The sequence below is a fragment of the Achromobacter sp. NFACC18-2 genome (assembly GCF_900108985.1).
GTDB lineage: Bacteria > Pseudomonadota > Gammaproteobacteria > Burkholderiales > Burkholderiaceae_B > Achromobacter.
Genome location: NZ_FNYM01000006.1, coordinates 1 through 112860, shown reverse-complemented (window position 1 = coordinate 112860; position 112860 = coordinate 1). Strand labels below are relative to the sequence as shown.

Annotated in this window: 107 protein-coding genes (1 of these 107 only partly in view); 62 read left to right on the top strand and 45 right to left on the bottom strand. The window is 66.8% G+C overall.

Going from position 1 to position 112860, the window contains the following annotated elements; translation table 11 throughout:
- A protein-coding gene (gene rapZ, locus BMW75_RS11005; protein WP_076521905.1) for an RNase adapter RapZ crosses the window boundary here: on the bottom strand, positions 1-552 show its 5' portion. The gene continues 321 nt to the left of window position 1, outside the view; only the first 552 of its 873 coding nucleotides appear in the window; its start codon is at positions 550-552; the stop codon falls past the left edge of the window.
- A gap of 204 nt (positions 553-756) precedes the next feature.
- Here rapZ and BMW75_RS11000 point away from each other — a divergent pair, with 204 nt between their 5' ends.
- Both BMW75_RS11000 and BMW75_RS10995 read left to right on the top strand, forming a co-directional pair.
- Positions 757-1515 (top strand): c-type cytochrome, encoded by a 759-nt coding sequence (locus tag BMW75_RS11000; protein WP_092579241.1) that lies wholly within the window; start codon positions 757-759, stop codon positions 1513-1515.
- Between the two features lie 13 nt (positions 1516-1528).
- Complete coding sequence (locus BMW75_RS10995; RefSeq protein ID WP_092579240.1) at positions 1529-2812, top strand: c-type cytochrome; 1284 nt, start codon at positions 1529-1531, stop codon at positions 2810-2812.
- Here the strand turns inward: BMW75_RS10995 and BMW75_RS10990 are convergent.
- The 9 genes from BMW75_RS10990 to BMW75_RS10950 all read right to left on the bottom strand — a co-directional run bounded on the left by BMW75_RS10990 (position 2778) and on the right by BMW75_RS10950 (position 10277).
- Entirely contained in the window at positions 2778-4223 is a 1446-nt protein-coding gene (locus BMW75_RS10990; protein ID WP_092579239.1) for an aminotransferase-like domain-containing protein, read from the bottom strand. The two genes, BMW75_RS10995 and BMW75_RS10990, sit on opposite strands and share 35 nt — an antisense overlap.
- Positions 4224-4248: 25 nt before the next feature.
- Positions 4249-5175 carry an HPr(Ser) kinase/phosphatase gene (hprK, locus tag BMW75_RS10985; protein ID WP_006216298.1) on the bottom strand — a complete coding sequence of 309 codons (927 nt, stop codon included), beginning with the start codon at positions 5173-5175 and terminating at the stop codon, positions 4249-4251.
- Between the two features lie 21 nt (positions 5176-5196).
- Complete coding sequence (locus BMW75_RS10980; RefSeq protein WP_076518524.1) at positions 5197-5652, bottom strand: PTS sugar transporter subunit IIA; 456 nt, start codon at positions 5650-5652, stop codon at positions 5197-5199.
- Between the two features lie 344 nt (positions 5653-5996).
- Positions 5997-6335 carry a ribosome hibernation-promoting factor, HPF/YfiA family gene (hpf, locus tag BMW75_RS10975; RefSeq protein ID WP_006216296.1) on the bottom strand — a complete coding sequence of 113 codons (339 nt, stop codon included), beginning with the start codon at positions 6333-6335 and terminating at the stop codon, positions 5997-5999.
- A 229-nt stretch (positions 6336-6564) separates the two neighbouring features.
- Positions 6565-7359 (bottom strand): LPS export ABC transporter ATP-binding protein, encoded by a 795-nt coding sequence (lptB, locus tag BMW75_RS10970; protein WP_076518525.1) that lies wholly within the window; start codon positions 7357-7359, stop codon positions 6565-6567.
- Positions 7360-7392: 33 nt separating this feature from the next.
- Positions 7393-8016, bottom strand: a complete 624-nt coding sequence (gene lptA / locus BMW75_RS10965) for a lipopolysaccharide transport periplasmic protein LptA (protein WP_076518526.1) — start codon at positions 8014-8016, stop codon at positions 7393-7395.
- Positions 8013-8645: an LPS export ABC transporter periplasmic protein LptC gene (gene lptC, locus BMW75_RS10960; RefSeq protein WP_076518527.1), complete on the bottom strand. Its 633-nt coding sequence runs from the start codon at positions 8643-8645 to the stop codon at positions 8013-8015. The genes lptA and lptC overlap by 4 nt, the downstream gene beginning before the upstream one ends.
- A gap of 37 nt (positions 8646-8682) precedes the next feature.
- Positions 8683-9291, bottom strand: coding sequence for a KdsC family phosphatase (locus BMW75_RS10955; protein ID WP_083714241.1), 609 nt, complete (start codon positions 9289-9291; stop codon positions 8683-8685).
- Positions 9288-10277 (bottom strand): KpsF/GutQ family sugar-phosphate isomerase, encoded by a 990-nt coding sequence (locus tag BMW75_RS10950; protein ID WP_092579237.1) that lies wholly within the window; start codon positions 10275-10277, stop codon positions 9288-9290. The genes BMW75_RS10955 and BMW75_RS10950 overlap by 4 nt, the downstream gene beginning before the upstream one ends.
- Positions 10278-10380: 103 nt before the next feature.
- On the opposite strand from BMW75_RS10950, the gene purT reads away from it, so the two are divergent.
- The 8 genes from purT to BMW75_RS10910 all read left to right on the top strand — a co-directional run bounded on the left by purT (position 10381) and on the right by BMW75_RS10910 (position 19519).
- Positions 10381-11598: a formate-dependent phosphoribosylglycinamide formyltransferase gene (purT, locus tag BMW75_RS10945; RefSeq protein WP_092579235.1), complete on the top strand. Its 1218-nt coding sequence runs from the start codon at positions 10381-10383 to the stop codon at positions 11596-11598.
- Positions 11599-11899: 301 nt separating this feature from the next.
- Positions 11900-12445, top strand: coding sequence for a GbsR/MarR family transcriptional regulator (locus BMW75_RS10940; protein ID WP_092579547.1), 546 nt, complete (start codon positions 11900-11902; stop codon positions 12443-12445).
- A gap of 126 nt (positions 12446-12571) precedes the next feature.
- Positions 12572-14146 carry a cytochrome ubiquinol oxidase subunit I gene (locus BMW75_RS10935; RefSeq protein WP_076518532.1) on the top strand — a complete coding sequence of 525 codons (1575 nt, stop codon included), beginning with the start codon at positions 12572-12574 and terminating at the stop codon, positions 14144-14146.
- 14 nt (positions 14147-14160) lie between these two features.
- Positions 14161-15315, top strand: a complete 1155-nt coding sequence (gene cydB, locus BMW75_RS10930; RefSeq protein ID WP_076518533.1) for a cytochrome d ubiquinol oxidase subunit II — start codon at positions 14161-14163, stop codon at positions 15313-15315.
- A gap of 16 nt (positions 15316-15331) precedes the next feature.
- Positions 15332-15457 carry a cytochrome bd-I oxidase subunit CydX gene (cydX, locus tag BMW75_RS10925; RefSeq protein ID WP_043546919.1) on the top strand — a complete coding sequence of 42 codons (126 nt, stop codon included), beginning with the start codon at positions 15332-15334 and terminating at the stop codon, positions 15455-15457.
- Positions 15454-17214: a thiol reductant ABC exporter subunit CydD gene (cydD, locus tag BMW75_RS10920; RefSeq protein ID WP_092579233.1), complete on the top strand. Its 1761-nt coding sequence runs from the start codon at positions 15454-15456 to the stop codon at positions 17212-17214. The genes cydX and cydD overlap by 4 nt, the downstream gene beginning before the upstream one ends.
- Complete coding sequence (gene cydC, locus BMW75_RS10915) at positions 17211-18908, top strand: thiol reductant ABC exporter subunit CydC (RefSeq protein ID WP_092579231.1); 1698 nt, start codon at positions 17211-17213, stop codon at positions 18906-18908. Before cydD ends, cydC begins: the two co-directional genes overlap by 4 nt.
- Before the next feature lie 56 nt (positions 18909-18964).
- Positions 18965-19519, top strand: a complete 555-nt coding sequence (locus BMW75_RS10910; protein WP_056319625.1) for an adenine phosphoribosyltransferase — start codon at positions 18965-18967, stop codon at positions 19517-19519.
- Between the two features lie 89 nt (positions 19520-19608).
- Here the strand turns inward: BMW75_RS10910 and BMW75_RS10905 are convergent, their stop codons facing one another.
- Positions 19609-20499 (bottom strand): LysR family transcriptional regulator, encoded by an 891-nt coding sequence (locus tag BMW75_RS10905; protein ID WP_076518536.1) that lies wholly within the window; start codon positions 20497-20499, stop codon positions 19609-19611.
- Positions 20500-20903: 404 nt separating this feature from the next.
- Here BMW75_RS10905 and BMW75_RS10900 point away from each other — a divergent pair, with 404 nt between their 5' ends.
- Both BMW75_RS10900 and BMW75_RS10895 read left to right on the top strand, forming a co-directional pair.
- The gene (locus tag BMW75_RS10900; protein ID WP_092579227.1) at positions 20904-21290 is read left to right on the top strand and encodes a DUF4148 domain-containing protein; all 387 of its coding nucleotides are present in this window, start codon (positions 20904-20906) and stop codon (positions 21288-21290) included.
- Between the two features lie 448 nt (positions 21291-21738).
- Positions 21739-22851 (top strand): porin, encoded by a 1113-nt coding sequence (locus tag BMW75_RS10895; protein WP_092579545.1) that lies wholly within the window; start codon positions 21739-21741, stop codon positions 22849-22851.
- Between the two features lie 161 nt (positions 22852-23012).
- Here BMW75_RS10895 and ilvA read toward each other — a convergent pair whose 3' ends face one another.
- Complete coding sequence (gene ilvA / locus BMW75_RS10890) at positions 23013-24521, bottom strand: threonine ammonia-lyase, biosynthetic (protein ID WP_076518538.1); 1509 nt, start codon at positions 24519-24521, stop codon at positions 23013-23015.
- A 95-nt stretch (positions 24522-24616) separates the two neighbouring features.
- Between ilvA and BMW75_RS10885 the strand changes: the two genes are divergently transcribed.
- The 4 genes from BMW75_RS10885 (at position 24617) to BMW75_RS10870 (ending at position 30308) form a co-directional block, all read left to right on the top strand.
- Positions 24617-25153 carry a YqaA family protein gene (locus BMW75_RS10885; RefSeq protein WP_076521907.1) on the top strand — a complete coding sequence of 179 codons (537 nt, stop codon included), beginning with the start codon at positions 24617-24619 and terminating at the stop codon, positions 25151-25153.
- Between the two features lie 132 nt (positions 25154-25285).
- Entirely contained in the window at positions 25286-29245 is a 3960-nt protein-coding gene (locus BMW75_RS10880) for a DUF3683 domain-containing protein (protein ID WP_092579225.1), read from the top strand.
- Between the two features lie 192 nt (positions 29246-29437).
- Positions 29438-29881 carry an Hsp20/alpha crystallin family protein gene (locus BMW75_RS10875; protein ID WP_092579223.1) on the top strand — a complete coding sequence of 148 codons (444 nt, stop codon included), beginning with the start codon at positions 29438-29440 and terminating at the stop codon, positions 29879-29881.
- A 31-nt stretch (positions 29882-29912) separates the two neighbouring features.
- On the top strand, positions 29913-30308 hold the full coding sequence (locus BMW75_RS10870; RefSeq protein WP_076518541.1) for an Hsp20/alpha crystallin family protein: 396 nt from the start codon (positions 29913-29915) through the stop codon (positions 30306-30308).
- 95 nt (positions 30309-30403) lie between these two features.
- Here the strand turns inward: BMW75_RS10870 and BMW75_RS10865 are convergent, their stop codons facing one another.
- Together BMW75_RS10865 and BMW75_RS10860 are read right to left on the bottom strand one after the other, a co-directional pair.
- A complete protein-coding gene (locus tag BMW75_RS10865) occupies positions 30404-31372 on the bottom strand; it encodes a Bug family tripartite tricarboxylate transporter substrate binding protein (RefSeq protein WP_092579221.1) in 969 nt (322 codons plus the stop codon).
- A gap of 161 nt (positions 31373-31533) precedes the next feature.
- Positions 31534-32253 carry a YggS family pyridoxal phosphate-dependent enzyme gene (locus tag BMW75_RS10860; protein WP_092579219.1) on the bottom strand — a complete coding sequence of 240 codons (720 nt, stop codon included), beginning with the start codon at positions 32251-32253 and terminating at the stop codon, positions 31534-31536.
- A gap of 225 nt (positions 32254-32478) precedes the next feature.
- On the opposite strand from BMW75_RS10860, the gene BMW75_RS10855 reads away from it, so the two are divergent.
- The gene (locus tag BMW75_RS10855) at positions 32479-33720 is read left to right on the top strand and encodes an aminotransferase-like domain-containing protein (protein WP_092579217.1); all 1242 of its coding nucleotides are present in this window, start codon (positions 32479-32481) and stop codon (positions 33718-33720) included.
- Between the two features lie 192 nt (positions 33721-33912).
- Complete coding sequence (locus BMW75_RS10850; RefSeq protein WP_076518545.1) at positions 33913-34929, top strand: amino acid ABC transporter substrate-binding protein; 1017 nt, start codon at positions 33913-33915, stop codon at positions 34927-34929.
- Positions 34930-34953: 24 nt separating this feature from the next.
- On the opposite strand, the gene BMW75_RS10845 is transcribed toward BMW75_RS10850, so the two are convergent.
- The 3 genes from BMW75_RS10845 to dprA form a co-directional block, all read right to left on the bottom strand.
- Positions 34954-35427: a hypothetical protein gene (locus tag BMW75_RS10845; protein WP_076518546.1), complete on the bottom strand. Its 474-nt coding sequence runs from the start codon at positions 35425-35427 to the stop codon at positions 34954-34956.
- 10 nt (positions 35428-35437) lie between these two features.
- Positions 35438-36346: a hydroxymethylglutaryl-CoA lyase gene (locus BMW75_RS10840; RefSeq protein WP_092579215.1), complete on the bottom strand. Its 909-nt coding sequence runs from the start codon at positions 36344-36346 to the stop codon at positions 35438-35440.
- Between the two features lie 93 nt (positions 36347-36439).
- Positions 36440-37552: a DNA-processing protein DprA gene (dprA, locus tag BMW75_RS10835; RefSeq protein ID WP_092579213.1), complete on the bottom strand. Its 1113-nt coding sequence runs from the start codon at positions 37550-37552 to the stop codon at positions 36440-36442.
- A gap of 232 nt (positions 37553-37784) precedes the next feature.
- Here dprA and def point away from each other — a divergent pair, with 232 nt between their 5' ends.
- Complete coding sequence (def, locus tag BMW75_RS10830) at positions 37785-38297, top strand: peptide deformylase (RefSeq protein WP_076518549.1); 513 nt, start codon at positions 37785-37787, stop codon at positions 38295-38297.
- 16 nt (positions 38298-38313) lie between these two features.
- Positions 38314-39261, top strand: a complete 948-nt coding sequence (gene fmt / locus BMW75_RS10825; protein WP_076518550.1) for a methionyl-tRNA formyltransferase — start codon at positions 38314-38316, stop codon at positions 39259-39261.
- Positions 39262-39280: 19 nt separating this feature from the next.
- On the opposite strand, the gene BMW75_RS10820 is transcribed toward fmt, so the two are convergent.
- From BMW75_RS10820 to BMW75_RS10800, 5 genes are all read right to left on the bottom strand, one after another.
- Positions 39281-39802, bottom strand: a complete 522-nt coding sequence (locus tag BMW75_RS10820; RefSeq protein ID WP_092579211.1) for a class IV adenylate cyclase — start codon at positions 39800-39802, stop codon at positions 39281-39283.
- 13 nt (positions 39803-39815) lie between these two features.
- Positions 39816-40442, bottom strand: a complete 627-nt coding sequence (locus BMW75_RS10815) for a pyridoxamine 5'-phosphate oxidase family protein (RefSeq protein WP_076518552.1) — start codon at positions 40440-40442, stop codon at positions 39816-39818.
- A 12-nt stretch (positions 40443-40454) separates the two neighbouring features.
- Entirely contained in the window at positions 40455-41081 is a 627-nt protein-coding gene (locus BMW75_RS10810; protein ID WP_092579209.1) for an HAD-IA family hydrolase, read from the bottom strand.
- A 67-nt stretch (positions 41082-41148) separates the two neighbouring features.
- The gene (locus BMW75_RS10805) at positions 41149-41715 is read right to left on the bottom strand and encodes a hypothetical protein (RefSeq protein ID WP_092579207.1); all 567 of its coding nucleotides are present in this window, start codon (positions 41713-41715) and stop codon (positions 41149-41151) included.
- Between the two features lie 36 nt (positions 41716-41751).
- Positions 41752-42342: an LOG family protein gene (locus BMW75_RS10800; RefSeq protein ID WP_076518555.1), complete on the bottom strand. Its 591-nt coding sequence runs from the start codon at positions 42340-42342 to the stop codon at positions 41752-41754.
- A 236-nt stretch (positions 42343-42578) separates the two neighbouring features.
- Here BMW75_RS10800 and BMW75_RS10795 point away from each other — a divergent pair, with 236 nt between their 5' ends.
- Positions 42579-43139: a ferritin-like domain-containing protein gene (locus BMW75_RS10795; protein ID WP_076518556.1), complete on the top strand. Its 561-nt coding sequence runs from the start codon at positions 42579-42581 to the stop codon at positions 43137-43139.
- A 91-nt stretch (positions 43140-43230) separates the two neighbouring features.
- Here the strand turns inward: BMW75_RS10795 and rimO are convergent, their stop codons facing one another.
- Positions 43231-44577 carry a 30S ribosomal protein S12 methylthiotransferase RimO gene (gene rimO, locus BMW75_RS10790; protein ID WP_092579543.1) on the bottom strand — a complete coding sequence of 449 codons (1347 nt, stop codon included), beginning with the start codon at positions 44575-44577 and terminating at the stop codon, positions 43231-43233.
- Positions 44578-44725: 148 nt separating this feature from the next.
- Complete coding sequence (locus BMW75_RS10785) at positions 44726-44971, bottom strand: helix-turn-helix domain-containing protein (protein ID WP_076518557.1); 246 nt, start codon at positions 44969-44971, stop codon at positions 44726-44728.
- A 678-nt stretch (positions 44972-45649) separates the two neighbouring features.
- Between BMW75_RS10785 and BMW75_RS10775 the strand changes: the two genes are divergently transcribed.
- Entirely contained in the window at positions 45650-46390 is a 741-nt protein-coding gene (locus tag BMW75_RS10775; RefSeq protein ID WP_092579203.1) for a hypothetical protein, read from the top strand.
- 102 nt (positions 46391-46492) lie between these two features.
- Here the strand turns inward: BMW75_RS10775 and BMW75_RS10770 are convergent, their stop codons facing one another.
- Positions 46493-47125 carry a LysE family translocator gene (locus tag BMW75_RS10770; RefSeq protein ID WP_092579201.1) on the bottom strand — a complete coding sequence of 211 codons (633 nt, stop codon included), beginning with the start codon at positions 47123-47125 and terminating at the stop codon, positions 46493-46495.
- A 96-nt stretch (positions 47126-47221) separates the two neighbouring features.
- Here BMW75_RS10770 and rsmB point away from each other — a divergent pair, with 96 nt between their 5' ends.
- The 7 genes from rsmB (at position 47222) to BMW75_RS10735 (ending at position 56696) form a co-directional block, all read left to right on the top strand.
- The gene (rsmB, locus tag BMW75_RS10765) at positions 47222-48559 is read left to right on the top strand and encodes a 16S rRNA (cytosine(967)-C(5))-methyltransferase RsmB (protein WP_092579199.1); all 1338 of its coding nucleotides are present in this window, start codon (positions 47222-47224) and stop codon (positions 48557-48559) included.
- A gap of 39 nt (positions 48560-48598) precedes the next feature.
- Entirely contained in the window at positions 48599-49189 is a 591-nt protein-coding gene (locus BMW75_RS10760) for a DUF4390 domain-containing protein (RefSeq protein WP_092579198.1), read from the top strand.
- Complete coding sequence (locus BMW75_RS10755; protein WP_092579196.1) at positions 49186-51501, top strand: sensor histidine kinase; 2316 nt, start codon at positions 49186-49188, stop codon at positions 51499-51501. The genes BMW75_RS10760 and BMW75_RS10755 overlap by 4 nt, the downstream gene beginning before the upstream one ends.
- An 11-nt stretch (positions 51502-51512) precedes the next feature.
- Positions 51513-52208: a response regulator gene (locus BMW75_RS10750; RefSeq protein ID WP_092579194.1), complete on the top strand. Its 696-nt coding sequence runs from the start codon at positions 51513-51515 to the stop codon at positions 52206-52208.
- Complete coding sequence (gene trkA, locus BMW75_RS10745) at positions 52205-53584, top strand: Trk system potassium transporter TrkA (RefSeq protein ID WP_076518564.1); 1380 nt, start codon at positions 52205-52207, stop codon at positions 53582-53584. Before BMW75_RS10750 ends, trkA begins: the two co-directional genes overlap by 4 nt.
- 53 nt (positions 53585-53637) lie before the next feature.
- Entirely contained in the window at positions 53638-55107 is a 1470-nt protein-coding gene (locus BMW75_RS10740; protein ID WP_092579192.1) for a TrkH family potassium uptake protein, read from the top strand.
- Between the two features lie 350 nt (positions 55108-55457).
- Entirely contained in the window at positions 55458-56696 is a 1239-nt protein-coding gene (locus BMW75_RS10735) for a YbdK family carboxylate-amine ligase (protein WP_092579190.1), read from the top strand.
- A gap of 51 nt (positions 56697-56747) precedes the next feature.
- Here the strand turns inward: BMW75_RS10735 and BMW75_RS10730 are convergent, their stop codons facing one another.
- Positions 56748-57683, bottom strand: coding sequence for a methyltransferase domain-containing protein (locus BMW75_RS10730; RefSeq protein ID WP_092579188.1), 936 nt, complete (start codon positions 57681-57683; stop codon positions 56748-56750).
- Between the two features lie 51 nt (positions 57684-57734).
- Between BMW75_RS10730 and BMW75_RS10725 the strand changes: the two genes are divergently transcribed.
- Positions 57735-58523, top strand: coding sequence for a ComF family protein (locus BMW75_RS10725; protein WP_371466931.1), 789 nt, complete (start codon positions 57735-57737; stop codon positions 58521-58523).
- 165 nt (positions 58524-58688) lie between these two features.
- A complete protein-coding gene (locus tag BMW75_RS10720; protein ID WP_092579184.1) occupies positions 58689-59159 on the top strand; it encodes a tRNA (cytidine(34)-2'-O)-methyltransferase in 471 nt (156 codons plus the stop codon).
- Positions 59160-59190: 31 nt separating this feature from the next.
- Here the strand turns inward: BMW75_RS10720 and BMW75_RS10715 are convergent, their stop codons facing one another.
- From BMW75_RS10715 to BMW75_RS10695, 5 genes are all read right to left on the bottom strand, one after another.
- A complete protein-coding gene (locus tag BMW75_RS10715; RefSeq protein WP_092579182.1) occupies positions 59191-60183 on the bottom strand; it encodes a Bug family tripartite tricarboxylate transporter substrate binding protein in 993 nt (330 codons plus the stop codon).
- A gap of 64 nt (positions 60184-60247) precedes the next feature.
- Entirely contained in the window at positions 60248-61315 is a 1068-nt protein-coding gene (locus BMW75_RS10710; protein ID WP_076518571.1) for an NAD(P)H-dependent glycerol-3-phosphate dehydrogenase, read from the bottom strand.
- A gap of 17 nt (positions 61316-61332) precedes the next feature.
- Positions 61333-61869 carry a protein-export chaperone SecB gene (secB, locus tag BMW75_RS10705; RefSeq protein WP_076518572.1) on the bottom strand — a complete coding sequence of 179 codons (537 nt, stop codon included), beginning with the start codon at positions 61867-61869 and terminating at the stop codon, positions 61333-61335.
- A gap of 36 nt (positions 61870-61905) precedes the next feature.
- On the bottom strand, positions 61906-62163 hold the full coding sequence (grxC, locus tag BMW75_RS10700; protein WP_092579180.1) for a glutaredoxin 3: 258 nt from the start codon (positions 62161-62163) through the stop codon (positions 61906-61908).
- 53 nt (positions 62164-62216) lie between these two features.
- Positions 62217-62639 (bottom strand): rhodanese-like domain-containing protein, encoded by a 423-nt coding sequence (locus BMW75_RS10695; RefSeq protein WP_076518574.1) that lies wholly within the window; start codon positions 62637-62639, stop codon positions 62217-62219.
- Between the two features lie 188 nt (positions 62640-62827).
- Between BMW75_RS10695 and gpmA the strand changes: the two genes are divergently transcribed.
- The 7 genes from gpmA (at position 62828) to BMW75_RS10660 (ending at position 71070) form a co-directional block, all read left to right on the top strand.
- Positions 62828-63580 carry a 2,3-diphosphoglycerate-dependent phosphoglycerate mutase gene (gene gpmA / locus BMW75_RS10690; protein ID WP_076518575.1) on the top strand — a complete coding sequence of 251 codons (753 nt, stop codon included), beginning with the start codon at positions 62828-62830 and terminating at the stop codon, positions 63578-63580.
- Between the two features lie 7 nt (positions 63581-63587).
- Entirely contained in the window at positions 63588-65189 is a 1602-nt protein-coding gene (locus tag BMW75_RS10685) for a murein hydrolase activator EnvC family protein (RefSeq protein WP_092579178.1), read from the top strand.
- A 119-nt stretch (positions 65190-65308) separates the two neighbouring features.
- Entirely contained in the window at positions 65309-66754 is a 1446-nt protein-coding gene (locus BMW75_RS10680; protein ID WP_076518577.1) for a S41 family peptidase, read from the top strand.
- Positions 66751-67509, top strand: a complete 759-nt coding sequence (locus BMW75_RS10675) for a HesA/MoeB/ThiF family protein (RefSeq protein ID WP_076518578.1) — start codon at positions 66751-66753, stop codon at positions 67507-67509. The genes BMW75_RS10680 and BMW75_RS10675 overlap by 4 nt, the downstream gene beginning before the upstream one ends.
- A gap of 104 nt (positions 67510-67613) precedes the next feature.
- A complete protein-coding gene (locus BMW75_RS10670) occupies positions 67614-68804 on the top strand; it encodes a GGDEF domain-containing protein (RefSeq protein ID WP_076518579.1) in 1191 nt (396 codons plus the stop codon).
- 137 nt (positions 68805-68941) lie between these two features.
- Complete coding sequence (locus BMW75_RS10665) at positions 68942-69661, top strand: FadR/GntR family transcriptional regulator (RefSeq protein WP_092579176.1); 720 nt, start codon at positions 68942-68944, stop codon at positions 69659-69661.
- Complete coding sequence (locus BMW75_RS10660; protein WP_092579174.1) at positions 69658-71070, top strand: FAD-binding oxidoreductase; 1413 nt, start codon at positions 69658-69660, stop codon at positions 71068-71070. The genes BMW75_RS10665 and BMW75_RS10660 overlap by 4 nt, the downstream gene beginning before the upstream one ends.
- Positions 71071-71173: 103 nt before the next feature.
- On the opposite strand, the gene BMW75_RS10655 is transcribed toward BMW75_RS10660, so the two are convergent.
- Positions 71174-72946, bottom strand: coding sequence for a M61 family metallopeptidase (locus BMW75_RS10655; RefSeq protein WP_092579540.1), 1773 nt, complete (start codon positions 72944-72946; stop codon positions 71174-71176).
- A gap of 27 nt (positions 72947-72973) precedes the next feature.
- On the opposite strand from BMW75_RS10655, the gene BMW75_RS10650 reads away from it, so the two are divergent.
- The 18 genes from BMW75_RS10650 to BMW75_RS10570 all read left to right on the top strand — a co-directional run bounded on the left by BMW75_RS10650 (position 72974) and on the right by BMW75_RS10570 (position 92201).
- A complete protein-coding gene (locus BMW75_RS10650; RefSeq protein WP_076518582.1) occupies positions 72974-73750 on the top strand; it encodes an enoyl-CoA hydratase in 777 nt (258 codons plus the stop codon).
- 254 nt (positions 73751-74004) lie between these two features.
- Entirely contained in the window at positions 74005-75567 is a 1563-nt protein-coding gene (locus tag BMW75_RS10645; RefSeq protein WP_092579172.1) for a DUF1254 domain-containing protein, read from the top strand.
- 409 nt (positions 75568-75976) lie between these two features.
- Positions 75977-76390 (top strand): ATP synthase subunit I, encoded by a 414-nt coding sequence (locus BMW75_RS10640; RefSeq protein ID WP_369825611.1) that lies wholly within the window; start codon positions 75977-75979, stop codon positions 76388-76390.
- 83 nt (positions 76391-76473) lie between these two features.
- Complete coding sequence (atpB, locus tag BMW75_RS10635) at positions 76474-77355, top strand: F0F1 ATP synthase subunit A (protein ID WP_008167481.1); 882 nt, start codon at positions 76474-76476, stop codon at positions 77353-77355.
- A gap of 118 nt (positions 77356-77473) precedes the next feature.
- A complete protein-coding gene (gene atpE / locus BMW75_RS10630) occupies positions 77474-77716 on the top strand; it encodes a F0F1 ATP synthase subunit C (protein ID WP_003815363.1) in 243 nt (80 codons plus the stop codon).
- A gap of 144 nt (positions 77717-77860) precedes the next feature.
- Complete coding sequence (locus BMW75_RS10625; RefSeq protein WP_008167494.1) at positions 77861-78331, top strand: F0F1 ATP synthase subunit B; 471 nt, start codon at positions 77861-77863, stop codon at positions 78329-78331.
- Between the two features lie 12 nt (positions 78332-78343).
- Positions 78344-78883: a F0F1 ATP synthase subunit delta gene (locus tag BMW75_RS10620; RefSeq protein WP_076518584.1), complete on the top strand. Its 540-nt coding sequence runs from the start codon at positions 78344-78346 to the stop codon at positions 78881-78883.
- A gap of 28 nt (positions 78884-78911) precedes the next feature.
- Complete coding sequence (gene atpA, locus BMW75_RS10615) at positions 78912-80453, top strand: F0F1 ATP synthase subunit alpha (protein ID WP_092579170.1); 1542 nt, start codon at positions 78912-78914, stop codon at positions 80451-80453.
- A 98-nt stretch (positions 80454-80551) separates the two neighbouring features.
- Positions 80552-81457, top strand: coding sequence for a F0F1 ATP synthase subunit gamma (atpG, locus tag BMW75_RS10610; RefSeq protein WP_076518586.1), 906 nt, complete (start codon positions 80552-80554; stop codon positions 81455-81457).
- 43 nt (positions 81458-81500) lie between these two features.
- Positions 81501-82901 (top strand): F0F1 ATP synthase subunit beta, encoded by a 1401-nt coding sequence (gene atpD / locus BMW75_RS10605; RefSeq protein WP_042795567.1) that lies wholly within the window; start codon positions 81501-81503, stop codon positions 82899-82901.
- Positions 82902-82910: 9 nt separating this feature from the next.
- Positions 82911-83336 (top strand): F0F1 ATP synthase subunit epsilon, encoded by a 426-nt coding sequence (locus tag BMW75_RS10600; RefSeq protein WP_056327609.1) that lies wholly within the window; start codon positions 82911-82913, stop codon positions 83334-83336.
- A 201-nt stretch (positions 83337-83537) separates the two neighbouring features.
- Positions 83538-84506 carry a helix-turn-helix domain-containing protein gene (locus BMW75_RS10595; RefSeq protein WP_175493146.1) on the top strand — a complete coding sequence of 323 codons (969 nt, stop codon included), beginning with the start codon at positions 83538-83540 and terminating at the stop codon, positions 84504-84506.
- Between the two features lie 190 nt (positions 84507-84696).
- Positions 84697-85770: a uroporphyrinogen decarboxylase gene (hemE, locus tag BMW75_RS10590; RefSeq protein ID WP_076518587.1), complete on the top strand. Its 1074-nt coding sequence runs from the start codon at positions 84697-84699 to the stop codon at positions 85768-85770.
- A 351-nt stretch (positions 85771-86121) separates the two neighbouring features.
- Positions 86122-88212 (top strand): primosomal protein N', encoded by a 2091-nt coding sequence (locus BMW75_RS10585; protein WP_076518588.1) that lies wholly within the window; start codon positions 86122-86124, stop codon positions 88210-88212.
- Positions 88213-88252: 40 nt separating this feature from the next.
- Positions 88253-88405 (top strand): hypothetical protein, encoded by a 153-nt coding sequence (locus BMW75_RS29440; protein ID WP_156902788.1) that lies wholly within the window; start codon positions 88253-88255, stop codon positions 88403-88405.
- Between the two features lie 15 nt (positions 88406-88420).
- Complete coding sequence (locus BMW75_RS10580) at positions 88421-90484, top strand: UvrD-helicase domain-containing protein (RefSeq protein WP_092579165.1); 2064 nt, start codon at positions 88421-88423, stop codon at positions 90482-90484.
- Between the two features lie 120 nt (positions 90485-90604).
- Complete coding sequence (locus tag BMW75_RS10575; RefSeq protein ID WP_076518590.1) at positions 90605-91459, top strand: class II glutamine amidotransferase; 855 nt, start codon at positions 90605-90607, stop codon at positions 91457-91459.
- Between the two features lie 124 nt (positions 91460-91583).
- The gene (locus BMW75_RS10570; RefSeq protein WP_092579163.1) at positions 91584-92201 is read left to right on the top strand and encodes a hypothetical protein; all 618 of its coding nucleotides are present in this window, start codon (positions 91584-91586) and stop codon (positions 92199-92201) included.
- A 19-nt stretch (positions 92202-92220) separates the two neighbouring features.
- Here BMW75_RS10570 and dapD read toward each other — a convergent pair whose 3' ends face one another.
- From dapD to BMW75_RS10515, 11 genes are all read right to left on the bottom strand, one after another.
- Positions 92221-93198: a 2,3,4,5-tetrahydropyridine-2,6-dicarboxylate N-succinyltransferase gene (gene dapD / locus BMW75_RS10565; protein WP_076518592.1), complete on the bottom strand. Its 978-nt coding sequence runs from the start codon at positions 93196-93198 to the stop codon at positions 92221-92223.
- A 1172-nt stretch (positions 93199-94370) separates the two neighbouring features.
- The gene (locus BMW75_RS10560; protein ID WP_076521913.1) at positions 94371-95501 is read right to left on the bottom strand and encodes a M20 family metallopeptidase; all 1131 of its coding nucleotides are present in this window, start codon (positions 95499-95501) and stop codon (positions 94371-94373) included.
- Between the two features lie 31 nt (positions 95502-95532).
- Positions 95533-96438, bottom strand: coding sequence for a prolyl oligopeptidase family serine peptidase (locus BMW75_RS10555; protein WP_076518593.1), 906 nt, complete (start codon positions 96436-96438; stop codon positions 95533-95535).
- Entirely contained in the window at positions 96438-97448 is a 1011-nt protein-coding gene (locus tag BMW75_RS10550) for an ABC transporter ATP-binding protein (RefSeq protein WP_076518594.1), read from the bottom strand. The genes BMW75_RS10555 and BMW75_RS10550 overlap by 1 nt, the downstream gene beginning before the upstream one ends.
- A 3-nt stretch (positions 97449-97451) precedes the next feature.
- On the bottom strand, positions 97452-98429 hold the full coding sequence (locus BMW75_RS10545; protein WP_092579161.1) for an ABC transporter ATP-binding protein: 978 nt from the start codon (positions 98427-98429) through the stop codon (positions 97452-97454).
- Entirely contained in the window at positions 98426-99346 is a 921-nt protein-coding gene (locus BMW75_RS10540) for an ABC transporter permease (protein ID WP_076518596.1), read from the bottom strand. The genes BMW75_RS10545 and BMW75_RS10540 overlap by 4 nt, the downstream gene beginning before the upstream one ends.
- A gap of 6 nt (positions 99347-99352) precedes the next feature.
- Positions 99353-100330, bottom strand: a complete 978-nt coding sequence (locus tag BMW75_RS10535) for an ABC transporter permease (protein ID WP_092579159.1) — start codon at positions 100328-100330, stop codon at positions 99353-99355.
- An 84-nt stretch (positions 100331-100414) separates the two neighbouring features.
- Positions 100415-101398 (bottom strand): M14 family metallopeptidase, encoded by a 984-nt coding sequence (locus tag BMW75_RS10530; RefSeq protein WP_092579157.1) that lies wholly within the window; start codon positions 101396-101398, stop codon positions 100415-100417.
- Positions 101399-101531: 133 nt separating this feature from the next.
- Positions 101532-103145 (bottom strand): ABC transporter substrate-binding protein, encoded by a 1614-nt coding sequence (locus BMW75_RS10525; RefSeq protein ID WP_092579155.1) that lies wholly within the window; start codon positions 103143-103145, stop codon positions 101532-101534.
- A 378-nt stretch (positions 103146-103523) separates the two neighbouring features.
- Entirely contained in the window at positions 103524-103757 is a 234-nt protein-coding gene (locus tag BMW75_RS10520) for a hypothetical protein (RefSeq protein WP_076518600.1), read from the bottom strand.
- Positions 103758-103877: 120 nt separating this feature from the next.
- Positions 103878-104726 carry an NAD(P)H-hydrate dehydratase gene (locus BMW75_RS10515; protein WP_092579153.1) on the bottom strand — a complete coding sequence of 283 codons (849 nt, stop codon included), beginning with the start codon at positions 104724-104726 and terminating at the stop codon, positions 103878-103880.
- A 117-nt stretch (positions 104727-104843) separates the two neighbouring features.
- Between BMW75_RS10515 and BMW75_RS10510 the strand changes: the two genes are divergently transcribed.
- On the top strand, positions 104844-105677 hold the full coding sequence (locus BMW75_RS10510) for an enoyl-CoA hydratase/isomerase family protein (protein WP_092579151.1): 834 nt from the start codon (positions 104844-104846) through the stop codon (positions 105675-105677).
- Between the two features lie 2 nt (positions 105678-105679).
- On the opposite strand, the gene BMW75_RS10505 is transcribed toward BMW75_RS10510, so the two are convergent.
- Together BMW75_RS10505 and BMW75_RS10500 are read right to left on the bottom strand one after the other, a co-directional pair.
- A complete protein-coding gene (locus BMW75_RS10505; RefSeq protein WP_092579149.1) occupies positions 105680-106417 on the bottom strand; it encodes an enoyl-CoA hydratase-related protein in 738 nt (245 codons plus the stop codon).
- Positions 106414-107385, bottom strand: a complete 972-nt coding sequence (locus BMW75_RS10500) for an NAD(P)H-dependent flavin oxidoreductase (protein WP_076518604.1) — start codon at positions 107383-107385, stop codon at positions 106414-106416. The genes BMW75_RS10505 and BMW75_RS10500 overlap by 4 nt, the downstream gene beginning before the upstream one ends.
- A 153-nt stretch (positions 107386-107538) precedes the next feature.
- On the opposite strand from BMW75_RS10500, the gene BMW75_RS10495 reads away from it, so the two are divergent.
- The 5 genes from BMW75_RS10495 to BMW75_RS29685 all read left to right on the top strand — a co-directional run.
- The gene (locus tag BMW75_RS10495; protein WP_076518605.1) at positions 107539-108162 is read left to right on the top strand and encodes a TetR/AcrR family transcriptional regulator; all 624 of its coding nucleotides are present in this window, start codon (positions 107539-107541) and stop codon (positions 108160-108162) included.
- A 59-nt stretch (positions 108163-108221) separates the two neighbouring features.
- A complete protein-coding gene (locus BMW75_RS10490; protein ID WP_092579147.1) occupies positions 108222-109370 on the top strand; it encodes an acyl-CoA dehydrogenase family protein in 1149 nt (382 codons plus the stop codon).
- 175 nt (positions 109371-109545) lie between these two features.
- The gene (locus BMW75_RS10485) at positions 109546-110775 is read left to right on the top strand and encodes a CaiB/BaiF CoA transferase family protein (RefSeq protein WP_076518607.1); all 1230 of its coding nucleotides are present in this window, start codon (positions 109546-109548) and stop codon (positions 110773-110775) included.
- Positions 110776-110862: 87 nt separating this feature from the next.
- Positions 110863-112386, top strand: a complete 1524-nt coding sequence (locus BMW75_RS10480; protein WP_092579145.1) for a 3-hydroxyacyl-CoA dehydrogenase — start codon at positions 110863-110865, stop codon at positions 112384-112386.
- A 201-nt stretch (positions 112387-112587) separates the two neighbouring features.
- Positions 112588-112860 (top strand): helix-turn-helix domain-containing protein (locus tag BMW75_RS29685; RefSeq protein WP_254791987.1); only part of this gene is annotated, 273 nt, incomplete at its 3' end.

Below are 112860 nucleotides of genomic sequence, written 5' to 3'. Positions count from 1 at the left end.
GTCCGCGTCGCCCGGCACGCCGCGCTTGTAGGCGAACGATTCGAACGTCAGCACCAGCGGCGCGCGGTCGGCCTTGATCAGGTCGCGTATCCAGGCGCGCAACTGGCCGGGCGTCAGGTCCGACGTGTCGATGACGTGTTCCTGTTCGCGCAGCGGCGCCAGCAGTTCTCTTTCGAGGGCGATGCACTCGGTCAGCGACGGGGCCGTCCCGCCGCGCTGCAGGCGGTCGGTCAGCGGATGGCGGCGGCGCGATTCCGAATAGCGCTGCACCAGCGTGGCCGTGTTGGCATCCAGGAAGACCACGCGCAGGCTGGTGCCCATGGCGCGCAGCGCGGTGACCACGTCGGGCAGTTCGGCCAGCTCGCCCGGAGAGCGGACGTCGATGGCGACCGCCACGCGCTCCATGCCGTCGTCACGCGCCTGGGCAATGAATTCGGTCAGGAAGCGGACGGGAAGGTTGTCGACACAGGTGTAGCTGGCGTCTTCGAGCATGCGCAGCGCGACGGATTTGCCGGAGCCGGAAATGCCGGTGACGAGGACGACTTTCAACATGGACATGATTGTGGCACGCTTTTCCAGGACGATGCCGGCGGGATAGCATCTGATATGGCCATAAACTCGGGATCTGCGCCTGTTGCTCCCCGCGCGCCCTGACGTAAGCTTGGGGCCGGAGATTCAGCAGTTTCACCGCAGTTCCACCGCAGTTCTACTTTACGCGCCCCGCCGTCACGATTCGGGGATTGGAATTCGACCTAGATGTTAGCCCTCATTTCCTCTCGTCGTGTTTCACTGCCGCGGTTTTGGGCGTTCCACCGGGCTCTGGCAGCCGCGTTTGTTGTCTTTATGGCTACGCCCGCGTCGGCGCAGGAGGCCGCGCAGCCAAGCCTGCAGCCGGACACCATGGCGGCGCGCGTCGCGGCCTGTACGGCCTGTCACGGCGCGCAGGGCAGGGCGGGGGCCGACGGCTACTATCCGCGGCTGGCGGGCAAACCGCAGGACTATCTCTATCACCAGCTCCTGAATTTCCGCGATGGGCGGCGGCAGTACCGGCCGATGACGCATTTGCTGGCCGGTCTGCCCGACGACTACCTGCGCGAAATGGCCGCCTATTTTTCCGAGCAGCACGTGCCGTATCCGGCGCCCGCGCGCGCGGACGTGTCCGCCGCCACGCTGGAAGCCGGCCGCCGGCTCGCCATGGATGGCGACGCTGCGCGCGGCCTGCCCGCCTGCGCGTCCTGTCACGGCGCGGCCCTGAGCGGCATGCTGCCAGCCATTCCCGGCCTGCTGGGACTGCCGCGCGACTATATTGGCGCGCAGATCGGCGGCTGGAAGAACGGCCTGCGCCGGGCCGCGGCGCCGGACTGCATGGCGGACATTTCCAACACGCTCACCCCCACCGACATCGGCGCCCTGGCGGCGTGGCTGTCGTCGCAACCCGTCGTCGAGCCCTACGTGCCCGACGCCGCGGACTCGGTCCGGCTTCCCGCGCAATGCGGCAGCCAGGCGCAGCGCTGAGACGGGGGCGCACATGAAGCTGATGAAAAGACTCCTCGCCGTCCTGTTGCTGGCTGCCGTCGCGGCGGCCGGCGGGCTGTACTGGCTGGGCACGCGCGATGACGGCAGCACCGGCCCCGCCGCGGCGGCGGCCGACGGCACGGCCCTCATCGAGCGCGGCCGCTATCTGGCGCTGGCCGGCAACTGCATGGCCTGCCACACCAGCCGCGGCGGCAAGGCGTATGCCGGCGGCACGCCCATTCCCACGCCATTCGGCACGGTCTACGGCCCCAACATCACGCCGGATCCCGAGACGGGCATCGGCGCCTGGTCGGCCGACGACTTCTGGCAGGCGCTGCACAACGGCAAATCCAAAGATGGCACGCTGCTGTATCCGGCGTTTCCGTACACCGAATACACGCGCGTCACGCGCAGCGATTCCGACGCCCTGTATGCCTATCTGCGCAGCGTTTCGCCCGTCAAACAGGCCAGCCGGCCGGCCGAGCTGGACTTCCCCTACGACCAGCGCGTGCTGCTGGCCGCCTGGCGCGCGCTGTACTTCAATCCCGGCGTGCAAGAACCCGATCCCGGCCAGTCGGTCCAGTGGAATCGCGGCCGCTACCTGGTCGACGGCGTGGGCCATTGCGCCGCCTGCCACACGCCGCGCAACAGCCTGGGCGCCTCGCGCGCGGGCGACGCGCTGGCGGGCGGCGTGATCCCGGTGCTGGACTGGTATGCGCCGCCGCTCACGAACGATATGCAGACCGGCATGGGGCGCTGGACGGCGCAGGATATCGCCACCCTGCTCAAGACCGGCATGTCCGCGCATTCGACCGTCAGCGGGCCGATGGCGGAGGTCGTGCTGGGCAGCACCCAGCACCTGAGCGATGAGGACGCCCTGGCCATCGGCGTGTACCTCAAATCGTTGCCCGCCACGCCACCGGCCTCGACGGCGCGGACCGCCAGCGCGGCGCCCGCGGCGATGGAACTGGGCGGCAAGCGCTATCGCCAGCAATGCGCGCAATGCCACCAGCCGGATGGCACGGGCAGCGGCACGGCATGGCCAGCGCTGGCGGGCAATCCGACGGTCACAGCGCCTTCGCCGGTCAACGCCATCCGCATGGTGCTCGACGGCGGTTTTGCGCCCGCCACGGCCGCGAACCCGCGTCCCCACGGCATGCCGCCGTTCGGACAGATGCTCAACGACGACGACATCGCGATGGTGGTGACCTACATCCGCAATAGCTGGGGCAATGAGGCGGGCGCGGTGAGCGCCCTGGACGTTAAGCGCGCGCGGGCGGCGTCGACCTTGAACTAGCGCACGCCGCGTGCGCCAGGTCGCCCAGCGTGCGGATCGCGGCGTCGATGCCCGCGTCCCAGGGATGCCCATAGTTCAGGCGCAGCGCGCTGCCGAACTGTCCGCTGGCCGAGAAGATCGGGCCCGGCGCGACGCTGATGCCGCGGGCCAGCGCCTGGTGGTGCAGCGCCAGCGCGTCCACGGCGGCGGGCAGCTCCAGCCACAGAAAGAATCCGCCCTGCGGCCGCGTCACGCGTGTGCCCGCGGGGAAGGCCTGCGCAATGGCGTCGGCCATGCGTTCCTGCTGCGCCTGCAGGGTCTGGCGCAGCCGGCGCAGGTGGCGGTCGTAGCCGCCCTGTTCCAGGTATTCGGCGATGGCGCCCTGCGCGGGACCGGACGCCGACAGCGTCGACGACAGCTTCAGGCGCTGCACGCGCTGCGTGTAGCGCCCCGCGCTGGCCCAGCCGATGCGGTAGCCCGGCGCCAGGCACTTCGAGAACGACGAGCAATGCAGCACCAGCCCGCGCGTATCGTAGGCCTTCGCGGGCACGGGCCGCGCCGCGCCGAAATACAGTTCGCCGTAGACGTCGTCCTCGATCAGCGGGATGTCGTGCCGCGCGAGCAGTTCGACGAGCTGGCGTTTCCTGTCGTCGGGCATCAGGCAACCCAGCGGATTCTGGAATTGCGTCATCAGCCAGCAGGCGCGCGGCGAATGGCGCAGGATGGCGGCCTGCATCGCGTCCAGGTCGATGCCGGTTCGCGGATGCGTGGGCACTTCCAGCGCCTTGAGGCCCAGGCGTTCCAGGGCCTGCAGCGCGCCGTAGAAGGTCGGCGCCTCGACCATGACGGTGTCGCCCGGCTGCGTGACCGCCTGCAGGCAGAGATTGAGCGCCTCGAGCGCGCCATTGGTGACCACGATGTCGCTGGCGGGCAGGTTGATGCCGCCGATCAGGTAGCGCAGCGCGATCTGCCGGCGCAGGCGCGGGTTGCCAGGCGCCAGGTCGTCCACGGTGTCGCGCGGATCCTGGCGTTTCAGGTGCGCGGCCATGGCCTGCGCCAGGCGCGGCAGCGGAAACAGCAGCGGGGAGGGGAACGCGGAGCCCAGCGGCGTGACGTCGCGGTTGCGCACCGAGCCCAGGATGTCGAAGATCCGTTCGCTGATGGCCAGCGCCGTCGATTCGCCGTCGGGACAGGAGGCGCCGGGTTCGGGCGGCAGCGATTCGGCCGGCGCGTTGACGTAATAGCCCGAGCGCGGCTGGGCGCGGATGAGGCCGCGCGCTTCAAGCAGGTAATAGGCCTGGAATACCGTGGAGGGACTGACGCCCCGCGCGGAACAGGCATCGCGCACCGAGGGCAGCCTGTCGCCGGCGCGCAGCACGCCGCTGGCGATCGACGTGGCGATCTCGTCGGCCAGGGTCTCGTAAAGGCTCACGATGCCGCAGGGCGACGACGCGGGCTCATTTGCTGCTTTGGAGGATCGCCATGGCCTGGCGTTCCATGAACTCGCCCAGCGTGTCGATGCCGCGCAGCTTCAGGATGGTGTTGCGCACCGCGGCCTCGACCAGCACGGCCAGGTTGCGGCCCGCGGCCACCTGCAGCATTACCTTGCGCACGGGCAGGCCCAGCATGTCCTGCGTGATGTCCTGCAGCGGCAGGCGTTCGAACTTGTCCTGCGCGGTGGCGCGCACCAGGTGCACGATGAGCTTGAGCCGCATCTTGCGGCGAACGGACGTTTCGCCAAAGATGGTGCGGATGTCGAGCAGGCCCAGGCCACGGACTTCCAGCAGGTTCTGGAGCAGTTGCGGACAGTGGCCTTCGATCATGTTGGGGGCGGTGCGCGAGAACTCGACCGCATCGTCGGCAACCAGGCCGTGCCCGCGCGAGATCAGTTCCAGGGCCAGTTCGCTCTTGCCCAGGCCCGATTCGCCCGTGATCAGCACGCCCAGTCCCAGCACGTCGAGAAAGACGCCATGCACCGTGGTGGTGGGCGCCAGCTTCTTGCCGAGGTAGATGCGCAGCAGGTCGATGAGCTGCGCGGCGGCGACCGGCGTGGACAGGAGCGGCACCTGGTGCTGATCGCACTGGTCGACCAGGTCTTGCGGCGGCGTCAGTCCGTCGGCCAGCAGGATGGCGGGCACGCCGCCGATCAGCAGCTCGTCCATGTGGTGCATGCGACGGCGCAGGTCGAAGCGCGTGTAATACGCCAGCTCTTCCTGGCCGAACACCTGGATGCGCGACGGGTGGATGAGGTTCAGGTGGCCGACGAGGTCGGCGGCCGCCATGCCGTCATCGGGAATCGCGCGGTCCGCCGCGCCCTGGCCCGAGATCCAGTTGAAGGGGATTTTGTCGGCGTTGTCGTCGACGAGTTCCTGCACCGTGAGCATGGCAGCGACTTTCGCGTGGGATCAGAGTTGGCCGGTCGTGAGCATCTTGTGGACGATCGCCGGATCGGGCTCGGTGGCCAGCGCCTCGCGCAATGCCTTGTTGGACATGAGCTGGGCGAGTTCGGCGAGGATGTCCAGGTGCTGCTGCGTGGCCGTTTCCGGCACCAGCAGGCACAACAGCATCGAAACGGGTTGCCCGTCGGGCGCGTCGAAGGTGATGGGCTGGGCCAGGCGGATGAACGCCGCCAGCGCCTGTTCCAGGCCCTTCACGCGGCCGTGCGGCACGGCCACGCCCTGGCCAAGCGCCGTGGACCCCAGGCGCTCGCGGGCGAACAGGCTGTCGAACACGAGCGCGCGTGCCAGGCCATTGTTGTTTTCAAAAAGCAGGCCGGCCTGTTCGAACGCGCGCTTCTTGCTGGTGGCGAGCAGATCGAGCACGACGTTGCCGGCGGGTAGGATGCGCGACAAATGATTCATCGGGTCATTATAGGGTGATATGACGCACTGCAACAATCAACGGCCCGGCATGTCGGACGACGCGACGCCCGGGCCACAAGAGCGACAGCATAGACCGATCGCGGGGCGTTGTGGGCATTCCGGGCCGCTCGGCGGTCCCGTCGCGGCAAAGCCAGGGAAAACGCTGATCCGCCTGCGCACGCAGGAACGCGGGATGGAACGAAAAAAGGGGGGAGGGGGTAATGCAGGAGGGGGAGTTTGCCGATGCCCCGGCTGGACGCGAAGTCGAGCGGGACACCGGGACTTAGGCAGGATCCTTGGATCGCTGTACTGCTAATCGCTCAGGTGAGCGGTCGTGAGGCGCGTTACTGCTGGGGTGGCGAGAGGCTCGCCGCTTGCCGCTTCACGGACTCTGCTGAATGACTTCTGACCTTGTCCTTGTGCTTGATGACCTGACGGTCGACTTTGTCGGCAAGAAGATCGATGGCCGCATAGAGGTTTTCATCGGTTGCTTCACAATGAATGTCCTTGCCGCTCAGGCGCATGGTGATTTCGGCTCTATGCCGCAGGGGCTCTACTGAGAGCATGACCTGGGTATCGATGACGTGATCGAAATGCCGCAGCACTCGCGCCAGTTTGTTCATGACATATTCCCGGATGGCCGGGGTGACGTCGAGGTGACGACCGCAGATGCTCAGGTTCATAGTGTGCTCTCCTTCTGAAAGAGGAAAAAAGGTGCGCAAAAGGCGCGGTGAGGTCGTTAGGCGTTCTCCTTCAATAAGCAGGTTCGTTTAGTACTAGTGTATAGACTCGGGCCGATAAAACAAGCTGACCTACCGCAAGACCATGGCATTTTTATGGCTGAACCCCTAGGGCGTATGGCCCCGGTTCTCCGGGGCGCCGGGCGTGCGTTACGGGGTCTTTCATGGGCGGTTACATACGGAAGTGTTCGCCCAGGTACACGCGGCGAACCGCGGGATCGCCCACGATTTCCTCGGGATGGCCATCGGTGAGCACCTTGCCCTCGCTGATGATGTAGGCGCGGTCGCAGATGCCCAGGGTTTCGCGCACGTTGTGGTCGGTGATCAGCACGCCGATGCCACGGCCCTTGAGGAAGCGCACGATGCGCTGGATCTCGATGACGGCGATGGGGTCCACGCCGGCAAAGGGCTCGTCCAGCAGGATGAAGCGCGGACTGGTGGCCAGGGCGCGCGCGATTTCCACGCGGCGTCGTTCACCGCCCGACAGCGAGATCGCGGCGTTGCTGCGGATGTGCCCGATCTGCAGCTCTTCCAGCAGGGACTCCATCTGCTCGTTGATCTTTGCGGTCGACAGGGGGCGGCCATCGGGGCCGACTTGCAGCTCGAGCACCGCGCGGATGTTCTGTTCCACCGTCAGGCGGCGGAACACCGATGCATCCTGCGGCAGATACGAAAGGCCCATGCGCGCGCGCTTGTGGATCGGCATCGCGGTGATGACGGCGCCGTCGATTTCGATCCGGCCGGCGTCGGCCGGCACCAGGCCCACGATCATGTAGAAACTGGTGGTCTTGCCCGCGCCGTTGGGACCCAGCAGGCCGACGACTTCGCCGCTGACCACGGACAGGGACACGTCCTGCACGACGGTGCGGCCGTTATAGGTCTTGCGCAGTCCGGTTGCGCGCAGGCTGCCCTGCTTGACGCCCGAAGGGGCGGAGGTCACGGGGGTCGGCACTGAAGGTTGGTTCATCGTGGCTGCGATTGGTGTTGCATGGGAAGCGCTTCAGCGCCCTTTCTTGGCTGCCTGCTGCTTGCGGCATTCGGCGACGGCGGCGTCCAGCTTGGCGCGAGGTTCGGCCAGGGACCGCACCCGTCCGCCCGCCGCGGCGGAGTTGGGACCGCCCTGCGCTTCATAGGTGCCGCTTTTCTCGTTGTAGCGTACCCGCTCGCCCCGAATGGTATCGAACGGTTTCCCACAGACGTAGCGGATCACCACCGCCTGGCCGATGAGGTCGAAAGTGCTTTTGGTGCCGTCGTATTCGGCGCGCAGGCCCTTGCCTTCGATGAGTTCGAAGTTCTCCGGCCGTTCCTGGCGGATGGTGACCACCTTGCCCTTGTTGGCGGTGGCCGTGCCGTACTGGTTGCCCTGCGCATCTTCGTTCATCTGCAACGTGTCGGACGTCAGCGTCATCAGGCCGCGCGTCATGTTGACGTTGCCGGTGAAGACGCTTTGCTTCTTCACGTCGTCGTAGTGCAGCGTGTCCGACAGGATGAGCGTGCTGGGCTCTTCGGCCGGCGTGGCCGCCTTCGGTTCCGCCGCGTATGCGGGCGCAAGCGCGCCGGCCGTCAACAGCACGGCGCCCATCAGGCGGGTCGTCGGGGCAAGGAGGGTCCGGAGGTCGGTCATGGTTTTTTCTGGTCAGTGTTGTTGGCTGGAATCTCGGTGCGGCGCTGCTGTCTGCCTTCCGAACCGGCGATTTCCACATCGGTCGATGCCGAAACCTGCAATTGGCGCGTCTTGTTGTTGTAATGCATGCCCGTGCCCGTCATCCGTGAACGGCCCTTCAGGACCACCGCCGGCAGATCGGTATAGACGACGTCATCATCGGGCAGGATGATGAGCTGCTGGCTGCGCACGTCCAGCATGTCGTTTTCGGCATCGGGCTGGCGCAGCACATGGGCATCGCCGTCCATGACGATGCGCTTGCCGCCTTGCTCCATCACGGCCGTCTTGGAGACGGCCACGGTGATCGGGTTGGTTTCGCGCTGGCCCACGGCGCGCGGCGTCGTGACGTGATACGAATCGTCGTCGGGGAAGTGCTCCATGTACTCGCCTTCCAGGCGGTTGATGGGCTTGCCCGTGGGATCGGTGCGCAGCATCACGAAATTGCGCGACCAGGAGTCCATTTCATGGGTGACGCGGCGCGGCGGGTCGACCTGGATGGCCCGTTGCGCGTAATCGGCCGCCCACCACGAACTGGTGACCAGCACCAGCAGCAGGAACAGCGCAATCAGGGAGGGAAAACGTTCTTTCATCGGGTGCGCCGCGAGGGCGTAGTCCTGGTGGGTGCGATCACTGGATGGCCCCGGGGCCCAGCAGCCCGGGCGAGGCCAGGAACGCGCCAAGGCGTCCTTGCGAGGCCAGCAGGAGATCGCAGCATTCACGAACGGCCCCGCTTCCGCCCGGCAGGGTCGAGACCCAGTGGGCTGCCTGGCTGACGTAGCCGGGGGCGTTCGGCACGCTGGCCGCAAAGCCCGCGCGCTGCAAGGCCGGCAGGTCGATGATGTCATCGCCCATGTAGCCGGTTTGATTCAGTTGGACACCCGAACGCTGCGCAAGTTCGGTCAGGGCGGTTCCCTTGTCGCGCACCCCCTGCATGACCTCGGCGATGCCGAGCTCGGCCGCGCGCCGCGCGACAATGGGGCCGGAGCGGCCCGTGATCAGCGCCACCTTCAGGCCGCTTTCCATCAGCAGCCGCATCCCGTGGCCGTCCAGGGCGTGAAAACGTTTTTGCAGTTCGCCGCCTTCGCCGTAATACAGACTGCCGTCGGTCAGGACGCCATCCACGTCGAACACCATCAGGCGCACGGCCGCGGCGCGTTCGCGCACGATGGCGGGGATACGGGCAAGCACCAGCGCTTCGGCCGGGTGATTCACGGAAGCAGAGAGGTTCATAGTCATACCACTTTAGCGGCCATCAGATCATGCATGTGCAACGCGCCGACCAGCGCGCCGTCATTGTCCATCACCAGCATGTGATTGAGCCGTAGTTCGTCCATCTGCCGGGCGGCCTCGACGGCCAGCGCCTCGGGATTGATGCTGCGCGGCGAGCGCGTCATGCCCGACTCGACGGTCAGGCTGCGGATGTCGCCATGCCGCGCGATGAGACGGCGCAGGTCGCCGTCGGTGAAGATGCCCAGGGGATGGTGCTGCGCGTCGGTCACGACCGTCATGCCCATGCCCTTGGCCGACATGACTTCCAGCGCCTGCGACACCGGGGTGCCGGCCAGGACGATGGGCAGCGCATTGCCCTGGCGCATGACGTCGCGCACGTGGGTGAGCAAACGGCGGCCGAGCGCGCCGCCCGGGTGCGAGCGGGCAAAATCCTGCGGCCCGAAACCGCGCGCCTCCAGGCAGGCGACGGCCAGGGCGTCGCCCAGGGCGAGCGCGGCCGTGGTGCTTGCGGTGGGCGCCAGGTTGAGCGGGCACGCCTCCTGGGCCACGCTGGCGTCCAGATGGATGTCGGCCTGGCGCGCCAGTTCGGACTGCGGGTTGCCGGTGATCGCCACCAGCCCGGCGCCCATGCGGCGCACCACCGGCAGGATGGTGAGGAGTTCCTCGCCCGAGCCGGAATACGAAATCGCGATCAGCACGTCGTCGCGGGTGATCATGCCCAGGTCGCCATGCACGGCTTCGGCGGCGTGCACGAAGAAGGCCGGGGTGCCCGTGGAGGCCAGCGTCGCGGCGATCTTGCGGGCGATGTGTCCCGTTTTTCCGATGCCGCTCACCACCACGCGGCCGCGGCACGCGAGCAGCATGTCCACGACCTGCGTGAAGCTGTCATCCAGCCTGGCGGACAGGTCCTGCAGGCCCTGGCTTTCAATTTGGAGCGTTCTGCGCGCAGATGCCAGCGCGGTGGCGGACGATGGGGTGGGATGGTCGGTCATGGGCGGATTTTAATCGCAGTATGCTAGTTTGCCCCGGCCAGGGGCGTATGGCATGCTGGCGAGTCTTTCAACGGCTTTCAAACTTTCTTTCCAGGCCCGCTCCATGTCCAGCATTCCCAGTCCCGTCCTTGGCACGCCACTGTCCCCCCTGGCTACCCGCGTCATGTTGCTGGGTTCCGGAGAATTGGGCAAAGAGGTCATCATCGCCCTGCAGCGGCTGGGCGTGGAGGTCATTGCGGTGGATCGGTATGCCGACGCCCCTGGCCACCAGGTGGCGCATCGGGCGCATGTGGTCTCGATGACGGACCCGCAGGCCCTGCGGCAGATCATCGAGCAGGAGCAGCCGCACGTTATTGTCCCCGAAATCGAAGCCATTGCCACCAGCCTGCTGGTGGAACTGGAAGCGGCCGGCGTGGCGCGGGTAACCCCGACCGCCCGTGCGGCCCAGCTCACCATGAACCGCGAGGGCATCCGCCGGCTGGCGGCCGAGACCCTGGGCCTGCCCACCTCGCCGTACCGTTTCGTGGATACCGAGGAAGAACTGCGCCAGGCCACCGAAGGCGACATCGGCTATCCCTGCGTCATCAAGCCGGTCATGTCGTCCTCGGGCAAGGGCCAGTCCATCATCAAGAGCGCCGACGACGTGGCGTCCGCTTGGCGCTATGCCCAGGAAGGGGGCCGGGTCGGGGGCGGCCGCGCCATCGTCGAGGGCTTCATCCGCTTCGACTACGAAATCACGCTCCTGACCGTGCGCGCCCGGGGCGCCGACGGCCAGGTCGAAACCCGCTATTGCGAACCCATCGGCCACAAGCAGGTCGACGGCGATTACGTCGAAAGCTGGCAGCCGCACCCGATGTCGCCCGCGGCGCTCCAGCGCGCCCGCGAGATCGCGCTGGCCGTGACGTCCGAACTGGGCGGGCTGGGCATTTTTGGCGTGGAGCTCTTCGTGGCCGGCGACCAGGTCTGGTTCTCCGAGGTCAGCCCCCGTCCGCACGACACCGGCATGGTCACCATGATCACCCAGGTGCAGAACGAATTCGAGCTGCACGCCCGCGCCCTGCTTGGGCTGCCGGTGGATACCAGCCTGCGCCAGCCGGGCGCCAGCAGCGTCATCTACGGGGGCGTCGAGGCCGCCGCCGTCTCGTTCCACAACGTGGCCGAAGCCCTGGCCGAGCCGGGCACCGACATCCGGCTCTTCGGCAAGCCCGAATCCTTCGTCAAGCGCCGCATGGGCGTGGGCCTGGCCGTGGCCGAAGACGTCGCCGCCGCCCGCGCCAAGGCCAAGCGCGTGTCCGCCGCCGTGACCGTCAAGGCCGGCTGAACCCCAGTCCGCACCCGCCGGGAGGGGGGCAAAAGCCCGCCCTGATCCCGCGATAACGCCACCCGCCCGCCGGTCGGTGGCGTTTTTTTTGCCCGTTTCCCCCGGATTGTGTTGTAAGCCTGTCACGTTCGACGGCTAATTTGGGCTGCCTGCCGCCTGAATCGCCGTCGCTTGCGTGCTTGCCCCTGCGCGCTGTGTGGTTTGCGCTTTCTCATCGTTTGTTCGATAATTTCAGAAATTCCTGAAATCAACGTAACGGCATGTGTCGTTCCGCGATTCATCGTGTTACAGGTTGACCCTCATGGCGCTTTCCCCCCAGATCGAACGTTTTGTCCTGCACTTTGGTGAAATGGGCAGCCGCTGGGGCGTGAATCGCACGGTCGGCCAGATCTACGCCCTGCTGTTCCTGGCGCCCAAGCCGCTCAACGCCGATGACATCGCCGAGGGCCTGGGCTTCTCGCGCTCGAACGTCAGCCTCGGATTGAAAGAGCTGCAATCCTGGCGCCTGGTCAAACTGATCCACCAAGTGGGCGACCGCCGCGACTACTTCGAGACTCCCAAGGACGTCTGGGAGATCTTCCGCATCCTGATGGAAGAAAAGCGCAAGCGCGAAGTCGATCCCACCCTCACGCTGCTGCGCGACACCCTGCTGGAGTCGCCGTCCGGCCCGGACGAGGCTTACGCGCAACAACGAATGACCGAAATGCTGGAGCTCATCGAACTGTCCACCGGGTGGTTCGACGAGGTTCAACGGCTGCCGCCAGAAACCCTCCAAAGCCTGATGAAACTTGGTTCCAAGGTGCAGAAGGTGCTGGGCTTTGCCGGCAAATTGCGAGGCAAGGGCTGACCCGCCACCCCTCGATTTTTCAGGAAACCCCTATGAAGTTGTATGCATCGCCCCTAACATGGCGCGGTAGACGGCCTGGGAACCATGCCGGTTGCCGCAGCGCGTCGACGCTTTGGGAGCAGCCTCATGATTGATCTCGATGTCGTGAACCTATCGCGGTTCCAGTTCGCCGCGACCGCGCTCTACCATTTCATCTTCGTCCCCCTCACGCTTGGCCTGTCGTTCATGCTGGCCATCATGGAAAGCGTGTATGTCATGACCGGCCGCGCCATCTGGAAAAAGATGACGATGTTCTGGGGCACGCTGTTCGGCATCAACTTCGCGCTGGGCGTGGCGACCGGCGTGGTGATGGAGTTCCAGTTCGGCATGAACTGGTCCTACTACAGCCACTACGTGGGCGACATCTTCGGCGCGCCGCTGGCGCTCGAAGGGCTGATGGCGTTCTTCCTGGAAGCCACCTTCGTCGGCCTGTTTTTCTTTGGCTGGAACCGCATGTCCAAGGTCAGTCACCTGGTGGTGACCTGGCTGGTGGCCTTCGGCACCAACTTCTCCGCGCTGTGGATCCTGATCGCCAACGGCTGGATGCAGAACCCGGTCGGCGCCGTCTTCAATCCCGACACCATGCGGATGGAAATGACCGATTTCGCCGCGGTCATCTTCAACCCCGTCGCGCAGGCCAAGTTCGTGCACACGGTCAGCGCCGGGTATGTGGCGGGCGCCATGTTCGTCATGTCGATCAGCGCGTGGTATCTGCTGCGCGGCCGGCATATCGACCTGGCCAAGCGCTCCATGGCGGTGGCCGCCAGTTTCGGCCTGGCCGGCGCGCTGTCGGTGGTCGTGCTGGGCGACGAAAGCGGCTACCTCACCACCGAGCACCAGAAGATGAAGATCGCGGCCATGGAATCCATGTGGCACACCGAGCCCGCGCCCGCGTCCTTCAACCTGATCGCGATCCCGAACCAGGCCGAACGCCGCAACGATTTCGCCATCGAGATTCCCTACGTGATGGGCATCATCGGCACCCGCTCGCTGACCACGCCGCTCCTGGGCATAAATGACCTGATCCTGCGCGCCGAGAATCGCATCCGCGACGGCATCGTGGCCTACGAGGCCCTGCAGAAGATCCGCGCCAATCCCAAGGACATCGATGCGCGCATGGTGTTCGACAGGACCTGGCCGGACCTGGGCTACGCGCTGCTCGTCAAGCGCCACCAGCCTGACATCAGCAAGGTCACCGAGGCGGACATCAAGCAGGCCGCCATCGATACCGTGCCGACCGTGGCGCCGCTGTTCTGGGCGTTCCGCATCATGGTCGCGGTGGGCATGTACCTGATCCTGTTCTTCGGCGTGGCGTTCTGGCTCGCCTCGCGCGGCCGCCTGGACAGCCGGCCCGGCCTGCTGAAGGTGGCGCTGTGGAGCCTGCCGCTGCCCTGGATCGCCATTGAAAGCGGCTGGTTCGTCGCCGAGTATGGCCGCCAGCCCTGGGTGATCGAAGGCGTGTTGCCGACCTACTACGCGGCGTCTGGCCTCACGATGACCGACCTGGTGGTCAGCCTGTCGATCTTCCTGGTGCTGTACACCGTGCTGCTGATCATCGGCGTCAAGGTGATGCTGCATGCCATCAAGGCCGGACCCAAATCCGACGGACCGGCGCCTGGCGCCGCCGCCGCCGATCCTGTCCACGCCGCCGTGCGCGCCTGAAGGGAGAGACGCAAATGGATACCCTTATTCCTATCGACTACGGCACGCTGCGCGTCGTGTGGTGGGTGCTGCTGGGCGCCTTGCTCATCGGCTTTGCCGTCATGGACGGCTTTGACCTGGGCGTGGCCGCGCTCCTGCCGGTGGTCGCCAAGACCGACGCCGAGCGCCGCATCGTCATCAACGTGGTGGGGCCGGTCTGGGAAGGCAACCAGGTCTGGCTGATCACCGCGGGCGGCGCCATCTTCGCGGCGTGGCCCTTGCTGTACGCCGCGTCGTTCTCCGGCTTCTACCTGGCGATGATGCTGGTGCTCATTGCGCTGATCCTGCGGCCGGTGGGCTTCAAGTACCGCAGCAAGATGGAAGGCACCCGCTGGCGCAACCGCTGGGACGCCGTGCTGTGCTTCTCGGGCGTGGTGGCGTCGCTGGTGTTCGGCGTCGCCATGGGCAACATCATCCTGGGCGTGCCGTTCACATTCGAGGCGCTGACCCTGCGCCCCGTCTATGAAGGCCACTTCTTCCAGTTGTTCATGCCCTTTGCGCTGCTCGCTGGCGTGCTGAGCGTGGTCATGCTGGCGATGCACGGCGCGGTGCTGCTCGCCTGGCGCACGGACGATCCCGTCTCGTCGCGGGCCCGCAATTGGGGGCGCCTGTGCGCCTTGCTGACCGCCGCGCTCTTCGTGGCCGGTGGCTTCTGGGTGGCGGGCGGCGTGCCGGGCCATGCGATCACCAGCGCGGTCGACATGGCCGCGCCGTCCGATCCCATGCTCAAGACGGTGTCGGTCCAAACCGGCGCCTGGATGGCCAACTACGCGAAGTGGCCGTGGATGTGGATCGCGCCCGTCCTGGGCGTGGCCGGCGCGGTGCTTGCGGCCCTGCTGCTGACCGTGCGCGCCAACGTGCTGGCGTTCCTGTCGTCGTCGGCCTCGATCGCCGGCGTGATCCTGACGGTGGGCTTCTCGCTCTTTCCGTTCATCATGCCCTCGTCGACCAATCCGAAGGCCGGCCTGACGATCTGGGACGGATCCTCCAGCCACCTGACGCTGTGGATCATGGTGATCGCCGTCGCCGTCTTCCTGCCCATCGTGACCGTCTACACCGGCTGGGTGTATCGCGTCATGCGCGGCAAGGTCACCCATGATTCGGTGGGCGACACGCCCAACTCGTACTGATAAAGGAGCCTCCACCATGTGGTATTTCTCGTGGATTCTCGGCCTGGGCCTGGCGTGTGCATTCGCCATCCTCAATGCAATGTGGTTCGAGCTGCGCGAGGGTCATACGCATGACCCGCGTGCCAGCCGCGACGACGAGTGAGCGGCGGCGCAAGCAGCCTCGAGCACGATCCGTCCGCGTCCCTGCAGAAGCCGCCGCGCGAGCAGTCGCGGTGGCTGATGGGACTGGCCAGGACAGCGCGCTTTCCGCTGATCCTGGCCGGCGCCGCGCCGCTGGTCGGCGGGGCCCTGCTGGTTGTCCAGGCATGGCTGCTGGCCAGCGTGCTCGATTCGGCGATCGTCGGCCAGGTGCCGAGGCATGAACTGCTGGGCGGCATCCTCGGCATTGCGGCGCTGATGCTGCTGCGCGCCTGCATCGCCTGGGCGGGCGAGCGCGCCGGCGCCGATGCGTCCGAACGGATCAAGCGCCATGTGCGCCAATCGCTGTTCCAGCGGCTGGTGCGCAGCGGACCGTACTGGAGCCGGGGCAAGGCATCGGGCGAGCTGGCGAGCGCGGTGGTCGACCAGGTCGAGGCGCTGGACGGTTTCTTCGCCAAGTATCTCCCCGCCATGGCCGCTGCCGCCATGCTGCCGGTGGCGTTCTCCGTGGTGCTGCTGCCCATGGATGTCGTCGCCGGCCTGGTCCTGCTGATCACGGCGCCGCTGATTCCGCTGTTCATGGCGCTGGTGGGGTGGGGCGCGCAAGGCGCCAGCCGCCGTCACCTGCGCGCCTTCGCGCGCCTGTCGGGCTTTTTCGCGGACCGGCTGCGCGGGCTGTCCACGCTCAAACTGTATGGACGCGCCCAGGCCGAGGCCCAGTCCGTCGTGGCCGCCAGCGATGCGCTGCGCCAGCGCACGATGTCGGTGCTGCGCATCGCGTTCCTGTCTTCGGCCGTGCTGGAATTCTTTGCCGCCCTGGGCGTGGCGGGCGTTGCCGTCTACATCGGCCTGACCTACCTGGGGTTCCTGGACGTGCGCTGGTCGCCGCTGACCTTGCAGGCCGGGCTGTTCTGCCTGCTGATGGCGCCGGAGGTCTATGCGCCGCTGCGCCAGTTCGCGGCCCACTATCACGACCGCGCGACCGCGCTTGCCGCCGTCACGCAGCTCGCCGTCTTGTTCGACGGCCTGCCCCAGGACGCCGGCGATGAGGCTGCCGAGGCGGCGGCCGCGCCCACCGCCGCGCCCGTGCATGCCAGCCAGGGCGCCGGCCTTGTCATGGCCGGCCTGCGCGTCGAGGCGCCGGGCCGCGGCCACGCGGTGCTGTCGGACGCCGCATTCACGCTTGCGCCGGGTGAGCACGTGGCGCTGATGGGGCCCAGCGGCGCCGGCAAGACCACGCTCATCGAAGCCATCGCGCGCCTGCGGCCGGCCGGCGGCGATATCCGCATCGACGGCCTGCCCCTGGCGCAGTGGGAAGAAGCCGCCTTGCGTCAGCGCGTGGCGCTGATCGGCCAGCGGCCCCAACTGCTGGCCGGGTCCATCGCCGACAACATCCGCTTGGGCCGTCCCGGCGCCACGGACTTGCAGGTGCAGGACGCCGCGCGCCGCGCCTGTGTGCTTGAATTCGCGCAAGACCTGCCGCAAGGGCTGGACACCCCGCTCGGCAGCCGCGGCCATGGCCTGTCTGGCGGACAGGCGCAGCGCGTGGCGCTGGCCCGCCTGTTCCTGCGCGACCCTGGCCTGATCCTGCTGGACGAGCCCACCGCGCACCTGGACGAGGCCACGCAGGCCCGCGTCCTGGACGAAATCCTGGAGTTTGCCGCCGGCCGCACCTTGCTGCTGGCCACGCACGCGCCGGCAGTCGCCGCCCGGTTCGACCGGGTGGCGCGCGTTGCGCACGGCGCTGTGGAAGACGCATGAAAAACCTGTTGCTGCTCCTGCCCCTGTATGCGCGTCGTAAAAGCGGGCTTTTGCTCGCATTGTTCTGCGCGCTGGCCACGGTGGCCGCGGGCGTGGGCCTGCTGGGGGTGTCGGGCTGGTTCCTGACGGGCGCGTTCCTGGCCGGCGCCGGCAGTGTCTTCAATCTGTTCGCGCCCTCGGCGCTGGTGCGCGGGCTCTCGTTCCTGCGGATCGTGTCGCGCTATGCGGACCGGGTGGTCGGGCATTCGGCCACGTTGCGCCTCTTGGCCGATCTGCGCGCCATGGTGTTCGCGGCGCTGATCCGGCTGACACCGCGCCAGCTCGCGCGCTATCGCAGCGGCGATCTGGTCGCCCGCATGACCAACGACGTCGACGCGCTGGACACGGTGTTCCTGTTCGTGCTGGCGCCGCTGGCGACGGCGGTCCTCGCGGGCGCCGTGCTGACGGCCGTGCTGGGGCAATGGCTGCCCGCCGCCGCGCTGGTGTTCGCGTTGGCGCTGCTGACGGCGTGCGTGTTTGTGCCCCTGTGGCTGGTGCGCGCGGCGCGCAAGCCGGGCGCGGCGGCGCAGGAGAGCGCGGCGGGGCTGCGCGCCGCCACGCTGGACGCCGTGGATGGCCATGCGGACATGGTGGCGATGCATGCGCAGGATCAGACACTGGCACATTTCAATGGCCTGTGCGAGGCGAGCGCCCGGGCGCGGCGCAGCCAGGCGCGGGTGGCGGTGCGCGGGCAATGGTTCCTGCAGGTGTGCGCGGGCATTGCGGTGCTGGCGCTGCTGTGGTTCGGCCTGGCCGCGCACGAGGCGGGCCGCATTGAGGGTCCGGTCCTGGCCGGCCTGCTGCTGGCCGTCATCGGCATCTTCGAGGTGGCCGGTCCCATCATGCGCGGCGCTTCCCGCATGGGGTCGGCGATGTCGGCGGCCGCGCGCATCCGCGAGATCACGCAGTGCCTGCCCGACATGCAGGATCCGGCCGTGCCGCGTCCGCTGCCCGCCCGCGGCGCGCTGGAACTGGACGGTGTGCGCTTTGCCTACCCGGCGCGCACGCCGGGCGACAGCCCCCCGGTGCTGCATGACATCAGCCTGCGCATCGAGCCGGGCGAACGCGTGGCCATTCTGGGGGCCAGCGGCGCGGGCAAGTCCACGCTGCTGCATCTGATCCTGCGGCTCGAGGATCCGCAGGCCGGGCAGGTCAGGTTCGGTGGCTGCGATGCGCGCGAATGCGCGCAGGCGGACTGGCATCGACGGATCGCCCTGCTGTCGCAGGATTCGCCGCTGTTCCTGGGCACGCTGCGCACCAACCTGCTGATCGGCGACCCGGACGCCGACGATGCCACGCTGTGGCGCGCCCTGGACGCGGCCAGGCTGGGCGACTTCGTGCGCGGCCTGCCTGACGGCCTGGACACCTGGGCGGGCGAAACCGGTTCGCAGCTGTCGGCCGGACAGGCGCGACGGCTTTGCCTGGCAAGGGCGCTACTGACGCCGGCCGCCATCCTCGTGCTGGACGAGCCGACCGCGGGGCTGGACGCCGCGGCCGAGTCCGCGTTCTTCGCCGACCTTGAACATGCGGTGCGCGGACGCACTGTGGCGCTGGCGACGCACGCGGCCTTGCCCGACGGCGCGGTGCATCGTCGCCATGTTCTGCGCGATGGAACGTTGCATGTCATGTCATCGCAAGCGGCAATCCTGGCTTAAGCGGGGCGGCGCGGTTATAGTTCGCCTTGCTTCAATTCTCTTCAGGGACGCACTTCATGCAGACCGACAACGCCGAGTTCATCCGGCGCACCATCCGCAGCGTTCCGGATTGGCCTCAACCCGGTGTCACCTTCCGCGACATTACGCCGGTGCTGCAGGATCCCCGTGCGTTCCGGGTCCTGATCGATCTCTTCGTCTATCGCTACATGCGCCAACGCCTGGATTTGGTGGCGGGCGTGGATGCGCGCGGTTTCATCGTCGGCAGCGTGCTGGCCTATGAGTTGAATCTGGGCTTCGTGCCCGTGCGCAAGAAGGGCAAGCTGCCGTATCGCACGGTGGCCGAGGAATATTCGCTGGAATACGGCAACGCGGCCGTCGAGATGCACACGGATTCGGTGCGCACGGGCCAGCGCGTCCTGCTGGTGGACGACCTGATCGCCACGGGCGGAACCATGCTCGCGGCCATCAAGCTGCTGCAGCGCCTGGGCGCCAACGTGGTGGAAGCCGCCGCCATCATCGACCTGCCGGATCTGGGTGGTTCCGCCAAGGTGGCCGCCACCGGCACGCCGCTCTACACGGTCTGTCAGTACGGCGCGGACACGACGCCGTAGCGCGTAGCGCACGGGGTGCGTCCCCGCGCCGGCGCGCGTATGTCCATGGCATATGCGTCCGGCTTATGCGTCCGGCTTGTGCCTGTGGCTTATGCGTCTGAAAGCCGGGGCTGGATGAAATCCAGGAAAGCCTTGGTCTTGGCGGGCAGCATGCGCGAGGGCAGCAACGCAAAGAGGGGCAGGGGAGTCAGGCTCCATTCGGGCAGGACGCGCACCAGGCCCGCCTGCTTGATGGCGCGCTCCATCGCATCGAACACCAGCAGCGGCGTGATGCCCAGCCCATGGCCGGCCAGACGCCCCAGCATGCCCACGTTGTTGGCCGACAGGCGGCCCGATACCTGCACGCGTTCCACTTTGTCGCCTGAATGGAGCATCCAGAAGGATGAGTCTTCGCGCATCGTCGGCCGCAGGCATTCGTGGTGCGACAGATCCGCCGGCACCCGCGGTTCGCCGTGGCGGGCCAGGTAATCGGGGGAGGCGTAGAGCTGGTGCGCCATCAGCACGATCTTGCGCGAGATCAGGCTGGAATCGGGCTGCTGCCCGAAACGCAGGATCAGGTCGAACGGATTGCTGATGGGGTCGATCGGGCGCATGCTCAGATCGAAGTCGCACTCGATGTCGGGATGCTGCTCGCGGAACTCGCGGATCACGGCGGGCAGGAACAATTGCGCCAGGCTGCTGGGCAGCGAGATGCGTAGGCGGCCCTTGGGCTGCACCGCCATGTCGAGCAACTGGTCGTGTGCGATGCGCGCTTCTTCGACGATGTGCCGGCAGCGCTCGAAATAAATGGCGCCCGCCTCGGTGAGATCGATCTTGCGCGTGCTGCGATTGAGCAGCCGCATGCCCACGCTGCGTTCCAGTTCGCTCACGCGGCGCGAGAGCGTGGACGTCGGGATATTCAGGGCCTCGGCGGCGTGGCTGAAGTTCTTGCGCTTGGCGACCTCGACGAATAGCGCGATGTCGTTAAGCTGAATGTCCATGGGGCCCTCGAGACTCAAAATTCCATTGCTGGCAGATTTGTATGATAAATGGAATTATTGTCCCGCCAGCAGAAATGTCTATTTCTCCACACTGCATATCGCTTGCATTGCGTGGCGGCGTCATCTCCCGTTACCCAGCTTGCCGAAAACTGAATGCCGGCAAGGCTTGTCGCCATTGGGCGCCAGGCGCGAGCGCCCCGGAAATGCGCAGAAAGTGCGCAGCAAGTGCGCAAGTCGGGACGGATACGACTTGAAATTGTCCCATCCGTGCAAATATGTTCACCAAAATAAGGGTTTTTACTAGGCCCGGATCGCCAGATACTTCGTCCCAGCAATCAAATTGTCACATCGGCGCTGTCAGCCTGGCAGATGGCGATGCGCACGTTTAGGATGGAGTCATCTCAATGAAAGTGAAAGCCCTAGCTACCGCACTCATGGTTACCGCCGCTCTGGCAGGCATGTCCGCCGCTCACGCCGATGGCAAGACGCGTGAACAGGTGCAGCAGGAATTGCAGGCCGCCAAGGCGGCAGGCACCGTCACGTTTGGCGAACTGGACTACCCGCCGGCCGTGGCCCAGACCACCAGCCTGTCGCGCGAACAGGTCCAGCAGGAGCTGCAAAGCGCCAAGGCCGCGGGCCAGGTGACGTCCGCCGAACTGGACTATCCGCCCAAGACCGTGGCGCCGGCCGGCGGCAAGAGCCGCGAGCAGGTCCGCCAGGAATTGGCCGACGCCAAGGCGCGCGGCGAATACACGTTCGGCGAGCTGGACTACCCGCCCCAAGGACGCTGATTCACGCGCCGGCAGTCCATACGCCCGGAGAGGTCACCGCACGAACCCCTTGTGACGCCAAGGGGTTTTTTGTTCCCGCGAGTTCGCCCCGTCCACGATAGTGTGGCTTTTACGCCGCACAAACTGTTCCGCAGGCAGCACTACTCTTGTCGGCCAGAACGATCCCGGCGCATCCTTGCAGGCAAGGCTTCGGGTTTTGTGAGTAAAAATTCGTATTCGTTATCAACGCGTTAGCTGGATTCTTCAAATGCGGGGCGCGTTCAGCATCCCGTCATTATCCCAACCGTGGAAAGTAGTTCGTCGAAATGCTGGTTACTGCGGCGCGCTGCAAGCTGGACACTAGCTTCAGTGCATGCGCCGCTCGATCGATTGCAGCGGCATGCGGGATCGCGCCGTGGGTCGCGGCGCCCTGCAATGTGCCTTTCATCTCGCCATTTTGGGGATTCAAATGAAGAAGACGTTTTTGGCCGTCGCGTTGCTGACGGGCTTTGCCGGCGCCGCGCAAGCCGCCGATTCCGTGACGCTGTACGGCTTGATCGACGCCGGTGTCGGTTACGAAAAAGTGAAGTTCAAGGGCGATTCGCAGAGCCGCTTCGGCGGCGTGCAGGGCGTGAGCAGCGGCTCGCGCTTTGGCCTGCGCGGTACGGAAGACCTGGGCGACGGCCTGCGCGCCGTGTTCACCCTGGAAGGCGGCTTCGGACCCATGAACGGCAAGTCGCTGCAAAGCAACCGCCTGTTCGGCCGGCAGGCCACCGTGGGCCTGGACAGCGATTCCTGGGGTCGCCTGGAATTCGGCCGCCAGACCAACCTGGCCTCCAAGTACTTCGGCTCGATCGATCCGTTCTCGACCAGCTACAACACCGCCAACATGGGCACCACGTTCGGCAGCGCCAACACGATGCGCCTGGACAACATGGTGCTGTACCAGACCCCCAGCCTGAGCGGCTTCAAGGCGGGCATCGGCTATTCGTTCAGCGCCGACGACACCGTCAGCGACACGACGCAGACCGGCTTCGCCACGGGCAACAACAACCGGGTGATCACCGCCGGCGTGCAATACGTCAACGGCCCGCTGAATCTGGCCGCGTCGTATGACCGCTTCAATCCGTCCAACAACCGCGTCGGCGGCAAGGATGCGGCGCGCATCCAGGAATACATCGTCGGCGGTACGTACGACTTTGAAGTGGTGAAGCTCGCGGCCGCCTTCGGCCAGACGCGCGACGGCTGGTTTGTCGGCCAGAACATGGGCACCACCCCCGACGGCATGAACACCCTGGGCTCGTTCAAGCTGGCTGATGGCTTCCGCGCCAATTCGTACATGATCGGCGCGACCGTGCCGTTGGGCCGCCATGCCGTGTTCGGTTCGTGGCAGCGCGCGACCGCCAGCAACGACAAGCTGACGGGCGACGATGCGACGTTCAACGTCTACAGCCTGGGCTACACCTACGACTTCACCAAGCGCACCAACCTGTACGCGTACGCCTCCTACGGCGACAACTACGCGTTCCAGCACGACGCCACCGACACCGCTGTCGCCGTCGGCGTGCGCCACCGTTTCTAAGCGACGGAACGTCCGGCTGGACCTTGCTGAATGCGCGGCCCATTCTCCGTGGGCCGCCGAGTGACAGCGAACCCCCCCCTGATTGGGTTCGGCCGGGCGTGACTTGAGCACAGAAGGGAAGGGCCTCCGCAAGGAGGCCCTCTCGCTTTCTGGCGCCGGCGCTACAGGAACAGCTTGTAGGCCGGGTTGTCGGTCTCGTTCCAGTGCGGATAGCCCAGTTCCGCCACGAAGCTGCGGAACTGCTTCTTGTCCGCGGGCGGCACCTGGATGCCGATCAGGATGCGGCCATAGTCCGCGCCCTGGTTGCGGTAATGGAAGAGGCTGATGTTCCAGTCGGGATTCATCGCGTTCAGGAAGCGCATCAGCGCGCCCGGACGCTCGGGGAATTCAAAGCGGTACAGCAGTTCGTTGCGCGCCAGCGCCGACCGCCCGCCCACCATGTGGCGCAGGTGGGTCTTGGCCATTTCGTCGTGGGTCAGGTCCAGCGTGTCGAAGCCGTGGCGGCGGAAGTTCGCCGCAATCTTGTCCGGTTCGGACGCGGACGAGACCTGGATGCCAACGAACACATGGGCGCGGTCCGCGTCCGAGATGCGGTAGTTGAACTCGGTGACGCTGCGTTCGCCCACCAGTTCGCAGAAGCGGCGAAAGCTCCCGCGCTGCTCGGGCATGGTGACCGCGAAGACGGCCTCGCGCATTTCGCCGACCTCCGCGCGTTCGGAGACGAAGCGCAGGCGGTCGAAGTTCATGTTGGCGCCGCAGGCAATGGCGACCAGCGTCTTGTTCTTCAGGTGGTGTTCGGCCGCGTACTGCTTGGCGCCGGCCACGGCCATCGCGCCGGCCGGCTCCAGCACGCTGCGCGTGTCCTGGAAGACGTCCTTGATGGCGGCGCAGATCGCATCCGTGTTGACCACCACGTAATCGTCCACGTACTTGCGCGCCAGCTTGAAGGTTTCGGCGCCCACCATCTTGACCGCCGTGCCATCCGAGAACAGGCCCACGTCGTTCAACTGCACCCGCCGGCCCGCGCGCACGCTGCGCAGCATGGCGTCGGAGTCCTCGGTCTGCACCCCGATGATCTTGATCTCGGGACGAAGCTGCTTGATGTACGCCGCCACCCCGGCGATCAGGCCGCCGCCGCCGATCGCCACGAAGATCGCGTCGATGGGGCCCGGGTGCTGGCGCAGGATCTCCATGCCTACCGTGCCCTGGCCCGCGATCACGTCGGGATCGTCGAAGGGGTGGACGAAGGTCAGCTTCTCTTTCTTTTCCAGCACCTGCGCATGCGCGTAGGCGTCCGAGAAGCTCTCGCCCGCCAGCACGACCTCGCCGCCCAGCCGGCGCACCGCGTCGATCTTGACCTGCGGGCTGGTCGTGGGCATGACGATCACGGCGCGGCAGCCCAGGCGGCTGGCCGCCAGGGCGACGCCCTGGGCGTGGTTGCCGGCCGAGGCCGCGATGACGCCGCGATTGCGCGCCGCCGGGCTCAGGTTGGCCATCTTGTTGTAGGCGCCGCGCAGCTTGAAGCTGAACACCGCCTGCGTATCCTCGCGCTTGAGCAGCATCGTGTTCGACATCCGCTGGGACAGCAGCGGCGCCACCTCCAGCGGCGATTCGACCGCGACGTCATAAACCTTGGAAGTCAGAATGCGTTTCAGATAATCAGTGGACATGGGCCGCGCGACTGGGCAAGAGTGAGGACTGGCCGAGATTATTGCAGGGAATGCGTGTCGCCTTCCCGGTTTCCCGCGGCTACACTGCCGCCACCATGGAAGAAAGTCTCCTATCCGCAGTCAATTGGCTCCTCGGCGTGCTGGCCTTGCCCTCGGTGGGCCTGCCGGCCATCTTCACCGTCTCGCTCGTGTCCGCGACGCTGCTGCCGCTGGGCTCCGAGCCGGCGGTGTTCGGGTACATCAAGCTTTCGCCGGACATGTTCTGGCCCGCCATCCTCGTCGCGACCCTGGGCAACACCGTGGGCGGGGCCATCAGCTACGCCATGGGGCTGGGCGCGGAAAAGGCGGTCGAGCGCTGGAAGGAAAAGCACCCCCATCCGCATCCCAAGGCGACCGAAGGCGGGCGCATGCGCGGCCGCTGGCACGAGCGCGCCCACGACTTGCTGCATCGCATGGGGCCGCCCGCCCTGTTGCTGTCCTGGCTGCCCGCGGTGGGCGATCCCCTGTGCGCGGTCGCCGGCTGGCTGCGCCTGTCCTTCTGGCCCTGCGTGCTCTACATGACGATCGGCAAATTCATGCGCTATCTGTTCATGACGGCCGGACTGCTCTGGTTCTTTCCCGGAAAAATCTAGCGCTGACGCCGTGCTTAAAAAGGGACGGTGCACGCCGTTCCGATAGCGCCTTTGGACGGCTTGGCAGGGATATTAGGGGTCAAGTCGGGACAATGGCATAAAATACTTTTTTAAGGGCCCCCTCTTGCCGCCATGAACGCCCCTCTCGCCAGCCACATCTTGAACGGGGCGATGCCGCCCGCAACACCCGCGCGCTTGCGCGAAATCCCCTACAACTACACGTCGTTTTCCGACCGCGAAATCGTGGGCCGGCTGTTGGGCGAAGACGCCTGGAGCCTGCTGACCGACCTGCGCGGCGAACGCCGCACCGGCCGTTCGGCCCGGATGCTGTACGAAGTGCTGGGCGATATCTGGGTCGTGCGTCGCAACCCCTATCTGCAGGATGACCTGCTCGACAACCCCAAGCGCCGCAAGCAGCTCATCGAAGCCCTGCATCACCGCCTGGGCGAAATCGACCGTCGCCGCGAGCCCGGCGCGCCCGCCGAAGCCGGCCACGACCCGCATCGCGACGAAAAGGTCGTCGGGTTGCTGGCCCGAGCCCGCTCCGCCATCGCCGCCTTCGAAGGCGAGTTCGACCAGACCGCCATGATGCGCAAGCAGGCGCAGAAGGTGCTGGGGCGCATCACGGCGCGCGACAACATCAAGTTCGACGGCCTGTCGCGCGTGTCGCACGTGACGGACGCGACCGACTGGCGCGTGGAGTACCCCTTCGTGGTGCTGACGCCGGACAGCGAAGACGAGATCGCCGCGCTGGTCACCGCCTGTATCGAACTGGGCCTGACCATCGTGCCGCGCGGCGGCGGCACCGGCTATACCGGCGGCGCCATTCCGCTGACCTGGAAGTCGGCGGTCATCAACACCGAGAAATTCGACAAGCTGGGCAAGGTCGAGTCCTGTATCCTGCCCGGCCTCACCGAGCCCGTGGCCGTCATCCACGCCGGCGCCGGCGTGGTCACCAAGCGCGTCTCCGAAGCGGCCGAGGCTGCCGGTTTCGTTTTCGCCGTGGACCCGACCTCGGCCGAGGCCTCCTGCGTGGGCGGCAACATCGCCATGAACGCCGGCGGCAAGAAGGCCGTGCTGTGGGGCACCGCGCTGGACAACCTGGCCTGGTGGCGCATGGTCGATCCGGACGGCAACTGGCTGGAAGTAACGCGCCTGGACCACAACATGGGCAAGATCCATGACGTGGACGTGGCCCGTTTCGAGCTCAAGTGGTTCGACGGCAAGGGCAAGCCCGGCGAACGCCTGCTCAAGACCGAGACGCTGGAGATCCATGGCCGCGTCTTCCGCAAGGAAGGCCTGGGCAAGGACGTCACCGACAAATTCCTGGCCGGCCTGCCCGGCATCCAAAAGGAAGGTTGCGACGGCCTCATCACCTCGGCGCGCTGGGTGCTGCACCGCATGCCGCGCCACACGCGCACGGTCTGCATGGAGTTCTTCGGGCAGGCGCGCGACGCCATCCCGTCGATCGTCGAGGTCAAGGGCTACCTGGACGGCGAAGGCAAGGCGCGCGGCGCCATCCTGGCCGGCCTGGAGCATCTGGACGAACGCTACCTGCGCGCCGTGGGCTATGCCACCAAGAGCAAGCGCGGCGTCCTGCCCAAGATGGTGCTGATCGGTGACATCGTCGGCGACGACGAAGATGCGGTCGCCGCGGCCGCCAGCGAGGTCGTGCGCCTGGCCAACACGCGCCACGGCGAAGGCTTCGTGGCCGTCAGCCCCGAGGCGCGCAAGAAATTCTGGCTGGACCGCTCGCGCACCGCCGCGATCGCCCGCCACACCAACGCCTTCAAGATCAACGAAGACGTCGTGATCCCGCTGCCCCGCATGGGCGAATACACGGATCACATCGAGCGCATCAACATCGAGCTGTCCACCCGCAACAAGCTCAAGCTCCTGGGCGAGCTGGACGCCTACCTGTGCGCGCCCCTGCCCGTGGGCAAGGTGGACGACACCGACATCGAGGCCACCCGCGCCGAAGCGCTGGCCGAGCGGACGCGCCAGGCGATGGAACTGCTGGCCGCCACGCGCCAGCGCTGGCAGTGGCTGCTGGACAACCTTGACCTGCCGTTGGGCGACGCGCTGCCGCAGCTCGACGGCCTGGGCCTGGGCGACCTGCGCGACACGCTGACCGCGCGCCTGGCGGCGCAACCGGAGGCCCGCGTCTTCGAAGTGGTGCAGGACCGCACGATCCGCGTCTCCTGGAAGACCGAGGTACTCGCCGGCCTGCAGCGCGCCTATTCGGGCGCCACCTACAAGCAGATCGTCGACGAGCTCGTCGCCATCCATGGCCGCGTGCTCAAGAGCCGGGTATTCGTCGCGCTGCACATGCATGCCGGCGACGGCAACGTGCACACCAACATCCCGGTCAACTCGGACGACTACGAAATGCTGCGCGAGGCCCACGCGGCCGTCGAGCGCATCATGCAGATCGCCCGCGACCTGGACGGCGTGATCTCGGGCGAGCACGGCATCGGCCTGACCAAGTACGAGTTCCTGACCGAGGCCGAGCTGGCTCCGTTCCAGGACTACAAGCGGCGCGTGGACCCCAACGGCCACTTCAACGCCGGCAAGCTCATGCCCGGCGCCGACCTGCGCCACGCCTGGACGCCCAGCTTCAACCTGATGGGCCACGAGTCGCTCATCATGCAGCAGAGCGACATCGGCGCCATCTCGGAATCGATCAAGGACTGCCTGCGCTGCGGCAAGTGCAAGCCCGTGTGCGCCACCCATGTGCCGCGCGCGAACCTGCTGTATTCGCCGCGCAACAAGATCCTGGCGACGTCCCTGCTGGTGGAAGCCTTCCTGTACGAAGAGCAGACCCGCCGCGGCGTGAGCCTGAAGCACTGGGAAGAATTCGAGGACGTGGCCGATCACTGCACCGTCTGCCACAAGTGCTACAACCCCTGTCCGGTCGATATCGACTTCGGCGACGTGTCGATGAACATGCGCGCCGTGCTGCGCCGCATGGGCCGCAAGTCGTTCAACCCGGGCACGGCCAGCGCCATGTTCTTCCTGAACGCCAAGGATCCGGCCACCATCAACGCCACCCGCAAGGCCATGGTGGGCGTGGGCTACAAGGTCCAGCGCGCCGCGCACGACCTGTTCTCGGGCCTGGTGAAAAAGCAGACCGCCAAGCCGCCGGCCACCGTGGGCAAGCCGCCGCTGCGCGAGCAGGTGGTGCACTTCGTGAACAAGAAGATGCCCGGCGGGCTGCCCAAGCAGGCCGCGCGCAAGCTGCTGGACATCGAAGACGCGAACTACGTGCCGATCATCCGCGATCCCAAGGCCACCACGGCCGATACGGAAGCGGTGTTCTACTTCCCCGGTTGCGGCTCCGAGCGCCTGTTCTCGCAGGTGGGCCTGGCTACGCAGGCCATGCTGTGGCATGCGGGCGTGCAGACCGTGCTGCCGCCGGGTTACCTGTGCTGCGGCTATCCGCAGCGCGGCAACGGCATGACGGACAAGGCCGAGCAGATCATCACCGATAACCGGGTCCTGTTCCACCGCGTGGCCAACACGCTGAACTACCTGGACATCAAGACCGTGGTGGTCAGTTGCGGCACCTGCTATGACCAGTTGGCGGGCTATGAATTCGAGAAGATCTTCCCGGGTTGCCGCCTGATCGACATCCACGAATACCTGCTGGAAAAGGGCATCAAGCTGGAAGGGGCCAAGGGCGTGCGCTACATGTACCACGACCCCTGCCACACCCCCATGAAGCTGCAGGAGCCCATGAAGACCGTGCGCGCGCTGGTGGGCGACGGCGCGGTCAAGAGCGACCGTTGCTGCGGCGAATCGGGCACCCTGGCGGTCAGCCGGCCCGATATCTCCACGCAGGTGCGCTTTCGCAAGCAGGAAGAGCTGCTCAAGGGCGACGCCGCGATCCGCAGCGACGGCTTCACGGGCGACGTGAAGGTCCTGACCTCGTGCCCGTCGTGCCTGCAGGGCCTGTCGCGCTATGAAGGCGACACCGGCATGGAAGCCGACTACATCGTGGTCGAGATGGCGCGCCACATCCTGGGCGAAGGCTGGATGGAAGACTACGTGCGCCGCGCCAACGCGGGCGGGATCGAACGGGTCCTGGTCTAAACCCGACACGTCTTTCGTGCGAATGAAGCCGCGGCCAGCGATGGCCGCGGTTTTTTTTTCGCCCTTCCGCGCCCCTCTTGAAACCCAAAAAACCGATCCCATACTGGGATTGAAGCGATCAGACCTGCGGTCGTGGTTGTGGCGATTGCCTAGTGTCTGTATCGGTCCCTTTTTTCATTCGAGGAGACCCTTATGAGCAACTTTCCATTCAGCGACAGCGGCTTTGCGACCGCGTTCGACGCCATCCAGGAACACATGGGCCGCGTGCTGCGCGGCGCGGGCGTGCCCGCTGCCTTGCGCGCCACGCCGCAGGCCTACTTTCCGCCGGTCAACGTCGGCGTGTCGGGCGATTCCATCGAGGTCGTCGCCTTCGTGCCCGGCATGGAGCCGGACGCCCTGAACGTATCGATCGAAAAAAGCCTGCTCACCATCAGCGGCGAACGCAAGCCGCAGGAGCTGCCCGAGGGCGCCCGTTACTACGCGCGGGAACGCGCGCAGGGCCGTTACACGCGGGTGATCGAACTGCCTGCGGATGCGGACCCCGACAACGTGCAGGCGCGCTACACCGACGGCTGCCTGGCCATTTCCATCAAGCGCAAGGAATCGGCCAAGCCCCGTACCGTGACCGTGCAGTGAACCAGCCCGCAACCGCAAAGGAGTATCGATCATGAATGAACGCAAAGACCTGACCGTGCCCGCGGAAGGGGCGGTTTCCGAAAAGCGCGATGCGCGCGGCGTGACCGTGCCGGCCGTGGACATCTACGAAGACAAGGAAGGCATCACCCTGCTGGCGGATCTGCCCGGCGTATCCAAGGAGAGGCTGCGCATCAACGTCGAGGCCGACGTGCTGCAGATCGAGGGCGAAGCGTCGGTGGAGACGCCCAGCGACCTGCGGCTGGTGCTGGGCGAAATGCGCGCGCCGCTCTTTCGCCGGGCGTTCCGCCTGGGACAGGAGTTCGATCGCGCGCAGATCAGCGCCAGCCTGAAACAGGGCCTGCTCACGCTGCGCATCCCGCGCGTGCGCGAGGCGCAGCCGCGGCAGATTCCCGTCGTGGCGGGCTGACCCCGGAGCGGGGCGCCGCGCGGCGCCCCTGCGAAAAAAAGCCGCGGTCGTCGGACCGCGGCTTTTGCGCGAAAGGCAGGGCGACGCCGGGGGCGTCACTCCAGCTTGATGTTCGCCTTCTTGATGACGTCCGCCCAGGCGGCGCGCTCCTGTTCGGAATAGGCCTTGAAGTCCTGGGCCGACATCGGCATGGGAATGACGCCCATGTCCAGCATCTTCTGCGACACCGCCGACGACTTGAGCGTGGCGTCCAGGTCGGCCGACAGCTTCTTCACCACCGCTTCAGGCAGGCCGGCGGGGCCCACCAGGCCTTGCCAGGCGTACGCCGTGAAGTTGGCCACGCCCTGTTCGGCCATGGTCGGGACGTCCGGCAGCACCGGCACGCGATCCGGCGTGGCGGCAGCCAGCACGCGCAGTTTGCCGGCCTTGACGTTGGGCAGGCCCGAGCCCAGGTCGATGAACATCATGTCCACCTGGCCACCCAGCAGGTCCTGGATGGCGGGCGCGGCGCCCTTGTACGGCACGTGCAGCACGTTGGCGCCCGTGCGCTGCTTGAAGAGTTCCAGCGCCAGGTGATGCGGCGAGCCCGCGCCGGCCGAAGCCGACGTCAGTTTGCCTGGATCTTTCTTGGCGGCGGCGATCACCTCTTCGACCGTCTTGTACGGCGAGTTGACGTTCACGGCCAAGAGCAACGGGAACTTGGCGATCCCGCCGATATAGGTGAACTTGGCCGGATCGTAGGACAGCTTGGCGTACAGCGACGAATTGAAGGCCAGCGTGCCCGAGTCGGCCGTGCCGACCAGGTAGCCGTTGGGCTCCGCCTGGGCGATGGCCGTGGCGCCGATGATGGTGCCCGCGCCGGGGCGGTTCTCGACCACGATGGTCTGGCCCAGCGTCTTTTCCAGGCTGCTGGCCACCGTGCGCGCCACCACGTCGGTGCCGCCGCCGGCGGGATAGGGGACGATCCAGCGGATCGGTTGCGTGGGCCAGGATTGGGCGCAGGCCGCGGTGGCGGCCAGCGACAGGGCGGCAAGCGCCAGCAGGCGCTTTGCATGCTTGTGCATGGAGTGTCTCCTCGTGCGGGGTGTCGTGAGCGCGGCGCCCGCGTCGTTGATCGACGTCAACTTTGCGCCGCATTTTTTTGCGTCGCTATTATGCCTTGCGCCTACGCAAAAAGGGGGCCGCGCTTTGGGCCCCGTCAAATGCCCATGCCCGCGCCAGCCGCTTATTGCGGATCCGGATAGCTGCGCGCGCCGAAAATGGCCGAGCCGATACGCACTTCGGTCGAGCCTTCTTCGATGGCAAGTTCGAAGTCCCCGCTCATGCCCATGGACAGGCGGTCCAGCGAAACGCCGGGAATGCGCTCCTGCGCCAGGCGATCGCGCAGTTCGCGCAGCGCGCGAAAGCACGCGCGCACCTGGGCCGGATCGGGCGAATTGACGGCCAGCGTCATCAGGCCCCGCACGTGCAGCGTGGGAAAGTCCGCGGCGATGCGCCGCAGGAAGGGGGCAACGTCTTCGGGCGCCATGCCGTATTTGCTGGGTTCCGGAGAGGTCTTGACCTGCACCAGCACGTCCAGGGTCCGGCCCTCGTTTTGCAGGCGGCGGTGCAGGGCCTCGGCCAGTTCGACGCGGTCCAGGGACTGCACCTCCGCGGCGTCGCGGGCGGCGTCCTTGGCCTTGTTGGTCTGCAGGTGGCCGATCAGCACCCATTTCAGCCCGTGTCCCGCCAGCGCGACGGCCTTCTGGCGGATTTCCTGCGTCTTGTTCTCGCCGAAACGGGTCAGGCCCAGCGCCATGGCCTCGCGCAGGGCGTCCTCGCCGAACGTCTTGCTGACGGGCAGCAGGGTCACGCTGTCGGGGCGGCGGCCGGCGCGCTCGCAGGCCTCTCGGATGCGTTGCTGGATCCGGGCGAGGCGCCCGGCCATGGTGTCTTCGGCGATCATGCAGCTCTCTGGCAAAAACGGGATGTCCCATAGTGTAGGACGTGCTCCGGACCTCCCGCCACGCGGGCGGTTTCAGGCGCTGGCCGCGCCCTTGACCCTGTCGTTGACCCTGTCAGAGCGGCAGGCTTAGAATTTGCGGAGATTTGTTTATATTTCAAAGTTCTATGCCGTCCGGCGCCGCCCATTCGGGCGACACGTTCCCCCCTCCTACTCAGCCCTTCCGCCATGTCCAGTGCAGCGCCCGAATACGCCTTTGCCACGCCGTTCCTGAATCCCCCCGCCTCGCCCATCCGATCGCTCATGCCCTACGCCATGCGTCCGGGCACCATTTCACTGGCCGGCGGATATCCGGCGCAGGAGCTGTTCGACGTCGACGGCCTGTCGATCGCGTCCACCCAGGTCACGGCCCGGCTGGGCACGTGCCTGCAGTACTCCAACATCGACGGCCAGGCCAGCTTGCGGCATGAGCTGGCGCGGCTGTCCGCGGCGCGCGGACTGGTCTGCAACGCCGACACGGAGCTCGCCGTGACGGGCGGATCGCAGCAGGCGCTGGCGCTGCTCACGCGCGTGATGCTGCAGCCCGGCGACCACGCCATCATCGAATCGCCGGCTTTCCCGAATTCCGTGCAGGCCTTGCGCTATACGGGGGCCACGGTGCACACCGTGCCCTCCGGCCCCGACGGCATCGACGTGGATGCGCTGGACGAGCTGGCTGCGCGCGTGAAGCCCAAGATGGTCTGCGTCGTCGCGTCGTTCTCCAATCCCTGCGGCGCCACCATCTCGCGCCAGCGCCGCCTGCGCCTGCTGGAACTGGCCGTCAAGCACCGCTTCCTCATCGTCGAGGACGATCCCTACAGCGAGCTGCGCTTTGCCGGCGAAGCCGTGCCACCCATCGCGGCGCTGGCCGAAGGCGAGGCGCGCCACTGGGCCGTGTACCTGGCCAGCATGTCCAAGACCATGGCCCCGGCGCTGCGGATCGGCTGGCTGGTCGCCCCGCCCGAGATCCGCCGCCGCTGCGTCGGCGCCAAGGCCGCCGACGACATGGCGTCCTCGGCCTGGATCCAGGAAATCGTGGCGCAGTACCTGGCCAATGGCCGCTACGACGAACACGTGCCGCGCATCCGCGCCGCCTATGGGCTGCGCTGCACGGCCATGGCCGAGGCCCTGGCGCGCGAGCTCGACGGCCGCATCACGTTCAGCAAGCCCGAGGGCGGCATGTTCTTCTGGGCGCGCCTGACGGGCGACGTGGACGCCACGCGCCTGCTGCCGTATGCCATCGAGCATGAAGTGGTCTACGTGCCCGGCAAGGCGTTTTACGCCGACGCGGCGCAGGCGGACCTCTACGCCATGCGCATGTCGTTCGCGACCATGAACGAAAGCCAGATCGCGCAGGGCATGGTCCGCCTGGGCCGCGCGCTGGACGCGTGCCAGGCCAACGAGCCGGTGTCCATTTCGCTGGCGGCTTGACCTCGCGCAGCGTCGCGCCCGCCTCGCATTGCTATCCTTTCCGCACTTGCCCGCCGGCGCGAGCCGGCGGCAAGTCCCGGCATGCCGGGCATACCCAAATAAGCGCCCGTTATTTGGCGGGGGCGCTTCATGTCGATAAGCTTCTTGCCTCGGCGCGCGTTCGCGCCCGGTAGCAGAACAGGAATCCAGGTCATGAACATTGCAAAAGGGTGGGTAGGCGCGGCGCTGTTGTTGGCGGCGGCGCAGGGAGCTCAGGCGGCGACGCTGGACGTCGTGAAGCAGCGCGGCGCCGTGGCTTGCGGCACGACCACGGGCTTCGCGGGATTCTCCGCGCCCGACGCGCAAGGCAAGTGGCAGGGCCTGGACGTGGACCTGTGCCGCGCGGTGGCCGCGGCGGTCTTCGGCGACGCGGACAAGATCAAGGTGGTGCCGCTCAATTCGCAGCAGCGCTTTACCGCGCTGCAATCCGGCGAGATCGACGTGCTGACGCGCAACACCACCGTGACGCAGCAGCGCGACACGGCGCTGGGCATCATCCACGCCGGCATCAATTTCTACGACGGCCAGGGCTTCCTGGTGCCGAAGTCGCTGGGCGTGAAGAGCGCCAAGGAGATCAACGGCGCCACGATCTGCCTGCAGACCGGCACGTCCAACGAAAACACCCTTGCCGACTGGGCGCGCGCCAACAACGTGACGTACAAGCCCGTCGTCATCGAGACCTTCAACGAAGTGGTCAATGCCTTCGCGTCCGGGCGCTGCGACGTGTTCTCGACGGACGCCTCGGGCCTGGCGTCGATCCGCATCTCCAAGCTGCAGAATCCGGACGACTATGTGGTGCTGCCCGAGATCATCTCCAAGGAGCCGCTGGGCCCCTTCGTGCGCCAGGGCGACGACGCCTGGCTCAACATCGTCCGCTGGTCGCTGTCGGCCATGATCGAAGCCGAAGAGTACGGCGTGACGTCCAGGAACGTGGATGAACAGACCCGAAGCGCCAACCCCAACATCAAGCGCATCCTGGGCGTGACGCCCGGCAGCGGCGCCAACCTGGGGCTGGATGAAAAATGGGCCTACAACATCGTCAAGCAGGTGGGCAACTACGGCGAAAGCTTCGAGCGCAACGTGGGCGAGGGCAGTCCGCTCAAGATCAAGCGCGGCCTGAATGCGCAATGGACGCAGGGCGGATTGATGTACGCGCTGCCGATCCGCTGACGAACCCAGGGCGTTTCGTTTTGCCTATCCGCGCCGATAAACCTGCGCGATCTTCACGAAGGCGGCGCGCAGTTCCCGCGTGCCGCCCTGGAAGATCACCGGTTTGCCGCGGTGCGTGAACACCACCAGCCGCTTTGAAAACACCATGGGCACGAAGCGCGCGTAACGCACGTCTTCCCATGCCACCTCGCGCCGCGTGAACCAGGTCTGGCGCAGGCCGTGTTCGTCGATGGTGGTGATGGACGTCTGCATGTGCCAGGACACGAACAGCAGCGCCACAAAGCACAGCACCACCGCCACCGCCAGCAGCGTATCGAAGGGCTGTGCGGGCGCGCGGATCGCGGTGGTCACGACCTGCACGCCCAGGATCGCCAGCAGCACCCAGGTCAGGATGCGCACCCAGTCCGGCCAGGCCTGGCCCGACAGGGGCAGCGGGCCGATGGCGCGGAGCAGCGCCGGGAGGTCTTCGGGCGCGGGGTCGGCATTGGGCGTGGTCATGCGGACCGGATCAGGCGGCACGCTTGGCGGCGATGGCGTTGCCGGCGCGGCTGGAACCCTTGCGGTTCAGGTGTCCGGACATCCATTGCCCGATGTCGACCACGGCGTCGAAGTCCACGCCCGTGTCGATGTCCAGGCCGCGCAGCATGTACAGCACGTCTTCGGTCGCGACGTTGCCGGTGGCGCCCTTTGCGTAGGGGCAGCCGCCCAGGCCGGCCACCGAGGTGTGGAAGATGGAAATGTCCGTCTCCAGCGCCGCGAGGATGTTGGCCAGCGCCTGGCCGTAGGTGTCGTGGAAATGGCCGGACACGCGCGCCGGGTCGACCACGCGGGTGACGGCGGCCATCACTTCGCGCACGCGCTTGGGCGTGCCCACGCCGATGGTGTCGGCCACGTCGATCTCGTCGACCTGCATCGCCAGGTAGCGTTGCGCCACGTCCACCACGGCTTCGACGGGAACTTCGCCCTGGTAGGGGCAGCCCAGCGCGCAGCTGATGCTGCCGCGCACGCGGATGCCGGCCTCGCGGGCGGCCTGGACCACGGGTTCGAAACGCGCGATGGATTCAGCGATGGAACAGTTGATGTTCTTCTGGGAGAAGGCTTCGGACGCCGCGCCGAAGATCACGATTTCGTCCGCGCGGGCGGCCAGTGCGCCTTCGAAGCCCTTCATGTTGGGGGTCAGCACCGAGTAGATGGTGCCGGGGCGGCGCTCGATGCGCGCCATCACGTCTGCGCCGTCGGCCATCTGCGGCACCCATTTGGGCGAGACGAACGAGGCGGCTTCCACATTGGGAAAGCCCGCGGCGCTCAGGCGGTTGACCAGTTCGACCTTGATGTCGGTGGGGACGAATTCCTTTTCGTTCTGCAGGCCGTCGCGAGGCGACACCTCGACGATCTTTACGCGGGAGGGCAATGCCATGTCTCTTCCTGTTTCGGTATTGGATGACCGGCGCGGCGAGGCCGCGGCGCCATCGCCCATATTAGCGCCATCGCATGCGGCGCCGCTGCGGCCCTAGTGCAAACGCTGGTAGCGGCCATCGTCCAGCCGGGCGATGCGGCCCTGCAATTCCAGGTCGAGCAGTTGCGCCTGCAGCACGGCGGTATCGAGCCCGCATCGCGCCTGGATGGCATCCAGGTGCAGCGGGTCATAGCCCAGCGCATCCAGCACCGGATGGGCGGCGCGCGCGGGGGACGGCTCGGTGCGCGGGGCCTGCGCCGGCGTCGGCCCGCCGCCCAGTTCGTCGGTGATGTCGGCGGCGGTCTCCACCAGCTTGGCGCCCTGGCGGATCAGCGCATGGCAGCCGCGCGACAGTGGCGAATGGATCGAGCCCGGGATGGCGAAGACTTCGCGGCCGCTCTCGCCCGCCAGCCGGGCGGTGATGAGCGACCCGCTTTGCTTGGCGGCCTCGACCACCAGGACGCCGCGCGCCAGGCCCGCCACGATGCGGTTGCGCTTGGGAAAGTGCTGGGGCCGCGCGCCGGTGCCCAGGGGCAGTTCGGACACCAGCGCCCCATGCGCCGCGATGCGGTGCGCCAGGTCGCGGTGGCTGGCCGGGTAGACGCGATCGATGCCCGTGCCCATGACCGCCACGGTGCCGGCGCCGTCGGGGCCGGCATCCAGCGCGCCTTCATGCGCGGCGGCGTCGATGCCCAGCGCCAGGCCGCTGACCACGCGCCAGCCGTTCGCCGCCAGGTGCCGGGCAAAGGCGCGCGCGTTTTCCTGTCCGCCCGGCGTCGCATTGCGCGCGCCCACGACCGCCAGCGACGGCCCCTGCAGGAACGCGGGATCACCCGCCACGTAGAGCAGGATCGGCGGATCGGCGATCGTCAGCAGGCTTTGCGGATAGGTGGGATCGGCCAGGGTCAGGATGTGGCGGCCGGGGGCCTGCACCCATTCCAGCGCCCGCGCCACCTGCTCGGCCATGTCCGCCGGCATGGGCGCCGCCAATTGCCGCGCCAGCGCGTCGGGCACATGGCGCGCAAGCGCCGTGGCGCGTTGCGCGTAGATCTGCTCGGGCAGGCCCAGCGCGCTCAGAAGCATGCAGGCGGTGGCGGAACCGATATTCGGTTCGAGGGACAGCCGCAGCCAGGCGGATAGTTCGTCGGAGGATTGCGTAAGCGGCATGGAACGGGCGCGAGAAAGGCGTCGTGGGTCCGAGAGTGTCGCACGCGCCGGGCAGGCCGGCGGCGGCGGGGTGGATCGATACGCGCGGGACCGGCAAGGCAAGGGCGCCGCCTGTGAAAAAAAGCGTGCCGGGGCAATGTCCGCAATCCCCGAATTAGCCGAAAACTATTAGAAATCAATACTCTAATGAATTAAACTCTTGTGTACGCATCACTCTGGCGATCCCCTTTCAATGGCTTTACTTCCCATCCTTCGCTACCCGGACCCGCGCTTGCACAAAAAGGCCAAGCCGGTCGCCGAGGTCGATGACCGCATCCGGCAGCTCGTGCGCGACATGGCGGAAACCATGTACGACGCGCCTGGCGTCGGCCTGGCCGCAACCCAGGTCGACGTGCACGAACGCGTCGTCGTGATCGATGTGTCCGAGGACAGCAATCAACTGCTGACCCTGATCAACCCCGAGATCACCTGGCGCAGCGACGACTACAAGATCTACGAAGAAGGCTGCCTGTCCGTTCCCGGCATCTACGACGAAGTCGAGCGCGCCTCGCGCATCCGCTGCAAGGCGCTGGACATCGACGGCAAGCCGTTCGAGTTCGAGGCCGATGGCCTGCTGGCCGTGTGCGTGCAGCACGAGCTGGATCACCTGGAAGGCAAGGTGTTCGTGGAATACCTGTCGAACCTCAAGCAGAACCGCATCAAAACCAAGCTCAAGAAAGCCGAGCGCGAAGCCTTGCGCGCGTAGGTCGGCCCTTAACCCCATGCGCATCGTCTTTGCCGGTACCCCGGAATTCGCCCGTATCGCGTTCGACGCCCTGCGGGCGGCCGGCCACGAAATCCCCCTCGTCATGACGCAGCCGGACCGCCCCGCGGGGCGGGGCCTGAAGCTCACGCCCAGCCCGGTCAAGCAGGCGGCCGTGGAGGCGGGCATCCCCGTCGCCCAGCCGCGCAGCCTGCGGCTGGACGGCCGCTATCCCGACGAGGCCGCCGAGGCCCGCCAACTGCTGGAAAGCGTGGCGCCGGACGTGATGGTGGTGGCCGCCTACGGGCTGATCCTGCCGCAATGGGTGCTGGAACTGCCGCGCCTGGGCTGCCTGAACATCCACGCGAGCCTGCTGCCGCGCTGGCGCGGCGCGGCGCCGATCCAGCGCGCCATCGAAGCCGGCGACGCGCGCACCGGCGTCACCATCATGCAGATGGACCAGGGGCTGGATACGGGGGACATGCTGCTCGAACGCATCGTGCCGATTTCGGACGAGACCAACGCGGCGCAGTTGCATGACGCGCTGGCGGTGGCGGGCGGCGAAGCCATCGTCGAGGCGCTGGCCGCGCTGGCCGAAGGTGGCCGTGGCCTGACCCCGCGCAAGCAGCCCGAAGCGGGCGTGACCTACGCGGCCAAGCTGGACAAGGCCGAAGCCGCGCTCGATTGCAGCCAGCCGGCCGCGTTGCTGGCGCGTCGCGTGCGGGCCTTCAATCCCGTGCCCGGCGCCAGCATCCGCCTGCCCGGCCTGCCCGATGCCGTGAAGGTCTGGCGCGCCCAGGCGCTGGACGAGACCGCCACGGCCGCGCCGGGCAGCGTCCTGCGCGCGGACGCGGCAGGGATCGACATTGCCACGGGCCAGGGCGTGCTGCGCCTGCTGGAGCTGCAGAAGGCCGGCGGCAAGCGCCAGCCCGTGGATGTGTTCGTGCGCGGCTGGCAGCCGGCCTGAGCGTTGCCGCCCGCCCGGCTCACCCCTGGCGGGTAGCCGCCAGCAGATCCACGTAGGCGCCCGACAGCAACTGTTCGGGCGCGACGCCCAGCCCGGCCATCAGCGTGCGGGCTTCTTCCATTCCTGCCTCGACGGTCTCGTCTTCGCGCAGCACCACCTCCAGCTCCAGAAACTCGCCCAGGCCTTCGACCCGGTCCAGGTGGATGCGCGTGCGTCCGGCCATGAATACCGTCCGCTGCTTCTTGACGCGGCGGGTCACGCCATAGGCGTGCGAAAGCGTGTCGCGCAGGGCGTCGGGGGCGTCCGTGGGCGCGATCACGTAGAAGCTTTCCTTGGGGCCGGTATCGTCGGCGCGTTGGTAGAAGATCAGCTCGCCCGTGCCGTTCGCAAAGGCGCGCAGCTTCAGCCGCCCGGTCTCGCACGCGAAGAACGTGTCGTCCTGGTCGATGCGGGCGGGCTCCTTGCCGGACAACGCCGCAGCCAGGGGGACGATGGCCTCCAGGCTATCGACCCGGGCCTTGATTTCGACATTGCGCGCCATGCAGGTTTCCCGGTCAGTAGAGTGAACCGGCGACGCGGGCCGGCAGGTCGCGATCATAGGCGACGCCGTCGAAGGTGCCGGCGGTGAGGTCGGAGAGGATCCGGCCCACGCTGGGCAGCGCGGTGCGCGCGATCTGCGTTTGCGGATCCCACAGGCGCGAGCGCAGCAGCGCCCGGGAACACTGGAAATACACGGTGTGCACGTCGACGATCAGCACGGAACGCGGCAGCTTGCCGTCCATCTCGAAGCGCGCCAGCAACGCCGGGTCCACGCTGATGCGCGCCGTGCCATTGACGCGCAGCGTCTCGCCGACGCCCGGCACCAGGAACAGCAGCGCCACGCGCGGATCGGCGATGACGTTGAGCAGGCTGTCCACGCGGTTGTTGCCGCGGCGGTCGGGCAGCAGCAGCGTCTTCTCGTCCTGCACCACCACGAATCCGGCGGGGTCGCCGCGCGGCGAGGCGTCCAGCCCGTCCGGTCCCGCGGTGGCCAGCAGCGCGAAAGGCGCGGCCTCGATGAACGCGCGGTAGTGCGGGTGCACATGGTCCACTTCCTTTTTCAAGGAGGCTTCGCCGGGCGAACCGTAGAGCGCTTGCAGGGCGAGGGCGTCGGTAATCAGATGGGCGGGGTCGATGTGCATGGGTACGGGGCGTTATGCCAGGGCGTTGGAAAGGTCTGCGACCGTCAGGAACAGCTCGTCCGGGCCACGGCCGCGCAGGGCGTCGACATGGTTATAACCCCAGGCAACCGATCCGACCCGCACGCCGGCCTTGCGGGCGGCGTCGATATCGCGCATTTCGTCGCCCACCAGCAGGAAGCGCTCGGGCGCCGTGCCATGCTGCCTGAGCAGGCGGTCGATCTTTGCGGCCTTGCCGAAGAGGTCGGTGCCGCATTCGTAGTCGTCAAACAGCGCCGCGGTTTCCTCGCCCAGCACGCGCTTGACGTTCTCGACGGAATTGGAGCTGACGATCGCCAGCCGCAGGCCGCTCGCCTTCAGGCGGGCGAGCGCTTGCGGAATGCCGTCGAACAGCTGGACGCTGGGATCGATCTCCTGCATCAGCGTGCGCACGTGCGTCATGATCGCCGGCAGCTTCCACAGCGGGATGTTCAGGTACTTCAGGATTTCGCCGGCATCGCGGCTGCGCAGGGCTTCGCGTTCCGAGGCGTCGATCTTGCGGAAGTGGTATTTGTCCGCGACAGTGTTCAGGATGGCGTTGAACCACGGCATGGTGTCCGCCAAAGTCCCGTCGAAGTCGAATGCAGCAATGTCGTATTTCAATTCTTGGAATCCAGTGCCGGCAGGCGGGGCAGGGGCCATGCACGCTGGCAGGCGCCCTGCGCCGTCCCTAAACGCCGTGCGGGTGAAGGAGATAGTGCACGACCGGCGCCAGCCCTTCAAGCGGCGGCGCGCCGGCCACCACGCGCGCGGCGTTCGTCCACGGGTAGTCCAGGGCCAGCAACCAGCCGAACACGGCCGCCGTGTCGCCGGGGGGCAGGTTCACCATGGTTTCGATCGTGATGGTCAGCCGCTTGGCGCGGTACGGGTCGGGCTGGAAGACCCAGTCGTAGCGGCCACAGCCCACGCGCACGTTGCCGGTGGCCTTCTCCGTCATGCCCACCAGCCAGTCGCACTGGTAATCGGGCAGGCGCGCGTCCGCCTCGGGGCGCGACAGAAAGAAGGTGTAGACGTTGTCGTAGGTCTGGCCGAATTTGCGCACCAGCGTGTCGGTGATGGCGGCCAGGCCATGCGACTCGGGCGGAAAGGCGATGGCCTGCGTGCGCAGCGCCATCTTCAACACGGCGTCCGGCGCGAAGGCGCGGGCCATGTAATGGGGGCGGTTCTCGTCCTTGGCGTGAAAATAGTCGCGCAATACGGACTCGGTGCAGGCGGGGATCAACGAATCGGTGGGCATTGCGAGGGGCTTCCGTTCAGGTGTCGGGAGTAGGGGTCAGGGCTTTCTGACCGGATCGAACCATTTCGTGATGTTGGGCGGCTCGTAAATGGCATAGCGATCCAGCAGCAAGGCGGGGTCTTCCTCAACCACCAGCATGTCGCGATGCTGGGGACGGATAAATGCTTCTTCCACGGAGTGGTTGATGAATTGCATCAGGGCATCGTAATACCCCGCGATGTTGAGCAATCCGCAGGGCTTCTGGTGCATGTTGAGCTGCGCCCAGGTCCACACCTCGAAAAACTCTTCGAGCGTGCCGGCGCCGCCCGGCAGGGCGACGAAGCCGTCGGCCTTCTCCATCATCATCGCCTTGCGTTCGTGCATGTTCTGCACCATGTGCAGCTCCGTCAGCCCCAGGTGCGCCTGTTCTTTCTTGAGCAGCAGTTCCGGGATCACGCCGATCACGCGGCCGCCGGCGGCCAGCACCTCGTTGGCCACCACGCCCATGATGCCGACCACCGACCCGCCGTACACCAGGCCCAGGTCGCGCTTGACGAGTTCACGGGCCAGCACGCGCGCCTGCTCGACGTAGTCCGGCCGGGTGCCGGGGTTGGAACCGCAATACACGCAGATATTCTTGAGATTCATAAACAAGGGGTCAGAGGGCTGGCCGCGTTACAGATTGCGTCACGCCGCCTTTTCGCGAAGCCGATAGTTTACGCAAGGTTGAGAGGGACCCTTGCCCGGGCGCGGCGCCGTCGAACCCGCGAGGCGGGCAATGTTTGGACACAGCATGTTCCGGCACGGCCGGTAGACTGGGGATTGCTAATACGACTGGAAGTCCAGCGTCGTGCTGCTTTCACGGACTATGAGGAGCCTACGATATGGAACAAGCAACCCGCACCCCGCAGCAGGCCAAGCGTCCTTTCGATATGGATGTGCAGGCGATCCGCGCCAAGGCGCGCAAGGACATCGAGTCTGGCGCCATCACCGATACCTATCGGGCTGATCGCGAAACCGTGCTGAAGCTGCTGAACGAAGCGCTGGCCACGGAGGTGGTCTGTGTGCTGCGCTACAAGCGCCACCACTTCATGGCTCGCGGCTTGAACGCCGAGCCCGTCGCCGCGGAATTTGCCGAGCACGCGGCGCAGGAACAGGAACATGCCGACAAGCTGGCCGAGCGCATCGTGCAGCTCGGCGGCGAGCCGAACCTGTCGCCCAAGGGCCTGCTGGAGCGCAGCCACTCGGAATACGTCGAAGGCAATTCGCTGGAAGAGATGATCAAGGAAAACCTGATCGCCGAGCGCATCGCCATCGACAGCTATCGCCAGATGATCGAATACATCGGTGAACAGGATTCCACCACGCGCCGCCTGCTGGAGGAGATCCTGGCGGTGGAAGAGGAACACGCCGACGACCTGTCGGACTTCCTGGCCAAGTCGTGATGGGGCAGTGACCGTCCGCGCGGCCGCTTGAGCCGCCGGTCAAAACGCCGGCCGGCGCGTGTTGACGCGCCGGCCGGCGTTTTTTTTGAAGTCAGATCGCGTCGGCCCAGAGATCGTATTCGTCGGAATCGGTGACGCGCACGCGCACCATGTCGCCCGCCTTCAGGGGCTGGTCCGAACTGACGTAGACGCAGCCATCGATTTCCGGCGCGTCGCCCGCGCTGCGGCCCACGGCGCCGTCCTCGTCGACTTCGTCGATCAGCACGTCGATCTCGCGGCCGACCTTGCGCGCCAGCCGCTGCGTCGAGATGGTCTGCTGCAACGCCATGAAGCGTTCCCAGCGGTCCTGCTTGACGTCGTCCGGCACCGGATCGTCCAGCAGATTGGCGGGCGCACCCTCAACCGGCGAATACTGGAAACAGCCCACGCGGTCGAGCTGCGCCTCCTGCATCCAGTCCAGCAGGTACTGGAAGTCTTCCTCGGTTTCGCCGGGAAACCCCACGATGAACGTCGAGCGGATCGTGAGGTCCGGACAGATCTCGCGCCAGCGCTTGATGCGCGCGAGCGTCTTGTCTTCGAAGGCCGGACGCTTCATGGCCTTCAGGATGCGCGGGCTGGCGTGCTGGAAGGGAATGTCCAGGTAGGGCAGGATCTTGCCCTCGGCCATCAGCGGGATCACCTCGTCCACGTGCGGGTACGGGTACACATAGTGCAGCCGCGTCCACACGCCCATTTCGGACAGGGCCACACAGAGCTCGGTCATGCGCGTCCTGACCGGGCGGCCGTTCCAGAAGCCGCTGCGGTACTTCATGTCCACGCCATACGCGCTGGTGTCCTGCGAGATCACCAGCAGTTCCTTCACGCCTGCCTTCACCAGGCGCTCGGCTTCGTTCAGCACGTCGCCCACCGGACGGCTGACCAGGTCGCCGCGCATCGAGGGGATGATGCAGAAACTGCAACGATGGTTGCAGCCTTCCGAGATCTTCAGATAGGCATAGTGGCGCGGCGTGAGCTTCACGCCCTGCGGCGGCACCAGGTCCACGTACGGATTGTGGTCCTTGTTGGGCGGCGCGGCGCTGTGCACGGCGCGCACCACCTCTTCATATTGCTGGGGACCGGTCACCGACAGCACGCTGGGATGCACGTCGCGGATCACCGATTCCTCGACGCCCATGCAGCCGGTCACGATGACCTTGCCGTTCTCGGCGATGGCCTCGCCGATGGCTTCCAGCGATTCGGCCTTGGCGCTGTCGATGAACCCACAGGTGTTGACCACGACGACGTCCGCGTCGTTGTATTCGGGCGTGACTTCGTACCCTTCGGTGCGCAGCTGGGTCAGGATGCGCTCGGAGTCGACCAGGGCCTTGGGACAGCCGAGGGACACGAATCCCACGCGCGGCGCGCGGCCGGGGGCCGCTCCTTGCGCCGCCGTCGCAATCGCGTCCAGGGTCGAGCTGTTGCCGTTGCTGGCGGCGCTGCCGGCGCCTTTGCCGGGCCGGGATCGTTCAAGAATTTCCAATCTGGTTCACCGTAGGTTCGCGCACGGGCATAGGCGGTGCGGCGGGGTAATCGTCAAAGGGTCGGGATCAGGCAGTCGCGTCCTGCGAGGTCAGGTCGCGCAGCGTTTCCGGATACAGCATGGCCACCCGCAGCAATGTCTGCGCGGCGCCCGAGGGGTTGCGCCGGCCTTGCTCCCAATCCTGCAAGGTGCGCACGCTCACGCCCAGCAACGCCGCGAAATCCGCCTGCGGCAGGCCGACGCGATTGCGCGCTTCGCTGATATGCGACGCCTGCCACCGGACGGACCGGGCAGGCTGGACAGCCTTATTCATGACTCAATCAATGGGAGGGGGCGGTGCGGCATTCATCCGTGCCGGCGGGAGTTTGGCCGGCGGCCGCACCGATTGGGATAGCGGGGCAGCGCAGGATTATACGGCATTGCCGTAGGCGCGGATAGCACGCGATGACGGGGCCGGTCTTGCAACGGGGGACGGAAAGGGGCAAGGCAGTGATCTGGACGCGCGATTCAGGCCGCGGCGCGGCGATACAGCGCCAGCATGCCCGCCAGTCCGGGATGGGGTCCTGGTCGGAAGGACGCTCCTTTGCTTCATTGGTGGTCTTCTCCGACTACATGCGCCATAGATGGGCATACGAATTTCAAATCGGAGGCCTTTTGCAATTGTTCACTGTGTTCTATAGCGAATCTTTTGCCGTCGTGGGGACGAAAATGCAATGGGACCACAAGAAGCAAGACTACATCGTCACGAAAGCTTGGGGGCCAGGCGACTCAGTCGTTGACGAGGCATTCGAAGGTACGACTTGTGCCAGCGGCTGAGTCGGGGGTGGATACCATGTCGCGTGAAGGCGCCCTAGAAGGGCAGCAAGTGTTGGTTCGCATTGAAAACTGACCCGGCGTTTGCGGAGACTCGGCAAATCCGTGTGGCATGTCCTGATATTGGGCTAGACTTGACATTTCATTTCTAACTAATTCTGGACGTAAGCAACCCGCCATGAGCCTCCTTCCCGTTTGCCGCGCGGCAACGCTTCTGCCCTTGATCGCCGTAGTCAGCGGGTGCGCCATGCACTCCGCCAAGTTGACGCCGCCGCCGGCAGCGGCGGCACACATCCGGCTGAAAGACCCCGTCGCTTTCGACAGCACTTATGCGGGTTCGGTGCGTGAGTTCCGACTCGCGGCCGGCGACTATCGTCCCGTTGGCGAAGATCGGGAGGGGGCCTATTACAAAGGCCCGCCAATGTGCTTCAGAGAGGTCTGGACCAAAGTTAGTTGGGCAATCAAGGACGAGATGTTGCATCGTGGCACCTTCGCGGACTGTGGCATTTTCGTGCCGAAGAATGCGTCGCTTCCCGCCAAGGGCTTCCTGAGCCCGCGCACGCAAACCGCTTACCTGCCGGCTGACCAAATGGCCGCGGAGAATGCGCGCCAAGCGGCGGCATTAGATCAAGCCCGCGCGGTGGCGGAATTGCCCCGCGCCGATCAGGCAACAGACAAGGCAATTCAGGACCTGTCGGCAACGCTGCCGGCGCAAGGGGCTGCGGCGCCATCGCCAGGCATGACATCGCTTCAGGCGGGCGTGGGAGGCGCCATCGGGATGGGTATCGTTCAAGCCATGATTGCCGCAGATGACGGAGACATAGCATTCCTGTCTGCCCAACCCCTGGGCAATCGGCTGCGCGAGGCCATCGAGTTCATTGACGGCCCAGTAGGCGCGCCCGTGGCGCAGGCAAAATAAGCGCTAAGCATTGGCGCGGCACGGCGGGGAAGGCGCCAGCAGAGCGGCAATGAGCGCAAGCGCCGATCGATATGCGGGCGCTGCGTGGCCCGCCATGGTGGATCAGGGCGCCGCCCGCCGGTACAGCGCCAGCGTCCCCGCCAGTCCGATCAGCAGCCCCCCGCAGACCCGGTTCAGCCAGCGCAGGCCGCCCGTCTGGAAGGCGCGCACCATCTGCGCGCCGAGCGCCGCGTAGGCCAGCATCGCAGCGATGTTCATCAGCGCCATGACGGCGGCCAGGAGGGCGTATTGGGCGGGCAGGGGCGCGGCGGGATTGATGAATTGGGGCAGGAAGGCCGACATGAAGAGCAGGGCCTTGGGGTTGGTCAGGGCGACGACGAAGCTGCGCAGGCCCAGCGCCAGTCCCGCCGGGCGGGCGTCTCGGGGCGCCTCGGAAGGCAGCGTGAGCGCCGCGTCCGACCGCAGGAGCTTCCAGCCCAGCCACGCCAGATAGGCCGCGCCGACCCATTTGACGATCTGGAAGGCGACCTCCGAGGCGGCCAGCACCACGCCCAGGCCGCAGGCCACCGCGCCGATCAGGACCAGGTCGGCCAGCACCGCGCCGCCCATGCCCCAGCAGGCCGCCCGCACGCCGTGGCGCGAGCCGTTGCTCATGGCAAGCAGCACGGTGGGGCCGGGCGTGATGATGGTGACGGCCGAAGCCAGGACGAACAGCAGCAGGGTGGCGAGGGTCATGGAGGGCCTCCGGGACAGGGAGCCAGTGTGCCGCGACCGCCGCCGTCCGTCCAGGTCCGGGCTACCATAGCGGTCTTACTCTTTGATTTCGCACCAATGTCCACGCGTTCCGATACTCCCCATCTGGCTCCTCCGCTCTCATCCGTCCTTCTTGCCAGCGCGGGGGTGGTCGAGGGCGTGCTGGATGGCCGCTCGCTCACGGAGGCGCTGGCCGACGTCGATCCGGCCTTGCGGCCGGCCACGCAGGCCGTGTCGTTCCATGCGATGCGCTATCTGGGCTGGGCCGACGCGGTCGGCCGCGAAATGGTGCAGCGCTATCCCAGCGTGTTTTTCGAATCCCTGCTGCTCGTGTCGCTGACGCTGCTGAAGGAAGCGGGCGGCGCGGCCGAAAGCCTGCCCGGCATGCCGGTCTACGCGCCGCATACGGTCGTGGACCAGGCGGTGACCGCGGCGGCCGGCTCGCGCAGCCTTGCGTCCTATAAAGGCATGCTCAATGCCTGCCTGCGTCGTTTCCTGCGCGAACGCGCCGCGCTGGAGGCCGCGGTGGCCGACAGCCCCGAAGCGCAATGGAACCATCCCGGCTGGTGGGTCAAGCTGCTTGCTGTGGCCTATCCGCGCGAATGGCGCGAGATCCTGGCGGCCGCCAATGTCCCGGCCCCGCTGACCCTGCGGGTCAACCGCCGGCGCGCCACCCGCGAACAGGTGCTGGCCGCGTTCGCGGATGCCGGCCTGGCGGCCCAGCCCGTGGGCCAGTCGGGCGTGGTGCTCGCCACCCCCAAGCCCGTGGTGCAGCTCCCTGGCTTTGCCGAGGGCTGGTGGTCGGTGCAGGACGCGGGCGCGCAGCTCGCGGCCGAACTGCTGGCGCCCGCCGACGGCATGCGGGTCCTGGACGCCTGCTCGGCGCCTGGCGGCAAGACCGCGCACCTGCTGGAGCTCGCCGACGTCGACCTGCTGGCCCTGGACGCCGATGCCGACCGCCTGGTCCGCGTGGAACAGAACCTGGCGCGGCTGGGCCTGGCCGGCGAGCATGTCCGGCTGAAGGCCGCCGATGCCGCCGACCTGGACGCCTGGTGGGACGGCAAGCCCTTTGACGCGGTGCTGGCCGACGTGCCGTGCACGGCGTCGGGCATCGTGCGCCGCCACCCCGACATCCGCTGGCTGCGCCGCGAAAGCGACCTGCGCCGCACCGCCAGCCTGCAGACCCGGATCCTGGATGCGCTGTGGACCACCGTGGCTCCCGGTGGCCGCCTGCTCTACGTCACCTGCTCGGTTTTCCCCATCGAAGGCACCCGCCAGGCCCTGGAGTTCCTGCAGCGCCACCCGGATGCGACGCGGCTCGATGCCCCCGGCCAATTGCTGCCTGTTGCTGTCGATGCAACACCCGCGGCGCAACACGACGGATTTTTCTACGCCTTGTTTGCCAAGCAGTCCTGAATCCCCAAGAATAGGGGCATGACGTAGTTCCGGTGCCGTATGTCCATTATTTCGCGCTTATTTCTTGGGTTGTTGCTGGTAACTGCCTTGCTTTCCTCCGCGCCGGGTGGATTGGCTCATGCATCGGAAGCCCGCGTGACGCGGGTGGATCCGATGGTGCGCGACGGCAACCTCGAAATCGATGCGGATATTGAGTTCGAACTCAACCAGCAGTTGCGGGATGCCGCCCAGCGCGGCGTCGCCCTGTATTTCACGGCCGACCTCACCATCACCCAGGAGCGCTGGTACTGGTTCGACAAGTCGCTGGTGGACACCTCCCGCACCTGGCGCGTGGTCTATAACGCGCTGACCCGCCAGTGGCGCGCGGGCGTGGGCGAGCTGACCTTTCCGGTGGCCTCGCTGGACGACGCCATGAGCCTCATCCGCCACATCCGCAATTGGCGGGTCGCGGACGCTGGCGATTTCGACGTGGGTGTGCAATACGATGGGCAGTTGCGCCTGCGGCTGGACACGTCGCTCTTGCCCAGGCCGTTCCAGGTGAACGCCTTGAACAGCAGTTCCTGGGCCCAGGCGACCCCTTGGATGGACTTCTCGTTCATGCTTGGCGACAAGGAGAAAGACCCCTCATGAGGCTTTTGCTTCGGCTGGCGCTGATGGTGGGCGCCGTGAGCGGACTGGCGCTGCTGGGCCTGCTGGCCTGGTCCACCGGAAACGCCTCGCGCTTTGCGCGCTACTACGACACGCTGCTGGTCCTGAACGGCATTTTCGCGCTAGCGCTTTTCGTCTGGGTGGTCGCGCTGACGGTGCGGCTGGCGCGGCAGATCCGGCGCCGGCAATTCGGCGCGCGGCTCACCGCGCGCTTTTCGCTGGCGTTCGCGCTGATCGGCGTGGTCCCGGGCGCGCTCATCTACACCGTGTCGGTGCAGTTCATGTCGCGCTCGATCGAGTCCTGGTTCAACGTCCGTGTGGACACCGCGCTGGAGGCCGGGCTGAACCTGGGTCGCGCCGCGCTGGACTCGCTGCTGGCGGACCTGGACGCGCGCGCCCGCTCGATGGCGATGGAACTGAACCGCAGCACGGACAGCGGCGTGACGCTGGCGCTGACGCGGCTGCGCGAGGCCAATGGGGTGCAGGAGGCCATGGTGTTCACGGGCAGCGGGCGCATGGTGGCGTTCTCGACCAGCCAGTACGGCGAGCTTTTGCCCGCCGCGCCGCCGCCCACCGTGATGAACCAGCTACGGCTGGCGCGCGGCTATTCCGCGGCGGAAGCCGACGATCCGGTCACGCCCGGCGCAGAGGGCGGCCTGCACCTGCGCGTGGTGATTCCGCTGAACGGCCCGGACCGCTACGACAACCTGCTCGGCCCGGCCTCCGAGCCGCGCTGGCTGCAACTGCTGCAGCCGGTGCCCGAACAGATCGCGCACAACGCCAACCTGGTTCAGCAGGGCTTTCGCGATTACCAGGAACTGGCGCTGTCGCGGCTGGGCCTGCGCAAGCTTTACGGCATTACGCTGACGCTGGCGCTGCTGCTGGCGGCCTTTGGCGCCATCGCGGTGGCGCTGTCCCTGTCCAAGCGCCTGGTGCGCCCGCTGCTCAGCCTGGCGGGCGGCACGCAGGCGGTGGGCGTGGGCGATTACCGGCCCCTGCCCGAGCCCCCCGAACGCGACGAAGTCGGCCAGCTCACCCGTTCGTTCAATGCCATGACGCGCCAGCTCGACGAGGCGCGCCGCATGGTCGAAAGCAACCGCCAGCAGCTCGAGCGTTCCAACGTCTACCTGGAAAGCGTGCTGTCCAACCTGTCTTCCGGCGTGTTGGTGTTTGACGAAGCGTTCCGCGTCACCACGGTCAACCAGGGCGCCCAGACCATCCTGGGCGCGGACCTGCGTTCGGTCATCGGCCGCCCGCTGGAGACCGCGGACGGGATGCTGGAATTCGCCAACATCGTGCGGCAGGCCTTTTCCACCCACGCCGCGGTCGGCTCCGAGCGCCAGCACTGGCAGCAGCAGTTCGAGATCGCGCCTGCGCAGGGCGAGGGGGCGGCGCCCTCCCAGCCGCTCACCTTGCTCGCGCGGGGCACGCATCTGCGCGTGGACGGGCGCGGCAACGGCTATCTGGTGGTGTTCGACGACATCACCGAAGTGATTTCCGCCAACCGGACGGTGGCGTGGGGCGAGGTGGCGCGCCGCCTGGCCCACGAGATCAAGAATCCCCTGACGCCGATCCAGCTGTCGGCCGAGCGCCTCGCCATGAAGCTGGAGGGCAAGCTGCCCCCCGCCGAGGCGCAGATCGTCGAGCGTTCCACCAATACCATCGTCAACCAGGTGGCTTCGCTCAAGCAGATGGTGGACGATTTCCGCGAGTACGCCCGCACGCCGCCCGCCATCATGCAGCGCATCGACTTCAACGCGCTGGTGGCGGACGTGCTGTCGCTCTACGGCTGGGAGCCCGACGGCGCCTCGCCGCGCCTGACCGGAAAGGCCCTGAATCTGGATGTGAGCCTGGGCGCGGACCTGCCGGACATCGAAGGCGATCCGACCCAGCTTCGCCAGGTGATCCACAACCTGCTTTCCAACGCCCGCGACGCGATCGCGGAAATGGGCGGGCAGGGCCGCGTCAGCGTCACAACCCAGCTCATGCGCAGCGAGCAGCCCGATCGCGTGGCCCATCAGGCGCTGCGTTTCACGGTGGCGGACACCGGCCCGGGCTTCCCGCCGCAGGTGATGCAGCGCGCGTTCGAGCCCTACGTAACCACAAAGTCCCACGGGACTGGGTTAGGATTGGCAATCGTCCGCAAGATCGTGGAAGAGCATGGCGGGCGTATCGACCTTGCAAACCGCAAGGAAGGAGGGGCGCGGATTTCCATCCTGTTGACCCGGCTGGCGCCGGGGGCCGACACTATGGACGCGACCGCGCAAGAAAAGGATAATGCGGCTACGCAATAGGTGGATGCTTTATGGCCAGAATTCTGGTGGTTGACGACGAAGTCGGTATACGCGAGCTTTTGTCGGAAATCCTTTACGACGAGGGACACACGGTCGAGCTGGCCGAAAACGCGGCGCAAGCGCGCGCTGCCCGCCTTCGCATGCGTCCTGATCTGGTGTTGCTGGACATCTGGATGCCCGACACCGACGGCGTGAGCCTGCTCAAGGAGTGGGGTTCGCAGGGCCTCCTGGACATGCCCGTCATCATGATGAGCGGCCATGCCACCATCGACACGGCGGTCGAAGCCACGCGCATCGGCGCCATGGATTTCCTGGAAAAGCCCATCACGCTGCAGCGTCTGCTCAAGACCGTTGCCGCGGGCCTGGCGCGCGGCCGCCTGCCGCATCCCGCGCCGGCCGCCGCCAACCCGGCCGCGCCCAGTCCGGTGGTGGCCCTGGAAGACGAACTGGATCCGCCCGCCGCCCTGGCTGCCGTGTCCGCCTCGGATGCGCCGGCCACCTCGAACGGCCAGTTGGGCAGCATCTCGCTGGACCAGCCGCTGCGCGAGGCGCGCGACGAATTCGAACGCATCTACTTTGAATACCATCTGGTCAGGGAAAGCCACAGCATGACGCGCGTGTCCGAGCGGACCGGACTGGAGCGCACCCATCTCTATCGCAAGCTCAAGCAATTGGGCATCGAGTCCGCGCGCAAGCGCAGCACATGAAGATCCTGATCATGGGCGCTGGCCGCGTAGGCACCAGCGTGGCGGAGAACCTGGTGTCCGAACAGAACGACATCACGGTCATCGATTCCGATCCGGTCCAGCTCAAATACCTGCAAGAACACTTCGACCTGCGCGTCGTCCGGGGCGACGGCTCGCAGGTGTCGGTGCTTGAAAACGCCGGCGCCGCCGACACGGACCTGCTCATCGCCTGTGCGGCCTCCGATTCCGCCAACATGGTCGCGTGCAAGATCGCGCGCCAGCTGTTCAACATCCCCCGCCGCATTGCCCGCATCCGTTCGGCCGAGTTCCCCGAGCATCCGGAGCTCATGAGCGAAGAGGGCTTCTGCATCGACGCGCTCATCAGTCCCGAGCGCAGCGTCACCACCTACCTGCACAGCCTCATCGAGTTTCCCGAAGCCCTGCAGGTCGTCGAATTTGCCGAGGGCCGCGTCAGCGTCGTCACCGTGCGCGTGGGGCACGGCAGCCCGATGGCCCATTCGTCCGTCGACAAGCTGCGCGATGTCTGGCCCGACGTGAAGGCGCGCGTGATCGACGTGCTGCGTGGCGGGCGCCCGCTGCGGGCGGGCAGCGGCACGGTCGTCGCGCCGGGCGACGAAGTGGTGCTGGTGGTGGACTCAGACCATGCCCGCCGCGCCGTCAGGAAGCTGCGCGACGCCGAACGGGCGGTGCGCCGCGTGATGATCGCGGGCGGCGGCAACATCGGCCTGCGCCTGGCGCGCCAGCTCGCCGAGGAAAAATACAGCGTCCGCATCATCGAGCACGACCTGAAGCGCTGCGAATACCTGGCGACCCAGCTCCCGGACAGCGTGCTGATCCTGCACGGCAGCGGCACCGACGAGGCCCTGCTGGAGCGCGAAAACATCGAAGACATGGACACGTGGCTGGCGCTGACCAGCGACGACGAAGACAACATCATGTCGTCCCTGCTCGCCAAGCGGCTGGGCGCGCGCAAGGTGATCGCGCTGATCAACCGCCAGGCCTACGGCGAACTGATGCAGGGCAGCCATATCGACATCGCCGTGTCGCCCTCGCAGGCCACCATGAGCGAACTGCTGCGGCACGTGCGCCGGGGCGACGTGGTCGCGGTGCACCGGCTGCGCCAGGGCGTCGCGGAGGCGCTGGAGGCCATCGCCCACGGCGACCGCTCCACCTCCAAGGTGGTTGGCCGCGCGGTGGGACAGATCAGCCTGCCCAAGGGCGCCAGCATCGGCGCGCTGGTGCGTGGCGAAGAGATCATCCTGCCTGACGCCGACACCGTGATCGAAACCGACGACCACGTCATCGTCTTCGTGCCCTCGCGCCAGCAGATGCCGCGGGTGGAAAAGCTGTTCCAGGTCTCGGCGTCATTTTTCTGATGCGCCGCGTGCTCCCACCCATGCGCGGCCCTCGCGCAGCCGGCTAAGCCTCCATGAAGCGCGTACTGGCCACCTTGTACATCCTGGGCCTCACCATGGTGATGTTCGCCCTCACCATGCTGATTCCGGTGTTCATCGCCTATATGGGGGCGGATGGGGCGCGCGATGCCTTCCGCGACGGGTTCCTGATCTCGATTGGCATCGGCGGCGGCCTGGTCGCGTTGACGCGGCCCCATCGCAGCGAATTGCGGGCGCGTGACGGCTTTGTCCTGGTGTCGGCGGTGTGGGCCGGGCTGCCGTTGCTGGCCTCCATCCCGCTGATGCTCTACTTCCATCGCGCTGGGCTGCCGCTGTCGTTCACCAGCGCGTATTTCGAGGCCATGTCGGGGCTGACCACCACCGGCGCCACGGTGCTGACCAACCTGGACGCCTTGCCGCCGTCGATCAACCTGTGGCGCGCCACGCTGGTCTGGATCGGCGGCATGGGCATCCTGGTGCTGGCAGTGGCCATTCTGCCCCTGCTGGGCGTCGGCGGGCACCAGGTGGTCCGGGCGGAAACCCCGGGCCCCATGAAGGACGAGCGGCTGACGCCGCGCATCGCCAGCACGGCCAAGGCCCTGTACGCGGTGTATTTCGCGTTTTCGATCCTGTGCTTCCTGGCCTACCGGCTTGCCGGGCTGTCCTGGTTCGAGGCGTGGTGCCATATGGCCACCACCATGGGGCTGGGCGGCTTTTCCACCTGGGACGACGGCTTCGCGCATTTCGATTCCGTGGCGGTGGAAATGGTGGCCATGGTCTTCATGCTGATCGCCGGCATCAATTTCGCCACGCACTTCAACGCCCTGCGGCAGCGCAGCCCGCGCGCCTACTGGCGCTGTCCGGAATCCATTCCCTACCTGGTCATCGTGCTGGGGGCCGGCCTGGTCATCTCGGTCTTCCTGTTCTTCAAGGGGGTCTATGCCGACCCGCTGGAGGCGCTGCGCTTCGGCATGTTCAACACCATCTCGGTGGCGACGACGACCGGTTACGCCAATACGGACTATGCACAGTGGCCGCTGTTCGCGCCGCTGACGATGCTGCTCCTGTCGGGCTTCTCCACGTCGGCCGGGTCCACGGGGGGCGGGATCAAGATGATCCGCGCCATCCTGCTGGTCAAGCAGGCCCGCAATGAACTGGTGATGATGCTGCACCCGCATGCCGTCAGTCCGGTCCGGATCAGCGGAAGGGCGGTGGAGACGCGGACCATGTCGTCCGTGCTGGCCTTCATGCTGTTCTACGGGATGACCATCGCCGTGTTCACCAGCCTGCTGCTGCTGTCGGGCCTGGATCCCATCACGGCGTTCTCGGCGGTGTTTGCCACCGTCAACAACACCGGGCCGGGCCTGGGCCCCGTCGGGCCGATGGGCAGTTTCGCGGTGCTGTCGGATTTCCAGATCTGGGTCTGCACCTTTGCCATGCTCATCGGACGCCTGGAGCTGATGACGGTGCTGGTGCTCTTCACGCCGATTTTCTGGCGCAAGTAAGCGCCGGTAGCCCCCCGGCAGCCTTGCCGGTGCCCCGCAATTTTGTAGGGGATAACCCTATAAAGGGTTATCCCACCCTGTCTGGAAACCCCCTTGCTGACTGGCCTGCGGCGCCTCCCCGCCCGGGAACCCGCGCCAATACTGCGTTGTTAGCGCTTGCTCACTTTTCTTCAGAGGGCAAAACGGGATGATTCGTGATGTTGCACACAAATGTCACGATTTTCAATCGTTTTGCCACAAAGCTGCGGCTATCATGCGTTCACAAGCCGCCGTCTAGTGCCCCCCGGGAAGTTGCCGGGCTTCAAGGTCGAACGGCGCATACCCTCATCAAACATTCAAAGGAGTCCGAGATGGAACAGATCCCGTTCATTTCGTCGGCCCCCAACACCCTGGGCATCGAACTCGAGCTGCAACTGATCGACCCCCGCAGTTTTGACCTTGCTGCAGCCTCTGACGAACTATTGGCCCAGATGGCCAACCATCCCATTGCCGACCGCGTCAAACCGGAAATCACGCGGTCCATGATCGAACTGAACTCCTCGGTGCACGAGCACCCGATGGGTCTGCTGACCGAGATGCGCGAGATGCGCGATGCGCTGGTCGAAGCCGCCGATGCCGTCGGCGTTTCCGTGGCCGGCGGCGGCGCCCATCCCTTCATGCGCTGGCAGGAGCGGTCCATCTCGGATACCCCGCGCTTCCAGTACCTGGCCGAAATGTATGGTTACCTGGCGCGTCAATTCACGGTGTTCGGCCAGCACATCCACTTGGGCGTAAAGAGCGGCGACGATTCCATCAAGCTGCTGCGCCGCCTGTCGCCCTACGTGCCGCATTTCATTGCGCTGTCCGCCTCTTCGCCCTATTGCGAGGGCGTGGATACCCTGTTCTCGTGCTCGCGCCTGAACGCGGTCAACAGCTTCCCGCTCGCCGGCCACCTGCCGCCCGAGGTCAAGGACTGGTACCAGTTCGAAGCCCATATTTCGCAACTGCGCGCGTTCGGCCTGGCCGAAAGCATCAAGGACCTGTACTGGGACATCCGTCCCAAGCCCGAGTACGGCACGGTCGAGATCCGCGTCTGCGACACGCCGCTCACGGTCGAGCGGGCCTGCCAGGTGGCCGCCTTTGCGCAGGCGCTGGCCGTTCTGCTGATGCGCGAGGAAGACCCCGGCGACAGCGCCTGGCTGTCCTATCGCAGCAATCATTTCCAGGCGTGCCGCTTTGGCTTGCAGGGCAGCTACGTGATGCCCGATGGCCAGCGCGTGCGTCTGATGGACCATCTGCGGGCGCTGTTCCAGCGGCTGATGCCGGTGGCCGAAGAGCTGGGCACGGGCGACATGATCGCCGCCCTGCGCGACGACGCCATGCGGTCCGGCAACGATTCCCGCTGGCTGCGCAGCCAGTACCACCGGCTGCGCGACCTGCCGCTGGTGGTGGAAGCCATGGCGAACGCCTGGCGAGGCGTGGCGGCGCCGGTCGCGCCGCCGGCCGAGCCCACGGCAGTGCTGCGCCGCCGTATCCGGGCCACGTCGGAGCCCATGCAGAACCTGGCGGCGTCCGAACCGGGCGTCAGCGTGCCCGAACGCCTGCACTAGGGGTCAGACCTCAGGTCGCAGGTATGCGGTCCGCCGGTCGCGGCCCCCTGTTCAGGGGGTTCCACGCTGGCGGCCGCCGATCGCGCTGATGGACAGGCGGGTTTCGCCCGCCACGGTCCGGTGGGCCGCCGCCCGCCAGGCATGGCCGTAGGCCACTTCGATGCTCAAGGGGATGAGGCCGTCCGCGTTGCGTTGCGCTTCCAGCGCCGCGCACAGGCGGTCGCGCCAGTCCCGGCCCACCAGTGCGCCGCGCCGTCCTTCGGCGGGGTTGCCGCCCAGCGCGCGCACGTCCTGCAGCAGCTTTTCGGGGCTGCGGTAGGTCAGCGTGAGGATCTCCTGGTCCATGACCGGGTCCGCAAACCCGTTTTCCACCAGCAGGTCGCCGAAGTCGTGCATGTCCACGAACAAGGGCGTGGCGGTGCGCAGGCCGGCGTCGGCCAGCGCTTGGCGCAATTCGCGCAGCGTGGCGGGTCCCAGACAGGAAAACATCGCCAGGCCGCCCACCTTCAGGATGCGGCGCCATTCGGCCAGCACGGCGTGCGGTTCCCGATGCCAGTGCATGGCCATGTTCGACCACACCAGTTCCAGCGATTCGGGCGCGAGGCCCGTGCGCGCCAGGTCTGCATTGACGAAGGCGGGCGCGGGCGGGCCGCGGCGCGCCAGCTTGCCGATCCAGGCCGAGAGCCCGCCGGGCGCGTGGCGCTTGCGCGCGTGGTCGAGCAGGGGCTCGCAGTTGTCCAGGCCGGTGTAGGCCGCTTCGGGATAGCGTTCGCGCAGCAGCGGCAGGTTGTCGCCGGCGCCGCAGCCGGCGTCCAGCAGGGCCTGGGGCTGGACGCGGATGTACTGCAGGCGGCCGAGCATGCGGCGCGCCACTTCGCCATAGAGGAACTGGGCGTCGGCCAGGTCGCCGCGGCGCGCGAACTGGCGCGGCACGTCGGCGCTGACGAGGGGCAGGGAGGGGGGCGTTGCGGTTTCTGGCAGGGACATTTCGGTCGCGCCCGCGGGATCGCCCGGGGGCGGAGCATGGTGTGATGAGGGATGGCACACATTATTGCGCATCCCGGCGGCAGGTTCCGATTGCCCCTACTGGACATGGGGCGACGGCTGCTGTCGCGCGCCGGCGGCGACTGTCCCCTGTGCGGCGCGCGCGTCGCGGGGGCGCGCCTGTGCCCGGGCTGCCAGGCCGACATCCTGGCCGCCCCGCCGGGCGCCGGCGCGCGGTGTCCGCGGTGCGCGCTGCGTCTCCAGGCGGGCGGCTCGGCTTGCGCGGCGTGCCTGGCGCGGCCGCGGGCCTTTTGCCGCACCGTTGCCGCGTTCGACTATGCGCCGCCGGCCGACACGCTGATCCTGATGCTCAAGACGCAATTACGGCTCAGCATGGCGCCCGTGCTGGCGCGGTTGATGGCCGATGCGTTGATGGCCGATGTGTTGCGGGCCGAAGTGTTGCGGGCCGAAGGCGCGCACGCCCTGTCGCCGCCCGGCCTGCTGCTCGTGCCCGTTCCCGCCAGCCGCGCGTCGCTGCGCCAGCGCGGCATGAATCCGGCCTCCGAGATCGCCCGCAGCCTGGCGGTCGAGCTTGCGCTGCCCCCGCCGCGCCACCTGCTGACGCGGCGGCGCGACACGCCCCGCCAGGCCACGCTCGATCGACGGGCGCGGCAGCAAGGCACGGCGGGCTTGTTCGTTTGTCCGCATCCGCTGCTCGGGCGCCATGTGGCGGTGGTGGATGACGTCATGACCACCGGCAGCACGGCCGACGCGGCGGCGGCCGCGCTGCTGGCCGCGGGCGCTGCCAGCGTGACGGTGCTGGTGGCGGCGCGCACGCCGTGAGCCGGCCGGGCGGGGCGGGCGCACGGGCCGCGGCTCGTACCTCCGCGCCGGCCGCTGCGCAGGCATCCGCACCGGCCGCCCCACTGGCCGCCGCCGGCAAATCGGCGACAATCACGCACCTGCGGCCGTTCCCTGGCCGCGGGCCATTTCACGTCTGCATCCGCCATGTTCCACGTCATTCTCGTCTGCCCGGAGATCCCTCCCAACACCGGCAATGCCATCCGCCTGTGCGCCAATACCGGGGCGCAGTTGCACCTGGTGCGTCCCTTGGGATTTGAACTGGATGATGCCCGCATGCGGCGGGCCGGGCTGGATTATCACGAGTGGCAGCCGGTGCGCGTGCACGACACGCTGCAGGAGGCACTGGCGGATACGGGGGCGGCCCCGTCCAGCATCTACGCGTTGACCACCCATGCCCAGCGCAGCGTGGCCGACGTCAGTTTCAAGCCGGGCGATGTGTTCGTGTTTGGCCGCGAAAGCGCCGGCCTGTCGGACGAGCATCAGGCGATGTTCCCGCCCCAGCAGCGGCTGCGGCTGCCGATGCGCGCCGGCCAGCGCAGCCTGAACCTGTCCAACGCCGTGGCGGTCACGGTATTCGAAGCCTGGCGCCAGCAGGGCTACGAAGGCGGCGCGTAGACGCCGCCTCCGGTCAGGCGCGGGCCCGGGCTCAGTCCAGCGACAGCTTCAGCTTGTCGATCACCTGGTCCCAGCGCGCCTTTTCATTCTTGATGCGGGCGGTCAGGGCTTCCGGCGTGGACGCCGCGGGCGTGAAGTACTGCAGCGCAAACTGCTTGCGGACGACGTCGCTGTTGATGATGCGCGCCAGTTCGCTGTTGAGCCTTTCGACGATGGGCGTCGGCGTGCCGGCCGGCGCCAGTACGGCGTTCCACGAGATGGCTTCGAAGTCCGGGTAGCCTTGCGAGGCCATGGTCGGCACGCCGGGCAGGGCGTCGCTGGGCTTCAGGCTGGTCACGGCCAGGAGCTTCACCTTGCCGTCGCGCGCCTGGGGCACGGCGATGGCGGGCACCATGAAACCGGCCTGCACGTCGCCGCCGATGATGGCGGTGATGACCTGCGGAAAGCCGGAGTAGGGGATGTGGGCCAGGTCGACGCCCGCGCTCTCCTTGAACATCTCCATGGCCAGGTGGGCCGAACTGCCGGGGCCGACCGATCCATAGTTCAGCGAGTTGCCGCGGCCTTTGACCAGCTTGACGAAGTCCTGGACGTTGTCGACCTTCAGGCTGCCCGGCACCACGAGCACGTTGGGGCTGGTGCCCACCAGCGAGACCGGCTCCAGGTCGTTGAGCGGATCGTAGCCCAGCGTCTTCTTGTAGAGCGTGGGCGCGGTGACCAGCGGGCCGTTGATCGTATAGAGCAGCGTATAGCCGTCGGGCTTGGCCTGCGCCACGAGACGCGTGCCGATGTTGCCGCCCGCGCCCGGCTTGTTGTCGATGACGATGGGCTGGCCCAGCGCCTGCGACAGCGGCTCGGAGATCGTGCGCGCCAGGATGTCGGGGGACGAACCCGGCGGGAAGGGCACGACCATGTGGATCGGCCGCTCGGGCCAGTCGGCATGGGCGGCCGCGGGCAGGATGGCGGCCAGGCTCAGGCACAGGCCACGCAGCAGCGGGCCGACCCGGAACTTGCGGGTTTGCGTCATGAAGGATGTCTCCTCGGGGTGGGTGTCGTGTCTTGTTGTCGGTAATGGATGAGAGGCGCGCCCGTCAGGCGGCGCCGGGCGCCTGGTCCGAGCCGGACCCTTCGTAGCGGGCATCCCGCGCCAGCAGGGCGGAGACCGCCGTCATGGGCGCCACGCCCTCGAACAGCACGGCGCACACGGCTTCGGTAATGGGCAATTCGACGTTGATGGCGCGGGCGCGGTCCAGCGCGGCGCGCGCGCAGCGCACGCCTTCCGCCGTCACGCCGCTGGCCAGGATGTCGGCCAGCTTGCGGCCCGCGCCGATCTCCAGGCCCACGCGCCGATTGCGCGACAGGTCGCCGGTGGCGGTCAGCACCAGGTCGCCCAGGCCGGTCAGGCCGGCGAAGGTCTCGGCCTGCGCGCCCAGCGCCACGCCAAAGCGGGTCATTTCGGCCAGGCCGCGGGTGATCAGCGCGGCGCGGGCATTGGTGCCCAGCGCGAGGCCGTCGCAGATGCCGCAGGCGACGGCGATGACATTCTTCAGCGCGCCGCCGACCTCCACGCCGATGAGGTCCGTGCTGGCGTAGACGCGCAGCGCCGCGCCGTGGAAGGCGGCGGTGGTGGCGTCGCGCAGGGCGGGGCTGCTGCTGGCGACGGTCAGGGCGACGGGCAGGCCCTGCGCGACTTCGCGCGCGAACGACGGGCCCGACAAGGCGCCGCCGGTCGCGCCGGGCAGCGCCTCGCGCATGATTTCATGGGGCAGTCTGGCCGTGTCGGCTTCAAAGCCCTTGCACGTCCAGACGATGGGGGTGTCCTGCAGTCCCAGCGCGGGCAGCCGTTGCGACAGCGCCTCGCAGAGAGACGTGAGGCCCGCGACCGGCACGCCCAGCACGATCAGGCGGCGCGCGGCGTCGTCCTGCAGGGTGCGCAGAGTGGCGTCCAGGTCGGAGGAAAACTGCAGCGTCTTGGGCAGGGTGATGCCCGGCAGGTAGCGGGCATTCTCGTGGGTGGCGGCCATAGCGGCCGCTTGCGCGGCTTCACGCGCCCAGAGCTGGGTGGGGTGGCGGCGGCTTGCGGCCGCCGCCAGCGCGGTGCCCCAACTGCCCGCACCCAGGACGGCGACGCGCAGGCGCGGCTCGGCGGGTTGGTTCATGGGGCGCCGCGGCGTGCTTACTGGCGGGTGGCGCCGGGGGGCAGGATGATGCCCGAGTCGCCTGCGCTGCCGTTGGCGGCGCCAGCCTGCTGCTGTTGCAGTTCGGCGATGCGCTGCTCGTACAGGGCCTGGAAGTTCACCTCGGTCAGGTGCAGCGGGGGCATCGAGGTGCGGGTGATCGCATCGGCGATGTTGGCGCGCAGGTACGGATACAGCATCGTGGGGCAGACAATGCCCAGCAGCGGGTCAAGCTGCTCTTCCGGAATGTTGGCCGCTTCGAAGATGCCGGCTTGCGTGCCTTCGACCAGGTACACGACCTTGTCGTTGATGCGCGTGGTGACGGTGACGGTGACCGTGGTTTCGAACACGGTTTCGGCCAGGCGCTGCCCGCCCACGGTGATGCTCACCTCGACCTGGGGCGCTTCCTGCTCCAGGAACACGTGGGGCGCGTTGGGCATTTCCAGCGAAAGGTCTTTCAGGTAGACGCGCTGCAGATTGAACGAGGGCGCGTCGTTGCCGCCTTCTTGCTGGGTGTTTTGGTCTTGATCAGCCATGAGTGTTTCCGTTGGTGGGAGGGCAAAAAGGGGCGATTAGCCGTTCAGCAGGGGCGTCAGTCCACCCGAGCGGTCCAGGGCCATCAGGTCGTCGCATCCGCCGACATGGGTTTCGCCGATGAAGATCTGGGGGACGGTGCGCCGGCCGGTTCGTTCGATCATGATGTCGCGTTGGGACGGCTCGCGGTCGATCTGGATGATTTCCAGATCGTCCACGCCGCGCTGCTCCAGCAGCGCCTTGGCGCGGGCGCAATACGGGCAATAGTCCTTGCTGTACATGACAACTTTGTTCATAGGGCGCTCCTGGGGGTTACAAGAAAGGGAAGATGGGGGCGAGTCGCCCCGATTCAACCCTTCTGGGTGACCGGCAGGCTGGCCGCCGACCAGGCGCGCATGCCGCCTTCGAGCGGCACCACGTCGGTAAAGCCCTGGGCGCGCAGCTTGGCGACGGCGCGGGCCGAGTCGCGGCCGTTGTCGCAGACCACCACGAGCGGCTTGTTCTTGGGCAGCGAGCTGGCCTTCTGCTCGATGTCGGCCGCCGGCACGTTTCGTGCCTGCGCGATGTGGCCGGCCTGGAATTGTTCGGCGGGACGCACGTCGACCCACACGGCATTGCGCTGGTTGACCATCTGGATGGCTTCATTCGTGCTGATGGCGGACCCCGTCCGGCCCTTGCGCAGGGCGGGAATGATCAGCATCACGCCGGAGACCACGGCGACGGCGACAATGAAAATGTTGTTTTTATCGAGCAAGAATTGCAAAAGATCCACGGGGTTTCCTGTAGTACGTCGGCCAGCGTACGTCGGCCAGCCTGGTAGGGGCGAACCCTGATGCGCCGCGTCCGGGAAGTGGACGCGGTGCGCCGGGGCAAAATCACGGGCAAAATCACTCAATTATAAAATGAGCGCATTCCTTAACCATCCTCCAACTTTAACCCGCGCGGCGGGCGCCCCAAACCATGCATAAACTCGTACTGATGCGCCATGGCGAAAGCCAGTGGAACCTGGACAACCGATTCACCGGCTGGACCGACGTCGATCTCACCGACACGGGCCGCGAACAGGCCCGCAAGGCCGGCGAACTGCTCAAGAAGGAAGGCTACACCTTCGACCTGGCCTACACCTCCGTCCTCAAGCGCGCCATCCGCACGCTCTGGATCGCGCTGGATGCCATGGACGCCATGTACACCCCGGTCGGCGTGAACTGGCGCCTGAACGAGCGCCATTACGGCGCCCTGCAGGGCCTGAACAAGTCCGAGACGGCCGCCAAGTATGGCGACGAGCAGGTGCTGATCTGGCGCCGCGCCTATGCCATCGCCCCGGAGCCGCTGTCGCTGGACGATGAACGCCACCCGCGTTTCGACAGCCGTTACGCCAAGATCCCGGCCGACCAGCTTCCCGCCACCGAGTGCCTGAAGGACACCGTGGCCCGCGTGCTGCCGTTCTGGAACGAATCCATCGCTCCGGCCATCCGCTCGGGCCGCAAGGTGCTGATCGCCGCCCATGGCAACAGCCTGCGCGCCCTGATCAAGCACCTGGACAACGTCTCGGACGACGACATCGTCAACCTGAACATCCCCACCGGCCAGCCGCTGGTTTATGAATTGGATGATGACCTGCGTCCCATCCGCCACTATTATCTCGGCGATGCCGCCGAGATCGAGGCGGCCATGGCCGCGGTGGCGGCCCAGGGCAAGGCCAAGAAGGACTGATATCTCTATGCGTCGCACGGCGGGGTTGTTGTTGGCGGTCATGCTGGCCGGAGCGGCGCTGCCTGCGCGCGCCGCGCCCAGCGACCTCGCCGGGCGCCAGTCCGACGCCGAAAAGCAGCAGGCCGCGTTGCGCGACCGCATCGAAAACCTGCAAAAAGACATCGACCAGCGCGAGGCCGCCCGCAAAGAGGCTGCCGACGCGCTCAAGCAGTCGGAATCGTCCATTTCCCGGATCAACCTGCGCCTGAAGGAACTGGCCGACGCCAACCGCCAGGCCACGGCGGACCTCGCGTCGCTGGAAAAGCAGATCACCGTGCAAGAGGCCGTGCTGGCCAAGCGCCGCGTCGAACTGGCCGACCAGCTGCGCACCCAATACACCAGCGGCCTGTCGCCCTGGACGGCGCTGCTCTCGGGCGACGATCCCCAGGTGCTGGGCCGCAACCTCGGCTATCTGGACTACGTGTCCCGCGCCCGGGCGGACGCCGTGAAGGCGCTGCGGGCCGACATCGACCGGCTGGCCGCGCTGCAGGCGCGCGCGGACGACCGCCGCGCCGAGATCGAAAAAGTGGTCGCCGAGACCTCCGAACAGAAAACCGCCCTGGTCGCGCAGCAGAAAGAGCGCGCGACCCTGCTGGCCCAGCTCGAGGGACAGATCGCCGCCCAGCGCGCCGAAGCCAACAAGCTGGGGCGCGACGACCAGCGCCTGTCTCGCCTCATCACCGATCTGGACGCGGCCATCGCCAAGCAGATCGAGGAAGCCCGCAAGGCCGAAGAAGCGCGCAAGCGGGCCGAGGAGGTCCGACGGGCCGAGGAAGCGCGACGCGCTGCCGAAGAAGCCCGCCGCGCCGCCGAAGAGGCCAAGAAGCGCGCCGAGGCCGAACGCCGTGCTCAGGACGCCCGCCGCAAGGCCGAGGCGGACCGCAAGGCCGCCGAAGACGGCGTGCGCCGCGACAGCGAAGCCCGCGAGGCCGCCCAGGCGCGCGAGCAGGTCGAGGCGGCGGCCCGCCAGAATCGCGGCCCGGTGGCCGTGGCCGACCCCGACGCCGCCGGACTGCGTCCGGCCGAGCAGCGGCAGACCCGCATCGGCGGTCCGGCCGATACCCCGACTCAGGCAAAACCCGCGGATCCCCCCAAAAAGGCGGAACCGATCGAGGGCGGCGCCACTCCAACGCGCAGTGCTTCGTCGCAGCAGTCAGCCAAGGCGGCCCCCGTGGGCGCGGGCAACGGGCTGCGCCACGGCCTGGCCATGCCCGTGCGCGGGCAGATCCAGGGCCGGTTCGGGGTGGACCGTCCGGATGGCGGCGTGTGGCGGGGCGTGGTGCTGCGCGCGGCCGAGGGCACGCCCGTCAAGGTGGTGGCCCCGGGCACGGTGGTCTACGCCGATTGGCTGCGCGGCTTTGGAAATCTGATCATCGTGGATCATGGGCAGCAGTACCTGACCGTCTATGCTTACAACCAAAGCCTGCTCAAACGGGTGGGCGATGCGGTGGCGGGCGGCGATACTATTGCTACGGTAGGGGCAACCGGCGGCCAAGTGGAATCCGGCCTATACTTTGAAATTCGCCATCGTGGCGCTCCTGTGGACCCGGCCCAGTGGCTGGCGCAGTAGATTCACGCCGTCTGTCTCGACGCGGCCGGCAAATGATATGTCGTTGGTAAAAACCGTTGGTTAAAAACCGTTGGCACATTGCCAAACCCATCGGCGAAAACACAATTCGGGAAGTGTGCATGGGCACTCGTAAGTTTCGCGGTTTCGGTCTGATTGCCATCGGTGCGGTGGCGGGTGTGTTGCTGAGTGTGGGCGTGACTGCGGTCGCCCAGCGCGGCAGTCCCCTGCCTCTGGACGAGCTCAGGCAACTGAGCAATGTCTTTGCCGCCATCAAGAACAACTACGTCGAAGCCGTCGACGACAAGACCCTGATCGACAATGCCATCTCCGGCATGGTGTCGAATCTGGACCCGCACTCCGCCTACCTGGATGCCGATGCGTTCCGCGAAATGCAGACCGCCACCCAGGGCGAGTTCGGCGGCCTGGGCATTGAGGTCGGCGCCGAAGACGGTTTCGTCAAGGTGATCTCGCCCATCGAGGACACGCCCGCCGCCCGCGCAGGCGTCATGGCCGGCGACCTCATCATCAAGATCGACGACACGCCCACCAAGGGCATGACGCTGAACGACGCGGTCAAGCTCATGCGCGGCGCGCCCAAGTCGCCGATCACCCTGACGATCATGCGCGCCGACCGCCCGCAGCCCATCGTGGTCAAGATCGTGCGCGACATCATCAAGGTGCGCAGCGTGCGCAGCAAGATGCTGGACAACGGCATCGGCTATGTGCGCGTGGCCCAGTTCCAGGAAAAGACCGGCGCGGACCTGGCCAAGCAGCTCAAGGAGCTGGGCGCGAAGGAACCGCCCAAGGGCCTGGTGCTGGACCTGCGCAACGACCCGGGCGGCCTCCTGACCAGCGCCATCGGCGTGTCCGGCGCATTCCTGCCGCCCGATACGCTCGTGGTGTCCACCGACGGCCGCACGCCGGACGCCCGCCACAAGTACCTGGCGACGCCTTCGGAATACGCCCGCGGCGAAAGCAACTACCTGTCGGGCCTGCCGGCCTGGACCAAGACCGTGCCCATGGTGGTGCTGGTCAACGTGGGTTCGGCCTCGGCGTCCGAGATCGTGGCCGGCGCGCTGCAAGACCACAAGCGCGCCAAGGTGCTGGGCAACCGCACGTTCGGCAAGGGCTCCGTGCAGGTGATCCTGCCGCTGTCTGAAACCACCGCGGTCAAGCTCACGACCTCGCGCTACTTCACGCCCAGCGGCCGTTCCATCCAGGCAACCGGCATCGAACCGGATTACGTCGTGGCCGACACGGCCGATGGCGACCTGTTCCGCCTGCCGCGCGAAGCCGACCTGCAGCGCCACCTGTCCAACCAGCAGACCACCAACGAAGTCAAATCCAGCGCCGACCAGGACAACGTCGAACTGCCGGCCAAGGTCTTCGAATTCGGCGGCAAGGACGACTTCCAGCTGCAGCAGGCCCTGAACCTGCTGGCCGGCAAGCCGGTGCAGAAGGGCTCGGCCCGCGCCCAGGCCAAGGCTGACGCCAAGGCCGGCGGCGGAACGCCCCAGCGCATGACGATCACGCCGACCGGAGTCGAGCCCAGTAAGAACAAATGAACGACGAGCAACTGCTGCGCTATGCCCGCCACATCCTGCTGGACGAACTCGGGATCGAAGGGCAGGAAAAACTCCTGGCGGCGCGTGTGCTCATCGTGGGGGCGGGCGGCCTGGGTTCGCCCGCCGCGCTCTACCTGGCCACCGCTGGCGTGGGCGACATCACGCTGGCCGACGACGACGTCGTCGAACTGAGCAACCTGCAACGCCAGATCCTGCACACCACCGCCAGCGTCGGCCGCCCCAAGGCCGAGTCCGGCCGCGACATGCTGCACGCCTTCAACCCGCAGACCCGGGTCCATGCCCGGGTCGAGCGCCTGAAGGACCAGGCCCTGTCCGATGCGGTCGCCCAGGCGGACCTGGTGCTCGACTGCACCGACAACTTCACCACCCGCCACGCGATCAACCGCGCGTGCGTGCAGCACCGCAAGCCGCTGGTTTCCGGCGCCGCCATCCGCTTTGACGGCCAGGTCAGCGTCTACGACCTGCGCGACGACAACGCGCCGTGCTATCACTGCCTGTTCCCCGAGGCCGACGAGGTCGAGGAAGCCAACTGCGCCACGATGGGCGTGTTCGCCCCGGTGGTCGGCATCATCGGCAGCATGCAGGCCGCCGAGGCGCTCAAGCTGCTGTCCGGGGTGGGCGAAAGCCTGTCCGGCCGCCTGTTGTGGCTGGACGTGCGCACCATGCAATGGCGCAGCGTCAACGTGCAGCGGGACCCGGAATGCGCCGTTTGCGGCCACCGCGGACAGGCCTGAAACGCGGCCGTATTGCACTTGGGGACAATACTAAAGGCCTGAGATACCTGCTATAACGCCAGCCAGCCTACTGAAATCGGGTAGATGGCCATGGACATGACGGCGTGGATACAGGACTGAAGTTCAGCCTGCCCAAGTGGCGGCTCACGCGTTGGCTGACACATACCGGGCACGACACGCCGGCGGACATCCGCGCGGCCCTCATCGCCAGTCTCTTCGGCACGCTTCCCATTTTTGCCGGCGGGGTCATCAACACGCTGATGATCTCGGGCGTCGTTGCGTGGCGCCGCCCGGAACCGCTGTATGTCTCCTGGCTGATCCTGGAAGTCGTGCTCGCGATCGTGCGCGTCACCATCCTGCGTGCCGCCCTGCGCGCGGCGCCCAAGGGCGGCAACACCCATACCGACATCTATATCGTCCTGGCCCTGATGTGGGCGTTCAGCGTGGGCTATGGCGTCTTCGTCACCTTTCTGAACGGCGACTGGCTCGCCGCGACGCTGGCCGGCGTGTCCTGCGGCGCCATGGCCGGGGGCATCTGCTTTCGCAATTACGGCGCGCCGCGGCTGGTGGGCGTCATGATCTTCCTGAGCCTGGGGCCCATGTGCCTGGGCGCGCTCTTCACGGGCGAATGGGTGATGGTCATCGTCTTCATCCAGATTCCGTTCTACCTGATCAGCATGAGCATCGCCTCGCACCGGCTGAACCGCATCCTGGTGTCCACCATGCAGGCCGAACGGGACAGCGACCGGCGCGCCAGCGAAGACGCGCTCACCGGCCTGGCCAACCGCGCCGGCCTGCAGGCGGCGCTGGAGCGGGTGTGCTCCAGCGCGCGCGGCCACGACAGCGCGGCGGCGCTGCTCTACATGGACATGGACGATTTCAAGCGCATCAACGACAGCTACGGCCACGCCGCGGGCGATCTGGTGCTGCGGACCATCGCGGACCGCATGCGGGCGATGCTCCGGGTGGACGACGTGGCCGCCCGCATCGGGGGCGACGAATTCATCGTCCTGGTCACCGGCATCGACGCCACCGCCGCCTTGCGGCTGGGCGACCACCTGCTGCGCGACGCCTCCCAGCCCATCACCCTGGCCGATGGCACGCGGGTCTGCGTCGGCCTGTCCATCGGCATCTCCATCATGACGGGCGCCAACCGCACGCCCCAGGGGGCGCTGGACTCCGCCGACGCGGCGCTGTATCGCGCCAAGGCGCAGGGCGGACGCTGCTGCGTGGTGGACCAGGGTGCATCCTGCGACGTGAACGAGGACATGCCGGGCGCTTCAATGGCGGCTTGAGCGCAAGCGTCGCGGCCAGGCCGCGGGCGCCGCTGTCCGAATCAGTCCGAAATAATCACACTGAACGAATAACTCCCACCGTCCTCCGTAACAACAAAGTTATCAGATAACCTGAAAAATCTGCCTATAATCCGCCGATGTTGACCAAGCACCTCACCCTCACCGAGCAGGTCGCTCGCCAGCTCGCCAGCGAAATCGCGGACGGCGTCCATCCCGTCGGCGCCAAGCTGCCCGCGGGCCGTTTGTTGGCCGAGCAGTACGGCGTCAGCGCCGCCGTCATCCGCGAAGCGACGGAACGCCTGCGCGCGCAAGGGCTGATCCAGAGCCGCCAGGGTTCCGGCAGCACCGTCGTCTCGCGCACCGGGGCGCAAGGCTTCCAGGTGTCCTCCGGCATTGCCGTCAACCGCGAAAAGCTGGCCAGCGTCTACGAACTGCGCATGGAACTGGAAGGCGGCGCCGCCGCGCTTGCCGCCGTCCGCGGTTCCGCATCGGACCTGCTGGCCATGGAAGAGGCGCTCGCTCGCCTGCAAGCGAACCTCGAGCATCCCGAACAGGGCGTCGAACACGACATCGCCTTTCACGTCGCCATCGCCGCCGCCACCCACAACAGCTATTACCAGGACCTGCTGCAATACCTGAACCTGCAGCTGCGCCTGGCCGTCAGCACGGCCCGGTCCAACAGCCGCCTGCAGGATGGCCTGACGCTCGCCGTGCATCAGGAGCACGTCGCCGTGTTCGAGGCCATCCGCTCGCGCGATCCCGACCGCGCCCGGCAGGCCGCCATCGGCCACCTGCGCCAGGCCGCCAGCCGCCTGCAACTCGATCTTCCCTTTTCCGCCGCAAACCACATCTCATGACTGCATCCGACTTTTCTCAACGGCTGGTCCAGGCCCTGGGCCCCGATACCGTCTTCACCGCCCCGGCGGACATCGCCCCGTGGCTGTCCGACTGGCGCGGCCTGTACAACGGCCAGGCCCAGGCAGTCGTGCGCCCGCGCACGACCGCGGAAGTGGCAACGTGCCTGGCGCTCTGCCAGCAGGCCGGCGTGCCCGTGGTTCCGCGTGGCGGCAACACCGGCCTGTGCGGCGGCGCCACGCCCGATGGCGGCGCGCACAACGTCGTCATCAGCCTGGACCGCATGAACGCCGTGCGCGCCATCGACACCGTGGCGAACACCCTGGTCGCCGAAGCCGGCGCCATCCTCGGCAACCTGCGCCGCGCCGCGCAGGACGCCGGCCGCCTGCTGCCGCTCAGCCTTGCCGCGGAAGACTCCAGCCAGATCGGCGGCAACGTGGCCACCAACGCGGGCGGCGTGAACGTCGTCCGCTACGGCATGGCGCGCGAACTCGTGCTGGGCCTGGAAGCGGTGCTGCCCACCGGCGAAATCTTCCACGGCCTGCGCACGCTGCGCAAAGACAACACCGGCTACGACCTCAAGCAACTGCTCATCGGCTCCGAGGGCACGCTGGGCATCATCACCGCCGTCGCGCTGCGCCTGTTCCCGCGCACCGACGTGCGTTCGGTGGTGCTTGCCGCGGTCGAATCCCCGGCGCAAGCCCTGCAGTTGTTCGAAATCCTGTTCGAGCAATGCGGCGCGCGGCTGCAGGCCTTCGAGTTCTTCACGGGCGATTGCCTGGACCTGGTGCTCACGCACGCCGAGGGCGTGCAGGAACCCTTCGAGCAGCGCTACCCGGCCTACGTGCTGGTGGAACTGGCCGACACCGCCGACGAACAGGCCCTGAACGCACTGCTTGAAAACGTCATCGGCACCGCGCTTGAGCGCGGCCTGTGCCTGGACGCCGCGGTCTCGGCCTCGCTTGCCCAGTTGCAGACGCTGTGGAAGCTGCGCGAGGAAATCTCCGAAGCCCAGCGCGCCGACGGCCCTCACCTCAAGCACGACGTTTCGCTGCCCATCGAACGCATTCCCGACTTCATGCAATCCGCCGAAGCCCGCGTGCGCGCCATTTACCCTGACATCCGCCCCTTCATCTTCGGGCACTTCGGCGACGGCAACCTGCACTACAACCTGTCCCGTCCCGCCGGCGCGGACCGCAACTGGGTTGCCGAACATGGCGCGGCGATCACGGACGCGGTGCTGGACGAAGTCAACCGCTACGGGGGAAGCATCTCGGCAGAGCACGGGATCGGCCAGCTAAAGCGCGATCACTTCCTGCACAGCAAGGATCCGGTGGAGTTGCGGCTGATGCGGGAAATCAAGAAGGTCATGGACCCGGCGGGCATCATGAACCCCGGAAAACTGCTCTAGGCGGAATGCCGCCCGGCGTCATGCGACGCGGGGCGTCCTGGACGCCCCGGCCCGGCGCTTCCGGCAGCCGGCCTCCCGGCCGTCGCCGGTCAGCCGGCGAGCTTCACGTCAGTACGCACTCGGACGCGTCGGGTCCACTCAGCCGGACCCGGAACGCCCTCAGTTCGTCGCGCCGAAACACATGCACCGTCACGCGGTCCCCCGCCCGATGCTGCGCGAGCAGCAGATCGAGCCCTGCCGGCGCATCCACGCGCAGCCCATCGATCGCGACCAGCACATCCCCCGCGGACAATCCGCCCTTGTGGCCGGCGCCGCCTTCCAGCACGGTTGCCAGCGTCAGCGAATCGCCCTGTTTGCGCGTGCGCACGTCCAGCGATGGAATGTGCGCCGACGCCTTCCATTGCAGCGACACGCCATGGGGTTCAAGCAGCGCCGCCAGCGGCACATCCGCCGTCCCGTAGGCATGGCGGTCGATGAAGCGGCGCGTGTCCACGCCGGTTGCCTCCAGGATCAGCGCCGGCAATCCGTCTTCCGGCAGACCTTGCTGATTGCCGCGGTAGAAATCGCGGCCGTAGCGGTCCCACAGCAGCCGCATCACATCGTCCAGCGAATGCGCGCCGGAAGACGCCTGGCGGATCAGCAGGTCCAGCCCCAGGGCCACCAGCGCGCCCTTCGTGTAGTAGCTCACCAGCGCGTTCGGGGAGTTCTCGTCCTGCTTGTAGTAGCGCGTCCACGCATCGAACGAGCTCTCGGCCACCGACTGCTTGTGGCGGCCCGGCGTGCGCGCCACGCTGGTGATCGTCTTGGCCAAGAGGCGCAGATAATCGGCGCGCGCGATCACGCCCGAACGCAGCAGCAGCAGGTCGTCGTAGTAGGACGTGAAGCCCTCGAACACCCAGAGCAGGCGCGTCAGGTCCGGCTGCGAAAGATCGTACGGCGCGAACGCGTCCGGCTTGATGCGCTTGACATTCCACGTGTGGAAATACTCGTGGCTCACCAGTCCCAGAAAGCCGCGATAGCCTTCGCCCTGGCCTTGCTGGCCCAGCACCGGCAGGTCCTTGCGCGCGGTCATCAGCGCCGTGCTCGCGCGATGCTCCAGGCCGCCGTAGCCGTCGCCCGTCACCATCGTCATGAAGACATAGCGGTCGGTACTGTCCAGGAACGGCGCGCGTTTGGTGCGGGGCTCGAAAAACGCGATCTGGGTTTCGCAGATTTTCTTCACGTCGTCGGTGATGCGCGCAAGATCCAGGTTCGGCGCGACGCCCGTGAATACCAGTTCGTGCTCCGCGCCATGCGCCTCGAAACGCGATACCTGCGGCGTGCCCATCTCGACCGGATGATCGATCAGCCCGTCATAGTCCGGGGCCAGGTACAAGCCAAAGCCGTGGCGGCGGGCCGCGCCCCGGTGGCCCACGGCTTCGGGCAGGCTCGTGTACACCTTCCAGCCCTCGATGCCGCGCGGCGGCGCCAGGTCCAGCAGGCAAGGCTCGAGCTCCTGGCCATGCACGCGCAGGAACACGCTGGTCCCATTGAAAAAGCCGTGCGTCTCGTCCAGGTGCGCGCCGCGCACCGACAGGTCCCACGCGTAGACCGTGTATTCGATGCGCAACGGCCCGTCGCAGGGCGCCGCCTGCCACGTGTGGTTATCAATTTTGTCGACATTCACGCGCCGCGACCCCGCATAGGCGGCCACCGATTCGATCTGGCGCGAAAAGTCGCGGATCAGATAGCTGCCCGGTATCCAGGCCGGCAATGACAGGCGCTGGCCGGCGGGGGAGGGCGAGGCGACGGTAAGGGTTATCCGGTAGCGGTGTCCGGCGGGATCATGGGGCGCGAGGCGGTAAAGTATGGGAGGCACGTCATCATTTTTCTTCATGCTCATATCTTATTACCGGAGACATTCATGAGCGAGTCGTTTGTACTGGTCGAAACCCGAGGCCGAGTCGGCCTGCTGACGCTGAATCGTCCGAAGGCGCTCAACGCGCTGAACGATCAGCTCATGGACGAACTCGGCGCCGCGCTGCTGGCTTTCGAGTCCAATCCCGACATCGGCTGCGTCGTCATCACGGGCAGCGAAAAGGCCTTCGCGGCGGGCGCCGACATCGGCGCCATGAAGGATTGGTCGTACATGGACGTGTACGGCAGCGAATACATCACGCGCAACTGGGAGACGCTCAAGCGCATCCGCAAGCCCGTGATCGCCGCGGTGGCCGGCTACGCGCTGGGCGGCGGTTGCGAACTGGCCATGATGTGCGACATCATCATCGCGGCGGACACGGCCAAGTTCGGCCAGCCCGAGATCAAGCTGGGCGTGATCCCCGGCGCGGGCGGCACCCAGCGCCTGCCGCGCGCCGTCGGCAAGGCCAAGGCCATGGATCTTGCGCTGACCGCGCGCATGATGGGCGCCGAGGAAGCGGAACGCGCGGGCCTCGTGTCGCGCGTGGTCGCCGCCGACAAGCTGCTCGAAGAAGCCATGGACGCGGCCACGGTCATCGCCTCCATGTCGCTGCCTTCGGTCATGATGGCCAAGGAATGCGTGAACCGTGCCTTCGAGGGCTCGCTCAACGAAGGCCTGCTCTTTGAACGCCGCGTGTTCCATTCGCTCTTCGCCACCGAAGACCAGAAGGAAGGCATGGCCGCCTTCACCGAAAAGCGCAAACCCGACTTCAAACACCGTTAAGCCTTGTTACTCGCCGGCCTGCGCCCCACGCAGGCCCGCCAACGCCAGGCGCGCCCTATGAAGGCGCGCCTTTTTTCATGCATGCGCGCTGCAACATGCGGGTTTCGCCTTGAAACGTATGGCTAGCACCTTGTTGCAGACTTCGCCCCTATCCTGAATAAGCGTCATCCCGAGGTGCCGCGCCAGAGCGGCTTGCCCACGCTGGCAAGTCGCGCGGCGGCTCGCTCGCAAACAAAATCAAGAAGGAGCCTTGCATGCGTAAATCTACCGCTACCCGCCGGCTGTCCACGGCTGCGCTCGCCGGCGCGCTCAGCGTCTGCTTCCTCAATGTCGCCCAGGCTCAATCGCCGCAACCCACGCTGCGCCTCGTGTCCGAGACGCCGTACCCCGCCGCCCAGGCCGCCGCGCCGAGAATGAGCGAGCAGGAATTGCGCGACACAGCCATCGATGCCTATGTCTATGCCTACCCCATGGTGTTGATGGAGCTGGCGCGTCGCCAGGCCACCGCCGTGCAAAGCCCGCTGGACGGGAAGGCGCCGATGAACCAGTTCGGACACAAGGCGGCGTTCCCGGATCCGCGCGCGACCGATGCGCCGTGGCCCAGCGCCGACGCGCTGTACTCCAGCCTGTGGTTCGATGTCTCGCGCGCCCCGCTCATCATCAACCTGCCCGACACCGGCGGCCGCTACACCGTGCTCTCGGCCCTGGACATGTGGAGCGATGTCTTCGCGTCACGCGGCACGCGCACCAACGGGTCCGGCGCGCAGTCGTTCGCCATCGTCGGGCCGCACTGGCAGGGCAATCTGCCCGCGGGTGTCGACGTGATCCGAAGCCCGACGTCGATGGGCTGGCTCATCGGCTGGACGCAAGCGGGCGGTCCGCAGGACTACGCCGCGGTCAATCAGATCCAGGCCGGCATGACGGCGCGTCCCATGCTGGCGCCCGTGACGCCCATGACGGCGCCGCGCGGCCGCAATGCCGGCTCGGCCTATCCGCAGACCGGCGCGGGCGTCGGCACGGCGCCGATCGGCAGCAACCTGCCGATGCCCATGCCGGCCCCGGCCACCACGGTGCCCGACGGCACGCCCGCCGAACAGGTCGCGGGCATGGATGCCGCCAGCTTCTTTGCCGTGTTCTTCGACGCGCTGCGCAACAACCCGCCGCACGCCAACGACACGCCCATGCTCGACCGCATGCGCCGTATCGGCCTGGACGACCGCCAGCCGTTCTCGTATGGCCGCCTGAGCCCGGCCGTGCAGCAGGCGCTGACGGACGCGCAGCCGCTGGCCGGCCGCCGCATCGCCGACAACGTCTCGCGCCTGGGCACGCCGATCAACGGCTGGAACACCGTGCTGACGGGCATCGGCACCTACGGCACCGACTACACGCGCCGCGCCGCCATCGCCTATGCCGGCCTGGGTGCGCCGACGCCGGAAGACGTGCTGTATCCGGTCACGGTGTCCGATTCCAAGGGTCGCATGCTCGACGCCAGCGAAGACTACGTGCTGCACTTCGACAAGGGCCAGCTGCCTCCGGTCAATGCGTTCTGGTCGCTGCATGTCTACAACGACAAATACGGCTTTGCCGAAAACCCGGCCAACCGCTACGTGATCCGCAGCACCGACGGCCTGAAGTACAACGCCGACGGCTCGCTCGACATCTACGTCCAGCGCCGCGACCCGGGCGAGTCCAAGCGCGCCAACTGGGTCAGCACGCCGGCCGCCGACGGTCCGTTCGTGCTCAGCATGCGTCTGTATTCGCCGCAGAACACCGCCCTGGACGGGCAGTGGGCGCCGCCGCCGGTCAAGGAAGACTGAGACCAGGCGAGTGCACAGGGCGCGCGGTCCCCGGCAAGGGGCCGCGCGCCTTTTCATGGGCCGCGCAGGCAGATGCATGCGCCTCGGCGGCCCGCCCGGTCGTCCCCTTTTTCAATGCGCGGCAGGCGTTGTTGCCACCTTACAAACGGCCGAAAGTTCATTTGCTAGGGTAAAACGAATCAAGCTATACTCTGCGGGTTTGACGCTTGCGGGATAAGAACATGCGCCTAGAAAAGCGCGTCGATTCCCTCAGGGGCCAAGCCCTTCGGGGTCACGTTACCCTTATGGGCACGTTAGGCGGGGAAGTTTGATGCAGCAGAACTCCATGCAGCCACAGCAAAGCTTAGGGCCGCGCCCTGGGCAAAGTCTGGGGGCGGGTCTGGATCAGGATTCGATCGATCCGGATATGGTGGATAAGGTTCTGGTTCTCAGCGACGCGGATCGCGCGGCGCTGGATGCTCAGGCTAGCCGCGGGCTTCTGTTGGCATTGGCGGCGCAAGGCGCCATGGGGTTCGCAGCAGCAGTAATAGCGGGGGTTGTCGGAGGGGCGGCGGCTGGTTGGTCGGCGCTGGCGGGGGCAGGAGCGTATTTCATACCCAATGCGTTGTTCGCATTGCGCCTGGCTGTCAGCGTTCGGGCCGGTAAAGCCAGTCCCTTTACCTTTCTCTCTGGTGAGTTGATCAAGTTGTTCGCAACGGCGTTGCTGTTGTGGCTGCTTTCGCGTGTGACGCAGGACTGGCTTGTATGGCCCGCCGCGTTGCTCGGTCTGATACTCACATTGAAGGGCTATCTCCTGCTCCTGATGTTCCGCAGGCTGTCTTAGCGCCGAGTAAGTTGCGGCAAACGAAATCGTGGAATCGTCCGGTTCGCAAGGGCCGGGCATACAGCAAATAGGGTAGGATTCAAATGGCTGCTGCCAGCGACGTGTCGCCTCAATCCGCGTATATTCAGCATCACCTGGTGCATCTGAACAATACCGGTGAGAAACAGAGCGCTATTGCTCAGTTCGACATCATCAATTACGACTCGTTGTTCTGGTCCGGCCTGATGGGCCTGATCGTCATTTTCTTCCTGTGGCGCGCCGCGCGCCGCGCCACCAGCGGCGTTCCTTCCCGCTTCCAGGCCTTCGTGGAAATGATCGTCGACATGGTCGACGACCAGGCCAAGGGCATCGTCCACAACGCCAAGAGCCGTCTTTTCATCGCCCCGCTGGCCCTCACCGTGTTCCTCTGGATCATCCTGATGAACGCGCTGGACCTGCTGCCCGTTGACCTGCTGCCGTCCATCTGGCGCCTGACCGGCCTGGGCGCCGAGCACGGCGATCCGCTCTACTACCACCGCATCCTCCCGACCGCCGACCTGAACGTGCCGATGGGCATGTCGCTGGGCGTGCTGCTCCTGATGTTCTACTACGGCATCAAGATCAAGAAGCCGGGCGGTTTCGTGAAGGAACTGTTCACCGCGCCGTTCCATGCGCATGGCCTGGGCGCCGTCGTCCTGGCTCCGTTCAACCTGCTGCTGAACCTGATCGAATACGCCGCCAAGTCCGTGTCGCTGGGCATGCGGTTGTTCGGCAACATGTTCGCCGGCGAACTGATCTTCATGCTGATCGCCCTCCTGGGCGGCGCCTGGACCGGCTTCAACGGCGCCAGCATCGGCTTGGGCTTCGGCCACATCCTGGCTGGCTCGATCTGGGCAATCTTCCACATCCTGATCGTCCTGCTCCAGGCCTTCATCTTCATGATGCTGACGCTGGTGTATCTCGGCCAGGCTCACGAAGGCCACTGATCCCCCGAATTTCCAGCGCCGGCCACCCGGCCGGCGCGGGATAGCAAGATTATCTTGCATTGAGCTGTACCTCTTATTTTTCAATTTTTGACTTCAGATTTCTAACCAAGGAGTTGTCATGACCAACGTCGCTTTCGTTGCCCTCGCTTGCGGTCTTATCATCGGTCTGGGCGCTATCGGCGCTTGCATCGGCATCGCACTGATGGGCGGCAAGTATCTGGAAGCTTCGGCTCGTCAGCCTGAACTGATGAACGCTCTGCAAACGAAGATGTTCCTGCTGGCTGGCCTGATCGACGCGGCATTCCTGATCGGCGTGGGTATCGCCATGCTGTTCGCCTTCGCCAACCCGTTCGTCGGCTAAGGCACCGCCCGCCGGCAAATAGGTGGGTCATGACGCTGGCGGCGATGAGAGCAACGGCTCCATCGCCGATCAGCAAAGTATCGAGTGCTCCGCGACGCCCCTTTCCGGGAGCGGTCGGAGCCGCAAGGTGTTAAAGGAACGACCGTGAATCTGAACGCGACGATCATTTTCCAGATGCTCGTGTTCTTCGTTCTGGGCTGGTTCACGATGAAATTCGTGTGGCCTCCCCTGACGAAGGCGATGGACGAGCGCCGCCAAAAAATCGCCGACGGCCTGGCCGCCGCCGAGAAGGGCAAAGCCGACCTGGCTCAAGCCCAGGCGCGCGTCAGTCTGATCGAGGCTTCTGCCAAGTCCGAAAACCACGCCCGCATCATCGAGGCCGAGAAGCAAGCCGCCTCCCTGATCGAGCAGGCCCGCCGCGAAGCGGAAGCCGAACGTGCCCGCATCGTGGCGCAGGCTGCCCAGGATGCCGCGCAGGAAGTCCAGCGCGCCCGTGAAGCACTGCGCGACGACGTTGCCGCGTTGGCCGTCAAGGGTGCTGAACAGATCCTCAAGCGCGAGGTTGACGCCCGCGCACACGCCGAGCTGCTGAACCAGCTCCGCGCGCAGCTCTAATCCGGGACCGTCATGGCTGAACTTTCCACTGTTGCCCGGCCCTACGCTGAAGCCCTCTTCAGCGCAGCGCGCGACGACAAGGCCGGTCTGCCGGCGTGGGCCGACCTGGTCAGCGAAATGTCGCAGGTCGCCTCCAACCCCGACGTGCGCGAGGCCATGGCCGACCCGCGTCTGGGCGACAAGCAGCGCGTCGACCTGTTTACCGGCCTGATCAAGGCCGATTTGCCGCAAGCCGCCCGCAATTTCATCGAGCTGCTGGTCGAAAACGACCGGCTGCTGCTGCTGCCCGAGATCGCCTCGCAATTCGTCGCGCTGCGGAATCGTCACGAAGGCACGGCGCAGGCGGAAATCACCAGCGCGTTCGAGCTGAGCGATGCCCAGGTCAAGGACCTGATCGTCGCGCTCGAACAAAAATTCGGCCTCAAGCTCAAGCCCAGCGTTACCGTCGACCCGTCGCTGATCGGCGGCGTGCGCGTGGCCGTCGGCGACCAGGTGCTCGATACTTCCGTACAAGCCCAATTGGTCCGCATGCGCGATCAGCTCGCCGCTTAAGGCTACTAACAGGATTCCAGGAGTCAATATGCAACTCAATCCCTCCGAGATCAGCGAACTGCTCAAGAGCCGCATCGAGGGCCTGGGCGCTTCGGCTGATGTCCGTACTCAGGGCACCGTCGTGTCCGTGACCGACGGTATTACCCGCATCCACGGCCTGTCGGACGTGATGCAGGGCGAAATGCTCGAATTCCCCAACAACGTTTTCGGTCTGGCGCTCAACCTCGAGCGTGATTCCGTCGGCGCCGTGATTCTGGGCGACTACACCGGCGTTTCCGAAGGCGACCAGGTCAAGACGACCGGCCGCATTCTGGAAGTCCCGGTCGGTCCGGAACTGAAAGGCCGCGTGGTCAACACGCTGGGCGAGCCGATCGACGGCAAGGGCCCGGTCAACGCCAAGGCCACCGACATCATCGAAAAAGTGGCGCCTGGCGTTATCGCCCGCCGCTCGGTGTCGCAGCCGCTGCAAACCGGCATCAAGGCTATCGACTCGATGGTTCCCATCGGCCGTGGCCAGCGCGAACTGATCATTGGCGACCGCCAGACCGGCAAGACCGCCGTGGCCGTCGACACCATCATCAGCCAGAAGGGCAAGGGCGTCACCTGCGTGTACGTCGCCATCGGCCAGAAGGCATCGACGATCAACAACGTGGTCCGCAAGCTCGAAGAGCACGGCGCGATGGAATACACCATCGTCGTGGCTGCCTCGGCTTCCGACTCCGCCGCCATGCAGTACCTGGCCGCCTACGCCGGCTGCACGATGGGCGAATACTTCCGCGATCGCGGCGAAGACGCCCTGATCGTCTATGACGATCTGACCAAGCAAGCCTGGGCCTATCGCCAGGTCTCGCTGCTGCTGCGCCGTCCGCCGGGCCGCGAAGCCTACCCGGGCGACGTGTTCTACCTGCACTCGCGCCTGCTCGAGCGTGCCGCTCGCGTCAACGAAGAATACGTCGAGAAGTTCACCGAAGGCGCCGTCAAGGGCAAGACCGGCTCGCTGACCGCGCTGCCGATCATCGAAACCCAGGCAGGCGACGTGTCGGCCTTCGTTCCGACCAACGTGATCTCGATCACCGACGGCCAGATCTTCCTGGAAACCGACCTGTTCAACGCCGGTGTCCGCCCCGCCATCAACGCCGGTATCTCGGTGTCGCGCGTCGGTGGTGCTGCCCAGACCAAGGTCGTCAAGAAGCTGTCCGGCGGTATCCGTACCGACCTGGCGCAGTACCGTGAACTGGCCGCCTTCGCGCAGTTCGCTTCCGACCTGGACGACGCGACCCGTCGCCAGCTGGAACGCGGCAAGCGCGTGGTGGAACTGCTCAAGCAGCCGCAATACCAGCCGCTGCAAGTGTGGGAACTGGCTGTCACGCTGTACACGGTCAACAACGGCTACCTGGATGACGTGGACGTGGCCCAAGTGCTGTCGTTCGAGAAGTCGCTGAAGGATCAGTTGAAGGCCAAGCACGCTGCCCTGATCCAGCGCATCGAAGACACCAAGGAACTGTCCAAGGACGACGAGGCCGAACTGGCTTCGACCATCCAGGAATTCAAGAAGCACGGTGCTTTTTAAGAAAGTGATGGGTTAGGCGTCCGCGACGCCTCGCCCATCCTTACCGGATGGATGAGGCGCCAGCGGAACCCATCGGCCAGTCTTCACAGGAAAGCGCAATGCCCGGAATTAAGGAAATCCGAACCAAGATCAAGAGCGTGCAAAACACGCGCAAGATCACCAAGGCGATGGAAATGGTCGCCGCATCCAAGATGCGCAAGGCGCAGGAACGGATGCGTGCCGGCCGTCCGTACGCCACCAAGGTGCGCGAGATTGCTGCGCACCTGATGCAGGCCAATCCCGAGTACAGCCACCCGTACCTGGTCGAACGCGAAATCAAGGCGGTCGGCGTGGTCATGGTGACGACCGACAAGGGTTTGTGCGGCGGCTTGAACACCAACATCACCCGCGTGACGTTGGCCAAGCTGAAAGAGTTCGAGAAAAACGGCGTCGCCGTGCAAGCGACCGCTTTCGGCAACAAGGGCGTGGGTGTGCTGACCCGTATCGGCGCCAAACTGGTTTCCCAGGAAGTGCAACTGGGCGACAAGCCGCAACTGGACCGCCTGCTGGGCGCGATCAAGGTGCAGCTGGACGCCTACCTGGAAGGCCGCATCGACGCGCTGTACGTGGCCTCGACCCGCTTCGTCAACACGATGAAGCAAGAGCCCCTGTTCCTGCGTCTGCTGCCCCTGGCCAGCGGTTTGGAAGATCCGTACCAGACGGGCGCCGAAAGCCTGGCCAAGACCTCGGAAGTGAAGTCGGAATACAGCTGGGATTACATCTACGAACCCGACGCCCGTAGCGTGATCGACGACCTGCTGCAGCGTTACGTTGAAGGCCTGCTGTACCAAGCCGTGGCCGAGAACATGGCTTCGGAGCAGTCGGCCCGGATGGTCGCCATGAAGGCGGCGTCGGACAACGCCAAGAAGGTCATCGGCGATCTGCAACTGGTCTACAACAAGACCCGTCAGGCCGCGATCACCAAAGAAATTTCGGAAATCGTAGGGGGCGCTGCCGCCGTTTGAGGCAGGCAGCATCCCGTCAAAAGCTATCAAGCAAGGAATCGACATGAGCAACGGAACCATCGTTCAGTGCATCGGCGCCGTGGTGGATATTCAGTTCCCCCGCGATCAAATGCCCAAGATCTATGAAGCGCTTACTCTGGCCGACGAGGGTTCCTCGTTCGCCGAAAAGGGTCTGACGCTGGAAGTGCAGCAACAGCTGGGCGACGGCGTGGTGCGTACCATTGCGCTGGGCTCCAGCGACGGCCTGCGCCGCGGCATGAAGGTCACCGGCACGGGCGCCCCGATCTCGGTGCCCGTCGGCACCGGCACGCTGGGCCGCATCATGGACGTGCTGGGTCGTCCCATCGACGAAGCCGGCCCGATCCAGCACGACGAAAAGCGTGGCATCCACCAGCCCGCTCCCCGTTTCGACGAACTGTCGCCGTCGGTGGAACTGCTGGAAACCGGCATCAAGGTTATTGACCTGGTTTGCCCGTTCGCCAAGGGCGGCAAGGTCGGCCTGTTCGGCGGCGCCGGCGTGGGCAAGACCGTCAACATGATGGAACTGATCAACAACATCGCCAAGCAGCACAGCGGCTTGTCGGTGTTCGCCGGCGTGGGTGAGCGTACCCGTGAAGGCAACGACTTCTACCACGAAATGGAAGAGTCGAACGTTCTGGACAAGGTCGCCATGGTGTTCGGTCAGATGAACGAACCCCCGGGCAACCGTCTGCGCGTGGCGCTGACCGGCCTGACGATGGCCGAGAAGTTCCGCGACGAAGGCCGCGACATCCTGTTCTTCGTGGACAACATCTACCGCTACACGCTGGCCGGTACCGAAGTGTCCGCACTGCTGGGCCGTATGCCGTCCGCCGTGGGTTACCAGCCCACGCTGGCCGAAGAAATGGGCAAGCTGCAAGAGCGCATCACGTCGACCAAGACGGGCTCGATCACCTCGATCCAGGCCGTGTACGTCCCTGCGGACGACTTGACCGACCCGTCGCCTGCCACGACCTTCCAGCATTTGGACTCGACCGTCGTGCTGTCGCGTGACATCGCCGCCCTGGGTATCTACCCGGCCGTGGACCCGCTGGATTCGTCCAGCCGCCAGCTCGACCCGCAAGTCGTCGGCGAAGAGCACTACGCCGTGGCCCGTGGCGTGCAGCAGACGCTGCAGCGCTACAAGGAACTGCGCGACATCATCGCGATTCTGGGCATGGACGAACTGTCGCCGGAAGACAAGCAGGCCGTGGCCCGCGCGCGCAAGATCCAGCGCTTCCTGTCGCAGCCGTTCCACGTTGCTGAAGTGTTCACCGGCTCGCCCGGCAAGTACGTTCCGCTGGCTGAAACCATCCGTGGTTTCAAGATGATCGTGAACGGCGAATGCGACGCGCTGCCGGAACAGGCTTTCTACATGGTCGGCTCGATCGACGAGGCCTTCGAGAAGGCCAAGAAACTGCAATAAGGAACCGATATGGCTACCCTGCATGTGGATGTGGTCAGCGCAGAGGAAGCGATCTTCACCGGCGAGGCGAAGTTCGTGGTTCTGCCTGGCGAGTCGGGTGAGCTGGGCATTCTGCCCGGCCACACCCCGCTGATCTCGCGCATACGCCCCGGAACGGTCAAGATCGTTCGTGCCGACCAAGGCGAGGAAAACATCTTCGTCGCCGGGGGTATCCTGGAAGTTCAGCCGGGCAGCGTGACGGTCCTGGCCGACACGGCTATCCGTGCCGCCGACCTCGACGAAGCCCGTGCCCTGGAAGCGCGCCAGAAGGCCGAACTGGCCCTGGCCAACGCCAAGGACAAGGCTGACATCGCTGTCGTCGAAGCCGAGCTCGCCATGCTGGCTGCGCAAGCCATCGCGGCGCGCAAGCTGCGCCAAGGCGGCCGCTCGCACTAAGCGGCAAGATGCTCTCCGGGCGCGTCCCGGACCTGGAAAAAGCGGCCTGCGGGCCGCTTTTTTCATGCCTGGAGAAAGCGCGGCAGGGCCGCCGCGCCGCCTCGCCGCGCCGACGGCGGCCCGCCGCAATGCGTTCACTACGAATAGCCGGGTGCGGCCTGCAAAAGTAGCCTGCAGTTTTGCGATGCAGACGAGGAAGGCATGCGAGACGTGCTGGATTGCGGGGTGCTGCTGGCGCCCGGCCACGAAAAGACGATGGGCGCCTGGGTCACTGGCCATCAGGCGGGGCTGACGCGCGTGCGGCTGCATCCGGTGCCGTTGCCTTCGGTACCGCCACGTTCGGTGCCGCCACATGCAGTGCCGCCAGATACGGTGCCACCCCACACGGTGCCGCCGGGCGTTCGTCCTGATGAGAACGACGGCGCCGACGCCGCGCCGGCGCCCGATGCGCTGGCCCGCATCGCGTTGTCGCTGCGGCGTTTCGACGGTTGCATCCTGCCCGTGGCGCCGTGCTCGCTCGCCTGGGCCCGCATGGCGCTGCAGCAAGCGCGGGACGCGCTGACGACGCCCATCCTGCTCCTCATCCACGACGTCAAGGCGCCCGCGATCCTGGACCTGCTGAGCCTGGGCGCCGCGGACTTCATCGGCCAGCCGGTCTGCCTGGAAAGCATGCGGGTGCGGCTGGCCCGCCTGGCCCGCCCAGGCGCCGCCCGGCCAGGCAGCGTGGCGGGCGGGGTCCACGAACGCCAGGTCAGCTACCTGGGCGCCCCAGCCGAGGCGGACCGGGCCATGCCGGCCTTGGCGCCGGCCCATGCGATGCGTGCCAGCCGCGCGGCGGGGGCCGTCCCGACGCCCTGGGCCGCCGCGCCGCATGCGCGGCCCCGGGTGCCCGCCGACATCGTCGAGCAGGCGTTGAACACCATGCGCCATCAATACAAAAGATCCGCCCCGGAGACATTCCGCGCGGCCAAGGCGCAGGTCGTGAACGGCTTCGAGCGCGAATACATCCGGCATGCGCTGTCGCGCCACGGGGGCAACGTCGCGCAGGCGGCGCGCGCCTGCGCCAAGCACCGGCGGGCATTCTGGGCGCTGATGCGCAAGCACGGCATCGACGCCGCGCCATATCGCCAGGCCGCGCTGGCCGTGGGGCGCGTCAGCATGGAGGACTGATACGGGGTCGCCGCGATACCGACCGCTGCGTCCGGCACCGTCACGCGCGACCGCATAGGCCCCCGCCGCGCGCCCGCAGCACATCATGCCGCCTGGCCCCGTTGCGCCCGGTCAAGCCGGCCATGGCGGGTTCGGCCGCCTTGTCAGCCAGGGGAAGTAAACTCACGGCTTCCGATCGTCGAGGTTAGCCGTGTCTGCTCCCCGTTTGAAGAACGATGTGTTCCTGCGCGCCCTGATGCGCGAACCCGTGCCGTATACCCCCATCTGGCTCATGCGCCAGGCGGGTCGCTATCTGCCCGAGTACCGCGAAACGCGCGCGCGCGCGGGCTCCTTCATGGGCCTGGCGCAGAACCCGGACTACGCCTCGGAAGTCACGCTGCAGCCGCTGGAACGTTATGACCTGGACGCGGCCATCCTGTTTTCCGACATCCTGACCGTGCCTCATGCCATGGGCCTGGGCCTGGACTTCGCCGAAGGCGAGGGCCCGCGCTTTGCGCATCCCATTCGTACCGAAGAGGACGTGGCGCGCCTGGCCGTGCCCGACATGGACAAGCTGCGCTATGTCTTTGATGCGGTCAGCGTGATCCGCCGCGATCTGGACGGCAAGGTGCCGCTGATCGGCTTTGCCGGCAGTCCCTGGACGATCGCCTGTTACATGGTCGAAGGCAAGGGCAGCGACGACTACCGCCTGATCAAGACCCTGCTGTATTCGCGCCCCGATCTGCTGCACCGCATCCTCGAGATCAACGCCGAAGCCACCCTGCAATACCTGAACGGCCAGATCGCCGCGGGCGCCCAGGCCGTGATGCTGTTCGATAGCTGGGGCGGCGTGCTGGCTGACGGCCTGTTCCAGCAGTTCTCGCTGGCGTACACCCGGAAAGTCGTGGCGGGCCTGACGCGCGAGCATGAAGGCCGGCGCGTGCCGGTCATTGTGTTCACCAAGGGCGGCGGCCAGTGGCTCGAAGACATTGCGGCCTGTGGCAGCGACGCGGTCGGCCTGGATTGGACGGTGGACCTGGCGGCAGCCCGCCGCCGTACCGGCGACTCGGTCGCGTTCCAGGGCAATCTGGATCCGATGGCGCTCTTTGGCGGCGCAAGCGCCATTCGCGCGGAAGCGCGCCGCGTGCTGGACGCCTTCGGGCCGGTGGGCAAGGGCGGCCATGTGTTCAATCTGGGGCACGGCATTTCCCGCTTCACTCCGCCGGAAGCTGTAGCTGAATTGGTCGATGAAGTCCACCAGTACAGCCGCGCCCTCCACGCGTAAGTAAGTGAACGCTTCGGTCCCAAGGGCCGGAGCAAGTGGGCCCCGCGGCCGACTTGTGCACAATAAATTCAGGGCCAGGGAAAACCCTCTCTAAGCTGGCTTACAATCTTGAAACTTGCTTCAAGTGCTTGTTTTAAATAGGAAAATGCGGTTTATCAACAAGGGTGCAATAGTTTGTGCATTCTTGCCATATTCCATTTTCTGATGTTGCCCTGGCCTTTTCCCCAAAGTTATCCACAGGAGCCGGTGGAAGATTGGCGCTCCGACAAGCGACAATCCTGTCATCCCGGTCCTGCCGCTCCTCATTCTTTCGGCTAGTCCTTTTTCAGTAGATGCATGTCCCCATCCCCCATGCCTGACGCAGACGCGAACCCGGATACCACAGCGGTGTGCTGGGTGCGCGTGGCGTTGGACGTGCCCTTGCCCGGCCCCTTCGATTACCGCAGCGACGCGCCGATTGCCGCCGGCCTGCGGGTGATCGTTCCGTTCGGCCGGCGCAAGATGATCGGCGTGGTGGTGGACAATCCGGCCGAACCGTCATTCGACCCCAAGCAGATCCGCCCCATCGAAGCCGTGCTGGACGACCTGCCGCCCTTTGACGCGGCCTGGTTGCGCATGGCGCGGTTTGCCGCGGACTATTACCAGCGCCCCTTGGGCGAGGTGATGCTGCCCACGCTGCCGCCGCCGCTGCGCAAGCCCACGTCATACCAAGGCAAGCGATCCGGGGAAGGGCCGGTGGCGCGCATGGATGCCCGCAAGCGCAAGACGCCGCGCGCCCCGGCCACGCCCGACCAGCCGCCGCCGCTGAACGACGCCCAGCACGCCGCCGTGGAGGCCATCGCCGCGCTGGGCGGTTTCAAGCCCGTGTTGCTGCATGGCGTGACCGGCAGCGGCAAGACCGAGGTCTATCTGCGGGCAGCCGAAAAGGTCCTGACGGCCGGACGCCAGGTGTTGCTGCTGGTCCCGGAAATCAACCTGACGCCGCAGCTCGAAGCCGCGCTGCGGGCTCGCCTGGAGTCGCTGGTGGGGCCGGAGGGCCTCGCGGTGATGCATAGTGGCCTGTCGGACGGCGAACGCCTGCAAGCGTGGACGCGCGCCCACCGTGGCCAGGCCCGGATGCTGCTGGGCACGCGCATGTCGATTTTCGCGCCGCTGTCCGAGCTGGGCCTGATCGTCGTCGACGAAGAACACGATGCGTCCTACAAGCAGCAGGACGGCCTGCGCTATTCGGCGCGCGACCTCGCGGTGTGGCGGGCGCATGACCTGGACATTCCGGTGGTCCTGGGCTCGGCCACGCCGTCCCTGGAAACCTGGCAGCACGCCGAGCGCGGCCGCTACCTGCGCCTGACGCTCCCGGGGCGAGCGCGTTCGAGCGAATTGCCCGCGATCCGGCTGGTGGACACGCGCCGTCTGCAGCTAAAGCAAGGGCTGTCGCCCCAGCTCATCGACGCCGTTGCCCAACGGCTCGAGCGCAAGGAACAGTCGCTCATATTCCTGAACCGCCGCGGCTATTCGCCCGTGTTGCACTGCCAGTCCTGCGCCTGGGTCAGCAACTGCCCGCGCTGCACGGCATTCACCGTGCTGCATCGCACGGATGGCCGCGGCCATCGGCTGCAGTGCCATCACTGCGGCTACCAGGCCCCGGTGCCGCGTGCGTGCCCCGAGTGCGGCGACCAGGATCTGGCGCCCATGGGACGCGGCACGCAGCGCGTCGAGGAACATCTGGCCGAGCTGTTCCCCGAGGCGCGCATCCTGCGCATCGATGCGGACAGCACGCGCAAGAAGGGTAGCGCCGAAGCGCTGTTCGCCTCGGTCCATGCGGGCGAGGTCGACATCCTGGTGGGCACGCAGATGGTGGCCAAGGGCCACGACTTCGCGCGCCTGGGGCTGGTGGGCGTGCTGAACGCGGACTCCATGCTGTTCGCCCACGATTTCCGCGCGCCCGAACGCCTGTTCGCGCAGTTGATGCAGGTGGCCGGCCGCGCCGGACGCCATCAGGGCAATGGCGAAGTGCTGATCCAGACGGGCTACCCCGAGCAGCCCGTCTACCAGGCCCTCTTGCGCCACGATTACGCCGGCTTCGCGCGCCACGCGCTGCACGAACGCGAAAGCACCGGCCTGCCGCCCTTTGTCTACCAGGCGCTGCTGACCGCCGAGGCGCGCGAGCTCAAGGTCGCCCAGGCGTTCCTGGAGCAGGCCCGGTCGCTGCCCGAGGGGGAATGGGCGGCCGACTTTCCGGGCATGGACGCGATCATGCTGTATGACCCCGTGCCGTTGCGCGTGGTGCGCGTGGCCAACATCGAGCGCGCCCAGCTGCTGGCCGAAAGCAGCAGCCGGCCGGCCCTGCAGGCGTTTCTGGCGTCCTGGTCGCGCCATCTCCCGTACCTGGCCAACGAGGCCCGCGTGCGCTGGCAACTGGAAGTCGATCCGCTGGAGATCTGATCGTGTCGGTGCGCCGGTGCGCCATCGATCCGATTGTTCTATGATCGTCTTCCTCTATCGCGCCGGCGCGGCAGACCCGCTGCGGCGGCTGCGCCCGTCCCCTTTTTTCCGCGTTTTTCCGGCCTGCTCGCGGGCGGCGGCAAGGCTTTTGCCTGCCGGCCGCCACGGCATGGCCGCCGCGACGCACGCATGACCACCTGACTCTCCAATGTCCGCAAGCGAACCGATTGGCCACGGCATGAATCCCGCGCAACGGGAGGCGACGCTCTACCTGGACGGCCCCTGCCTGGTGCTGGCCGGCGCGGGCAGCGGCAAGACGCGCGTCATCACGCAGAAGATCGCCTACCTGCTGCGCGAATGCGGCTACATGGGCCGCAACGTCGTGGCGCTGACCTTCACCAACAAGGCCGCGCGCGAAATGGACGAGCGCGTGAAGACGCTGGTGGACCGCAAGCTGTCCAAGGGCCTGATCATCAGCACCTTCCACTCGCTGGGTGTGAAGATGCTGCGCGAAGAAGCGCGCAACGCGGGCCTGAAGCCCACGTTTTCCATCCTGGATGCCGACGACGCCATGGCGATCATCCAGGAACTGCTGGCGACCACCGACAAGGCGCGCCTGCGCCACGTGCAGGGCATCATCTCGCTGTGGAAGAACGCGCTGCTGGAGCCGGACGACGCGGCGCGCGAGGCCATCACGCCGGGCGACGTCGAAGCCGCCAACGTCTACCGCAGCTATGCCGCGACGCTGGCCGCCTATCAGGCCGTGGATTTCGACGATCTCATCCGCATCCCCGCGCAGCTGCTGGCCAGCAACGAAGAGGTGCGCACGCGCTGGCAGAACCGCGTGCGCTATCTGCTGGTGGACGAATACCAGGACACCAACGTGTGCCAGTACCGGCTCGTGCAGCTGCTGACGGGGCCGCGTGCGATGTTCACCGCGGTGGGCGACGATGACCAGGCCATCTACGCCTGGCGCGGCGCCACCATCGAGAACCTGGCCAAGCTCACGACCGACTACCCCAACATCAAGCTCATCAAGCTCGAGCAGAATTACCGCTCGGTGCAGCGCATCCTGGCGGCCGCCAACCAGGTCATCGAAAAGAATCCCAAGCTCTTCGAGAAAAAACTCTGGTCGGAACTGGGCGTGGGAGAGCCCATCACAGTGTCGCCCATGGACGGCGAAGAGCACGAGGCCGAATCCATCGCCATGAAGGTGTCGGCCGCGCGCTTCGAACGCCAGGCGCAGTGGAAGGATTTCGCGATCCTGTACCGCAGCAATCACCAGTCGCGCATCCTGGAGCAGGCGCTGCGCAACCTGAAGATTCCGTACACCATCTCCGGCGGACAGAGCTTTTTCGACAAGGCCGAGGTGCGCGACATCCTGGCCTACCTGCGCCTGCTGGCCAACGACGATGACGACCCCGCCTTCATCCGCGCGGCCACCACGCCCAAGCGCGGCATCGGCCAGGCAACGCTGCAGGCGCTGGGCCAGTACGCGGCCAGCCGCGAGCTCTCCTTGCTGGCGGCGGTGGCCGAGACCGGCCTGGAAAGCCAGCTCGCGCCCCGCCAGATCGAGCAGCTTCGCACCTTTGCGGAGTTCATCCGGCGCATGCAGTGGCGCGCCGGACGCGGCGCGGCCTCGGGCAAGGACGCCGCGCCCGCCGAACCCGCCGGCGCGATCCTGGACGATCTGCTCGAAGCCATCCAGTACGAGCGCCATCTGTTCGAACTGTTCGACGAACGGCCGGCGCAGACGCGCTGGCAGAACGTGCTCGAATTGACCGGCTGGCTCAAGCGCAAGGCCGAGGAAGACAACATGACGCTCTTTGACCTCGTCCAGCACGTGGCCCTGGTCACGATGCTCGAGCGCGGCGAGGAAGAAGAACCCGACGCCGTGAAAATGTCGACCCTGCACGCGTCCAAGGGCCTGGAGTATCCGCACGTCTACCTGGCGGGCGTGGAAGAGGGGCTGCTGCCGCACCTGGGCAAGGACGACGAAGTCGGCGACCCGGCGCGCGCCGCCGAGAACCTCGCCACCCGCATCCAGGAAGAACGCCGCCTGATGTACGTCGGCATCACGCGCGCGCAGCGCACCCTGCACCTGAGCTGGTGCAAGCGCCGCCGGCGCGCGCGCGAAGACCTGGTGCGCGAGCCCTCGCGCTTCATCGAGGAAATGGGACTGGGCGACGTGCGCATCCAGGAAGACGACGCCACGGCCGCCATGAGCCCCAAGGAGCGCATGGCCATGCTCAAGGCGCTGCTGAACAAATAGCCAAATAGCGGGGGCGGGCAGTGGGGCGCTGAGCGCCACATTCGCGCCACGCCGCGCGCAGGCTTGAAGAATCGCACCGGTCGCTCCTACACTGGCCTGTCCGGATCGAAGGAGCGCATCATGTGCCGTTGGCTGGCTTACACCGGTAGTCCCCTGCAAATGGAGAGCGTGCTGTTCAAGGCCAAGCACTCGCTCATCGAACAAAGCCTGCATTCCCGGCTGGGCGCCACCACCACGAACGGGGACGGATTCGGGCTGGGTTGGTACGCCCGTCACGTCGAAGGCCGGCCCAGCGAACCGCCTTTCCGCTACCGCAGCGTGCATCCTGCATGGAACGACCGCAACCTGCGCGAGGCGGCCCGCGCCATCCATTCGCCCCTGTTCGTCGCGCACATCCGCGCCGCCACCGACACGCCCGCGCAGGAAACCAACTGCCATCCGTTCCGCCACGGGCAATGGCTGTTCGTCCACAACGGACTCATCCGCGACTATCCTCTGATGCGCCGCGACCTGATGCTGATGATCGCGCCGGCGTACTTCGGGTCGCTCGAAGGCTCCACCGATTCCGAGGTGATGTTCCTCTTGGCGCTCACGTTCGGGCTGGACGAGGACCCCATCGGCGCGATCGCGCGCATGGTCGGCGCCGTCGAAGCGTCCGGACGGCGCCATGGCGTGGCCCATCCCATCAACATGACCGTGTGCGCGCTGGACGGCGAGCGCCTCATCGCGGTGCGTTATTCCAGCGAGGGCGACTCGCGCACGCTGTTCCACAACACCTGCGTGCGCCACCTGCGCGAGCTCTATCCCGACAACGCGCAGATCGCCGCGCTGGACGACGACGCGTTCCTGCTGCTGTCCGAGCCGCTGTCCGACATGGCCGGCGTATGGGAAGAAGTGCCCGAGGCGACCGCCATCATCGCGGGTCGCGGCGATGTCAGCCACCATCGGTTCACGCCGATTCCGCCGGGCGCCTGAAACGCCTGCAATACGCTAAATAAGGGTCATCAAGCACGTATTTCGCATATAGGGGAGAATACGGATCGCATGACTTTGCGACGTCCTGGGCCGCGAAAGCACCCCAACTCAATAAGGAAGTTGCATGACTGATAGCCAAACCCCGCAGGCCACTGACGCATTCGCGGTGTTTACGCGCACGGGGAGCGCCCCGGATAGCTTTGAATTGCACGAAAACGGCGTTGTCAGCCAGCAAGGCGGCACCCGCATCTACACCGCGTTCGCGGACATCCAGGATCTTTGCCTGTACCCGTCCACGCAGGACAACACGGCGGGCCCGGCCGACAGCCTGGCTTATCGCAGCCGCACGGACAGCGCCTGGACCGTGGCGTCGGGCGTCAACGAATTCAGCAAGTTCATGGACGCGTTCCGTTCCCGCTATGTCGCCCAGCGGCTGCCGGTGCTGGAAGCGCTGACCGAACAAGGCGACCGCGTCACGTTCCGCTATATCGTCGGCGGCCAGTTTCCGGACCTGGAAACGCGCGAGTTGTCGCTGTCGTCGCAGGGACTGCACATTGACGGCGCCACCTGGCCCTACGAGTCGCTCCGTCCCATCGACCTCGATGACTGGACCGACAGCGTCAGCCTGCAGGACGAGAACGGCAAGACGGTTTTCTCATGCCAGGTCGCGCGTATCCTGAGTTCAGACCTGTTCGTCAACCTGGTCTACGACCAGTTGGGACAGACCGCGGAATACGCCTGACGCGGCTGCGGCGGCGGGTTCAATGGCCTGAGTGCAGTGCCGGATTCAGCGTTCCCCAGGCCGCGGTGCGCACCAGCGTCTCCACGGCGCCGGTCTGGGAATTGCGGCGGAACAACAGTCCATGCTGGCCCGCCAGCGACACCGCCTTCACCACCGCGCCTTCCGGCGTCAGCACCCGCGTGCCGGCGGTGACGTAGCAACCGGCTTCCACCACGCAGTCATCGCCCAGCGAAATGCCCAGGCCCGAATTGGCGCCCAGCAGGCATCGCTTGCCGATCGACACCACCTGCTTGCCGCCGCCCGACATGGTTCCCATGATGGACGCGCCGCCGCCGATATCGGTGCCGTCGTCCACCGTCACGCCCGCGCTGATGCGTCCTTCGACCATCGACGCGCCCAGCGTGCCGGCATTGAAATTGCAGAAGCCCTCGTGCAGCACGGTCGTGCCCGGCGACAGGTGCGCGCCCAACCGGACACGCGCCGTGTCGGCAATGCGCACGCCGCTGGCGACGACGTAATCCGTCATCCGGGGAATCTTGTCCACGCCCCGGATTTCCAGCACCTGTCCGGTGGCGCGCAGATGCCATCGCAACGCGTCCACCTGATCCACCGCACACGGCCCGACCGAGGTCCACGCGACATTGGCCAGCACGTTGAAGAGGCCGTCGAGATTGGCGCCGTGCGGGCGGATCAACCGGTGGCTGAGCAGATGCAGCCGTAGGTAGGCGTCATGCGCATCGACGGGCGGTTCGTCGAGCGACGCAATGGCGGTGCGCACCGCCACGATATCCACTTTGCGGCGCGTGTCCCGCACCAGCGCCGTGGCCACATGTTCCCCCAGCGCGGCGCGTGCCTCTTCCGGGGTCAGATGACGGGTTCCGGTGGCCGGCGAGTTGTCGGCCAGGGAGGGACGCGGATACCAGGTATCAAGAATGGTGCCGTCGGCGGCAAGGGTGGCAAGGCCGTATGCGATGGCGCTGGTGGGCGTGTGGGACATGGGAATTGCGGGTGGGGATGTCGAGTGGGCGACATTCTAGGCGAATGTTTTGGGGTGTTGGTGGTATTGCGATAGTGGTTATTTTGATTACGAATGTGGTTATTTTGGTGGTGCGGCTGCATCAGATCTTCGTAGGTCGCCCGACGCCGCGGTCGCCGGGGCCGCGAGCGCCCACGATTGCGGTCCGGAGCCTTCGCTCCGGACTTCCCCGTCGTCATCTTCGTCCAGGCCTTCGGCCTTCCCTTCAGATTCCCTCGGGCGCATCGACGGCGCTCGCGTCCCCGGCGACCGCGACGCCGTGCTGCGCGTGTCTTGGTATGGGGCGCTGCAAGACCTGTGGTCAGGGTAGGGGATTTGCGGGGTCGCCGACGAGCTGCCGCGCGGGCGGCGGCTCGCCGGCATTTGGGCGTCTGGACGTCGAGGCCGTGTGCGCTTGCGCGCTGGTCCGGACTGTCTTGCTAATGGCGCCCGCCGGGTGGGGGAGGTGGTGATGGGCGGCGCGGCGACGAGCGTCTTCAGCTTGTCGACCTGTACGCGCCGCCCATCCGGCACTGGATTTGAAATGACGAATAGTGGCGACTGCGCGCTTCCGGTGTTTTCCGGTGTCTGACACCCACTAGAAGTGCACTTGGTATGTAGCCTATCTCACGAGGGTGTCAGACACCGGAAGATGCGACACCGGAAGATGCGACACCGGAAGATGCGACACCGGAAGATGCGACACCGGAAGATGCGACACCCGAAGCTGCGTGCCCGTACGGACGCCAGCATCGACAAATACTCAGACACAGCGCATCCACACGCGAAGCGTCATAGCAACGACGCAAGACACCGCGTAAGCCCCCAAAGGCCGCCCGCGCGGCCGGCCGGGGGCGGGCCCCGCAAGACGCTCCAACACCCAACCAACGCAGGCAAGAACCTAAAGAACCCCACCCGTCCCAGCGCCGGCAAAGCTGAAACCACCCGAGCCCGGTGTGGCGTGGGCCTGGGGTGGGCGGGGCGTTTAGGTGCGCCCGGCGGAATCCGAAGGCAGCCGCCGGAGGCGGCAACGAGGATGAGCACGGGGCAGTCCGGAGCGAAGGCTCCGGACCGCAACCGGAGCCCCGCCCGCCCCAGGCCCACGCCGCGCCGGGCGTCAAAAGAACCCAGAACAGCCCCAGCCCAAAAAGAACCTAAGCCAATTCCCGCAACAACAATTCCCAGAACTTCAACCGTTGCTCCAACGTAGACACCAGAATGTATTCATTCAACGTATGCGCCCCATCCCCATCAGCCCCCAGCCCGTCCAGCGTGGGAATCCCCATCGCCGACGTGAAGTTCGCATCGCTGCCGCCACCGGTCATCGGCGCGTCCTCGAGCAGGAACCCCGCACGGTCCGCATAGCCCTGCACCAGTGCCAGCAAGGCGGCAGCGGCCTCGGTCTTGACCATTGGCGGACGGTTCAGCTCGACGTCGATGTCGAGTTCGACGTCCGGCCCCACCGCGCACAGCTCGCGCATCCGGCGCAGCACGTCCTGTGCAGCGCCCATGTCCGGCACGCGGAAATCCACCACGCAGCGGCACAGGGCCGGCACGGTGTTGGTCACGGTGCCGCCCGCGATGGTGCCCACGCTCACGGTGATGCCGCGTTCGTAGTCGGTCATGGCTTCCAGCGCCAGCACCTGGTGCGCCATCTCGCGGATCGCGCTGCGGCCCTTCTCGTGCTGCATGCCCGCGTGCGCCGGGCGGCCCTTCACGTTCAGGTTCAGCATCCCCGTGCCCTTGCGCGCCGTCACGCACTTGCCGCCGTTGGGGCGGGCCGGTTCGCAGACCAGGGCGTACTTCGCGTTGGCGGCGAAGCGTTCGATGTGCGCGCGGGACGCGTGGCTGCCGGTTTCTTCGTCGGGCACCACCAGGAAGTCCACCGGCAATTGCGTCGCGCCCGGACGCGCCACGCCGGCCAGGGCGGTCAGCGCCAGATAGATGCCCGCCTTCATGTCATAGCTGCCGGGGCCGTAGAGACGGTCGCCCTCGATGCGCACGGGATTTTCCAGCAGCGTCCCCACCGGATGCACGGTGTCCATGTGCGCCAGGATCAGGATGCCCGGGCGCGTATCGCCCGGCGCGCGGTTGGTCGCATACAGCAGCGGGCCCGTCGTGGGGCCCAGCGACGACAGCTCCACCGTCAGGCCGGCGGCGGCCGCATAGTCGGCGATGATGCGCGCCATCGCGGCGATGCCTTCCGGGAAGTTCGACGGCGATTCGCATTGCAGCCAGCCTTGGATGCCGGCGACGATCTGTTCAGTGCTCTGGGTAGTGGACATGGCGGTATCGGAGTTCAGCAACGGGAAAAAATCAGGCGACCTGCTGGCCGGCGAGACGTGCGAGTTCGGCGTCGTCCGGCATCTTGCCGTCGAACCACAGGCTGGCGCAGACGGCCGACATGGCGCGGCCGTCGTGGCCGATGCCGGGCACCACCTGCAACGTCCAGCCGAACGGCACGCCGCGGCGCTCCGCTTCCTGGCGGCCGAATTCGTAATAGTGCTGCGCGCGGGCAAAGCGGTGCGGACCCTGGCGCATCGCCGCGGGTTCGGACGGCAGATTGGGATCGTCCGTCGCAATGTCCTTGTCGCCCGCCAGGATGGTCATCGGATACGCCAGCAGCTTCACCAGGTGATCCTCGGTCAGGCCGACGCCGTCCATGCCTTCCGGGAACGGATAGTCGAAGGTCGGCAGCGTGTACCAGCCGGGGTTGCCGGCCGCCACCGCCTTGAACGGCGCGTGCGACTGGCTGCTCATCAGCCGGTGCACGAACTGGCCGCCCGCGCTGTGCCCGAACAGGTAGACGTTCTGGCCGTCGGTGATCTCGCCGGCGATCAGGTCCTTGATCACATTGCCCACCAGCGCATAGGTCCAGCCGTCGATGTGACGCGGATTGCCGCCGGCCGTGAACACCCGGCCATTGTTGTAGCTTTCGACGCCCGGCCAGATCTCGTTGGAGAACGTCAGCGCCACGATCAGCAGCTTGTGCTTGTCGGCGGCCTCGACCCAGAAATCGCGGTATTCGTCGCCATTGCGCAGCACGCCGTGCTGCACGATGACCACCGGGCGGTCCGGCGTATAGCCGTAGGGGCGGTAGGTCTGCAGCTTGAACGGACGGTCCGAATTGCGGTCCTCGTCCACGTACAGGATGGCGTTGCGGCCGGCATGGCCAAGCTCGATGGCGATGCGGTCGACGTTGGACATCTCGGAGGGTTTCATCAGGCGCTCGCTTCGTTCAGGTGGCAGGCCGACCAGTGGCCCGCCGAGATTTCTTTCAGGACCGGCGCCTGCTCGCGGCAGCGCGGCATGGCGTGGGGACATCGGGGGTTGAAAGTGCAGCCGGGCGGCGGGTTCAGCGGCGACGGGATCTCGCCCTTGATGGGCGTGAACTTGCGGCCGCGGCGCGCCACGTCGGGCACTTCAGCCATCAAGGCCTGAGTGTACGGGTGATTGGCCCGCGCGAAGATCTCGGCCGACGTGGAGATCTCCACGATCTTGCCCAGGTACATGATCGCGACGCGGTCGGAGATGTGCTTGACCACGCCCAGGTCATGGCTGATGAACAGGTACGTGAAGCCGTGCTGTTCGCGCAGGTCCATGAACAGGTTGATCACCTGCGCCTGGATCGACACATCCAGCGCCGCCACGGGTTCGTCGCAGACCAGGAACTTGGGCGCCACCATCAGCGCGCGGGCGATGCCGATGCGCTGGCGCTGGCCGCCCGAGATCTGGTGCGGGAAGCGGTCGCGGTACTCCGGGTCCAGGCCCACTTCCTTGAGCGCCTGGTCGATGCGGCCGGGAATCTCGGCCGGGGGCGCCAGCTTGTGGACCTTGAGCGACTCGCCCAGGATCTGGCGCAGGCGCTGGCGCGGGTTCAGCGAGGCCTGCGGGTCCTGGAAGATCATCTGCACGCCCAGCGTGTAGGCCAGCTTGTCCGCGCCGCGCAGGCGGTTCGCGTCCGCGCCCTGGTACAGCAGCTCGCCCTCGGTCTGGCGGTGCAGGCCGGCCACGACGCGGCCCAGCGTGGACTTGCCGCAACCGGACTCGCCCACCAGGCCCACGACTTCACCGCGCTGGATGGACAGGTCCACGCCATTGACCGCGTACACGGTGCGGCGGTCGATGGGGCGGCCGGTCAGGGCGAGGATGCGTTGGGCCAGGTCGGGCCGCTGCTCGAAGCGCTTGTGGACGTTCTTGAGCTCGATGACGGGGGTATCGGCTTGGCTCATTGCTTACTGTGCCTCGCGGGCTATCGGCACGTAACAGCGATAGCTGCGCGGACCTTCGGTGGTGACGGAGGGGGCTTGCTCGGTGCAGCGCGTGACCGCATGGGTACAGCGCGGCCGGAATGCACAGCCCGACGGACGGCCGGCCAGGCTGGGCGCCATGCCGTTGATCTGGTGCAGGCGCGCGCCGGGCTGCGTGGCGCCGGGCATGGAGTCCAGGAGGCCCCGGGTGTAGGGGTGGCGCGGCGCGTCCAGCACCTGTTCGACCGGACCGCTTTCGACGATACGCCCCGCGTACATGACCGCCACGCGGTCCGCCAGTTCGGCGACCACGCCCAGATCGTGGGTGATCCAGATCAGCGCGGTGTTGTGCTCGCGGCAGATCTGCTGCATGCGGTAGAGGATCTGGCCCTGGATGGTCACATCCAGCGCCGTGGTGGGCTCGTCACAGATGATCAGATCGGGCTTGTTCAGCATCGCGATGGCGATCGCCACACGCTGGCGCATGCCGCCCGAGAACTCGTGCGGATAGCTCTTCAGGCGCTTTTCCGGCGACGGAATGCCCACCATCGCCAGCGCCTCGCGGCAGCGCTCCTCGGCCTGGGCGCGCGGCACGTCCTCGTGCGTCAGGATCGCCTCCATCATCTGCTCGCCGATGCGCAGCACCGGGTTCAGCGTCATCAGCGGGTCCTGGAAGATCATGGCGATGCGGTTGCCGCGCAACTGGCGCATCTGCTCCTCGGACAGCTTGCGCAGGTCCGAGCCCTTGAACTTCACCTCGCCGTCCACGACTTCGCCCGGCGGGTCGATCAGACCCAGCAGCGAAAAGCCCGTAACGGATTTGCCGGAACCCGATTCGCCGACGAGACCCACGATCTCGCCGCGGCGCACGGTCAGGTCGACGCCGTCGACCGCCAGCCAGGCGCCGGCTTCGGTATGGAATGCGGTGCGCAGGCCGCGCACGTCAAGAAGAATGTCGCTCATGCTCGTCGGGGATCCAGGCTTTCGCGCAGGCGGTCGCCCACGATGTTGATGGAGAGAATGAGAACCAGGAGCGCAATGCCCGGGAACAGGCTGATCCAGTAGTCGCCCGACAGCAGGTACTGAAAGCCGTTGGAGATCAACAGGCCCAGCGACGGTTCGGTGATGGGCACTCCCACGCCCAGGAACGACAGCGTCGCTTCCAGCGCGATTGCCGTGGCGATCTGGATGGTGGCGAACACCATCACGGGGCCCAGGCAGTTGGGCAAGAGGTGAAACAGCATGATGCGCCAGGCCGGAAAGCCCAGGTTGGCGGCGGCTTCGACGTATTCCTTGCGGCGTTCCTGCAGCGCGCGGCTGCGCATGATGCGCGCGTAATGCCCCCACTGAACCAGCACCAGCGCCAGGATCACCTTGTCGACCCCGCGCCCCAGCACCACCAGCAGCACCAGCGCCACCAGAATGGTCGGAAAGCCCAGGATGAAGTCGACGATGCGCATCAGCACCGTGTCGACCCAGCCGCCCACATAGGCGGCCACCAGGCCGATCGCGCCGCCGATGGCCGTTGCCAGCACCACGGCGGACAGGCCCACCATCAGGCTGATGCGCAGGCCGTACAGAATGGCGCTGAGCATGTCGCGGCCCTGGTCGTCGGTGCCCAGCCACGCGATGCTGCCGTCCATCAACGCCTGGCGCGGCGCGAGGCGTCCGTCCATGATCGACAGGCCGGCAAGGTCGTACGGGTTCTGCGGCGCGAAGAAGGGCGCAAAGACCACCAGGATCACCAGGATGGCCAGCGCGATGACGGAGCCGCGCACCGTCGGGCGCGCGTGCAGTTTCTTGAGGATGGCGGCGCGCCGCGGCGTCTCGGCCAGGGGCTGGACGGTGCGGGTGCGGCCAGGATTCGGAGTATTTGCCATGGCGGTTTATTGAGCGGGGGCCACGAGCTGCACGCGCGGGTCGAGCGCGGCGTACAGGATGTCCACAACCAGATTGATGACGACGAAGATCAGCGTGACCAGCATCACGTAGGCGACGACGACGGGGCGGTCGAGCTGGTAGACGCTGTCGATCAGCAGCTTGCCCATGCCGGGCCACGCGAACACGGTCTCGGTGATGGTGGAATAGGCGATCAGCGTGCCGAACTCCATGCCGATCACCGTGATCACGGGGATCAGGATGTTGCGCAGGATGTGGCGGCGCACGATGCGGCCCGGCTTGACGCCCTTGGCGCGCGCGAACTTCACGTAGTCCTGACTGCGCGCTTCCACGACGCCCGAGGCCGTCATGCGCAGCACCAGCGCGATATTGGCCAGCGCCAGGTTGACGGCCGGCATGATCAGGTGCGACCAGCCGTCGGCGGTCAGGATGGACAGGCGCACGCCCAGCACGTCGACCGTGTCGCCGCGGCCCGTGGCCGGCAGCCAGCCCAGCCACACGGCGAACAGCAGGATCAGCATCATGCCCTGCCAGAAGTTCGGCAGCGAAAAGCCCAGCACGGACGAGGCCATGATGCCGCGGCCCAGGTACTCGTCGCGGTACAGGCCGGCGACCAGCCCCAGCGGAATGCCGATCACACAGGTCAGCAGGATGGCCACGACCACCAGTTCGAACGTGGCGGGGATGCGCTGCACGATCAGTTCGATCGCCGGAATGCCGTGCACGAAGGACGTGCCCAGGTCGCCGTGCAGCGCGCGCCACAGGAATCCGGTGTATTGCTGCCACACGGGCAGGTCCAGGCCCAGGCGGGCGATCATCGCCTCGCGCGCGGCCTGGCTGGCTTCGGGGCTGACCAGCAGCTCGATCGGGTCGCCCACGGCGTAGACCGCGAAAAAGACCACGACCGACACGGCCAGCAGCACGAACAGACTCTGTATCAGTCTGCGTAGGATGAACAAGGCCACGTGATGATTTCCTTGGTGGGCTCAGGGGTTGGGAAGGCCGCGCATCGAACGGGCGGCGGCGTTACTTGACGGGGCCGCGCAGTCTCACACGATGGGCTGCGCCAGGCGCACGACCGTGACGCCCGGCCGCAGGTTGGCGGTGGACGGCATGATCAGCACGCAGTTGTCATAGGGCGTGGTGACGGGCTCGCCTTCGGACCAGCCGATCACCGTGCCTGCCTCGCCCAGCGTCTCCAGGCCTTTCCAGGGCTGGGCGAAACGGAAGTCGGCGCTCTTGGCGGCGATGGCGTGGGTGACGCGCAGCGCGCGCTGCATGGGCGCGCCTGGCGCGAACCACGCGGCGGGTATGTCGCTGCGGTCGATGGCGCCGGCATGGACCAGAAAGCGCGCCATCTGGTCGACCGCCACGCCGCGCGCTTCGGGCGCGCCATGAAAGCCGCATTCGATCAGCAGGGACCGGGTGCCATTGTCGCCGGCCTCGCCGAAACGGCCGTAGTCGCGCATGCGCACGCCGGCGGCATGGCCGGCGTCGGCGATGATGGTGGCGGGATTGCCCAGGGCCAGCGCCAGGTCGATGTTGCGCTGTTCCAGGCCGGTCAGTTGCAGCGGCACGTCGGAATTGCTCATCGAATGGAAGTCCAGCAGCCAGTCCGCCTGCTCCACCCAGGGACGAAGCTCGGCCGCGCGGCGGCGCTCCTGGCTGGTGGGGACGGAAAGCTTTTCCTCGCTCCAGACGCGGTTCATGTCTTCGTCGACGAAGCGCGCCGGCGCATAGTTGCGGGCGTCGAACCGGTCGAAGGCGGCCAGGTTGCAGAAGGCCAGCGTCAACGTGCCGCGGCGCGGCCGCAGGCCCGCCGCCAGCAGGTCCTTCAGCGCCCAGGCGCCGCAGAGCTCATTGCCGTGGATCAGCGCGGTCAGCATCACCCGCTTGCCGGGGGCGCCGGAATCGAAGTGCCAGACGCCCGGGGTATCGGTGTTGCCCACGCGCTCCGCCGACAGGTCCGGACAGGCCAGAAGGAACGGACGAAGGCTGGATGGGGGAGAAGACGGAGGCAAAGACGTGGGCATGGCAATTCCGATGAAGCGGGAAGATTGTATAGGGGTTGCGGCCAGGGGCTGCGCGAAACCAGAGGGCGCGCTGCGCCACAAGGCAAAACGGCTGCGCGAGGCAGCCGTTTTTTCTTCACTCAGCCCTGCCTGCTCACTTCGCGTCGGGCTTGACCGAGGTGGCCAGGGTGTACTGGTCGCGGCGGCCTTCGTACGTAATGCCCTTGCGGAAGGCCCAGATGCTGCTTTCGAAGTGCAGCGGGATCAGCGGCACGTTGTCCAGGGCGATCTGGGTGGATTCCTGCAGCAGCTTTTCGCGCTTGGCGGGGTCGACCGTCACGATGGCCTGCTTGTAGACCTTGTCGAAATCGGCATTGGAGAAGCCGCCGTAGTTGCTGGTGCCCAGGCTCTTGGGCGAATCCAGCGAGGCAACCCACAGTTGGAACAGTGCCGAGGCTTCACCCGTTTCCGCCGGCCAGCCGCCCATCGAGAAGCTGAATTCGCGCTTGGCGCGCTTGGGGAAGTAGATGGAGGCCGTCATGGCGTCCACATTGGTCTTGATGCCGACGCGCGACAGGTACTGGGCCACGGCCTGGGCGACCTGGCCGTCGTTGACGTAGCGGTCGTTGGTGGACGACAGCGTCAGTTCAAAGCCGTTGGGGTAGCCGGCTTCGGCCAGCAGCTTCTTGGCGCCTTCCGGGTCGTACTTGATTTCCGGGGCCTTGGGCAGGGCGCCGAACATGCCGTCGGGCATGTATTGGAAGGCCGGGGTGGCCATGCCATCCATGATGCGGGCGGTGATGGTCTTGCGGTCGATGGCCATGTTGATGGCCTTGCGCACGCGCAGGTCCTGCAGCGGGTTCTTGCCGTCGGCGCTCTTGACGAACGGGCTCGGGTTGCGCGCCACGTCCGGCTGGAAGAACACCAGGCGGGTGGACGGCGTGGCCACGAAGCCGAACTTCGGGTTGTCCTTCAGGCGCGGCAGGTCACGGGCGGCGGGGTTCTCGATCATGTCGAAGTCGCCGGACAAGAGGCCCGTCAGGCGCGGACCGGCGGCGGGCACCGGCACGAATTTCACTTCCTTCCAGTGCGGCTTCTCGCCCCAGTAGTTTTCGTTGCGCACCAGCTCGATGCCGGTGCCCTTGACGTAGGACTTCATCAGGTACGGGCCGGTGCCGATGGCGTCCTTGCCGTTGTTGAAGTCCGCCACGGTGGGCCAGGCGCCCGTCACGCCGCAACCCTTCTTCGGGTCGAACGTCAGCTTGCCGTGCTCGACGATGCCGTTCCAGATGATCGGCAGCGAGCGGGCCAGTTCGGCCGGCATCAGGGGGAAGGGTTCGCCCGTCTTGATGATCACGGTGTGCGCATCCGGCGTCTGGACGTCGGTGATGCGCTTGGTCATGTCCATGTAGGACTGCGACACGTTGGTTTCGTTGTTCAGCGTGCGGCAGATCGTGAACAGCACGTCCTCGGACGTGAACGGCTTGCCGTTGGAGAACTTGACGTCGTCGCGCAGCTTGAATTCCCAGGTCTGGTCATCCAGGGTCTTCCAGGAGGTCGCGAGCTGGGGCACCAGCTTCATGTCGGCGCTGCGGCCCACCAGCGAGTTGTAGACGTGCGCGGAGAACGCGTCGTTCTGCGTCATCTTGTGGTAGTGGGGATCCGCCGAAGTGGGCTCGGCCGACAGGCCGATCTTCAGCGACTGGGCTTGGGCGGCTGCCAGGGGAATGGCGGCGGCCACAAGGGCCAGGGTGGTGCGCAACTTCATGGTGACAACTCCGGATGGGGAACGAACCGGATCGTGCTTGATGGCGTGTCGCGACCAGGGGACGGCAGTGTCGTCCAGCGGGCTCGCGGGGAATTCGTCGCCAGGCACGACGGCAAGGGGCCGATTATCGGTAGGGGCTTCGCGCGCTGTCAATGCGCAGCGGCGAACGAGGCGCTAGGGAAAACGCCGAGAAGGGGAGAGAGAGGGCGCCGCGCGGCCCCTCCTGGGGCCGTACGCGGCGCGATGGCGCCGGAGAGGGAGCGGGGGCGCCGAAGCGTTGCGACGGGCGCGTGCCGAGGGGCAGGCGGGCGGCGCAACGGCAGCGCGCCGGGCTGATTCGCGGGAGATCTGTCGCGAATCAGCCCGGCGCGGCTGTTGTTACCACTGCGATCCGGAGAAGCGCGAGCTGGCGGCGCGTGCCTTGTTCATCGATTCGTTCACTTCGTCGATGAACGCGAACACGGCGGCAACGGCTGCGATCACGGATTGGCCGGCCTTCTTCAGGCTGGTCAGCGGGTGGGAATTGGGTTGGTTTTCGAGGGCGCCGCGGAGCAGGTCGCGCTCCAGCGCGTCGGTCAGGCGGGCAGTGTTGTTCAAGGTCAGTTCGCTCATGGTTTGCTCCAGTCCGTTTCGTCTTGGGGTAAACCATTATAGGGATAACCCTAGAGCAAAAGCAATGCGCTTTTCAGGGAAAACCCTAGTATGTTGTAAAAATGTTTGTGCGACATGGACTTAGCCGCCGTTGCGCAGTGCGCGGGCCGCATCCGCCAGTTCGCTGGCGGTCAGGCCGATGGGGCCGATGCCCCGGGCGACGAGCGCATCGGCCGCCGCGCCGTGCAGCCAGACGGCGCCGTGGACGGCCTGGTCGAGCGGCAATTTCTGGGCGAGCAGCGAGCCCAGCATCCCGGCCAGCACGTCGCCGGTGCCGGCGGTGGCCAGCCCCGGATTGCCGCTGGTGTTCACACGCAATGTGCCGTCGGGGGCGCAAACCACCGTGCCGGCGCCCTTGAGCACCACCCAGGCCTGGTAGCGGCGGGCCAGTTCGCGGGCGGCGGCGGGGCGGTCGCGCTGAACCTCGGCCGTGGCGACCCCGAGCAGGCGGCCGGCTTCGGCGGGGTGGGGCGTCAAGACGACGGGCCCCGCGCCCCACGTCGGACGGATCTCGCCTTGGGCCAGCAGGTTCAGGCCGTCGGCGTCCAGCACCAGCGGATTTCCGCGCCGCAGCACGAACAATTCCGACAGGGCGTTCGCGGCGAGCGCGCCCGTGGCGATGCCGCAACCGGCGACCCAGGCGGTGACGCCCCAGTCTTCTTCGAGCAGGGAGCGGAAGTCGCGCAGCATCAATTCGGGCTGCATCGGGTCGCAGGGCAGGGGCGGGGTGTCCTGGACAAACCCGACCAGCACCTTGCCGGCCCCGGTCTTGAGGGCGGCGCGGGCGGCGAGCAGGGCGGCGCCCGTCATGCCCGGGCCGCCGCCCACCACGCCGACGGTGCCGAAGCTGCCCTTATGCGTGTCCTGGGCGCGCGGGGCGAACAGGGCGGGCAGCGCGGCGCGGTCAATGGGGGCGGCGGGGGTGTTCATGGGCTGAGGCTCCGGGAGGAATCGTCGTGGCGGGGGCGGCGTATCCACTATAGTGCGCAAAAACGCGGCTGCCGTGGGCGGTCCGCCGAACAACCAAGAGACGATCCGGAGCAGACAATGACCGACATCACGCTGGAACACTATTCAGCCTATGAATCCCTGAAGCTGCGCCGCCACCCCGGCGGCGTGCTGGAGCTCATCATGGGGAACAAGGGCGGCCTGCCGGGCAAGCTGTCCACGGCCGACGACAGGATGCACCGCGAGCTGGCCGATATCTGGCGCGACATCGACACCGATCCGGACACGCGGGTGGTGGTGATCCGGGGCGAGGGCAAGGGATTCTCGGGGGGCGGCGACCTGGAGCTGGTGCAGCAGATGGCGGACGACTTCGACGTGCGCACCCGCGTCTGGCGCGAGGCGCGCGACCTGGTCTACAACATCATCAACTGCAGCAAGCCCATCGTGTCCGCCATGCACGGCGCGGCGGTGGGGGCGGGGCTGGTGGCGGGCCTGCTGGCCGACATCTCGATCGCGGCGCGCGATGCCCGGATCATCGACGGCCATACCCGACTGGGCGTCACGGCGGGCGACCACGCCGCCATCGTCTGGCCGCTCCTGTGCGGCATGGCCAAGGCCAAGTACTACCTGATGCTGTGCGAAACGGTGTCCGGCGAGGAGGCCGAGCGCATCGGCCTGGTGTCCTTGTGCGTGGACGAGGCCGAACTGGTCGCCAAGGCGTTCGAGGTGGCCAACAAGCTGGCGGCGGGGTCCCAGACCGCCATCCGCTGGACCAAATATTCGCTGAACAACTGGCTGCGCATGGCCGGACCGACCTTCGATACGTCGCTGGCGCTGGAATTCATGGGCTTTGGCGGCCCGGACGTGCGCGAGGGCATCAATTCCCTGCGCGAACGCCGGGCGCCGAACTTCCGGCCCGATTCGCCGTTCTGACCCTATTTATTGAAGAATTTGGCGAACGCCGCCTGCGCCTCGTCGGTCTGCAGGCGGGCGCGGAACTGCTGGGCTTCGTAGTCCAGCGTTTCCTGGATGGCCTGGCGGTCCGCCCGCTTCATCATGGCCTTGGTGAGTCGCAGCGCGGCGGGGGGCTGGCTGGCCAGGTCGGCGGCGGTGGCCCGGGCGGCGTCCAGCGCCTGGCCCTTGGGCGTGACCGAGGTGGCCAGGCCGGCTTCCAGGGCGTCCTGCGCCGTGAACGCCTTGCCCTGCATCAGCCACTGCGCCGCCCGGCGGCCAGCCAGGCGCGGCATCAGCAGGCTGGATGCGCCCTCCGGGCACAAGCCCAGCGCGACAAACGGCATGCGCAGGGTGGCGCCTTCCCCAATGTGGACAAAATCGCAGTGCTGCAGCAGGGTGACGCCGATGCCGATGGCGTAGCCTTCGACCGCGGCGATGACCGGCACGTCGGCGGTGGTCAGCGCCCGCAGGAAGGTCAGCCCCGCGCTGTCGCCCGTCCCGCGTTCGGCCTGGAAGTCGCGCAGGTCGTTGCCCGCGGTGAAGTGTTCGCCGGCGCCGGTAAGGATGACCGCCGAGACCGCCACGTCCGCGCTTGCCAGCGAGATCTGCTCGGTCAGCGCGGCATAGGTGGCGGTGTCCAGGGCGTTGCGACGGTCCTGGCGGTCGATGACCAGCGTGAGGACGGCGCCCTCCCGCTGAACCTTCAGGCCGGCGCTCATGCGTGCGGCCCCGCCGCCAGGCGGGCTTTCGCCTCGGCGTATTCGCGCCGCAGGGTGTCGACGATGGTGCGGGTCGGTTCGACGCTGGCGATCCCGCCCACGCCCTGGCCCGCGCCCCAGATGTCCTTCCAGGGCTTGACGCGCGTGGACCCGAAATTGGACGCGCCGCTGTCCGGCGCGGGCAGGTTGGCGGGGTCCAGCCCGGCGGCGGCGATGCTGGCCTTCAGGTAGTTGCCCGGGATGCCCGTGAAGAAGGGCGTGTACAGGATGTCCGACGCGCTGGCCTCGACGATGGCGCTTTTGTAGCCTTCGCTGGCGTTGGCTTCCTCGCTGGCGATGAAGCGCGTGCCCATGTAGGCGAAGTCGGCGCCCATGGCCTGCGCGGCCAGGATGTGCGCGCCCGAGGTGATGGCCCCGGACAGGATCAGGGGGCCGTCGTAGAAGCGGCGCACCTCGGAGATCAGGGCGAAGGGGCTCAGGGTGCCGGCGTGGCCGCCCGCGCCCGCGCATACGAGGATCAGGCCGTCGACGCCCGCTTCCAGCGCCTTTTCGGCGTGGCGGATCGTCGTCACGTCATGGAAGACCTTGCCGCCCCAGTCGTGCACGCCCTTCACCAGGTCGCCGGGGGCGCGCAGGCTGGTGATGATGAGGGGCACCCGGTGGCTGGCGCACACGGCCAGGTCCTGTTCCAGCCGGTCGTTGGACTGGTGGATGATCTGGTTGACGGCGAACGGCGCGACGCGGTCGCCCGGGTTGGCTTCGCGGTGCGAAGCCAGGCCCGCCTGGACCTCGTCGAGCCAGTCGGTCAGCAACGTCTGCGGCCGCGCGTTCAGCGCCGGAAACGATCCGACGATGCCGCTCGTGCACTGGGCGATGACCAGCTTGGGGTTGGAGACGATGAACATCGGGGCGCTAATGACCGGCAGGGACATCTGGCCATACAAATCAGTCACGAGGGGATGGGGCATGGGCGTCGTCTCGTCGTAGTTTTTGGAGTATATTAATTACCTACCGACCGTCCGGTAATTAATTATTCTTTATTTAACGGCATGCGCGGAATGGCTGTCAATGGCGGTTCGCCAGAACCCCCCGGGCCCCGCGCCGCCCCTCCAAAGGCTGTCATGGCGATCACCGCCCCTCCCGCCCAGAAACGCGCCCGCGCCGGCCGGCCCCCCACGCTGGCCGCCCCGCGCGAACGCATCCTGGAAGAAGCCGCCAAATTGTTTGCCCGCAGCGGCTACGACGGCAGTTCGATCTCGGACCTGGCCGCCGCCCTCGGCGTGTCCAAGGCGGCCATCTATCACTATTACCCGACCAAGCAGGACATCTACGACGCCATCATTCTTGAGGTGTTGAACGGGCTGACCCAGACCGTCGGCCGCGACGTGGCCGGCGCCGAGGGTGGCGTGGCGCGCCTGCGCGCGTTCATGGTGGGCCACGCCCGGTATTTCGAGCAGCACCACGCCGAGTTCGTGACCATGCTGGTCGGGTATTCCGGCATGGCGCTGTCCGAACGCGAGGACGCCGCCCGACTGCGCGACAGCTACGAAAAGCGCCTGCGCGCGGTCATCGCCCAAGGCGTGGCCGAAGGCGCGTTCCGTGCGCAGGACGTGGCCGCCACGGGCCGCGCGGTGCTCTCGATGCTGAACTGGATGGTGCGCTGGTACAAGCCCGGCCAGGGCGACAGCGCCGAAACCATCGCCGCCGGCTACTTCGATCTGCTGGTGGGCGGCATGCGCGCCTGAACGCGCCGCCATACCGATCCTCGACCCGAATCCGCATACAACATAGTGAGACTTCCATCATGGCCCTCGATACCGAAACCCTGACTCTCCTGATCGACGCCGTGCGCCGCTTCGTGCACGAGCGCCTCATTCCCGCCGAAGACGAACTGGCCGCCAGCGGCCAGGTGCCGCCCGACATCGTCAATGAAATGCGCGACCTGGGCCTGTTCGGCCTGTCCATCTCGCCCGACTTCGGCGGCCTGGGCCTGACGATGGAAGAAGAGGTCCGCGTCGTGTTCGAACTGGGCCAGACCTCGCCCGCGTTCCGTTCGCTGGCCGGCACCAACATCGGCATCGGCTCGCAGGCCATCGTGCTGGCCGGGACCGACGAGCAGCGTGCCCGCTATCTGCCCAAGCTGGCGAGCGGCGAGCTGATCGGGTCGTTCGCCCTGACCGAGCCCGACGCCGGCTCCGACGCCATGTCGCTGCGCGTGTCCGCCGAGCGCGACGGGGATTTCTACGTGCTCAACGGCACCAAGCGCTACATCACCAACGCGCCCATCGCGGGCCTGTTCTCGGTCATGGCCCGCACCGCGCCCGAGCGCCGGGCCAATTCCATTTCGTGCTTCCTGGTCGAGGCCGGCACGCCGGGCCTGATCATCGGCAAGCCGGACAAGAAGATGGGCCAGGCCGGGGCGCTGACCAGCGACGTCGTGTTCGACAACTGCCGCGTGCCGGCCAGCGCCTTGCTGGGCGGGGAAGAGGGCAATGGCTTCCGCACGTCCATGCGCGTGCTGGACAAGGGTCGCCTGCATATTTCCGCGCTCTGCGTGGGGATCGCCGACCGCCTGCTGCGCGACGCGGTGAAGTACGCCACGGAACGCAAGCAGTTCGGCCAGCCCATCGCCGAATTCCAGCTCATCCAGGCGATGATCGCCGACAGCCAGGCCGAGCTCTACGCGGCCCGCTGCATGGTGCTGGACGCCGCCCGCATGCGCGACCGCGGCGAGAACACCACCATGCAGGCCGCCTGCTGCAAGCTTTTCTCCACGGAGATGGTGGGCCGCGTGGCAGACCGCGCCGTGCAGATCCACGGCGGCGCGGGCTACATGTCCGAGTACGCGGTCGAGCGCTTCTATCGCGATGTGCGCCTGTTCCGCATCTTCGAGGGCACGTCGCAGATCCAGCAACTGGTGATCGCGCGCGAGACCATCAAGGCCCATTCCTGATTTTCCGCCGGCCGCAAGCCGGCCAATGCGTTCGAAAGGCTAATATCCAGTCTGACGAATGCTGATCGGGAGGCGGCCCGCGCGGGCCGCCTTCTGGCATGACGGAATTCCAGTCTGGCCTGCGCAACGGCGCGGGCCGGAAGTTCTCATTTCCCTTCTAGCGAAAAGATTACAGATGTCGCAACGTCCCGCTCCCCTAACCGGCATACGTGTGCTGGATCTGACCCGTGTGCTGGCGGGTCCCTGGTGCACCCAGAACCTGGCCGATCTCGGCGCCGAGGTGATCAAGATCGAACGGCCCGGTTCGGGCGACGACACGCGGGCCTGGGGGCCTCCGTACCTCAAGGACGAAGCGGGCCGGGACACCACCGAGGCCGCCTATTACCTGTCGGCCAACCGCAACAAGATGTCGGTGGCGCTGGATATCGCGTCGCCGCGCGGCGCCGAGCTGGTGCGCGAACTGGCCTTGCAGAGCGACATCCTGGTCGAAAACTTCAAGGTCGGCGGCCTTTCCAAGTACGGCCTGGACTACGCCAGCCTGAAAGAGCTCAATCCGCGCCTCATCTATTGCTCGATCACCGGCTTCGGCCAGACGGGTCCCTACGCCAGCCGCCCCGGCTATGACTTCATGATCCAGGGCATGGGCGGCCTGATGAGCATCACCGGCGAGCGCGACGACCTGCCGGGCGGCGGCCCGCAGAAGGCGGGCGTGGCCGTGGCCGACCTGATGACCGGCATGTATTCCACCGTCGGCATCCTGGCGGCCCTGCACGAGCGTGCGCGCAGCGGCCTGGGCCAGCACATCGACATGGCCCTGCTGGATTGCCAGGTCGCCATGCTGGCCAACCAGAACCTGAACTTCATGACCTCCGGCGTGGCGCCGCGCCGTGCCGGCAACGCACACCAGAACCTGGTGCCCTACCAGGTGTTCGCGGCCAGCGACGGCCACCTCATCGTGGCCGTCGGCAACGACAGCCAGTTCCGCAACTACTGCGGCGCCATCGGCCTGCCCGAACTGTCCGCCGACCCGCGCTTTTCGACCAACCCGCAGCGCGTCAAGAACCGCGAGGAGCTCGTGCCGCTCCTGGCCGAACGCATGGCCACGGGCGAGCGCGACCATTGGCTGGCCGCGCTGGAGAAAGTGGGCGTGCCGGCCGGTCCGATCAACACGCTGGACCAGGTCTACGAAGATCCGCACGTGCTGGCCCGCAACATGAAGCGCGAGCTGCCGCACCCGGCGGCGGGCACCGTGCCCATGGCCGCCAGCCCGCTGAAGTTTTCCGGCAGCCCGGTCGAATACCGCCGCGCGCCGCCCATGCTGGGCGAGCACACCGAGCAGGTCCTGTCCGAAAAGCTGGGACTGTCGGCCGAAGAAATCCAGGCGCTGGCGCAGACCCGGAGCTGACGCGACCCCCGGGGCGGCATGGCGCCGCCCCGTCGCGCTGACCGCGCCAGGCGCACGATCCATTCCAATAGAGGCAGGAGAAAGTTGATGACGGAGATTCAAACCATCGGCGTCGTGGGCGCCGGGGCCATGGGGCGCGGCATCGCGCAGATCGCGGCGCAGGCCGGCCTGCGCGTGCGCCTGTACGACACCAGCGCCGACGCCATCGCGGCGGCGCGCGAATCCTTGCGCCAGACCTGGGAGAAGCTGGCCCAGAAGGGCAAGCTGTCCGCGGCTGACGCGCAGGCGGCGCTCGAGCGCGTGGAATCGGCCACCGCGCTGACCGACATGTCGGCCTGCCAGCTCGTGGTCGAGGCCATCGTCGAGCGGCTCGACGTCAAGCGCGACCTCTTCGCGGCGCTGGAAGGGGTGGTCTCCGAAGACTGCATCCTGGCTTCCAACACGTCGTCGCTGTCCATCACCGCCATCGCGGCCGCCTGCAAGCGGCCGCAGCGCGTGGCCGGCTATCACTTCTTCAACCCGGTCGCGCTGATGAAGGTGGTCGAGGTCATCGACGGCCTGCGCAGCGCGCCGGAAGTGGGCGATGCGCTGGCGGACCTGGCGCGCCGCATGGGCCACACGCCCGTGCGCGCCAAGGACATGCCCGGCTTCATCGTCAACCACGCCGGCCGCGGCATGAATACTGAAGGCCTGCGCGTGGCGCAGGAGGGCGTGGCCACCTTCGCCCAGGTCGACGCCGTCATGCGCGAGCAGGCCGGCTTTCGCATGGGGCCGTTCGAGCTGCTGGACCTGACCGCGCTCGACGTCTCGCATCCGGTGATGGAATCCATCTATCGCCAGTTCTTCGACGAGCCGCGTTTTCGGCCGTCGCCCATCACGACCGTCCGCCTGGCCGGCGGGCTGATCGGCCGCAAGGCCGGCGAGGGCTTCTACGTCTATGCCGACGGCCAGAAGCAGGTGCCGGCCGAAGCGCCTGTGCCGGCGCTGCCTGAAGGCCTGAAGGTCTGGGTCAGCCCCAAGCATGGCGAAGGCTACGCGCGCGCGTCCGCGCTGATCGAAAAGCTGGGCGGCACGCTGGTCACGGGCTCGACGCCGGACGCCGATGCGCTGATCATCGTCACGCCGTTCGGCGAAGACGTGTCCACCACGGTCTCCGCGCAGGGCCTGAACGCCGCCCGCACGGTCGGCCTGGACACGCTGTACGCCTTCGACGGCGCCAAGCGCCGCACGATCATGGTGTCGCCCGCCACCGAAGCCAAATGGCGCGACGCCGCGCATGCGCTGCTGGCCGCTGACGGGGTGCCGGTAACGGTGGCCGACGATTCGGCGGGCTTCATCGCGCAGCGCATCGTGGCGCACATCGTGAACATCGCCTGCGATATCGCGCAGCAGCAGATCGCCACGCCGCAAGACATCGACCTGGCCGTCACGCTGGGTCTGGGCTATCCGGTGGGTCCGCTGGCGTTGGGCGACAAGCTGGGCGCCGACCGCATCCTGGAGATCCTGAAGAGCATGCAGCGCGTGACGGGCGATCCCCGCTATCGTCCGAGCCTCTGGCTGCAGCGCCGCGTACAGCTCGGCATGTCGCTCTTGAAGTCGACGGCGGAGTAATTGTCTGACATCCGCTGACGGCGGAGACGGTGTCTGACACCCGCGGAGACGCTGCGCCAAGCCGGCGAGCATCTCCCCAGGGTGTCAGACACTGGCCATCGGCCACAAAAAAGCCCCTTGATGATTCAAGGGGCTTTTTTTGTGGCCTTGACCCGTCCTGGAATTGGTTGACACCTTTTTGAGAGAAAAAGGGAGAGTCAATTGGAATCAAGGATCAAGCGCACCCAGCGGGACTACAGCCTGGCTTTTAAACTGTCCGTTGTCGAGCAGGTGGAAAAAGGCGAGCTGACGTACAAAGAGGCTCAGCGCCGCTATGGAATCCAAGGTCGGTCGACGGTGCTGGTGTGGCTGCGCAAGCATGGTCGGCCGGGACTAAGCGGCTGGAGCCTGCCGACGGTCAGAGGAGTGGACATGGATCGTCAAGGCAAAGTGCTTACCCCCGAGCAGCGGATCAAGGAACTGGAGATTCAGCTC

Coding starts and splice junctions, on each gene's coding strand:
- BMW75_RS10585 (WP_076518588.1), top strand. CDS start 86,122: ATGCCTGACGCAGACGCGAACCCGGATACCACAGCGGTGTGCTGGGTG.
- BMW75_RS10575 (WP_076518590.1), top strand. CDS start 90,605: ATGTGCCGTTGGCTGGCTTACACCGGTAGTCCCCTGCAAATGGAGAGC.
- BMW75_RS10505 (WP_092579149.1), bottom strand. CDS start 106,417: ATGAGCGCCGGCCTGAAGGTTCAGCGGGAGGGCGCCGTCCTCACGCTG.
- atpE (WP_003815363.1), top strand. CDS start 77,474: ATGACCAACGTCGCTTTCGTTGCCCTCGCTTGCGGTCTTATCATCGGT.
- BMW75_RS10675 (WP_076518578.1), top strand. CDS start 66,751: ATGAACGACGAGCAACTGCTGCGCTATGCCCGCCACATCCTGCTGGAC.
- BMW75_RS10805 (WP_092579207.1), bottom strand. CDS start 41,715: ATGCCCACCGATTCGTTGATCCCCGCCTGCACCGAGTCCGTATTGCGC.
- BMW75_RS10770 (WP_092579201.1), bottom strand. CDS start 47,125: ATGACCCTCGCCACCCTGCTGCTGTTCGTCCTGGCTTCGGCCGTCACC.
- BMW75_RS10665 (WP_092579176.1), top strand. CDS start 68,942: ATGTTGACCAAGCACCTCACCCTCACCGAGCAGGTCGCTCGCCAGCTC.
- cydC (WP_092579231.1), top strand. CDS start 17,211: ATGAAAAACCTGTTGCTGCTCCTGCCCCTGTATGCGCGTCGTAAAAGC.
- BMW75_RS10910 (WP_056319625.1), top strand. CDS start 18,965: ATGCAGACCGACAACGCCGAGTTCATCCGGCGCACCATCCGCAGCGTT.
- BMW75_RS10865 (WP_092579221.1), bottom strand. CDS start 31,372: ATGCACAAGCATGCAAAGCGCCTGCTGGCGCTTGCCGCCCTGTCGCTG.
- BMW75_RS10935 (WP_076518532.1), top strand. CDS start 12,572: ATGATTGATCTCGATGTCGTGAACCTATCGCGGTTCCAGTTCGCCGCG.
- BMW75_RS10600 (WP_056327609.1), top strand. CDS start 82,911: ATGGCTACCCTGCATGTGGATGTGGTCAGCGCAGAGGAAGCGATCTTC.
- BMW75_RS10655 (WP_092579540.1), bottom strand. CDS start 72,946: ATGAAGAAAAATGATGACGTGCCTCCCATACTTTACCGCCTCGCGCCC.
- BMW75_RS10795 (WP_076518556.1), top strand. CDS start 42,579: ATGGAACAAGCAACCCGCACCCCGCAGCAGGCCAAGCGTCCTTTCGAT.
- BMW75_RS10880 (WP_092579225.1), top strand. CDS start 25,286: ATGAACGCCCCTCTCGCCAGCCACATCTTGAACGGGGCGATGCCGCCC.
- secB (WP_076518572.1), bottom strand. CDS start 61,869: ATGGCTGATCAAGACCAAAACACCCAGCAAGAAGGCGGCAACGACGCG.
- BMW75_RS10645 (WP_092579172.1), top strand. CDS start 74,005: ATGCGTAAATCTACCGCTACCCGCCGGCTGTCCACGGCTGCGCTCGCC.
- purT (WP_092579235.1), top strand. CDS start 10,381: ATGTCCAGCATTCCCAGTCCCGTCCTTGGCACGCCACTGTCCCCCCTG.
- BMW75_RS10860 (WP_092579219.1), bottom strand. CDS start 32,253: ATGATCGCCGAAGACACCATGGCCGGGCGCCTCGCCCGGATCCAGCAA.
- BMW75_RS10885 (WP_076521907.1), top strand. CDS start 24,617: ATGGAAGAAAGTCTCCTATCCGCAGTCAATTGGCTCCTCGGCGTGCTG.
- BMW75_RS10755 (WP_092579196.1), top strand. CDS start 49,186: ATGAGGCTTTTGCTTCGGCTGGCGCTGATGGTGGGCGCCGTGAGCGGA.
- ilvA (WP_076518538.1), bottom strand. CDS start 24,521: ATGTCCACTGATTATCTGAAACGCATTCTGACTTCCAAGGTTTATGAC.
- BMW75_RS10815 (WP_076518552.1), bottom strand. CDS start 40,442: ATGCACATCGACCCCGCCCATCTGATTACCGACGCCCTCGCCCTGCAA.
- BMW75_RS10480 (WP_092579145.1), top strand. CDS start 110,863: ATGACGGAGATTCAAACCATCGGCGTCGTGGGCGCCGGGGCCATGGGG.
- BMW75_RS10660 (WP_092579174.1), top strand. CDS start 69,658: ATGACTGCATCCGACTTTTCTCAACGGCTGGTCCAGGCCCTGGGCCCC.
- BMW75_RS10995 (WP_092579240.1), top strand. CDS start 1,529: ATGAAGCTGATGAAAAGACTCCTCGCCGTCCTGTTGCTGGCTGCCGTC.
- gpmA (WP_076518575.1), top strand. CDS start 62,828: ATGCATAAACTCGTACTGATGCGCCATGGCGAAAGCCAGTGGAACCTG.
- BMW75_RS10525 (WP_092579155.1), bottom strand. CDS start 103,145: ATGAAGTTGCGCACCACCCTGGCCCTTGTGGCCGCCGCCATTCCCCTG.
- BMW75_RS10800 (WP_076518555.1), bottom strand. CDS start 42,342: ATGAATCTCAAGAATATCTGCGTGTATTGCGGTTCCAACCCCGGCACC.
- BMW75_RS10785 (WP_076518557.1), bottom strand. CDS start 44,971: ATGAATAAGGCTGTCCAGCCTGCCCGGTCCGTCCGGTGGCAGGCGTCG.
- BMW75_RS10485 (WP_076518607.1), top strand. CDS start 109,546: ATGTCGCAACGTCCCGCTCCCCTAACCGGCATACGTGTGCTGGATCTG.
- BMW75_RS10495 (WP_076518605.1), top strand. CDS start 107,539: ATGGCGATCACCGCCCCTCCCGCCCAGAAACGCGCCCGCGCCGGCCGG.
- BMW75_RS10500 (WP_076518604.1), bottom strand. CDS start 107,385: ATGCCCCATCCCCTCGTGACTGATTTGTATGGCCAGATGTCCCTGCCG.
- grxC (WP_092579180.1), bottom strand. CDS start 62,163: ATGAACAAAGTTGTCATGTACAGCAAGGACTATTGCCCGTATTGCGCC.
- BMW75_RS10820 (WP_092579211.1), bottom strand. CDS start 39,802: ATGGCGCGCAATGTCGAAATCAAGGCCCGGGTCGATAGCCTGGAGGCC.
- def (WP_076518549.1), top strand. CDS start 37,785: ATGGCTTTACTTCCCATCCTTCGCTACCCGGACCCGCGCTTGCACAAA.
- BMW75_RS10685 (WP_092579178.1), top strand. CDS start 63,588: ATGCGTCGCACGGCGGGGTTGTTGTTGGCGGTCATGCTGGCCGGAGCG.
- BMW75_RS10595 (WP_175493146.1), top strand. CDS start 83,538: ATGCGAGACGTGCTGGATTGCGGGGTGCTGCTGGCGCCCGGCCACGAA.
- BMW75_RS10875 (WP_092579223.1), top strand. CDS start 29,438: ATGAGCAACTTTCCATTCAGCGACAGCGGCTTTGCGACCGCGTTCGAC.
- BMW75_RS10955 (WP_083714241.1), bottom strand. CDS start 9,291: ATGACTATGAACCTCTCTGCTTCCGTGAATCACCCGGCCGAAGCGCTG.
- hpf (WP_006216296.1), bottom strand. CDS start 6,335: ATGAACCTGAGCATCTGCGGTCGTCACCTCGACGTCACCCCGGCCATC.
- lptB (WP_076518525.1), bottom strand. CDS start 7,359: ATGAACCAACCTTCAGTGCCGACCCCCGTGACCTCCGCCCCTTCGGGC.
- BMW75_RS10775 (WP_092579203.1), top strand. CDS start 45,650: ATGAGCCTCCTTCCCGTTTGCCGCGCGGCAACGCTTCTGCCCTTGATC.
- BMW75_RS10490 (WP_092579147.1), top strand. CDS start 108,222: ATGGCCCTCGATACCGAAACCCTGACTCTCCTGATCGACGCCGTGCGC.
- BMW75_RS10940 (WP_092579547.1), top strand. CDS start 11,900: ATGGCGCTTTCCCCCCAGATCGAACGTTTTGTCCTGCACTTTGGTGAA.
- BMW75_RS10950 (WP_092579237.1), bottom strand. CDS start 10,277: ATGACCGACCATCCCACCCCATCGTCCGCCACCGCGCTGGCATCTGCG.
- BMW75_RS10850 (WP_076518545.1), top strand. CDS start 33,913: ATGAACATTGCAAAAGGGTGGGTAGGCGCGGCGCTGTTGTTGGCGGCG.
- BMW75_RS10750 (WP_092579194.1), top strand. CDS start 51,513: ATGGCCAGAATTCTGGTGGTTGACGACGAAGTCGGTATACGCGAGCTT.
- BMW75_RS10735 (WP_092579190.1), top strand. CDS start 55,458: ATGGAACAGATCCCGTTCATTTCGTCGGCCCCCAACACCCTGGGCATC.
- BMW75_RS10545 (WP_092579161.1), bottom strand. CDS start 98,429: ATGAGCGACATTCTTCTTGACGTGCGCGGCCTGCGCACCGCATTCCAT.
- fmt (WP_076518550.1), top strand. CDS start 38,314: ATGCGCATCGTCTTTGCCGGTACCCCGGAATTCGCCCGTATCGCGTTC.
- BMW75_RS10845 (WP_076518546.1), bottom strand. CDS start 35,427: ATGACCACGCCCAATGCCGACCCCGCGCCCGAAGACCTCCCGGCGCTG.
- BMW75_RS10855 (WP_092579217.1), top strand. CDS start 32,479: ATGTCCAGTGCAGCGCCCGAATACGCCTTTGCCACGCCGTTCCTGAAT.
- BMW75_RS10895 (WP_092579545.1), top strand. CDS start 21,739: ATGAAGAAGACGTTTTTGGCCGTCGCGTTGCTGACGGGCTTTGCCGGC.
- BMW75_RS10520 (WP_076518600.1), bottom strand. CDS start 103,757: ATGAGCGAACTGACCTTGAACAACACTGCCCGCCTGACCGACGCGCTG.
- BMW75_RS10540 (WP_076518596.1), bottom strand. CDS start 99,346: ATGGCAAATACTCCGAATCCTGGCCGCACCCGCACCGTCCAGCCCCTG.
- BMW75_RS10570 (WP_092579163.1), top strand. CDS start 91,584: ATGACTGATAGCCAAACCCCGCAGGCCACTGACGCATTCGCGGTGTTT.
- BMW75_RS10730 (WP_092579188.1), bottom strand. CDS start 57,683: ATGTCCCTGCCAGAAACCGCAACGCCCCCCTCCCTGCCCCTCGTCAGC.
- atpG (WP_076518586.1), top strand. CDS start 80,552: ATGCCCGGAATTAAGGAAATCCGAACCAAGATCAAGAGCGTGCAAAAC.
- BMW75_RS10555 (WP_076518593.1), bottom strand. CDS start 96,438: ATGAAACCCTCCGAGATGTCCAACGTCGACCGCATCGCCATCGAGCTT.
- BMW75_RS10760 (WP_092579198.1), top strand. CDS start 48,599: ATGTCCATTATTTCGCGCTTATTTCTTGGGTTGTTGCTGGTAACTGCC.
- BMW75_RS10840 (WP_092579215.1), bottom strand. CDS start 36,346: ATGGCATTGCCCTCCCGCGTAAAGATCGTCGAGGTGTCGCCTCGCGAC.
- atpA (WP_092579170.1), top strand. CDS start 78,912: ATGCAACTCAATCCCTCCGAGATCAGCGAACTGCTCAAGAGCCGCATC.
- lptC (WP_076518527.1), bottom strand. CDS start 8,645: ATGAAAGAACGTTTTCCCTCCCTGATTGCGCTGTTCCTGCTGCTGGTG.
- BMW75_RS10515 (WP_092579153.1), bottom strand. CDS start 104,726: ATGAACACCCCCGCCGCCCCCATTGACCGCGCCGCGCTGCCCGCCCTG.
- BMW75_RS10650 (WP_076518582.1), top strand. CDS start 72,974: ATGAGCGAGTCGTTTGTACTGGTCGAAACCCGAGGCCGAGTCGGCCTG.
- BMW75_RS29440 (WP_156902788.1), top strand. CDS start 88,253: ATGATCGTCTTCCTCTATCGCGCCGGCGCGGCAGACCCGCTGCGGCGG.
- BMW75_RS10905 (WP_076518536.1), bottom strand. CDS start 20,499: ATGGACATTCAGCTTAACGACATCGCGCTATTCGTCGAGGTCGCCAAG.
- BMW75_RS10725 (WP_371466931.1), top strand. CDS start 57,735: ATGGCACACATTATTGCGCATCCCGGCGGCAGGTTCCGATTGCCCCTA.
- dapD (WP_076518592.1), bottom strand. CDS start 93,198: ATGTCCCACACGCCCACCAGCGCCATCGCATACGGCCTTGCCACCCTT.
- lptA (WP_076518526.1), bottom strand. CDS start 8,016: ATGACCGACCTCCGGACCCTCCTTGCCCCGACGACCCGCCTGATGGGC.
- BMW75_RS10550 (WP_076518594.1), bottom strand. CDS start 97,448: ATGAGCCAAGCCGATACCCCCGTCATCGAGCTCAAGAACGTCCACAAG.
- BMW75_RS10980 (WP_076518524.1), bottom strand. CDS start 5,652: ATGAATCATTTGTCGCGCATCCTACCCGCCGGCAACGTCGTGCTCGAT.
- cydX (WP_043546919.1), top strand. CDS start 15,332: ATGTGGTATTTCTCGTGGATTCTCGGCCTGGGCCTGGCGTGTGCATTC.
- hprK (WP_006216298.1), bottom strand. CDS start 5,175: ATGCTCACGGTGCAGGAACTCGTCGACGACAACGCCGACAAAATCCCC.
- dprA (WP_092579213.1), bottom strand. CDS start 37,552: ATGCCGCTTACGCAATCCTCCGACGAACTATCCGCCTGGCTGCGGCTG.
- trkA (WP_076518564.1), top strand. CDS start 52,205: ATGAAGATCCTGATCATGGGCGCTGGCCGCGTAGGCACCAGCGTGGCG.
- BMW75_RS10715 (WP_092579182.1), bottom strand. CDS start 60,183: ATGACGCAAACCCGCAAGTTCCGGGTCGGCCCGCTGCTGCGTGGCCTG.
- atpD (WP_042795567.1), top strand. CDS start 81,501: ATGAGCAACGGAACCATCGTTCAGTGCATCGGCGCCGTGGTGGATATT.
- BMW75_RS10510 (WP_092579151.1), top strand. CDS start 104,844: ATGACCGACATCACGCTGGAACACTATTCAGCCTATGAATCCCTGAAG.
- rsmB (WP_092579199.1), top strand. CDS start 47,222: ATGTCCACGCGTTCCGATACTCCCCATCTGGCTCCTCCGCTCTCATCC.
- BMW75_RS10530 (WP_092579157.1), bottom strand. CDS start 101,398: ATGCCCACGTCTTTGCCTCCGTCTTCTCCCCCATCCAGCCTTCGTCCG.
- BMW75_RS10560 (WP_076521913.1), bottom strand. CDS start 95,501: ATGTCCACTACCCAGAGCACTGAACAGATCGTCGCCGGCATCCAAGGC.
- BMW75_RS10620 (WP_076518584.1), top strand. CDS start 78,344: ATGGCTGAACTTTCCACTGTTGCCCGGCCCTACGCTGAAGCCCTCTTC.
- BMW75_RS11000 (WP_092579241.1), top strand. CDS start 757: ATGTTAGCCCTCATTTCCTCTCGTCGTGTTTCACTGCCGCGGTTTTGG.
- BMW75_RS10720 (WP_092579184.1), top strand. CDS start 58,689: ATGTTCCACGTCATTCTCGTCTGCCCGGAGATCCCTCCCAACACCGGC.
- BMW75_RS10900 (WP_092579227.1), top strand. CDS start 20,904: ATGAAAGTGAAAGCCCTAGCTACCGCACTCATGGTTACCGCCGCTCTG.
- BMW75_RS10710 (WP_076518571.1), bottom strand. CDS start 61,315: ATGAACCAACCCGCCGAGCCGCGCCTGCGCGTCGCCGTCCTGGGTGCG.
- BMW75_RS10740 (WP_092579192.1), top strand. CDS start 53,638: ATGAAGCGCGTACTGGCCACCTTGTACATCCTGGGCCTCACCATGGTG.
- BMW75_RS10870 (WP_076518541.1), top strand. CDS start 29,913: ATGAATGAACGCAAAGACCTGACCGTGCCCGCGGAAGGGGCGGTTTCC.
- BMW75_RS10580 (WP_092579165.1), top strand. CDS start 88,421: ATGTCCGCAAGCGAACCGATTGGCCACGGCATGAATCCCGCGCAACGG.
- atpB (WP_008167481.1), top strand. CDS start 76,474: ATGGCTGCTGCCAGCGACGTGTCGCCTCAATCCGCGTATATTCAGCAT.
- cydB (WP_076518533.1), top strand. CDS start 14,161: ATGGATACCCTTATTCCTATCGACTACGGCACGCTGCGCGTCGTGTGG.
- BMW75_RS10680 (WP_076518577.1), top strand. CDS start 65,309: ATGGGCACTCGTAAGTTTCGCGGTTTCGGTCTGATTGCCATCGGTGCG.